Raw genomic sequence first — 113,391 nt, forward strand, 5'->3', positions numbered from 1 at the left:
ACGATTGTCGCCTCGGTTGCGGCGCGGATGTCGTCTTCGGTGACGCCGTCGGCGGTCTCGACGATCTTCAGCCCGCCCTCGACCACGTCGAGCACCCCGAGATTGGTGATGATCCGGTCCACCACGCCGGTGCCGGTCAGCGGCAGCGTGCAGGCCTTCAGCACCTTGCTCTCGCCCGCCTTGTTCTGGTGGTCCATCACCACGATGACCCGGCCGACCCCGGCCACGAGATCCATCGCGCCGCCCATGCCCTTCACCAGCTTGCCGGGGATCATCCAGTTCGCCAGATCGCCGTTCTCGGCCACTTCCATCGCGCCCAGGATCGCCGCCGCGATCTTGCCGCCCCGGATCATCCCGAAGCTGGTCGCGCTGTCGAAATACGACGTGCGGTTCAACTCGGTGATCGTCTGCTTGCCCGCGTTGATCAGGTCGGGGTCTTCCTCGCCCTCGTAGGGGAAGGGCCCCATGCCGAGCATCCCGTTCTCGGATTGCAGTGTGATGTCCTTGTCGCCGACGTAATTGGCCACCAGCGTCGGAATGCCGATCCCGAGGTTCACGTACCAGCCGTCTTCGAGTTCCTGTGCCGCGCGCGCGGCCATCTGGTTGCGGTCCCAGGGCATCAGGCTTCCTCCCGCTTGCGCGTCGTGCGCTGTTCGATCCGTTTCTCGTGGTCGCCCTGCACGATCCGGTGCACGTAGATGCCGGGCAGGTGGATGGCGTCGGGGTCGAGCGCGCCGCGCGGCACGATTTCCTCGACCTCGGCAACGCAGACCTTGCCGCACATCGCGGCGGGCGGGTTGAAGTTGCGCGCGGTCTTGCGGAAGACGAGGTTGCCGGTGTCGTCTGCCTTCCACGCCTTCACGATGCTCAGGTCCGCGAAGATGCCGCGCTCGAGGATGAAATCCTCGCCGTCGAACTGCTTCACTTCTTTGCCCTCGGCGATCATCGTGCCGACGCCGGTCTTGGTGTAGAAGCCCGGGATGCCGCAGCCGCCCGCGCGCATGCGTTCGGCGAGCGTGCCCTGCGGATTGAATTCTAGCTCCAGCTCGCCCGACAGGTACTGGCGCATGAATTCCGCGTTCTCGCCGACATAGGACGACATCATCTTCTTGATCTGGCGGGTGGCCAGCAGCTTGCCGAGCCCGAAGTCATCGACGCCCGCGTTGTTCGAGGCGACGGTCAGGTCCTTGACGCCGCTTTCGACAATGGCGTCGATCAGAAGCTCAGGAATGCCGCAAAGACCAAAGCCCCCCGCCGCGATGAGCATCCCGTCCGACAAAAGCCCGTCAAGAGCCTCCGACGCGCTGCCGTACACCTTTTTCATATACGCATCCTTCCACGCAGTTTGCGGAACTTGTGACGTTGCGGTGCGGATGTGTCAACAAAATGCCGCAGCGCGGCGACGGGCGGCGGTCACTCCGCCGCCTTGGAAGAAGATTTCGACGCGGCTGTCTTCTTTTTCGCCGCCGGTTTCTTCGCGGCTGGTTTCTTGGCCGCCGGTTTTTTCTTGGGGGCCGCCTTCTTCTTCGCGCCGGTCTTGGCGGCCCGCTCCGCCAGGATCGGCAGCGCCTGCTCCAGCGTCATGGTTTCGGGGTCGATATCCTTGGGCAGCGTGGCGTTGACCTTGTCCCACTTCACGTAAGGCCCATAGCGGCCCTTCATCACGTTCACCGCGCCGCCGTCCGGGTGCTCGCCCAGCTCCTTGAGCGGGGTGGTCGGGGCGGGTTTTCCGCGCTTGGGCTTGGACGCCAGCACCTCCACCGCGCGGTTCATCCCGATCGTGAACACCTCGTCCACGTCCTCGAGGTTGGCATTGGTGCCGCCCTTGTGGGAAATCGACTCGGCGTGTTTCAGGTACGGCCCGTAGCGCCCGATATTGGCCCAGATCGTGACCCCGTCCTCGGGATGCGGGCCTATTTCGCGCGGGAGAGACAGCAGCTTGACCGCCTGTTCGAGGTCCACCTGATCTGCGGGCCAGTCCTTCGGGATCGACTGTCGCGGCGGTTTCTTGTTCTCCTCCGTCACCTCGCCGCGTTGCACGTACGGTCCGAAGCGGCCCTTGTGGGCGTAGATGTTGTCGCCCGCATCCACACCCAGAAGCTTGCCTTCGGGCGGAATTCCGCTGGCATCGGTGTCTTCCATACCGGGCGGGCCGAACGGGCGCGTGTACCGGCATTCGGGATAGTTGGAACAGCCGATGAAGGCCCCGCCCGACCGCGCGGTGCGCATCGAGAGGCGCCCGGCGCCGCAATTCGGGCAAAGCCGCGGGTCGGAGCCATCAGGCTTGGGCGGAAACAGGTGCGGCTCGAGCACCTCGTTGATCTTTTCCAGAACCTCGGTGATGCGCAGTTCGGCGGTTTCCTCGATAGCGGCCGAGAAGTCGCGCCAGAACTGGTGCAGCACTTCCTTGTAGTCCCGCTCGCCCGCCGATACGTCGTCGAGCTGGCTTTCGAGATCGGCGGTGAAGTCGTAGCCGACATACTTGCGGAAGTAGTTGACGAGGAACGCGGTAACGAGGCGGCCCTTGTCTTCCGGGATCAGGCGGTTGCCGTCCTTCACGACATAACCGCGATCCTGGATCGTGGTCACGATCGACGCATAGGTCGAGGGTCGACCGATGCCAAGCTCCTCCATGCGCTTCACAAGGCTGGCCTCGGTATAGCGCGGCGGGGGCTGCGTGAAATGCTGCTGCGCCAGCACGGCGCCGCTGTCGGACAGGATCGCTGCCGCGCTCTTGCGTGTCTCCACCACTGCATCGGCGCTGCCCGCAGCCTTTTCATAGTCTGCCTGAAGCGCGTCGCGAGCCGGGCTGACCGTGTCGCCTTCGGCGACCTGCGGCAGCCGGGCGCCCTCATCATCGCCGTCGTCGTCGCGACCCTCCTCGTAGACCTTCAGGAAACCGTCGAACAGCACGACCTGCCCGGTGGCCCGCAGCATCACCTGCTCGTCCGGGCTTCCCACGTCGATGGTCGTGCGTTCCAGCCGCGCGGCTGCCATCTGGCTGGCGATGGTGCGCTTCCAGATCATGTCATAGAGCCTGCGCTGGTCGCCGTCCGAGATGCGCAGCGCCGCGGCATCCCGGCCCATGTCCGTGGGACGGATGCACTCGTGTGCCTCTTGCGCGTTCTTGGCCTTGTTCTTGTACATGCGGGGCGACCCCGGCAGGTAGTTGTCGCCGTAGCGGTCCTTGATCGCGTCGCGCGCGGACATCACCGCCTCGGGAGCCATGTCGATCCCGTCGGTCCGCATGTAGGTGATCAGCCCCGCCTCATAAAGCCGCTGCGCCGCACTCATGGTCTGGCGCGCACCGAAGCCGAACTTGCGGCTCGCTTCCTGCTGCAGGGTGGAGGTCATGAAGGGCGGGGCGGGGTTGCGCGTGCCGGGCTTGGCTTCGACCGACCGCACGGCAAGGGCGCGCGAACTGACGGCCTGCACCGCCAGTTCGGCCGCCTCGGCGGTAGCCAGGTCGAACTTGTCCAGCTTGCGCCCGCCCAGCACCGTCAGCCGGGCCGTGAAGGTCTGCCCGCGCGGGGTTTCCAGCACGGCGCGGACCGACCAGTATTCGCGCGGCTTGAAAGCCTCGATCTCCATCTCGCGTTCGACGATGATGCGCAGGCACACGGACTGAACGCGCCCGGCCGATTTCGCGCCCGGCAGCTTGCGCCACAACACAGGGCTGAGGTTGAAGCCCACGAGGTAGTCGAGCGCCCGGCGCGCGAGATAGGCATGCACCAGTTCAAGATCGACCTGCCGGGGGTTCTTCATCGCTTCGGTGACGGCCGACTTGGTGATCGCGTTGAACACGACGCGGCTGACTTCCGTGGACTTCTTGATCGCCTTGCGCTTCGTCAGCGCCTCCTGCAGGTGCCAGCTGATCGCCTCGCCCTCGCGGTCAGGGTCGGTTGCGAGGATCAGCGCGTCATCGCCCGCAAGCGCATCGGCGATCGCCTTGACGTGCTTGCGACTGTCCGGCGAGATTTCCCAGATCATGTCGAAATCGTGGTCCGTATCGACTGACCCGTCCTTTGGCGGCAGGTCGCGAACGTGCCCGTAGGAGGCCAGAACGGTGTAGTCGTCGCCCAGATACTTGTTGATGGTCTTGGCTTTCGCGGGGGACTCGACAACGACGACCGGCATAAGCTGGGCTCCAGAGACAGGGACATTCCGAACGGGTGACCGCTAGATGTGACTGCGGGGCATTGCTTGTCAATGTCGGGCGGGTCCGGCGGCGGCCGTGTCGCGGGCTAGCTGCGGGAAACCATGCCACCGGCGTGGCGCACGATCCGCCCTTCAAGCTCCAGTTCCATAAGGGCCGGCGCAACGATGGTCGCGGGCATGGCGAGGTCGCGGATCAACTGGTCTTCGGGCAGCGGCGTCGGGCCGAGCCGGGACAGGATCGCGGCCATACGTTGCTGCGCAGGCTCGGGCACCGTGCCCTGCGGGCGCGGTGCGGGACGCGTCGTCAAAGAGGCCCGGACCGCGCGGTCGGCTGCCGCTTCCGGCGCGGCCGAGGGCGATGGAGATTCGGGTTGCGGGGGGCGCAGGGCTTCCGGGGCATCGGGCGCATCCGCGTCCACAGGGCCGAGCGCGTCGATCACGTCGGCGGCAGAGCGGATCAGTGTTGCGCCGTCTCGGATCAGCATGTTGCAGCCCGTCGCGCGCCCATCGAACGGATGGCCCGGCACGGCCAGCACGTCGCGGCCCTGATCGAGTGCGTTGCGTGCCGTGATCAGACTGCCCGAGCGCGCGGCGGCTTCCACCACGATCAGCCCGCGCGCCAGCCCCGAGATGATCCGGTTGCGGCGTGGGAAGTGCCGCGCCTGCGGGGCAAGGCCCATCGGCTGTTCCGACAGCAGAACACCCTGGTCCGCGATCCGCCGAAAGAGCGCCTCGTTCTCGGAGGGGTACGGCACGTCGATACCGCCGCCCAGAACCGCCACGGTGCCGGTCTTCAGGCTTGCGCCGTGAACTGCGGCGTCGATGCCGCGCGCAAGGCCCGAAACTGTGGCGAATCCCTGCTGACCGAGGTCCTGCGCAAGCTGGCGAGCCATCCGTTCCCCGAGGCTGGAGGCATTGCGCGCGCCCACCAGCGCGACCAGCGGCATTGCCAGAACCTCGGCCCGGCCACACATCCACAGAACGGGCGGGGGGTCGGGGATCCCGGCCAGCAGGGGCGGATAATCCGGATCGCCCCAGCACAAGAGGCGCGCTCCGGCCCGGCGGCCCGCACGCAACTCAGCCTCTACACTATCGGGTGCAGCGGCAGTGTAGTTGGTCACGCCCGCCCGTGCGGCGAGGTCCGGCAGCAGATCGAGCACGCGCGCGGCGCTTCCGTGTTCGCCCATCAGCCTGAAAAACGTGTGAACCCCGACGCCGCGAGAGCGAATGAGGCGGAGCCACGACGATCTGTCTTCTTCCGTCCTGGGTGAGGTGAGGGGTGTGGTGTTGGAGGAAAACAGGGTTTGTGTCATCGCGGCTCCGCCCGAGGGGTAAAGCCACCCTCGCGCCGCGGTGCTTAACTTTAGGTAAAATTGGACCGGAATTTTTGATGGTTTCTCCGGAAAACCCGGCGGGCTGGAGCGCGGCCGCGGCCGACGCTCCTTGCGTGCCGGGTGGGTTATGAAGATCCGCCGACCGTCAGGCGGCCGATCCGCAGGCTGGGCTGGCCGACCCCGACCGGCACCCATTGGCCCGCCTTGCCGCAATTGCCGATGCCGGGATCGAGAGCCAGATCGTTGCCGATCGCCTGGATGTGCTGCATCGCGGTGGGCCCGTCGCCGATCAGCGTGGCGCCCTTTACCGGCGCGCCGACGCGGCCATTCTTCACCCGGTAGGCCTCTGTGCAGGAGAACACGAACTTTCCGTTGGTGATGTCCACCTGCCCGCCGCCGAATCCCACGGCGTAGAGCCCGTCATCCAGACCGGCGAGGATGTCGGCGGGGTCTTCCTTGCCGCCGAGCATGTAGGTGTTCGTCATGCGGGGCATAGGCGGATGGGCATAGCTTTGCCGCCGCCCGTTGCCGGTCGCGGCCGCACCCATCAGCCGGGCGTTCTGGCGGTCCTGCATGTAGCCCACGAGGATGCCGTCCTCGATCAGTGTGGTGCGGTGACTGGGTGTCCCCTCATCGTCGATCGTGATCGACCCGCGCCGGTCGGGAATTGTACCGTCGTCCAGCACCGTCACGCCGGGGGCGGCAACGCGCTGTCCCATCAGGCCGGAAAACGCCGACGTCTTCTTACGGTTGAAATCGCCTTCAAGCCCGTGGCCCACGGCTTCATGCAGAAGTATGCCCGGCCAGCCGGGGCCAAGCACCACGTCCATTACTCCGGCCGGAGCGGCCTCGGCCTCGAGGTTGACCGACGCGATTCGCAGCGCCTCGCGCACGGCGTCCTGCCAATGGGCCGCGTCGGTGACGAGCGACAGCGGCCGCCGTCCACCCGCCCCAACCCCGCCGGATTCGCGCCGACCATCCTGTTCCACAATCACCGATACGTTGAGCCGCGTCATCGGCCGGATGTCCGACACGATCATCCCGTCCGGGCGCAGAATCACGACCTCCTGCTGCCCGGCAGCCAGCGTTGCCGAAACCTGCACCACCCTCGGGTCGATGTCCCGCGCGAAGGTGTCGATATCGCGCAGCGTGGCGATCTTCGCGGCGAAAGGGGCCTCGATCAGCGGATCGACGTCGGAGTAGAGCCGCGTGTTGGTTCCCTGCGGCGGTTCGGCCAAGGTCCCGCCGCCCGCGCCAACCGCCAGCCGCGCCGTGTCGCTGGCGCGCGCGAGCGCGGCCTCGGTCACTTCGGTGGAATGCGCGTATCCGGTCGTGTCACCGCGCACCGCCCGCAGCCCGAACCCTTCGGAGGCATCGTAGCTGGCTGTGCGCAGGCGCCCGTCATCGTAGCTCAGAACCTCGGAACGGCGGCGCTCCAGGAACAGTTCGCCATCATCTGCGCCGTCCGTGGCCGCGCGTAGCCGTGCAAGCGCGACGTCGGGGTCGATGCGCGTGGCGAACGGGTCAAACCTGTCTACGTTCATGTAAATCCGCTTTCATGTCTTTGATTCAGGTCAAACTGACCGGAATGTCGCAGGGCCGCATCTTGTTCCATTGCCTCAGATATGATCTTTGGGCTCATCACAACAATGGGTGACCACGCCCGGGCACGTCGAACCAAACTGCGCCGTGCCTTCGGCGAGATCAACAGGAAGAAAACATGCGAATCAAACTGCCGACCCTTGGGCTTGCCACCGCTGCGCTGACGGCCCTCGCCGCGCCTGCGGCTCTGGCGCAGGACGTGCTGGGTGATCTGCCGGTGGTCGGAAAGCCGATTCCCGGCGGCACGGGCTTCCAGCCGGCCGCAACGGAACTGGCGCGCGACCTGCAATGGCTCGACGGTTTTATCAACGTGATCATCATCGCCATCGTTCTGTTCGTGACGGCGTTGCTGGTGTGGTGCATTCTGCGATTCAACGAGAAGCGCAATCCGGAGCCGGGTACCTTCACGCACAACTCGCCTTTGGAAGTGGCGTGGACGATCGTTCCGATCATCATCCTAGTGTTTATCGGCGCCTTTTCGCTGCCGATCCTGTTCAAGCAGCAGGAGATCCCGGAGGCAGACATCACCATCAAGACCACGGGTTACCAGTGGTACTGGGGCTACGAGTACGTGGATGAAGGCTTCTCCTACGAGGCGTTCATGCTGGAGAAGGACGAACTGGCCGAGGCAGGCTATGCCGAGGACGAGTATCTTCTGGCCACGAGCGAACCCATGGTCGTGCCCGTCGGCAAGACCATTGTCGTGCAGGTGACCGGCGCCGACGTGATCCATTCCTGGACCGTGCCCGCCTTCGGCGTGAAGCAGGACGCTGTGCCTGGCCGCCTTGCGCAGCTGTGGTTCAAGGCCGAGAAGGAAGGCGTCTATTTCGGCCAATGTTCGGAGTTGTGCGGTCAGGCCCACGCCTACATGCCGATTACCGTGAAGGTCGTGAGCGAAGAGAAATACGAGGCATGGCTGGCGCAGATGCGCGAAGAGTATGCCGGTATTCCCGCCGACTTCGAGGTCGCTGCGCGCTGAGATCGCGCCCCCTGAACAAGCCCCGCCCGAAAGTGCCGGGCGGGACGGAGAAGACTGAATGACCGACGCAACATCCACACTGCCCGGAACACGGACCGGCGAGGCGGGGTTCGGCGATTACGTTGCGCTGCTGAAGCCACGCGTCATGACGCTGGTCGTGTTCACTGCCTTTGCCGGGCTGATGGTCGCGCCGGTATCGCTGCACCCGATGGTGGCGTTCGCGTCCATACTGTTCATCGCCCTGGGCGGCGGCGCGTCGGGCGCGCTGAACATGTGGTGGGATGCCGACATCGATGCCGTAATGCGCCGCACGCGGTCCCGCCCGGTCCCGTCCGGCGCGGTGCGCGGCGATGAGGCGCTCGCGCTGGGGCTGGCGCTGTCGGGCATCGCGGTCGTGATGCTTGGCCTTGCGGCCAACTGGGCCGCGGCCGGTCTTCTTGCCTTCACGATTTTCTTCTACGCCGTGATCTACACGATGTGGCTGAAGCGCTGGACGCCGCAGAACATCGTAATCGGAGGCGCCGCCGGAGCCTTCCCGCCGATGATCGGCTGGGTGGCGGCGACGGGCAGCGTGTCGCTTGAAAGCGTTCTGATGTTTGCGCTGATCTTCATGTGGACGCCGCCTCATTTCTGGGCGCTGGCGCTGTTCATGAAGTCCGACTACGCCGACGCGGGCGTGCCCATGCTGACCGTCACGCATGGCCGCCCGGCGACCCGCCGCCACATCGTTGTTTACACCGCGCTTCTGGCGCCGTTGGCGATCGGCACGGCATTCTCGGCCATCGGCGGGCCGGTCTATCTTGCGGTCGCAGTGATCATGAACTTGCGCTTCCTGCAGGGTGCCGTCGCAATCGCGCGGCGCGACGATGCCGCTGCCGAGGCGGACAATTACAAAGTTGAAAAAGCGTTCTTCCGCTTCTCGCTCTACTACCTGTTCGCGCATTTCGGCGCGCTGATGGTCGATGCGGGGCTGGACCGCTTCGGATGGGGGATCTGGTAATGTCGTTCGGCAAGCAGCATGACCTTCACCAGCGCCGGTTCGGGCGCAACCTGGGGCTTGGGCTCGTTCTTCTCGGGTTCGTGGCCGTGATGTTCGGGTTGACTGTGGCCAAGGTCGGCGGGGGCGCGCCCACGCAGGGCTTCGACCACGTTCTCCGTCCGGAAATGCTTCCGGAGACGTCGCAATGAGCCGGGCCGGGGTGCGCAACACCGCCTTCGCCACCGCGGGCGTCGTCGTGGTCATGGCCGGGCTGGGCTTCGCTGCCGTGCCCCTGTATGACCTGTTCTGCCGCGTTACCGGCTTCGGCGGGACGACATCTGCCTCTAGCCAGGCGTCGGACAGCGTGCTCGACAAGACAGTGAAGGTGCGTTTCGACGCTTCCACCGACCGCGACATGCCCTGGCAGTTCAAGCCGGTGCAGCGGACGATGGACCTCAAGATCGGCGAAACCGGGCTGGCCTTTTACGAGGCCTACAACCCCACAGACCGGCCCGTCGCGGGCACCGCCACCTACAACGTGACCCCTTATGCCGCTGGCGGCTATTTCACCAAGATCGATTGCTTCTGCTTCACCATGCAGGTGTTGCAGCCTGGTGAGCGGGTGCAGATGCCGGTGACATTCTATGTGGATCCCGAGATCGTCGAGGACCGTGAAGGCAAGTTCCTACATGAGATCACGCTGTCCTACACCTTTTATGAAACGGATGTGCCGGAGGACCGGCAGGCGCGCCTTGCGCCTGACGCCGGGGGCGCGCCCGACCCCGCACAGACCCAATCTTCCGTGAACTGACGAGCGACCGAGAGAGACAGAGCAACCCATGGCCCACGAAAAGAATCACGACTACCATATCCTCCAGCCGTCGATCTGGCCGCTTCTGGCCGCGGCCGGGGCGTTCTTCATGCTGTTCGGCGCCGTCCTTCTGATGCACGGCAGCGGGCCCTGGATGTTCCTCGCCGGTCTGATCTGCGTGTTGTACGTCATGTTCGGCTGGTGGTCCGAAACCGTGGCCGAGAACCAGGTCGGCGATCATACGCCGGTGGTCCAGATCGGCCTCCGCTACGGCTTCATCCTGTTCATTATGTCCGAGGTGATGTTCTTCGCGGCGTGGTTCTGGAGCTTCTTCAAGCATGCGCTCTATCCGATGGGCCCGGACAGCCCGGCTGTCGATGGCGTCTGGCCGCCGGTCGGCATCGAAACCTTCGATCCCTGGCACCTTCCGCTGATCAACACGCTGATCCTGCTTTGCTCCGGCGCGGCGGCGACTTGGGCGCACCACGCGCTGGTTCACGAGAACAACCGCAAGGACATGAAGTGGGGACTGATCCTCGCCATCGGACTCGGCGTTCTGTTCACCGTCTTTCAGGTGTACGAATACAGCCACGCGGCCTTCGGCTTCTCGGGCAACATCTATGGTGCGAACTTCTTCATGGCGACGGGCTTCCACGGCGCGCACGTGATCATCGGCACGATCTTCCTGACGATCTGCCTGTTGCGGCTTCAGGCTGGCCATTTCACCCCGGACAACCACATCGGCTTCGAAGCCGCGTCGTGGTACTGGCACTTCGTGGACGTGGTCTGGCTGTTCCTGTTCGCGTCGATCTATATCTGGGGCGGTTGAACCTTCCCCACTGTCAGGCGTAAAGCGGGGCGCGGGCCGAAAGGCCTGCGCCCTTCCCGTTCGCGCCGCACGGAGGCCTCATGCGACTTCTTCTGCCCCTGATGTTCGGCCTGGCCGGGACGGCGATCCTGGTCTGGCTCGGCCTGTGGCAGATGCAGCGGCTTGACTGGAAAGAGGCGGTGCTGGCCGACATGGAGGCGCAGATGACCGGTGCGCCGGTCGCGGTTCCCGCCGATCCCGATCCCGGAGCTGACAGGTACCTGCCGGTGCAGGCCAGCGGGACCATCGGCGCGGAGGAGATCCTGGTGCAGGCGAGCCTGAAGGCGGTTGGCCCCGGTTACCGAGTGATCGCGCCATTCGATCTTGGCGCGCGGCGCATCCTGATCGACCGCGGATTCATCCGCCAGACCGACCGTGACCGGCCGCGCCCTGCGGTGCAGGCAACCGTGACCGGTAACCTGCATTGGCCCGACGAGGTAGACGGCTTCACCCCCGATCCCGAAGGTCGCCTGTGGTTCGCGCGCGACGTGCCAGCGATGGCGGCGGAACTGGGCACCGACCCGGTCCTGCTGGTCGTGCGCAGAACCGACGAGGCGCCTTTGGCGGTCACGCCGCTGCCGGTCGACACTGCGGGCATTCCCAACAATCACCTGCAATACGCGGTGACATGGTTCCTGCTGGCGATCGTCTGGGCCGGCATGACCGCCTTCTTCGCAGCGCAGGCGCGCCGCAACCGTGAAAGCGAAAGCACATGAAGTACGTCTCTACCCGCGGCAAGGCGCCGGTCCTGAATTTCGAAGAAGCGATGCTGACCGGGCTGGCCCGCGACGGCGGGTTGTATCTTCCCGAGACGATCCCGGTGTTCGATGCCGCGCAGATCGCCGCTCTGGCGGGGCTGCCCTATGAAGAGGTCGCTTTCCGCGTCATGAAGCCCTTCATCGGCGACACCTTCACCGATGCGGAGTTCCGCGCCATCATCGAGCGGGCCTATTCCGGTTTCGGACATGCCGCGCGCGCGCCGCTGGTTCAGACCGACGCAAATCAGTTCCTGCTGGAACTGTTCCACGGACCGACGCTCGCGTTCAAGGATTTCGCGATGCAGATGATCGGCCAGATGTTCGAGGTCGCGCTGAAGCGCCGGGGCGACCGCGTCACCATCATCGGGGCCACATCGGGCGACACCGGCTCCGCCGCGATCGAAGCGTTCCGCGGACTCGATGCGGTGGACGTGTTCATCCTGTTCCCGCATGGCCGGGTGTCCGAGGTGCAGCGCCGCCAGATGACCACCCCGTCCGAGCCAAATGTCCACGCATTGGCGCTGGACGGAGATTTCGACGACTGCCAGGCGCGTGTAAAAGACGCCTTCAATCATTTCGACTTCCGTGACCGGGTGCGGCTGGCCGGCGTCAATTCAATCAACTGGGCGCGGGTGCTGGCACAGGTCGTCTACTACTTCACCGCGGCAACCGCGCTTGGCGCACCGCACCGCAAGGTCAGCTTCACCGTGCCGACAGGCAATTTCGGCGATATCTTCGCGGGCTACGTCGCGCGCCGAATGGGTTTGCCGATCCACAAGCTGGTGATCGCCACCAACCGCAACGATATACTGCACCGCACGATGGAAACCGGTGCCTACACCAAGTCGGGCGTGGAGCCGACGATCAGCCCGTCGATGGACATCCAGGTCAGTTCCAACTTCGAACGTGTGCTGTTCGAGGTCTACGACCGCGACGGCGCTGCGGTTGCGGACCAGATGAAGATGCTCGGCGAAAGCGGCAGCTTCCCGATCAGCCAGGGCGCCCTTGGCCGTTTGCGCGATCTGTTCGCCAGCGGCCGCGCCTCGGAAGAGGAAACCGCGGCGACGATCACCCGGTCCTTTGCCACGAGCGGCGAGATCCTTTGCCCGCACACTGCGGTCGGCGTGAAGGTCGCGCACGAACTTGCCGACCCGCAGGTGCCGATGATCACACTGGCCACGGCGCATCCGGCCAAGTTTCCTGACGCAGTCGAGGCGGCGATGGGTCGGCGCCCGCCGCTTCCCAACCGCATGTCGGACCTGTATGAGCGGCCGGAACGGGTGACCCGCGTCGCCAACGAATTGGTGGCCATCGAAACCCTCATCGAGGAGAAGATTTCAGCGTGAGCGTCGAAATTCATAGATTGTCCAACGGCCTGCGCATCGTCACCGAACGGATGCCGGGGCTCAAGTCCGCGGCCATTGGCCTGTGGGTCACCGCGGGCGGGCGGCATGAACGGCTGGAACAAAACGGTATCGCCCATTTCCTGGAACACATGGCGTTCAAGGGCACCAAGCGGCGGTCGGCCCTGCAGATCGCCGAGGCGATCGAGGATGTGGGAGGCTACATCAACGCCTACACCTCTCGCGAGATGACGGCATACTACGCGCGTGTGCTGGAAGATAACGTGATGCTGGCGCTGGACGTGATCGCCGACATCATCCTGAACCCGGTGATGGACCCCGCCGAGATCGAGGTGGAGCGCGGCGTGATCCTTCAGGAGATCGGACAGGCGCTGGATACGCCCGATGACATCGTCTTCGACTGGCTTCAGGAGGTCGCCTTTCCGGACCAGCCCATCGGTCGCACCATCCTTGGCGAAGCGGCCCGCGTGAAGGGCTTCTCGCGCGAGGATCTGTTCGGTTTCGTCGGCGAACGCTATGGGCCGGACCAGATGATCCTGTCTGCAGCCGGATCGGTGGATCACGATCAGATCGTTGCCGAGGCCGAGAAGCTTTTCGGGCATCTCAAGCCCGCGCCCTTCGCGCTGGCCACGCCCGCGCGTTTCGCCTGCGGCGAACACCGGACCGACAAGGCGCTGGAACAGGCGCATATGGCGATCGCGCTGGAAGGGCCCAGCTACCGCGACGACGACATCTATACGGCGCAGGTCTTTGCCACGGCGCTGGGGGGTGGCATGTCCTCGCGGCTGTTCCAGGAGATCCGCGAGAAGCGCGGCCTCTGCTACACGATCTTCGCGCAGGCGTCGGCCTATTCCGATACCGGTATGACCATGATCTACGCTGGCACCAGCGGCGAGCAGGTAGGCGAGTTGGCCCGCATCACCATCGACGAGTTGCGCAAGGCCACGCAGGAACTCAACGATGCGGAACTGGCCCGCGCGCGGTCACAGATGAAGGCGGGCCTTCTGATGGGGCTGGAAAGCCCGTCGAACCGTGCCGAAAGGTTGGCGCGGCTGGTGGCGATCTGGAACCGGGTGCCGCCGCTGGAAGAAACTGTTGACCTGATCGAGGGCGCGACCGCCGCCCGTATTCGCGACTATGGCACTCGGATCGCCGCGGCTGCACCGGCGGCAATGGCGCTTTACGGGCCGGTGTCGGGCGCGCCGTCGCTGGAGGAACTCAGGGGGCGGCTTGCGGCATGATCCGGCTGAACCGGAGCCGCGTGCAGATCGTGTCCGAAAGGATGCGTTTGCGTCCACCGATCCACGCGGATTTCCTGGTCTGGTGCGCGCTGCGGCGTGAAAGCCTTGAATTCCTGCAGCCTTGGGAGCCGACCTGGGCCGCCGATCACCTGTCCCGGCGCGGCTTCACGAACCGCGTGCATTGGGCGCGGCGCAGCATCGACAACGGCACGGCGCTGCCGCTGTTCCTGTTCCACGCGGGCACGGGCGACCTGCTCGGCGCAATCACGCTGGACAACATCCGGCGCGGTCCGGCGCAGGCCGCTACCCTGGGCTACTGGATCGGGGAACGGCACGCGCGGCAGGGCTACATGCGCGAGGCGATCCGCGCCGTCACGCACCACGCGTTCAAGGTGATGGACCTCAGCCGCCTCGAAGCGGCCTGCCTGCCCGAGAACGCGGCCTCGCGCGGGGTGCTGGAGAGTTCCGGCTTCAAGTACGAGGGCGTTGCGCAAAGCTATCTTCAGATCAACGGGCGCTGGCGCAATCATGTGCTGTACGCCAATTTGCGCAGCGACCGGCGCGGAAGGTCGGACGCAACCTGACGCGGCCGGCACGGCGGACGTGACCTTCGCGCCCGATGCGCTATGCTTTGCGGCATAGTGTCGGAGGAAGCCGGATGCGCCTGATCGCCCTGTTACTTGCCTGCGCCGTTCTTGCCCTGCCTGCCGCGGCGCAGGATCGCAAGCCAAGCCACTGCATTTCGCTGGTCCGCAACACGCCGGGACTTGCCGTCGTGCAGAAGGCTGCCTTCCGAAATCCGCTGCCGGAGTACACGGTCCGGCTGAGTTTCCTCGGCCATGCCATGTTTCTTCTGCAGACGCCGGGCGGGCAAAGCGCGGTGACCGACTATACCGGGTTCATCGGCAGCGCCGACCATGTGCCGGACGTCGCCACGATGAATCGTGCGCATTCCAGCCATTGGACCGAAGATCCCGACCCGCGCATTCCCCATGTCCTGCCGGGCTGGGACTTCGAAACCGGGCGCGCCGATCATTACCTGGAAACCGGCGATCTCATCGTGCGCAACGTGACCACAGACATCCGGAGCTATTCGGCTGAGGACGGCAAGGACGGCAATTCGATCTTCGTGTTCGAAACCGCAGGGCTGTGCATCGGGCATCTGGGACACCTGCACCACGAACCCACGCCGGAACAATACGCCGCGCTGGGACGGCTGGACGTCGTGATGGTTCCGGTGGATGGCGGCTACACGATGGACGTGCGGGCGATGATGCGCGTCGTGCAGCGGCTTCGGTCCTCGATCGTGGTGCCGATGCACTGGTTCGGCCCGAGCACGCTGGAATATTTCATTGACGGAATGTCCGGTGAATTTGCCGTCGAACGGCTGGATCGATCCTGGCTGGAGGTGTCGCTGCGCACGCTGCCCAGCCGTCCGACGATCATGGTGCTGCAACCGTCCTACCTGCGCCGCGATGAGTGACACGCTGTCCCGCCACCCGGTGCTGTCCGCGCTGCGCGGGGCGTTGCCGGAGGGTGCAGTGCGGGCGGCGGGCCCCGGCCACCTGGAGGAACCGCGCGGGCGTTTTCACGGACATGCGCTTGCGCTGGTGCTGCCGTCCTGCACACGCGAGGTCGCCGAAACGGTGCGCATCGCGGGCGCGGCAGGTGTGCCCGTGGTGCCTTATGGCGGGGGCACCGGGCTTGTCGGTGGGCAAATTGTGCCGGACGGTCCCGCCCCGCTTCTGATCTCGCTGGAACGGATGAACCGGCTGCGCGCCGTCTACCGGGCCGAGAACGTGCTGATCTGCGAAGCGGGCACAACCCTTCAGGACGTGCAGGACGCGGCATCGGCGCATGGGCTTCTGTTTCCGCTTGCGCTTGCGTCGCAGGGGTCGTGCCGGATCGGCGGAAACCTCGCGACTAACGCGGGCGGGGTGAACGTGCTGCGCTATGGCAACGCGCGCGACCTCTGCCTCGGGCTCGAAGCGGTGCTACCCGACGGCAGCATCTGGAATGGGCTGAAACGCCTGCGCAAGGACAATACCGGCTATGACCTGCGCAACCTGCTGATCGGTTCCGAAGGCACGCTGGGCGTCATCACCGCCGCCAGCCTGCGTCTGTTCCCGCGCCCGCGTTCCGAAGCCGCTGGTTTCGTGGCGGTGGACAGTCCGGCGGCGGCGCTGGACCTGCTGGCGCTGGCGCGGGACGACCTGGGCGAAGGGATCACCGCGTTCGAACTGGTCGCGCGGCAGAGCTTCGATTTCCTGTCCGAAACGCTGCCCGACCTGCGCCAGCCTTTCGGCGATACCCCGCCTGACTGGGCGGTGCTGATCGACGTGGGGCTGCATGGCGCGCAGGACGCCGGTGCGGCGCTGACCGTGCTTCTGGAACGCGCGATGGCGGCCGGGTTGGTGCGGGATGGGGTGCTTTCCGGTTGTGAGGCGCAGCGCGCGGCGTTCTGGGCCACGCGTGAGCAGATACCCGAAGCCAACCGACGTATCGGGTCGATCTCGTCGCATGATGTGTCGTTGCCATTGGGCGCGTTGCCGGATTTCATCGAGCGGGCACGCGCCGCCGTCGAGGCGTTGGGCCAGTTTCGGGTGAACTGCTTCGGGCATCTTGGCGACGGAAACCTGCATTACAACGTATTCCCGCCCAAGGGCGAACAGCGTGACCGCTACGCGGCGGCCTCGGACCGGGTGCGGCGCACGGTTCACGATCTTGTCGATGCGATGGGCGGATCGGTCAGTGCCGAACACGGGATCGGCCGATTGAAGGTGGCCGATCTGGAACGCTACGGCGATCCGGCGAAACTGGCGGCGATGCGCGCGATCAAGGCGGCGCTTGACCCGCGTGGGATCATGAATCCCGGCGCGGTGCTGCGGCAGGGCGTGCCGTCGGCCTGACACTGGCTGTGTCCAAACGCACGGTTTGAGGGTCCGGAATCCTTACCTTACGGGAAGGCCGCCGATCGGTTAACCTTAAGTTGCGAATTCAGAAAGGATGAGCCGATGAAGATGATTCTGTGTGTTGTCCTGTTGTCCGCCGCCGCGCCCGTTCTTGCGCAATCCTCGCCCAAATGCCCGGACGCCTACAAACCCTGCGGGAATGTCTGCTGTCCCAAGTAATGAAACTGGGAGAAAGACGATGCTCAAACGTGTCGCTATGGTACTCAGCGTCCTGGCCGTGCTTCTGGTCAGTGCTTTCTTGGTTAACAAGGTGACCGCCGTCACGCTGGACGATGTCGCATATCACTTCAGCCTTGGCCGAACGAAGGCCACGGTTGGCGTCAGCGGGGGGGATATCTACGCGATCTCGCCCGATGGCCTTGCCGAAACAAAGCTTTGTTCTTTGAAATTGCAGGAAGACTTCGTCACTCGCGTCAAGGTGGAGGCCCGCTTTACCAACGCCATCGGCGATACGCTTCCGTTCCTTGTGAACTGGGTGTCGCTGGGGTCTGAAGACAGCCTTGGCACGACGGAAGGTTTCAAGGCCGGCAACCTGCACTTCTCAGGCGAGTTCACGGAGCTTCAGCCCGACGCGCCTATGGGTGCACCGGCCGACTGCGAACGCAAGATGGCCGAGTTCATGAACCGCCGCCACCGCATCTGCATGGTGCGCAGTTCACTGATCCCGACCGAGAACGGCGTTTTCAGTGCCTATCGTTTCGACCAGCTGCAGATGTGGTTGCCCGAATCGATTTTCGAGATGAACGGTCTTGTGAAAAGCGATGCCGCACATGAGGTACAGACCCAGTCCTGCCCGCTAAGCTCGGCGGTTCCGTGGGATGTGGCTTTTCGCAAGTCGCTTCGGGTCATCAACATGGAAAACCTGCCCGACGAAGACGCGGAAGAGAAAGGCACGGACAAGGAAGTCTGACAGCTGATCGGCCAGGCCGCCCAACACGGCTACCCGATAAGAAGATCCTAACATCAGCCCGCGCGCGCGTGAGAGGCGCGGGCGGGCTGCATCAGTCTCCTTCGTAGGCGCAAAGGGCGTGGACTTTCATCCCCAGCCCTTCAAGACGCGCGCGACCGCCAAGGTCCGGCAGATCGACGACGAAGGCGCAACCCACGATGTCGCCGCCCAGCCGTTCCACAAGTTTGATCCCTGCCTCCGCCGTACCGCCGGTGGCCAGCAGGTCGTCCACGATCAGCACCGACTGGCCCGGCGCGATAGCGTCGTCATGCACCTCGACGGTGGCCTGGCCGTATTCCAGCGTGTAGTCCTCGGAGATGGTGGCGGCGGGCAGCTTTCCCTTCTTGCGCACCGGCACGAAGCCCGCTGACAGCTGGTGCGCCACGGCGCCGCCCAGGATGAAGCCACGCGCTTCCAGCCCGACGACCACGTCGATGCGCCGCCCGGCGTAGGGTTGCAGCAACTGGTCCACCGCGATGCGGAAGCCCCGCGGATCGGCGAACAGCGTGGTCACGTCACGGAACATGATCCCTGCATGGGGAAAATCGGGGATGGTGCGGATATAGTCCTGAACCTGTGCCATGCCTCAGCCCCCCAGCACGCGGCCGGCGACGGCGCGCAGCCGTTCCACCACCGCGGGGTCGCGCTTGTCCGGTGCGGTCAGGATCGCGTGGTCCAGCGCGCGGTCGCACCCGTGCGGGCAGGGTGCGCGGTCTTGTCCCAGCAGGTCCGGCAGCCGCGTGACCAGCGCCCGCGCATTGCCCGCGTTGGCTGTCAGGGTGGCGATGATCGCGGTGATCTCGACGGCGCCGTGATCCGGATGCCAGCTGTCATAGTCGGTGATCATGGCGACCGAGGCATAGCAGAGCTCCGCCTCGCGGGCCAGCTTGGCCTCGGGCATGTTGGTCATGCCGATCACATCGCAGCCCCACACGTCGCGGTACAACCGCGATTCGGCCAGAGTGCTGAACTGCGGGCCTTCCATCGCAAGATACGTGCCGCCCATGTGGACGGTGATCCCCGCCGCCGTGGCTGCTTCAAGGCAGGCCGCGCTCAGCCGGGGGCAGGTCGGGTGCGCGACCGACACATGCGCCACGCAGCCCGCGCCGAAGAACGACTTGTCGCGCGCGAAGGTGCGGTCGACGAACTGGTCCACGATCACGAAGTGGCCCGGCGCCATATCCTCGCGGAACGACCCGCAGGCCGAAACCGAGATCACGTCGGTCACGCCCAGCCGCTTCAGCGCGTCGATATTGGCCCGGTAGGGCACGGTGGTCGGGCTGTGCACGTGGCCGCGCCCGTGGCGCGGCAGGAACGCCATGCGCACGCCGTTCAGGCGCCCGGTCAGGATCGCGTCGGACGGGCTGCCGAACGGGCTGTCGATGCTGACCCATTCCGCCCCTTCGAGACCGTCCATGTCATAGACACCCGATCCGCCGATCACCCCGATGAAGGTTTCCATGCCGTGCTCCGTGCTGGTGGCGTTTCGCGGCAGACTAGGGGCAAACCGGCACGGGGAAAAGTGGGCTTACAGGCCCACCAGCGCGCGCAACTGAGGCATCACGATGGCGGCCGACACGCCCAGCACCGCGCCGAACACGAGTCGTCCATACCAGCGCCTGAACCGCGGCGCGAGCAGGCCGACAAGACCGCACAGCACGGCGTAGAAGGTGACCGGGAACATGTCCATGACGCAACGCTAGCACCCGGTGCCGCGCACGCGAAGCCAAAACGCACCTAGTCGTCCGGGCGGGCCAGTTCGAATACCTCGCGCACCACCGTGTAGTCGCGATAGCCCAGCCGCGAGAGCGGGTTGAAGCGCGTCACGTCGAACCGCCCGTCCACGATGCAGTCATCGCGCAGATGAAACCCGGTCACCTCGCCGAAGGCCACGAAATTCGCGGCGCCGGGCAGTTGCACGATCTGCGTCAGGCGGCATTCGAGGCTGGCGGGGGCATTCGCCACGCGGGCGCAATCGATGGTCTCGCATCCGGCCTTGGCGGCGCCGGCCTTAGCGAATTCGTCCACCTCACGCGGATGCGCGCCCGAAGAGGCGTTCATCACGTCGCGAGCGGCGTATTCCACGATGTTGACGCAGAACACACCGGTTTCGCGGATATTGGCCATGCTGTCCTTGGTGTCGCCCCGGTCCGGCTTGGTCGAGGTGGAGGCGAACATCACTTGCGGCGGCACATAGGCCACCGCGTTGAAGAACGAATAGGGCGCAAGGTTGTCGGCCCCGTCCGCCCCGCGGCTGGAGATCCAGCCGATCGGGCGCGGTGCGACGATGGCGCCGAACGGGTTGTGCGGCAGGCCGTGGCCGTCTTGGGGGGTGTAGAACATTGCGGGCTCCGTCTGGGTCGGCCCTTCGGTGCCCTGACGGGCCGCGATTTGCAAGCCCGCCGCGCTTTGGGCTTGCGGCGCGCGGGCCCATCGGGTGACCCTGCGGGCCAGCACAATGGGGGGGAGACCGCATGGCGAACATCTATCAACAGGGGCTGGACAAGGGTCCGGCGAATTATGAACCGCTCACGCCGCTGGCTTTCCTGCGCAAGACGGCGCTGGTCTATCCCGACCATCCGGCCGTGGTCTATCACGCGGTGCGCCGGACCTGGGCGGAAACCTATGCGCGCTGCTTCATGCTGGCAGGCGGGCTGGCGCGCTGCGGCATCGGCCGGGGCGACACTGTGGCCATCGTCGCCGCCAACATACCCGAGATGTTCGAGGCGCATTTCGGCGTGCCGATGTGCGGCGCGGTGCTGAACACGATCAACACCCGCCTAGATGCCGAGATGATCGGCTTCATCCTGAACCACGGCGAGGCGAAGGCGGTGCTGGTCGATCCCGAGTTTTCCGAAGTGGTGGAACGGGCGATCCGCATCTCGGGCCGCGACATGCTGGTGATCGACATCGAGGACATCAGTTTCGAGGGCGGGAAGCGGATCGGCACGATGACCTATACCGAACTGCTGGCCGGGTCTGACCCGGACTACGAATGGGTCATGCCGCGCGACGACTGGGACCCGATCTCGCTCAACTACACGTCGGGCACCACGGGCAATCCCAAGGGCGTCGTCTATCACCACCGGGGCGCGCATCTGAACGCGGTGTCCAACATCGCCACCTGGGCGATGCCCCACCACGCCGTCTATTTGTGGACACTGCCCATGTTCCACTGCAACGGCTGGTGCTTTCCCTGGACACTGGCGGCGAATGCCGGCACGGCGGTCTGCCTGCGAGCGGTGCGGGCCGACGTGGTGTTCGACCTGATAGGGCACGAAAAGGTCACGCATTTCTGCGGCGCACCCATCGTGATGAACATGCTGGCCAACGCACCTGACCATCTCAAGCACCGCATCCGCAACCCTCTGAAGGCGATGACCGCGGGCGCCGCCCCGCCCGCCAGCGTGATCGAGAAGATGGAAGCGATGGGGGTGGAGATCACCCATGTCTACGGGTTGACCGAGACCTACGGCCCATCGGTGATCTGCATGCCGCAGCGCGGCTGGCAGGGGCTGCCGCCCGACCGGCTGGCACGGCTCAAGGCGCGGCAGGGCGTGGCGAACATGGCGCTGGACGACCTGATGGTCGCGGATCCCGAAACCATGCAGCCGGTGCCAGAGGACGGCACCACAATCGGCGAGATCTTCATGCGCGGCAACTGCGTGATGAAAGGATATCTCAAGAACCCCTCCGCCACCGAAGAGGCTTTTCGCGGCGGATGGTTCGCGTCGGGCGATCTCGCGGTGAGGCACCCGGACGGCTATGTCGAGATCAAGGATCGTTCCAAGGACATCATCATCTCGGGCGGCGAGAACATTTCTTCGATCGAAGTGGAGGACGTGCTGTACCGCCACCCCGACATCATGGAGGCGGCGGTGGTCGCGCGGCCGGACGAACGCTGGGGCGAGACGCCCTGCGCGTTCGTGACCCTCAAAGACGGCCGGACCCTCGGCGCGGACGAGGTGATTGCCTTCTGCCGCGAGAACATGGCGCACTACAAGGCGCCGCGCCACGTGGTTTTCGGCCCGCTGCCGAAGACATCGACCGGCAAGATCCAGAAGTTCCAGCTCCGCGAGCGGGCGCGCGAGGTTTAGCCAGGCCGGGAGAAGCGCCAGCGCGTGATCTGCCGCACGGCAGTTCCGCCCTCCACCCGGACCGACGGAAAGCCGGGCCGGTTCGGCGCGTCGGGCCAGCCCTGCGGTTCGATGGCAAGCCCGCAGCCCGGCCCGATCGGGCTGCCCGCGTGGTCGCGCGCGGCGCCGCCGTCGAACCCAGCGGCGTCATAGATCTGCACGCCGGGTTCGGAGGTCGAAACGTGCAGCGCAAGGCCGCCTGCGCCAGTCAGTGTCAGCACCTCCACCGGGGCGCGGCGTACCCGCGACAGGCAGAAATTGTGATCGAGCACGGGCAGCGTGCCGGGGCCGATCGGGCGCGGGTCCCGGAAATCGAACGCGCTGCCCGCCACCTTCGCCACTGCGCCGGTGACCAGTGCGGTCTCGTCCACCGGCAGGTAGTAGTCCGAGGCGATGCGCAGGGTGTGGCCCGACAGATCCGGCGTTCCGTCGAGGTTCCACAGCCCGTGCGGTGCGAAGTTGATCCAGGTCGCGGCATCGGTCGCCGCCATCACGGTCAGTTCCAGCGTGTCGGGACCGGTCAGGGCGTATTGTGCCGCGATGGTGCGATTTCCGGGAAAGCCGCCCGTGCCGTCCGGCAGGGCCAGTGTCAGTGTCGCGCGATCGGCGCGGGCGACGTCGATTTCCCAGTTCCGCGCGTGGGTGCCGTCCGCACCGCCATGAAGCGTGGTGGTGCCGCCCTCGTTCCGGTCGAATTGGTGCTCGATGCCGTCCAGCCGTGCCCGCCCGCCCGCTATCCGGTTCGCCACCGGCCCTACTATTGCGCCGAAATAACGCAGCGGGTCCTGATAGGCGCTTGCGTCGGGGCTGCCGACGGTCAGGGCGTGTGGCACGCCCGCCAACCTGAGATCCTGCAAGATCGCGCCCCGGGTCAGAAGCGCCACGCGGATGGATCCGTTGTCGAGGATCACGCGCTGCACGGGGCGGCCGTCACAGGACTGAGGCAGGGCGGTCACGCCGACGGTGGGCTGGGTCATGGCGTCACCTAAGCGGCTGCGCCGCGCGCTGGCAAGCGGTCATCGCGCCCGCCATGCGACGCCGGCGGGCGGAAGGCTGCGCCCCTCCCAGACAACGGGGTCGGGTCCGTAGTTGAACGCGAAACGGTGGGTCGCGGTGTCGCGCAGCCGCAGGCCTTCGGGCAGCGATTCGGTCTCTATTCCCTGCTGCGCGCAGGCCGCCCGGATCAGGCGGCGCAGCGCCGCGGCATCGGGCCAGCCACCCAAGTAGTCCAGACCGCCCGCACGTACGATCAGCGGCGCACCGGCTGCGTCCGTCTCCAGCACCTCCGCGTCGCCCTGCAAGTGCTCGCGCCAGTGCAGCACGTGGCCGCCCCCCGACAGTGGCTCGGTCATTCCCGGCGGCAGGCTTTCGACCTGGGTGATGCGCAGGTCCATCCCCGGCAGGTTCGGCGGCAGCGGGACCGGCGTCGCCATCGCGTCGGCCTTGGCATTGCTTCGCGGGCCGATCAGCGCGCGCCCGCCAAAGCCGTCCAGCGCCCGCAGCGCCGAAGGGCGCAGGCGGGCAAGGCCGGGCATCAGAACGACGCGGTAATCGCCCAGATCAGCCGCGTGGGGCGGCAAGATGTCGATCGACAGGCCCAGTTCGCGCGCTCCCCGATACCAGCAAAGCACCATGCGGAAATAGTCGAAATCCGCGCCCTGCGGCTGCACCGCCCAGGCCCAGGCGGCTTCGTAGTCGAAAACCAGCGCGACGGGTGCGCGGGCGGGGGCGACATCGGGCATCGCGGCCAGTTCGCCCGCGACCTGCGCGGCCTCGGCCAGACCCGGCGCCGCGCTGCTGTCGGGCAGGAGCAGCCCCGCATGCATCTGTTCCTGCGCGAAGGGCGCCTGCCGCCAGCGGAAGAAGGCGACGGTTTCGGCGCCGTGGGCGAAGGCCTCCCAGGTCCAGAGCCGCACCATGCCGGGCAGGGGCGCGGGGTTCCACGGTGCCCAGTTCACCGGTCCGGGCTGCTGCTCCATCACCCACCAGCGTCCGCGCCCCACCGCCCTGTAAAGGTCGTGGTGCAGCGCCTGCATGTCCGGATCGCCCTGCCGCAGGTATCGGCGCTTGTGATCGGCATCCGCCTCGAGCCGGTCGGACAGGAAGCCGATCGGGTAGCTGTCCCAGCTTGCGATGTCGAGATCGGCGCCCACCGCGAAATGGTCGTACGCCAGTTCGCGCCCCATGTAGTTGTGCAGGATCGGCGCGTCCGTGTGGCGGCGCAGAATATCGACCTGCATCCGGTTGAAGGCCACCACCTGCGCGCTTGAAAAGCGCCGGAAGTCGAAGGCATGGGCCGGGTTCGGTTCGGTCACCGTCAGGTTGGGCAGACCGATCTGATCGAAACTGTCATAGGCCATGGACCAGAAAACGTTGCCCCACGCACGGTTGAGCGCGTCGGGCGACTGATATTCCTGCGCCAGCCAGTCGCGGAAGGCCGCGGTGGCGGCGGGCGAGTAGCTGAGCACCGTGTCGTGGCAGCCGTACTCATTGTCGGTCTGCCAGGCGATGACGCGCGCATCGCGGCCATAGCGGCGGGCCATGGCTTCGGTGATGCGCGCGGCCTCGGCCCGGTATCCCGCGTGGCTGAAGCAGTAATGCCGCCGCGATCCGAAGCCGCGCGGGCGCCCCTGCGAATCCAGCGCCAGCATGTCGGGATGACGGTCGAGCATCCAGCGCGGCGGCGTCGCGGTCGGCGTGCCGAGGATGATCTCAAGCCCCGCGTCCCCCAGAACCCCGATCGCGCGGTCGAGCCAGCCCCAGTCGAAGCGGCCTGGTTCCGGCTCCATCAATCCCCATGCGAATTCGCCGATGCGCACGCGGGAAATGCCTGCGGCCACCATGCGCGCGGCATCCTCGGGCCACTGCGCTTCGGGCCAGTGTTCGGGGTAGTAGCACACGCCAAGGCTGCGTTTCATGCCAGGGTCGCCCCGTTGCCCTCCAGCCGCTCCCAGGCTGCGACAAGGTCCGCCGCGCGGGCGGCAACCTCGGCCGCGCTGCGCCCCGGCGCGTAGAGTGCGGTGCCGATGCCGAAGCCGCTGGCCCCGGCCTGCCGCCAAGCGGCGAAATTGTCCGGCCCGACGCCTCCCACCGCAAACACCTGCGCGTCGGGCGGCAGTACCGCGCGAAGGGCGGCCAGCCCGTTCGGCCCCAACAGCGAGGCCGGGAAGATCTTCAGCCCGTCGGCCCCGGCCTTCAGCGCTGCAAAGCACTCGGTCGGCGTGAAGACGCCGGGAAAGCTGGCCATGCCGCAGATCCGCGTCGCGCGGATCACGTCCGGGTCGCAATTGGGCGATACCACCAGCCGTCCGCCAGCCGCCGACACCAGTTCGACCTCGGCCGCGGTCAGCACGGTACCGGCGCCGATCAGCGCATCCTGGCCGAAGGCAGCGGCCATGGCGGCGATGCTGTCCAGTGCATCGGGCGAATTCAGCGGCACCTCGATCCGGTCGATTCCCGCGCCGATCAGCGCCTCGGTCACGGGCAGGGCGTCGGGCGGGGTGATCCCGCGCAGGATGGCGATCAGCGGGCGGCTCATGGCGGCTCCTTGTGGTGGCTCGGCCTAGGGGGCGATCTGGCGGTACGCGGCGATCAGTCCGGCGCGGGTCATCGCCCCGGCATCGGCCTGCACCGGCGCAGTGCCCTGCCGTGACAGGGCGGTGACATAGGGCGCGGCGATGGCGCCCTCGCCGATCACGGCGACCGGTTGACCCAGCCAATAGGGCCTCGCCGCGGCAAGTTCGGCCCCGATCAGCAGGCCCGACAGGCGCGCCCGCGCCGCGCGCCCGTCCGCCGCGTTCAAAAGGGCATCCGCGCGCAGTGTGAACAGCCGCGCCGCAAGCCGTTCGGGGCGCGAAAGCGCGTCGTCCAGCGCATCGGCGAAGGCGTCGTCGTCCCAGCCATCCGGGCTGACCGAATGGCGCAGGACGCTGTGCGCGGCCAGCGTCGCGAACAGTTCTCCAGTCATGAAGGACTGGAAGCTGACGACCTCTCCGGCCGATACCTGCGCCCACTTGGTGTGGGTGCCGGGCAGGCACAACACCCCGTCGAAGCCCGTGTTGAGCGCGAGAAATCCGGCGATCTGGGTTTCCTCGCCGCGCATCACGTCGGCCGGGGCGGCCTGCTTCAGTCCGGGCACGACCCAGACCGCGAGGCGCGGGTCCGTGGCGTCGGCGCGCACTGGCGGCTTGGGGAGAGGCGCGCAGGGCACGGCGCTGTAGGGCGCTTCGACCCAGCCCTGCCGCGCGCCGACCATGCCGCAGGCGACGACCCGGGTCGTGCCGACGCCCAGCCAAGGTGCGACCAGCGCCAGCAGAGCCGCCTCGAACCCGCCCGGGGCGAGCCGCGCCATGCCCTGGTCGGACTGGGCCTGCGCGACATGGCTGCGGCCGGACATGGCCCAGACCCGCAGATGCGAGGTGCCCCAGTCGGTGGCGATCCAGTCGGCGGTCACGGGCGGCGGGGTCATCCGCTCACCACGACGCCGCCATCCACGGCCAACGTCTGGCCGGTCATCGCGCGGCTGGCCTGCGAGGCGAGGAACAGAAGCGGTTCTACCATCTCCTCTGGCTTGAGCATTCGGGGCAGGCACTGGCGCGCAAGATGTGCCGCGACCCCTTCCTCGGTGGCCCACAGATCGATCTGCTTCTGTGTGAATACCCAGCCGGGCGCGAGCGCGTTGACGCGGATACCGTCGGGCCCAAACTCGCGCGCGAGCGACCGGGTCAGCGCGGTGATCGCACCGTTGGCGGCAGTGTAGGCGGGGTAACCCGCGTTGCCCATCATGTAGCTGATCGAGGACAGATTCACGATGCTGCCGCGCCCCATCTCCCTCATGCCCGGAAGCACGGCCTGCGCGGCGAAGAAATACGCCTTCAGATTGATCGCCTGCGACCAGTCCCAGAATGCCTCGTCCACCTCCAGCGTACTGTGGCGCTTGTCGTTGGCGGCGTTGTTGACCAGCACGTCGATCGTCCCGTGTGCCTTGGCGGCGTGGGCAATGGCGGCCTGAAGGGCGGAAATGTCGGTGATGTCGCAAGGCAGGAAAAGCGGGCGCGTGCCGTGGCGGCGCTCCATCTCGTCGCAGAAGTCCCCCGCGTCGGACCGTTGCACGAAGGCGACCTTTGCGCCCTGCGCCATCAGCCCGTCGCTGAAGGCGGCGCCAATGCCGGACCCGCCGCCGGTGACGAAGACGGACGCACCGTCAAGATCTGGAAAGCGGGCGGGGTCGGTCATGCGGCGGTCCTTTTTCCGTGGCACCACGCGGGCAGCCAGTCGCCATGCGCTTCGATCAGATCGTCGACGAGGGCGCGGATCTGGCGCAGGTCCAGTTCGGCGGCGGTGTGAGGGTCCATCATGGCGGCGTGGTAGATGTGCGAGCGGTCTTCTTCAAGCAGCGCCCGCACCACGAGTTCCTGTACGTTGATCTGGCTGCGCATCAGCGCGACCAGTTGCGGCGGAATGTCCGTCACGGTCGTGGGCTGCACGCCGTTGGCATCGACAAGACAGGGCGTTTCGACCGCGGCGCCCTGCGGCAGTTGCGGGATCTGGCCGCGATTGGGCAGGTTGCCGTAGATCGTCATCGGGGTGTCCGTCAGAACCGCGTTCATCAGGTCCGCCGCGAATTCGTGGCTGCGGGCGGGCGCCTCCGCTGCGTCGTCATCCGCGCCGGCCCGCGCGGCCCAGTCGGCCATCTGCTCTTCGCAGCGCTTCGGGTATTCGTCGAGCGGGATGCCAAAACGCTCGATCAGATCGGGTCGGCCGCGTTTGATGAACCAGGGCACGTATTCGGCGAGGTGTTCGGAGCTTTCGGTGCAGAAATACCCAAGGTGCTCCATCACCTCGTAGCGGACATGGTTCGGACAGCGCGGCATCAGTAGCGGCGGTTTCGGCAGGCGGCCCGCCGCATGGCCCGCGCGCAGCAGGGGATAGAGGTCGCGGTGCCCGCCATCTTCCAGTGCCTGTTCCAGGCGCAGGAAGAACGCGACATGGTTCACCCCGGCCACCCTGTAGCGCAGCGTGCCGGGGTCGAGATCAAGATCATGGGCCAGTTCGGCGACGGTGTTCTGTACCGAATGACACAGTCCGACCTGGCGCAGCGCCGGGAAACGGTCGGCGAGCGCCCATGTGTTGATTGCCATCGGGTTGACGTATTGCAGCAGCAGCGCACCGGGGCAGAGCCGCGCCATGTCGGCGGCCAGCGCCCACAGATGCGGCACGGTGCGCAGCCCGCGCATGATGCCCCCGACGCCGAGCGTGTCGGCGATGGTCTGGCGCAGGCCGTGGGCCTTCGGGATCTCGAAGTCGGTGATCGTGCAGGGCCGATATCCACCGATCTGGAACGCGGTGATGACGAAGTCGGCTCCGTCGAGCGCGGCGCGCCGGTCGGTATGGGTGCTGATCCGGGCGCCCGCCTTCATGGCACGGACCATGCCGCGCGCCGCGCGGGCGGACTCGGCCAGCCGCGTCTCGTCAATGTCCACCAGCGCGATATCCGCCCCGGACAGGGCGGGCACGTGCAGAGCGTCGCCGACGATGTGCTTCATGAAAATGGTGGACCCGGCCCCGATGAAGGCAATCTTGGGCATGGAATTCCCTTCCGGTTCTACTTGACCGCGCCCAGCGTGAGCCCGGCGATGAAATGGCGTTGCATCGCGAAGAACATCGCCACGGGCGGCAGGGCGGCGACGATGCTGCCCGCACTCATCAGGTGATAGGCGGCGCGGTACTGCGCGTTGAAGCTGGTGATGCCCGCTGTGACGGGCTGGCTGCCCGATCCTTGGGTCAGCACGATGGCCCAGAAATAGTCGTTCCAGATGAAGGTGAAGATCAGTACCGACAGTGCCGCGATGGCCGGTTTCATCAGCGGAAGCACGACATGCAGGAAGATGCGGATCTCGCTGACGCCCTCCACGCGTGCAGCCTCGATCAGGGGGCGGGGCAGCGCGCGGATGAAGTTGCGCATGAAGAGCGTGCAGAACCCGGTCTGGAAGGCGATGTGGAACAGGACCAGCCCGGTCTTGGTGTCGTAAAGGCCCATCGACAGTGTAAGGTCACGCACCGGTACCATGAGGATCTGGAACGGCACGAAGTTGCCGGCTACGAACATGAAGAAGATCAGAAGGTTGCCCCGGAAGCGATAAACGCCAAGCGCGAAGCCGGTCATGCAGGAAAGCGCCACCGCGCCGAGCACCGTGGGTACCGTGATCAGCACCGAGTTCAGCAGGTAGCGCGGCATGTCCGAGCCGGTGAAGACCAGCGCATAGTTCGCCGCCCCCTCGAAGGCCGACGGCCAGCCCCAGTAGTTGCCCTGCGCGAAATCCGCCGCGGGCTTGATGGAAAAGACCGCGACACCGATCAGCGGCAGCAGCCAGGCGATCAGCGCCAGCGGTAGAAGCGCCTGGTAGGTGATCCGCCAGGGGCGCGAGGTGCGGGCGACCGGTGTGGGATACATCTCAGGCCCCCCGCTCGTCGCGGTACATCTTCCACAGGAAGCCCGCGATGTAGATCATCATGATGCCGAACAGGACCACTGCGATGGCGGCACCGTACCCCATGCGGAAGCCGTATTCTGACAGCGCGACCTCGAACATGTAGAAGGCCAGCACGCGGGAGCTTCCGAACGGGCCGCCCTGCGTCATGATGGAGATCAGATCGAAGCTGCGGAGCGCGCCGATGATCGTGACCACGAAGCAGATGAAGGTCGCTGGACGCAATTGCGGCAGGATCACGTGCCACAGCATCCGCAGTCCCTTCGCGCCGTCGAGTCGACCGGCTTCCACCTGCTCCGGGTCCACGGAATTCAGTCCAGTGAGGTAGAGGATCATGCAGTAGGCAGTCTGCGGCCACAGCCCGGCGGCGATGATGCCGTAGGTCACCTTCGACGGATCGCCGAGGATGTTCACCGGGTCCATGCCGACCGCGCCCAGCAGCGTGTTCAGCAGCCCGAAGGTGGGATCGTAGAACCAGGTGAAGACGAGGCCGACCACGACTTGGCTGACCACGAATGGGAAGAAGAAAAGCGATTTGTAGATCCGGATCCCGGTCACGGTCTGGTTCAGGAACAGCGCGATGGCCAGCCCGGCGGGGATCGCCAGAAGATAGAGCACGAGCCACAGCAGGTTGTTCCAGAGCGAGGTGTAGAAGGCTGGGTCATCGAACAGCTGCCGATAGTTCTGCAGGCCTACTGGCTGCGCCGGGCTCAACCCGTCCCATTCGTAAAGCGAGATCTGGAACGATTGCAGGATCGGGAAGAGCACATAAAAGGCGAAGAAAAGCAGGCCAGGCGCAAGGAACAGCGCGGGCGCAAGGGTCTGCTGGTTGCGCTTCCAGAACCCGCTGGTCATGGCGCGCTCCGCGGATGTCCGGGCCGGTTCGGCATCGCGCCGGAAGCCCGGCGGGCAGAGCAAAGGCTGGATGGCAGGGCGCTTGGCATGGTCAGGCTCCTCTGGTCGGGCTGGGCGGCGATCCGGTCCGCGGCAACGCCGCGGACCGGATCAGCATCGTGTCGGGCGTGGCACACGCCCGTCCGCCGGATCAGTAGATCCGCTGGCGTCCGGCTTCGAGCCGGTCGAGGATCCGGTCGAGATTGTCTGGAAGCACCATGAACTCCTGGAAGCCTTCCATCGCCAGTTTGGCCATTTCGGCGGGTGCATCGCGGTCGAAGAACTGCGCGATTCCGCCCGGCGCGCGGTTGCTCAGCACGTCGAAACCTTCCTTCAGGAACTTGTCGTCATCGACCGAGCTGTTCGCGTTGACCGGAAGCTGCCCGAGCGCGTCGCCCGCGTTGATCAGCGTCTGGTTCTCGGCCGACACCACGAAACGCAGAAAAGCGCGCGCGGCTTCCTTGTTTGCGGCCTGCGCGGGGATGTGGAACGTGTCGGTCGGGGCGTCCTCACCCAGCGCCACCTCCGCGTTGATCGACGGGAACTGGTAGTAGTCGAGCTTGCTGTCATCGAGGCCCGCATCACGCAGCGGGGCAACCGCGAAATTGCCCATAAGGTAGGCCGCCGCATCACCCTGCGCCATGAAGGGCAGTGCCTCCTGCCAGCTGTAGGCGGTGTGGTTGTCGATGAACGCGCCCATGTCGATCAGCTCGCGCCAGTTGGCGAAGGTGGTCTTCACCCGCTCGTCGGTCCACTCGACTTCGCCCGCGGTCAGCGCCATGTGGAAGTCGTAGCCGTTGGTGCGCATGTTGAGGTAGTCGAACCAGCCCGCCGCGGTCCACAGGAACTTGGTGCCGATGGTATAGCACTTCACCCCGTCATCCAGCAGCGCTTGGCAGTTTGCCTTCATCTGCTCGAAGGTTTGCGGTTCGGAGAGGCCAAGCCGGTCGTAGATGTCCTTCCGGTAATAGACACCCCACTGGTAGTAGGTGTAGGGCACGCCCCACTGCTTGCCATCCAGAGTCATCGCGCCTTTGGTCGAGGCAAGCTCCTCGCCGATCTGGCCATCCCAAAGGTCGCTCACGTCCTCGAAGAGGCCCGCGTTCACATAGGGCGCCATTCGGTTGCCCGCGTACCAGTTCGCCACATCCGGCGCATTCGCGGTCAGGAAGTTGCGGATCTGCGTCTTGTAGGCTTCGCGGTCTATGACCGTCAGCTCGATCTCGAGATCTGGATGCATCGCGCCGAAACGGTCGACCATGCCTTCCATCACCGCGCGCGGTGCCGGATTCGACATGTCCGAAAAGATCTTGAGCGTGCCGGACAGGCTGTCCTGTGCGGCGGCGACACCGGCACCGGTCAGCGCGGTGCCCAAAGCCGCCGCGAGAAGCGGCAGTCGGGTGATGGATGGCATGGAGTCCTCCCTGGAGTCAGGCCTGATATTGCGGTTTCTAGTAGTTCCACTATATGAAACTTTGTTTCTTATATTGAAATGATAAGCGCGACTCGCCTAGTGTTGTCAACACCGGAGCCGGAACGCGGCCCGGCCACCGCGACGGGAGGCGGCGATGGGCGAACAGGCACGACAGCGGCACGGGACCCGGCAAGGTGCCCCTGCGGGGTCTGCAGGGTCGCAAGACGTCGGCGCGCCCGACCCCGATGCGGAGGTGCGGGGCGTCCCGGGCGCGGCCGAGCCATCCGCCGGTCCGGGCACGGTCGGCAAGGCGCTGGAGGTTCTCGACGCGGTGGCGGCCAGTCCCGGCGGGGTGCGCTTCGCCGAACTCGAGACGCGTGGGCGCTATCCCAAGGCTACGCTATACCGCCTGCTTCAGACGCTCGCGCGCGAAGGCATGGTGCAGCATGATCCCGATAGCGGGCTCTACACGCTGGGCATGCGGCTTGTGCGGCTGGCGCATGTGGCCTGGCGCCACTCGAGTCTCGCCCCGATCGCGCGCCCGCATCTCGATGCGCTCAGCGCGGATCTTGGCCAGACCGTCCATCTGGCGCAACTCGACCACGGACAGGTGCTCTATGTGGACAAGCGCAACGCGGCGCAGCCGGTGGAGATGTATTCCGAAGCTGGCAAGGTCGGGCCGGCCTATTGCACGGGCGTCGGCAAGGTGCTGCTGGCACATGTCCCGGCCCCCGAGCTTGATCGCCTTCTGTCGCAACAGTCGTTTCATCGCTTCACACCATCCACGCTGACCGATGCCGCCGCCTTGCGGGCCGAACTCGCCCGGATCCGGGCCGAGGGCGTCGGCTATGACCGGGAAGAGCACGAGGCCGGTATCATCTGCATCGCCGTTCCGGTGCTGAGCGCACAGGGCAGGTGCCTTGGAGCGCTGTCGGTCACGGGGCACGCGGACCGGATGACCGCGGCGGACCTGGCCGCCTTCCTGCCCGAGCTGCGGGCGGCGGCGGCGCGGATTTCACAAGATACGCAGGCCTGGCGCTTTCCGGACGCGCCCGAGCCGCACTAGGCCGCATATGCCCGCACCGGGCCGCAACACCGCAGAGGGAGGAAGCCGAATGTCAGGGGTGCAACTGGACGGGGTCGTCAAGCGCTACGGCGATCTGCAGGTCATTCACGGGATCGACCTTTCCGTCGCCGAAGGGGAATTCTGCGTGTTCGTCGGCCCGTCGGGATGCGGCAAGTCCACGCTGCTGCGGATGATCGCCGGCCTGGAAGAGACCACCGGCGGCGCGATCCGGATCGGCGCGCGGGAGGTCACGCGACTCGACCCGTCCGAGCGCGGCGTTGCGATGGTGTTTCAAACCTATGCGCTCTACCCGCACATGACTGTGGCGCAGAACATGGGCTTCGGGTTGAAGATGACCGGCCATCCGAAGGCCGAGATCGCAGCCAAGGTGACCGAGGCGAGCCGCATCCTGAAGCTGGACCCGTATCTCGCGCGCAAGCCGAAGGCGCTGTCGGGCGGGCAGAGGCAGCGGGTGGCGATCGGTCGGGCGATCGTGCGCGGGCCTGAAGTGTTCCTGTTCGACGAACCGCTGAGCAACCTTGATGCGGAACTGCGGGTGGAGATGCGGGTGGAACTGGCGAGGCTGCACCAGCAGATCGGCGCGACGATGATCTACGTGACCCATGACCAGACCGAAGCGATGACGCTGGCCGACAAGATCGTCGTTCTGCGCGACGGGCGCGTGGAACAGGTCGGGGCGCCGATGGATCTGTACCGCGACCCGGACAACCGCTTCGTGGCCGGCTTCATCGGCAGCCCGTCGATGAACTTCCTCTCGGGCGAGGTCGCGGAGGGCGGCGTGATGGCGCAAGGCACCGGTGCGGGGCCGGTGCGGGTCAGCGCCCGGTTGCCGGAAGCCGGGCGCCGGGTGCTGCTGGGGCTGCGCCCCGAACACCTGGCGCTGGATGCGGACGGCGGCACGCACGAAGTGACGCTGGCGGAAGCGCTTGGAGGAGTGTCCTACGCGCATCTGCGCTGTCCGGGCGGCGAGACTCTGGTGGTGGAGGAACGCGGCGCCCATCGGTCGCGGGCCGGGGATCGCGTGGGTCTCGCGGTACAGCCCGAACTGGCGCAGGTTTTCGACGCGCAAAGCGAGTTGCGCTTGCGCTAGGGATCGCGAACCGGCGGTCGAAGTCGAAGTCGAAGTCGAAGTCGAAGTCGAAGTCGAAGTCGAAGTCGAAGCTGGGCCAAGGCCATTGCTTGAACGCGGTCGGTGCTCCGGCTCTGAATTCAGTCGCTGCATTCCGGCGCAGCGAGGCCGGATGCGGCGGTCGGGCGCGTGCCGCGCCCGGCGACATACTGGCCCGGCCCGCGGCGCCGCCGCAGACCGGCCCGCCGCGCGCGACCGTTGCTGCGCTTCAGACGTCCCCTGTCGCCAGCAGGATCTGGGTCCAGACCGCGCAGTCGTCGATCACCGTCCATTCCCGCCTGACCCCGCCGGGCCCGAATTCCGCCTGGGTAATGCCCAGCACGTGAACGTAGACACCTGTAGCCGCGCCGAAGCGGCCATGACCGTCGTGGCGCCCGTATAGCGACCAGCGCACCGCCGCGCGTGGCGCCTCGCCGGGCGCTTGCGCCGCGTTCCGGTGTTCCACGCGGAACGCCGCAGATGGCAGCGCGCTGCGCAGACCCGCCCAGAAAGGCAGCGCCTCGCGGTCCCCCAGCGCACGCAGATCGCCCGGCAGCACTGCAGTGCAGGCTTCCGCGCTGCCGCGGCGCAACACTCCGAAGTCGCCGTCCATCACGCAGCGAAGCCGATCCGCCAGGGAGTCGGCGGGCTCGCTCGTTGCGCCGCGGCCAGTATAGGGTCCATCGGGATCGGTATCGGGCGACAGCGGCGCTTCGCACAGATCCGCACCGCCGACCGCCCGGATGCGTGCCCTGGCCCAGCCCTCGGGGCTTGGTCCGCCGGTCTGGGCCAGCGCGCCAGCGGTGTCACGCAGCAGCCAGCCATCATGCACTTGCCCGCCCGAGCACCAGAAGTCGGCCATGGCCCGAAGGCGCAGGCGGCGGCCCGACGGTGGCCCCGGCCAGCCCGCACCGTCATGCAACCCGGCAAGACTGCCCCGCGCCGACACGATCACGCCCTCCGCGTCCGGCGAAAGCTCCTGCGCCTCGGCGGTCTCGGGGCAGATGTCTCTAGGGCCTGTGAGCGTGCCCATCGCGTCTTCACCGAAAAAGCGCGCTTCCCGCAGCGCGGAGAGATCTCCCAGCGCGTCGGCCATGAGAGGCCCCGGCCCCCGGCACACACGCAGCGGCAGGCGAAGGCAAGCGCGCGGGTGCACCGCGTCCTCCAGCGAGCCCACGTCGCCGTCTGCCCAGCCCGCGCCGAGGCAACGCAACACCAGCGGGGTGGGGTCCGCCGCCGCGCGCTGCGATCCGCGCCCGCTGCGGCGGAAGAGCGGTGTAGGGCTCGCCGGATCGGCGTCCGCGTCGGGTGACAGCGGACCATGGCGGGTCCAGTCCGGAAAGGCGGAAAGGGGCACGGCGGAGGCTCCTGAAGTTCAAGGCGAGCAGTATTTCCCTATCCCTAGCGCCTTCAAGGTTAAGGCTGTCTGAAGCCCGGAGCGCTTCCCCCATCGCAACGGGCGCTTTCGGAGTTCGTTTCCGGAAATGGCTACGCCCAGGATCCAGGCGGGCGTGCCCGCCTGCCGGGCCCAACGGGATGAGACACCGGAAGGTGTCGAAGACGGGCGGGAGTGCCCCGCCCCGCCTGCCCGGAGCAGTCCCTGTTACGGCGCGACCCAGTGGCCCCGCCAACCTGTGCTGCGCCGATACACCGCCCGGTGATGCACGTCGCGCCCAAGATGAAGTGTGTCGATCTCGCGCAGCGTGCAGGTCATCACGGCAAAGCGGTTCTGGTCCGGCGTCACGGTCAGTGCTTCGGGGCAGTCCATGCCGCCACCCGGCTCGGGCTCGTTGCCATAGACCCGGCGCGCGGCCTCGGGGATACGGGCCCAGTCGTGGCCGACCACCGCGCCGGTGTCGATCCCGACCTCGGCTTTCAGCCGGATCTGAAGCTGCGCTGCCGGATCCCAGGCGAGCAGCGTCGCCCGCGGATCAGCGCGCAGTTCCGCCACCTTTGCGGACAGCGTATCGGTATGCACGAACAGCTTGCCCGCCGCCCTGTCCGCCCCGCGCAGCACCACCATCCGTGCCTCCGCCCCGCCGGTCTGCCCAGCCGTCGCGAAGGCTACGAACCGCGCCGGAGCGCGCCGGTCTCGCACACCGTCGAGCACCGTCTCCCAGACCCGCGCATATAGCGTGTCGAGATCGGTCCACCACTCACTCATACCCTGTCATCTCCAGATATCCGCGCCCCTGGTGGCTGCCGTGCACCCGCACGGGGCCTTCCCAGTAGGGCACGTTCAGGTCCATCCATGCCTGAGCGTTCAGCGGCTCGGTCACGATGTCCACCCCTCCTTCGTCCCACTGCACGCGCCAGCGCACAGGGATCTCCCGTCCGGCCACACGCGCGGTGTCCAGCGGGGTCAATTCTACGGCCCCGTCGGGCAGATAGCGCGCAGCGCCGCTGGGACCAACATGGCCCGCCGGGATGAAGTCCGGCCCGTCCGCGTCGCGCAGGCGATAAACCATGAGCTTGGAGCCGTCTGACAGGTGCAAAGAGAACCAATCCCACCCGGTCTGGCTGTCCGCCAGCGGCTGCGAAGACCATTCCCGGTCGAGCCACGCCTGCCCGGTCACGGCGACAGGCCCGTCCGGCAGATCGAGCGTTCCGGAAACCGAGTAGTGCGGCTGCGAGTAGTAGTAGCTGGCCTGCCCGCGAGGTGATTTCACGGAATAGCCGCCCCGGCCCTGCAGCATCAGCGGTCCCCCGGCGGTCAGCGCGAGTTCGTAGCCGAACCCGTCGCCGCGCGCTGTCAGATCGATCCGGTCCAGCGCATCGTCCCCCGGCGCCGCGCGCCCGGTCATCGCCCAGTTGTTGATCCAGGCGGCGAACGGGTCGGCGGTGGCACCGGCTTGCCCGATACCGCCGCGCGCGAAGGTCTGCGCCGCGAAGTGCCGGTCCGCAGCGGTCAGCCCGGCATGGCCGAACCAGATCTGCGGCGCGCGCCAGCCGCCGCGTTCGCTACCGGGCGCCTCGGGCCGCAGGGCGCTGCGGAACAGCGTCCATTGGATGCCGTACTCGGCCCCGTCCGCGCCGGTCAGGTTGGCGGTAACGTACCACCACTCGATGCGGAAATCGGGATGCGGACCGTGGTCGTGGGGAAATTCGAACGCGGGGTCCGGTTGCGGCAGCGTGAACCCGTCGGCGTCCGACCCCATCCCGGCGAATCCCTGCGCTGCGGCGTACGGTGCGGGCACGCCGACCGCCAGCGCCGCGCAGCAGGTCAGTCCTGCAAGGGCAAGGCCAAAGCGCCGGTACAAGCGGTGCCGGGCAGAGACAGGATCGGGTCGGAACGGGCGGTCAGCGGTCACTGGCAAACACCTTCAGCAGATCGGCGGGGGGGCGGCGCGAGAGGCGCCGGGCGGGGAGGGCGCTGGCGGCCAGCGCAGCGGCCAGCGCCAGCGCGGTCAAACGCAGCCAGTCGGCGGGAAACACCTGCATCGGCAACCGCCAGCCGAAGGCAGCGACGTTGACCACCGCCAGCAGTACCCAGGCCAGCGCCAGCCCGACCGGGATCGCCGCCGCCGCCGTTCCGAGCGCCAGCAACGCGGCGCGGGCCAGTTCCATGTGCCCAAGCCGGGCGCGCGGCAGCCCCGCCGCCCAGATCGGCGCGACTTGCGGCAGGCGCTGCGCCGCCAGGGTCAGAAGGCTTGTCAGCATCGCCAGCGCCGCCACCCCCAGCGTCAGCACGTTCAGCGCGCCAGTGACGGCGAAGGTCCGCTCGAAAATCGCCAGCGACAGCGCTTTGAGTGCGGCCTGGTCGCGCAGCGCGTCGCTGCCCAGCCCGAACAGGTCGCGCAGCGCCTCCATAAGTGCGGGTACCTCGGCAGGGGGCAAGCGCAGCGCGAAGCGGGTGACCGGCAGATCGGGATGCGCGGCGGTGAAAGCGTCCAACGACACCGCCGCCTCGGCCAGCGGGTTGCCGTAGTCGGAATAGACCGCCAGCACCCGCGCCGCGCGCCCGTCCAGCGTGACGGTGTCGCCGGGTCCTGTGCCGCTGCGTAGCGCGAACTGTTCGTTGACGAGGATGCCCTCGCCACGCGCCAGCGCGTCCCAGACACCGGCGCGGCTGCCCAGAAGCGGCCAGGTTTCGCGGTAAGTCGCATGGTCCGCGAGGCCGCGCAGCTGGGCGGGCCGTCCGTCCAGTCGCGCCTCGGTCCAGACCTGCGGCAGGATCGCGTTCACGCGCGGGTCCAGCCATGCGGCGATCTGTTGCGCCCGCGCTTCGGTGCCCGCGTCGAGGTAGATCTCGGCCGCGAGTCGCTGGTCTAGCCAACCGGTGAAAGTGGCGCGGAAACTGCCCACCATTGTCGACACGCCGATATTCGCCGCCAGTGCCAGCATCAGCGCCATGAGCGCGAGCGACAGGCCGGGCAGTTGCTGCCGCGTGTCGGCCCAGAACCATTCCGCCAGCGGCCCTTGCGCGCGGGACTGCGCGGCGGCAAGACCCTGCGCCAGAAGCCACGGCAGCACGAGCGCCGCGCCCAGCAGCAACCCACCCAGCGCCGCGAATCCGGCGATCAGCCCATCCCCGGCGGCCGCTGCGATGCCGGCGAGTGTCAGCGCGCCCAGTCCGGCCAGCGCCTGCCGGGCCTGCGCCGTCCCTGAGGCAAGCGCCCATGCGCGCGGTTGCGCGCCGGACAGCACGGGCAGCCGCGCAAGCCGCCAGAGCGCCTGTGTTGAGGCAAGCGCGGTGCCGAGCCAAGCCATCGCGAAGCCCGCCGCGATCCAGCCCGGCCGTAACGCCAACGCGCCGGACGCGGGCGCGCCGTAAAGCCCGCGCAGCGTTGCCGCCACGTCGGGGAGCAGCGCTGCCGCGATCACATAACCAAGCGCGACCCCCGCCGCGCCGGCCAGCGTGGCCGCCAGCGCGAGTTCTGCCGCCAGCAGCAGAGCCAGTGCACGGCGTGTCAGTCCCAGCGCCCGCAGCGTCCGGAACATCCCTCGCCGCTGTTCGAACGCCAGCCCGACGGCGCCGTGCACGATGAAAAGCCCGACCGTGAAGGACAGTAGCCCGAATGCCGTCAAGTTCAGATGAAAGCTGCCGGTCAGCCCGCCGATCCCGGCGCCCGCCTCGGGTTCGCCGCGCACAAGGCCGGGTGCCAGCGCCGAAAGGGGCGTGGCGCCCGGCGGCGGGTCTTCGATCAGCACGAGCCGGGATGGATCGCCACGGCCGCCCGCATCCGAATCTCGTGTGTCATCCACGCCCGCCAGTAAGTCCGCCACGGTGCCGATATCGCCGATGGCGGTGCCGGGGGCCACGTCTTCGCTGATCAACACCTGCTGCGGCACCGCGTCGGAGAGCCATCCCGCGGTGCCCGGCGCGGCGAAAAGCCGTCCCGGCGGGCCGATGAAGGCGGCCAGCGCGGTCGCGCCGTCCTCTTCGGGAAGCGGATCGGCACCGTCCGCGGGTTCCGTGGCGGCGGGCAGCACCGGGGCGGAGAGCGGATCGAGCCCGATCAGCGACACACCGCGACCACCGATAGTGGCGCGCCCTTCCAGGACCGGGGCCACGGCCCAGCCCGCCCGCCGCAGCGCAACGTAATCAGCCAGCGGAACCGGCCCGCCGTCGCGAGCGCGCAACACGGGCCGGTTTTCCTGGCTGACCACCTGCGCCGCGCGATCATAGCTGGCCCGGGCCTCGGAGTTGATCGCCTGCACGCCGGTCCAAAGCGCAGTCGCCAAGGCCAGCCCCAGCAGCAGCGTAGCCGCCTGCCCGGGATGCCGCCGCCAGTGGCTGGCCAGCGCGCCTGCCGCCGCCCGCCACATCAGCGCGGACCCGCCGCGCAGGTGCCGTCAGCCCGCGTCGTCACGCGATCCGGCCCCGGCTGAGATGCGCACGGCGGTCGAGCCGCCCGGCCAGCCGTTGCGAATGGGTGACCATCAGCAAGGCGACACCGCTGTCGCGTGACAACTCCAGCATCAGCGCCAGCACGCGGTCCGCAGCTGCCTCGTCCAGATTGCCGGTCGGCTCGTCGGCAAGGATCAGCGCGGGACGGGCTGCCAGCGTTCGACCGATGGCGACGCGCTGTTGCTGTCCGCCCGACAGCTGTTCCGGATAGCGCGTCGCAAGCTCGGCCAGCCCCAGTCGGGCCGTCACCTCGTCCAGCCAAGCGCGGTCGAGCCGCCCGGACAGCCGCGCCTGGAACGCGAGGTTCGCGGCAACGTTCAGCGACGGGATCAGGTTGAACTGCTGGAACACCAGCCCGACCGTGTCGCGCCGCAGCGCCGCGCGCCCGGCATCGTCCAATGCCGTAACGTCCTTGCCCGCGACATGGATGCGGCCCGCGTCGGGCGCGTCCAGCCCTGCGATCAGCGTCAGCAGCGTGCTTTTTCCGGACCCGCTTTCGCCGGTCAGCGCCAGGGTCGCCCCTTCCGCAAGCGTTAGGTCCAGCCCGTCGAGCACGCTCAGCGTCCCTTCGGGCCCGGCAAACGACTTGCGGACGGCTTCGATCGTCAAAATCATGTGATCTCCGTAGCCATGCCGGGCAGGTAGCTCGCGCGCGCCGGGCGAACAGGGGCAGGGATAGTGCGCCGCCGGGTGGCAGGCTCAGCCGGGCGTTTGGTCGGCCCGTGCCACAAGCTCGGCAACCTTCGGGCCCACCGCGTCCACCACCAGTGCGACGCCCCGCGCGTTGGGGTGGATGCCGTCGGGCTGCATGAGCGCGCGCAGGGCGCCATCTTTGCCGCCCGCATCGCGCGCAGCTTCGATCGGGGCAAGGAAGCTGGGAACCAGCAGCGCGCCATGCTTGGCAGCAAGTTCAGGGTAGATCGCGTCGAACGCGTCCTTGTAGTCCGGTCCGAAATTGCCCGGCGCGGTCACGCCGATCAGAAGCACCGGCAGCCCGCTTGCCCGCGCCTGCGTCAGGATCGCATCCAGATTGGCGCGCGCCGTTTCCGGGGGGATGCCGCGCAGCAGATCGTTTCCGCCAAGCGCCACGATCAGCGCGTCGACATCGTCCGTCAGAGTCCAGCCGAGCCGCGAAAGCCCGCCCGCCGTGGTGTCGCCCGACACGCCTGCGTTCAGAACCTCGGCGCCGATCTCTTGCGCATCGAGCCAGCGCTGCAATTGCGGCACGAACCCATCGCCCTGCGCCAGCCCGTAGCCCTGCGTGAGGCTGTCACCCAGCGCAGCGACCGTCACCGTGTCCTGGTTTTGCGCGGGCGCGCCGCCGGGTTGCAGCGCCAGCGTGGCCGTCAGCAGCCCCGCCGCCAGCCGCCCGGCTGCCGCGCGTCGGATCGCGCCCGCGTCGGCGCGCAGCTTGAGTCCCGCGCGTGCAGAGCCATATGTCCCACATGACCAATGTCCGAGGAGCCGTTTGATGACCGACCCCATCCTGTCGCTGAAGGATGCCAGCCTGCGCCTTGCGGGCAATGCCGGCCCCGTGGACATCCTGCATGGCATCACGCTCGACGTGGCGGCGGGGGAAACGCTGGGCCTGGTCGGGCCGTCCGGGTCTGGCAAGTCGTCGCTCCTCATGTTGATGGGCGGGCTGGAAACCGCCACGGGCGGGCGGGTGCACGCGCTTGGCCAGGACCTGACCGCGATGAACGAAGACCAGCTGGCGCGCTTCCGCCGCGATCATATGGGGGTGGTGTTCCAGTCTTTCCACCTGATCCCCACCATGACCGCGCTGGAAAATGTTGCAACCCCGCTCGAGCTGGCGAGACGGGCCGACGCGTTCGACCGTGCGGCCGAGGAACTGGCGGCGGTCGGGCTGGCGCACCGGGCCGATCACTACCCCTCGCAACTTTCGGGGGGAGAGCAGCAGCGCGTAGCGCTGGCCCGCGCCTCCGCGCCGCGCCCGGCGATCCTGCTGGCGGACGAACCTACCGGCAATCTCGACGGTATCAACGGCAAGGCGATCATCGACATGCTGTTCGGCCTGCGCGACCGGCATGGTGCGACGCTTGTCATGGTCACCCACGCGCCTGAGCTTGCACAACTTTGCGACCGGGTGGTGCCGCTGCGCGACGGTCGGATCGACGCCGAGGCGGCAGCGCTTGAGGCTGCAGAATGAACGGTGCGCCGGCCGTTAGCACCGCCGCGACCGACACCACAGGGGCCGGTCGCTGGCGCATCGCTGCCCGCATCGCCCGGCGCGAGTTGCGCGGCGGCGTGGCGGGCTTCCGCATCTTTCTGCTATGCCTCACGCTGGGTGTTATGGCGATCGCCGCCGTCGGCACCGTGCGCGCCGCGATCGAGGCCGGGCTGCGGGCCGAGGGCGCTGTGATCCTTGGCGGCGACGCCGAGATCGAGTTCGACTACCGGCCCGCGGAAGCAGACGAGCGCGCCTGGATGGACGACATCGCGCAGCGCGTCTCCGAGGTCTACGATTTCCGGTCGATGGCCGTGTTCGACGCGCCCGGCGGGGCCGAACGCGGCCTTACGCAAGTGAAGGGCGTGGACGACGCCTATCCGCTGATGGGCGAAGTCGGATTGACGCCCGATATGCCCCTGGACGCCGCGCTCGACGGCCGGGACGGTCTGCCGGGCGGCGTGATGCAGCGCGTTCTGATCGACCGGCTGGGGATCGAGATCGGAGACACTTTCCGCCTCGGAACCGCCGAATTCGTGCTGATGGCCGAACTCGAGCGGGAACCGGATGCATCGTCGGCCGGCTTCTCGCTCGGTCCGCGCACCATCGTGCGCGCCGCGGCGCTGGACGGGGCCGGACTTCTTGGGGCGGGCACGATTTACGAAGTCAAATACCGGCTGGACCTGCCGCAGGGCGCCGACCTCGCTGCGCTGGAAGCCGCCGCCGATGCGCGCTTCGAAGGAACCGCCGCGCGCTGGCGAGACAGCCGGAACGGCGCGCCCGGCGTGCAGGAATTCGTGCAGCGGATCGGTGCGTTCCTGGTGCTCGTCGGCCTGGCCGGGCTGGCGGTGGGCGGGGTCGGGATCTCGGCCTCGGTGAGGGCCTACCTTCAAGGCAAGCGCGGGGTGATCGCCACGTTGAAGACGCTGGGCGCGGACCGCGCGACCATCTTCGCGGTCTACCTGCTGCAGATCGGCGTTCTGACCGTGGCGGGGGTGGTGGCCGGCGTGCTGCTGGGTATGGCGCTGCCGCTGGCCTTCGCACCGCTCATAGAGGCGCGCCTGCCCGTGCCCGTCGCGTTCGGCCTGCATGCCGCACCGCTTGCCGAGGCGGCACTTTACGGCGCGCTGACCGCAGCGATCTTTACGCTCTGGCCTCTGGCCCGCACCGAAGAGGTGCGCGCCGCCGCGCTGTTCCGTGATGGCGGGGCGGGTCGTCTAAGCCTGCCGCGGCCGCGCTACCTTGCGCTGACCGGCGGGCTTCTGGTGCTGCTGGTGGGGTCGGCGGCGGTCCTGTCGGGCATTCCTGCGCTTGCGATGTGGACGGCGGGGGGCATCGTCGGAGCGCTTGGCGTGCTGGCGCTGGCGGCACTGGGGCTGCGGCACCTTTCGCGGTCTCTTGCGCGGCGACGCGCGGTGCGCGGTCGGCCGGCGCTTCGCATGGCGCTGGGCGCGATCGGCGGCCCGCGCGAGGAAGCAGGGTCGGTTGTGCTTTCGCTGGGACTGGGGCTGACGGTGCTGGCCGCGGTGGGCCAGATCGACACCAACCTGCGCAGTGCGATCGACAACGACTTGCCCGAGGTCGCGCCGTCCTATTTCTTCGTGGACATCCAGCCCGATCAGATCGACGGTTTCCGCGCGCGGCTGGACGGCGACTCGGCCGTCAGCCGGGTTGATGCGGCCCCGATGCTGCGCGGCGTGATCACCGCGATCAATGGCACGCCCGCGCGCGAGGTCGCAGATCACTGGGTGCTGACGGGCGATCGCGGGGTGACCTATTCGGACGCTCCGCCGGACACGGTGGAGGTGACGGACGGGCAGTGGTGGCCGGAGGGCTACGATGGCCCACCGCAGGTCAGCTTCGCCGCCGAGGAGGCCGCCGAGATCGGCCTGGACCTGGGCGACAGCATTACCGTGAACATCCTCGGACGCGACATCACCGCCGAGATCACCAGCTTCCGCGCGGTCGATTTCTCGAACGCGGGGATCGGATTCATTCTGTCGATGAACCCGTCCGCGCTGCAGGGTGCGCCGCATACCTGGATCTCGACGGTCTATGCCGAACCGCAGGCCGAGGCGGCGATCCTGCGCGACCTTGCCGGGGCCTATCCCAACATCACCGCGATCCGGGTACGCGACGCGATCGACAACGTGGCGCGCGTTCTCGACAGTATCGCCGCGGCGACGTCCTATGGCGCGGGCGCGACGCTGCTGACAGGCTTCATCGTGCTGATCGGCGCGGCGGCGGCGGGCGAACGCGCGCGGGTCTACGAGGCCGCGGTGCTCAAGACGCTGGGCGCGACGCGGGCACGCATCCTCGGCAGTTTCGCGCTGCGCTCTGCTCTGATGGGCGCGGCGGCGGGGGCGGTCGCGCTGCTGGCCGGCGCGCTGGCGGGCTGGGGCGTGATGACCTTCGTGATGGACGCGCCGTTCCACGTCGCCTGGGGCTCGGCCGCGGCGATCATCGCGGGCGGCGTGTCGGCGACGCTGCTGGCAGGGCTGGCCTTTGCGCTGCGCCCGCTGGCAGCGCGCCCCGCGCAGGTACTGCGCGCGCAGGACTGACGCTCCTTCCGGCGCAGCCCCGCGGCGGCGCTGAGGCGAACCGAATGAAAGGCGGGCATGACATGATGATAGAAGCGCAGACTCTGATCCTCGGCGCCGGGCTGACAGGGCTGACCGTGGCGGCGGGGCTGCGCCGTGCGGGTGGCCGTCCCGTCGTGCTGGACAAGAGCCGTGGCCTTGGCGGGCGGCTGGCCACCCGCCGCGCAGAGACGTGGCAGTTCGATCACGGCGCGCAGTACCTTCGCCCGCGCGGGCCCGAATTCGCCGCCCTGCTGGATGCGCTGAAGCCCTCGGGCGCGGTGCAGGCATGGGATGCTGCCGGCGAGGGCGCGCCGGCCTATGTGGGACTCCCGGGCATGAGCGCGCTGGTCCGTCCGATGGCGGACGGGGTCGAGGTGCATCGCGGGGTGCGGGTCGCGGCGGCCCGTCGCGCGCAGAACCTGTGGCACCTGTCCGGCCCTGAAGGAGAGCCGCTCGCTCGCGCACCCGTGCTGATCTGCACCATTCCGGCGCCGCAGGCCGCTGCGGTGCTGGAGGGGCATCCGCTGGCACCGCGTATCGGCGCCGTCGCGATGGACCCGTGCTGGACTCTGATGGCGGCCTTCGCGGCGCCGCCGGACCTGCCCGACATCTCGCGCGCGCCGGACAGCGCGTTGCCGTGGATCGCGCGGGACGGTGGCAAGCCCGGCCGACAGGGCGAGACATGGGTCGCGCAGGCCGCTGCCGACTGGACGCGCGCGCATCTCGACCTTCCGCGCGCCGAGGCGGTTCAGGCATTGCTGGCGCTGCTGCGCGACCGCGCGGGCGGGCACTTGCCCGATGTGCTGCACGGCGACGCGCATCGCTGGCTTTACGCGGAGGCCCCTTCGCCGCTGGGCGTGCCCTGCCTGTCCGATCCCGACAGCGGGCTGATCGTGGCCGGGGACTGGTGCCTCGGGAGCCGGGCCGAACACGCGGTCCTGAGCGGCGAGGCCGCGCTGGCCGCGTTGCCGCCGCTGGCCGCCGCAGCCTCGGCGATGTCGGCGGGCTGAGGCTTTTCCTTTCCGAGCGGTGCCGCTATCGGGGGGGCATGGTCTACACCCTTACCTCGCTGAACGATCTGCACCGCGCGGGCTTCGACACCCTGATCGACGCGCGGTCCCCGGCCGAATACGCCGAAGACCGGCTGCCCGGCGCGATCAGCCTGCCGGTTCTGGACAATGACGAACGCGCAGCGGTCGGCACGATGTACGTGCAGGAAAGCCGCTTCGGGGCACGCAAGATGGGGGCCGCGCTGGTGCTGCGCAACATCGCGGCGCATATCGACGGCCCACTGGCGGATCGCCCGGGTGGGTGGCGCCCGCTGGTATATTGCTGGCGCGGCGGGCAGCGCTCCGGCACGTTCGGCTGGCTCCTTCGCGAGATTGGCTGGCGTGCCGAGACACTGGAGGGCGGCTACCAGAGCTTCCGTCGTCAGGTTGTCGCCGATCTTTATGACCGGCCGATCGCGGGGCCTCTGGTGGTGCTGGCGGGGATGACCTGCACCGCGAAAACCATGCTGCTGCACCGGCTGGCGGGGGCGGGGCTGCAGGTGCTCGACCTCGAGGGGCTGGCACGGCATCGCGGGTCGATCTTCGGCGGGCAGGCGGGTGGGCAGCCCAGCCAGAAGGCGTTCGAATCGGGCATCGCGATGGCGTTGGCCAGGGCCGATCCGACGCGCCCCGTGGTGGTGGAGGCCGAAAGCTCCAAGGTGGGTGACCTGATCGTCCCGCCGAGCCTGTGGAAGGCCATGTGCGCCGCCCCGCGTGTGGAGGTCACGGCACCGCTTGCGACGCGCGCGGCGTTCTTTCCGACGGCCTATCCCGATCTCGTGGCCGACCCGGCTGCGTTCTGCGCCCTGATCGGGCGGCTACGACGGCTGCACGGCGCGGCCCAGGTCGCGGCGTGGCAGGCGCAGGTCGCCGAGGGCGACATGGAGGGCGTCGCGGCCGGGTTGATCGCGGCGCATTACGACCCGCGCTATGCCAAGTCGCAGGCCCGCTTCGCGCAGAACCTGCGCGCGACGGTGCGTCTCGAGCGACTCGATCCCGCATCGCTGGACGCCGCCGTACCCACCCTCGCGGCGCACCTGCTGGAAGCCGCCCACACGGGGTGAAGCAGCGGCACGCGAAGGGGCCGGCCGGTCGGAGCGTGGACTAGGCGCCGCGCAGCGCGATCCGCTCGGGACCGTCCCTCAGTGTGCCGATGCGCGCGGCGGCGTGACCCATCCTGGATAGCGCGTGCAGCAGGTCATTGACCGATGCCTCGGGCACAGCGGCCAGCAGTCCGCCGCAGGTCTGCGGATCGAAAAGCAGCGCCGCGCGGGGCGTGTCCGGCAGGCTGTCGAGGTGCAGCGCGGTGTCGGCCCGGTTGGACGGCGCGAGAGTGGAGGCGATGCCGCGCGCGGCCAGCGCTTCGGCGCCCCGGTGCAGCGGCACCGCGTCAAGGTCCAGCGCAGCGCCGCAGCCCGAGGCCCGCAGCATCGCCAGCAGGTGACCCGCCAGACCGAAGCCGGTCACGTCGGTCATCGCGTGCGCCTGTGGGGCCAGCAGCGCCGCCGCGTCGCCCTGCGGGCGGACCATCGCGGCATAGAGCGCGGCCATGTCGCCGCCGTCCGCCCGCCCGCGCATCTCGCCGGCCAGAAGCGTGCCGGACCCGATCGGCCGTGTCAGCAGCAGCGCGTCGCCGGGCTGCCCGCCGGCCAGTGTGATCGGCCGCTCCGCAAGGCCGGTGACCGTGAACCCAAGTGTCAGGTCCGCCCCCTGCGTGGTATGACCGCCCGCCAGCACCGCCCCGGCCTGCGCCAGCACGTCCTGCGCGGCCTGCGTGATCTCGCGCAGGGTCGCGGCCTGCATCGGGGCGGTCATGCGCGGCAGGATGATCGTCGCCAGCGCGGCCTGCGGCTGCGCCCCCATGGCCCAGATGTCTCCCAGCGCGTGTACCGCCGCGATACGGGCCATCAGCGCCGGATCCTCGACCACGGCGCGCAGGTGGTCGGTGGTCAGCACTTGCCGCGTCGCACCGAAGGCCAGCACCGCCGCGTCGTCGCCGGGCCGCGACAGCACGTCGTCGCGCAGGGTGTCCGGCGCGGGCAGTTGCGCCAGCGCTCCCGACAGCCCCGAAGCCGCCACCTTGGCCCCGCATCCGCCGCAGAGCGGAGCAGCGGCCGCGCCGCGCGCGCCACGTGCCGCATCGCCGGTGGGCAGCGCGGGCCGCATCGGGGACAGGTGGCGGAACCTGTCCATGAAATCGCGGTCGATGCGGTTCTTCAGCCGCCACAGCCACGGCCCCTGAAGCGTCAGCGCGCCCTTCTGGACCAGCGCCGACCTGCGCCCGAGCGAAATCAGCTTGAGGTAGTCGCGCTGCGGACGGTATCGGCGTGCTTGCATTCCGACCAGCGCGGCGCGCAGATTATGGGCCAGCACAGGCGCCTGACGCACGGCATAGACCCCCGCCTTGGGGCGCGGCGCAAAGGTCATGTGCGCGCAGTCGCCTGCCGCGAAGAGCTCGCGGTGCGAGGTGCTGCGCAGGCGGTCGTCGACATCGATGAACCCCTCCGTCAGTGCGAGCCCGCTGTCCGCCAGCCAGCCATGTGGGCGCGTCCCGGCGGTTCCGGCGCAGAATGCGCAGGGCAGGGTGCGGCCATCGGCGAGTTCCACCGCCGCGGCGGTGACGCGCGATACCGCGGCACGTTCCAAGAGGCGGATGCCTGTGGCATCGATTTCGGCGCGCAACGCGCGGCGCGCGGCGGCGGGCAGGGCACCCAGCATCCGGTCCGCCTCCAGCAGCGTGACGCGCGCGTCGTCGCAGCCTGCCGCGCGCAGCCGGTGCGCCATCGCCAGCGCAAGTTCGACCCCGGCGACGCCCGCGCCGATCACTGCGGCGGCTGGCGGCACGCGCCCCGCCGTCGCATCGGAGACGAACCGGGCCCAGCGGTCCGCGAAAGGGCCCAGCGGCTTGGCGGGCACGCCGTGGTCGGGAAAGCCCGGCAGATCCGGCATGGCCGAAGTGATGCCGACATCCACCGACGCGATGTCGTAGACGATCGGCGCGCGGCCGGGCACGTGGATCTCGCGGGCTTCGGCATCCAGCCCGCAGGCTGCGCCCAGCACCAGCCTTGCTCCCGCGAAGCGCGCAAGCCGTACGAGGTCGATCTCCAGTTCGCTGCGGTCGTAGTGCCCCGCCACATGGCCCGGCAGCATCCCCGAATAGGCGGCCGTGGGGTTCGGGTCGATCAGCGTCAGCCGTGCGCCCGCCACCGGGGCCATGCCCCATGCGCGCAGCACCAGCGCATGGGTGTGGCCGCCCCCGATCAGGACGACATCGCGGGTCAGGGGGGCGGGCATGTGCATGGCGGGCCTTCGGGCTGCGGCGGGGAAACGGGCGCCTTGGCGGGCGCGCGGCGGAGTGATTGTGTCGCATGGCGGTGCGATACCGGGGCAGGGTCAGGTGTGTTAGTAAAATCCCGGACGAGGCTTCACAAGCCTTTGACGACATTCGCACGCCGCCCGCGCAGACGGGCCCGGCGGGCCGGAAATCCAGGAGGACGCGACCATGAAGAATCCGTACGACATGAGCCAGATGTTCAAGATGTTCGACCCCGAGGACGTGCAGAAGTATTTCGACCCGAACCGCATGTTCTCCATGTTCGAACCGGCCAAGTCGAACGCCTTCGACATGTCCGGCGTGTTCGACATGAACCGCAAGAACTTCGAGGCGATGGTGGAGGCGAACAAGGCCGCTGCGGCCGCTTACAAGGACCTGCTTGAAAAGCAGATGGAGGTGTTCGGCCAGATGACGCAGGCCGCGCGCGAACACGTGGCCTGGGTGGACGAGACAACCGGCCCCGACGCGATGTCGACCCGCACCGAAGCCTACGGCATGGCCGTGGAGAAGGCTCTCGTTCTGATGCGGAAACTGGCAGATACCGCCCGGGATGCCAACGAAGAGGCCTATACGCAACTAAAGGGCCAGGTCAACGAAGCGCTGGATGACATCAAGCAGAAGACCAAGTAACCCGAAGCTGCGTCCCACGCGCCGCCCGGCCGGCGGCGGCGCGGCGGTGCAGGTGTTCCCGACGGGGTTTTCATGATCGACCACGATCTTCGCTATTCGCTGGCCAACGAACTTCACGCGCGGCCCTTTCCGTCACTGGCGGCGCCCTGCCGGGCAATTCACCTGGCGATCAAACAGCCGACCGATGCGGCCTCGCGGGACCGGGCGACCGACCGCGCGCACCTGATCGATCTGCTGGACCGGCACGGCGCCCAGCACCCGCGCCCCGGTGCGACGCACTATTTCGGGCAGATCGGCAAGCATCACCTGAAATGGGAAAGCCATACCGAGTTCGTCACCTATACACTGTTCTCGGACGGGGTGGCGGCGCAGCCCTTCGACGGGCGTTCGTTCGAGTTGTTCCCGAAGGACTGGCTGGAGAATGCGCCGGGGGTGCGTGTGACCTCCGCTCTGATCCGGATCGAGCGGCTGCCGGATTTCAGCACAGTCGCGCAGAAGATCGAGGACTGGTTCGTGCCCGAAAGCGTGGCCGTCAGCCAAGTGATCGACGGCTCGGCAGTGATCGCGGGCGATTTTCGCATCGACAGCAACGGCCACATGCGCATGGCGGTCTTCGCGGCGCCACAGACCGGCAATAACCGCATCGGCAGGATCGTGCAGCGCCTGACCGAGATCGAGACCTACAAGACCGTGTCGATGCTTGGCCTTGCCATGGCGCGCGAGTTGAACAGCGCCATGAACGGGATCGAGACCGACATGTCCGAGATGGTCGGGAACATGAGCGGCGAGACGGCGAAGCCCGAGGCGACGCTGAAATCGCTGCTGTCCATGGCGGCCGAGCTTGAGAACCTGTCGACCAAATCGACTTTCCGTTTCGGCGCGACCGGGGCTTACGAGGCGCTGGTGAATCAGCGGATCGAGGCGCTGCGCGAGACCCGCTTCGAGGGGCGCCAGACCTTCGCGGAATTCATGATGCGGCGCTACGATCCCGCAATGCGGACGGTCAAGGCGGCGGAACGGCGACTGGCCTCGATGACCGACCGGGCGATCCGCGCGGGAGGGCTGCTGCGGACACGGGTGGACGTTGAGCGTTCGGCCCAGAACCAGCTGCTTTTGGAGAGCATGGACAAGCGCGCCGACATGCAGCTTCGGCTGCAAAAGACGGTCGAGGGGCTGAGCGTGGTGGCGATCAGCTATTACGCGGTTTCGCTGGTGCTGTATGTCGCAGCGCCCCTGAGCGGGCTGCTGGACCTGTCCAAGACCATGCTGGGCGCGCTTGTGGCACCGCCCGTGGTGATCGCCGTCTGGTACATGGTAGGCCGCATCCGCAAGGCGATGGAATAGCCGCGCGATACCGGTTGCGGCATGGGACCGGGCCGCGCGGCCACTCGCCATCCGGGTCGGGGCACGCTACCTTCGCTGCATGTTTCAGGAGTGACCCGATGCCGATCAAGAACCGTTTTGCAGAATTGCTCCCCGAGATCACCGGCTGGCGGCACGACTTTCATGCCCATCCGGAACTGATGTTCGACACGCACCGCACCGCGGGCATCGTGGCCGAAAAGCTGCGCGCCTTCGGTTGTGACGAGGTGGTAGAGGGCATCGGGCGCACCGGCGTCGTGGGTGTGATCCGCGGACGACAACCCGGACCCGGCGTGGTGGGCCTTCGCGCCGACATGGACGCCCTGCCGATCGAGGAGGCGACGGGGCTGCCCCATGCCTCGACCATCCCTGGCAAGATGCACGCCTGCGGCCACGACGGGCACACCGCGATGCTGCTGGGCGCTGCGAAATACCTTGCAGAGACGCGCAATTTCGCTGGCACCGCCGTAGTGATATTCCAGCCCGCCGAAGAGGGCGGCGGCGGGGCAGGCGTCATGGTCCGCGAGGGTCTGATGGAACGGTTTGGCATCCAAGAGGTCTATGGGATGCACAACTGGCCGGGCCAGCCGCTGGGCCGCTTCGCGATCCGGCCCGGGCCGTTCTTCGCCGCCACGGACGAGTTCAACATCACGGTCGCAGGGCGCGGCGGTCATGCGGCCAAGCCGCAGGAAGTGGTCGACCCTGTGGTGATGGCCAGCCATCTTGTTCTGGCGCTGCAGACCATCGTCAGCCGCAGCGCTGACCCGGTGGGGCAGATCGTGGTGTCTGTGACGCTGCTGCAGGCGGGCGGCGGGGCGCACAACGTCATCCCGCAGACGGCGAAGCTTCGCGGCACCGTCCGTACGCTCGATCCCGCGTTGCGCGACATGGCCGAGGGACGGATGAAGGAAATCGCGGCGGGCGTTGCCGCGACCTTCGGCGGCAGCATCGAGGTGGACTATATCCGCAGCTATCCGGTGATGGTGAATACCGGACCCGAAACGGAGTTCGCAGCCGGGGTCGCCCGTGACGTGGCGGGCGCGTGCGGCGAGGCTCCGCTCGTGATGGGTGGCGAGGATTTCGCCTACATGCTGGAGGCGCGGCCGGGGGCCTATATTCTCGTCGGCAACGGCGACACCGCGCCGGTGCATCATCCCGAATACGACTTCAACGACGAGGTGATCCCGGTGGGCTGTTCGTGGTACGCGGGCCTCGTGGAAACGCGCCTGAAGGCGGTCTGACGCCCGGCGCAGCGGCCGGGCGCCCCAGGATCAGGTGGCGGCCTTGAAGCTTTCAAGGTCGATCACGAAGCGGTATTTCACGTCCGACGCCTGCACCCGTTTCCATGCTTCGTTCACCTCGTCCATGCCGATCATCTCCACGTCGCAGACGATGCCGTGTTCGGCGCAGAAATCCAGCATCTCCTGCGTCTCGGCGATGCCGCCGATCAACGATCCCGCGACCGACTTGCGCCCGAAGATGAGGTTCACGCCCATCACCGGTTCGATCGCGTCGATTGCACCAACGATGGCCATGGCGGCATCGGTGCCCAGAAGCTGGATATAGGGGTTGATGTCGTGGCCGACAGGGATCGTGTTCAGCAGGAAATCGAAGCTTCCCGCCGCTTCCGCCATCGCTTCCGCGTCGCTGGACAACAGCACCTTGTGCGCGCCCAACTTCTTCGCGTCCTCGCCCTTCGCGGGCGACCGGGTGATCATCGTGACCTCAGCGCCCATCGCCGCGGCCAGCTTCACGCCCATGTGCCCCAGCCCGCCAAGGCCGATCACGCCGACCTTGTCGCCCGGCTTCACGTTCCAGTGCCGCAGGGGCGAATATGTGGTGATCCCGGCACAGAGCAGGGGCGCCACCGCTTTCGTGTCAAGCGTTTCGGGCACGCGCAGCACGAAGTTGCGGTCCACGACGATCATGGTCGAATAGCCGCCATGCGTCGTGCCGCCGAGATGCCGGTCAGGCGAGCCGTAGGTCTGCGTCGCGGTTTGCTCGCAATACTGCTCGTTCCCCTTCTTGCAGGACGGGCAGGTGCGGCAACTGTCCACAAGGCAGCCCACGCCGACGAGATCGCCCAACGCAAAGCCTGTCACGGCAGCGCCGGTGGCTGCGACGCGGCCGACGATCTCGTGACCCGGTACCAGCGGGTAGCTGGTCATGCCCCAGTCGTTGTGGCCGAAATGGATGTCCGTGTGGCACACCCCGCAATAAAGGATGTCGATCTGCACGTCGTCGGGGCCGATTTCTCGGCGGTCGATGCTCAGATGGTCCAGCGGCGCGCCTTCGGCGGCGACGCCGTACGCGGCGGTCGTTGTGGTCATGAAGTCAGTTCCTGTGTCGAGTGTCCGCGTCGTGCGCGGTTACTTCACACGTGATCTGGACTTGCGGGTTTTCAACCGTAGGCCGTGCGAGGCTGCGCCACGTAAGCTGCCTCGCAGCGCGACGTCAGCCGCCCGTATGACTCATGTGGCGCGACATCTGCCCGTCCGCCCGCTGGCGCGAATAATCGAAATCGTGACCCTTGGGCTTGCGCGCGATGGCGGCACGGATCGCTTGCTCCAGAGGGGTGTCGTCGGCAGGGCTGGTGCGCAGCGGCGCGCGCAGGTCAGCCATGTCCTCCTGACCGAGGCACATGTAAAGCTCGCCCGTGCAGGTCAGCCGCACTCGGTTGCAGCTTTCGCAGAAGTTGTGCGTCAGCGGTGTGATGAAACCGATCTTCTGATCGGTTTCCGTCAGCCGGACGTAGCGCGCGGGCCCGCCCGTGCGTTCGGTGAGATCGACCGCCGTGAAGCGTTCGGCGATGCGCGCGCGGACGTCCTTGAGCGACCAGTACTGGCCGACCCGGTCTTCGTTCCCGAGATCGCCCATCGGCATTACCTCGATGAAGGTCAGGTCCGTGTCGCGCGCGGCGCACCAGTCCAGAAGCCCGAACAACTCGTCCTCGTTGAAGCCTTTCAACGCCACGGTATTGATCTTCACGCGCAGCCCGGCGGCCTGCGCCGCGTCGATCCCGCGCAGCACCTGCGGCAGGCGGCCCCAGCGGGTCACGCGGGCGAACTTGTCCTCGTCCAGTGTGTCGAGCGACACGTTCACACGGCGCACGCCCGCTGCGTACAGGTCGGCGGCGAAACGCTCCAACTGCGAGCCGTTTGTCGTAAGCGTCAACTCGCACAGCGCGCCGCTGTCGAGGTGCCGTGCCATGGAACGGAAGAAGGTCATTATGTCCCTGCGCACCAAAGGCTCGCCGCCGGTGATGCGCAGTTTCTCGACGCCCATGCGCACGAAGGCAGAACACAGCCGGTCCAGTTCTTCGAGTGTCAGCAGTTCCTTCTTGGGCAGGAAGGTCATGTTCTCGGCCATGCAATAGACGCAGCGAAAATCGCAGCGGTCCGTGACCGAGACGCGCAGATAGCTGATGTCGCGTTGGAACGGATCGACCAGTTTCGGTGTCATGGCAGGGGCTCCCTCAAGCGTGCGCAAAGATGGGCCAGCGATACGGTTTTGTCCAGATGCGCGGTTCCCATCCCCAGCCCGGCGGGGTAATCGGCCACAGATTTGCAGGCAAGGCATGGAGCGGCGGGCATGGCGACGGTGGTTTTCGATCTCGATGGAACGCTGGCGGACACATCGGGCGACCTGATCGCTGCAGCGAACCATGTTTTCCGTGCGCGCGGACTGGGCGACCTTCTGCACCCGGAACGCGATGCGCTGACCGCCTTCGCGGGTGGCCGGGCCATGCTGAAGCTGGGCTTCGGCCGTGCCGGTCCGGGCTTTGCCGCCGAGGATATCGAGGCGGGTTATCCCATGCTACTGGGCGCCTATGGCGATGCAATCGACGTGCACACGCGGCTTTACCCCGGCGCGATGGACGCGGTGGCGGCGCTGCGCGCCGACGGCTACCGCGTATCGATCTGCACCAACAAGCCCGAGGCGCTGGCCCGCAGCCTGCTGACGCGGCTGGGTGTTCTGGACGCGTTCGGCGCGCTGGTCGGGGCCGACACGCTGCCGGTGCGCAAGCCGGACCCTGCGCCGTTCCGCGCGGCGGTCGAACGCGCGGGCGGAGACCCGGCGCGGGCGGTGCTGATCGGCGACACCGTGACGGACAGGGACACGGCCCGCGCGGCCGGCGCGCCCTGCGTGCTGGTCGGTTTTGGTCCCCTAGGTGACGGTGTGTCCGCCCTGGAGCCGGACGCGCTGCTGCCTGATTACGCCGACCTGGGCGGGATCGTGGCGCGGCTGATGCCCGTGGGCTGACCCGGAGGCTTAGGGCGCTTGACGCCCCGCACGGGATGGGAGAGCGTCGCGCCATGACCGACACGACCGAGCGTTTCAACGGAAACTTCACCCAGCAGACCCCGATTCCCCAAGCGGCTGAGGATGCGGCGCTGCGTGTGATGCGGTCGGGGCGGCTGCACCGCTACAATCTGCTGCCGGGCGAGGATGGAGAGACCGGGGCGCTGGAGCGCGAGTTCGCGGCCTATACCGGCGCGCGCTACTGCCTGGCGGTCGCATCGGGCGGTCAGGCAATGCAGATCGCCCTGCGCGCCGCCGGTGTGGCCCCCGACGAAACGGTGCTGGTCAATGCTTTCACGCTGGCCCCGGTGCCGGGCGCGATCGCCGCCGTGGGAGCGCGGGCGCGGCTGGTGGATACCGCGCCGGACCTGACCATCGATCTTGACGACCTTGACCGGAAGACCGACGGCGCACGGGTGCTGCTGCTGTCGCACATGCGTGGCCATGTCGGCGACATGGACCGACTGATGGCGCTTTGTGATGCGGCCGGTATCACCGTGATTGAGGATTGCGCGCACACGATGGGAGCGCGCTGGCGAGGGGTTCCATCGGGTCGGCACGGTCGGATAGGCTGCTACAGCACGCAGACCTACAAGCACATGAATTCGGGAGAGGGCGGGCTGATCGTCACCGACGACGCCGACGTGATGGCGCGTGCGACGCTGCTGTCGGGCTCCTACATGCTGCATCAGCGCCATCCGGCGGGGCCGGGCTCCGAGGCCTACGAGGGGCCGATGTGGGACATGCCGAACATGTCGGCGCGGATGGACCACCTGCGCGCTGCGCTGCTGCGGCCGCAGCTGGCGGCGCTGGACGCCAATTGTGCCGCATGGACCGCGCGCTACCGCGTGGTGGAGGACGGCCTGCGCGGCACGCCCGGCCTGCGGCTGATCGAACGCCCGGCGCACGAGGCTTTCGTAGGATCGTCCTTTCAGGTGGTGATGGACGAGGCTGCCCCGGGCGCGATCGCCGATCTGGTGGCGCGCTGCGCCGCCCGAGGGGTGGAGCTTAAATGGTTCGGGGCGGACCGGCCCGCGGCCTTTACGTCACGCTACGATCACTGGCACTTCGCGGCGCCGGATCGGCTTCCGGGGACCGACGCGCTGCTCGCCGCTCTGCTCGACATGCGGTTGCCGCTCAGTTTCTCGTTGGAGGATTGCGCGACCATCGCACGTATCCTGCGCGACGAAGCGACTCGCGGCGCGAACGGCGAAGGAAACGCGCAAAGAATGACCCCCGCCGCGGAGTGACCGGGCGGGGGCAGAGCAAGGGCGGGCTGCCGGACAGCGGACCCGGCGCGGCCGACCAGTCAGGTGCGGAGCATTTTCAGCGCCGCTTCGCGGGTTTCGTTGGTGCGCCGTGTCCAGCCGTTCTTGAAGGTGTCCCAGATGCTCAGGCTGCGGTAGTGGTCCATCCGCCCGTCGCTGAAGGCCGTAACGATGTGGTCGGCGGCGATGGCCTTGGTAGCGCCCACGGTGATCGGGCCGACCTGCCCATCCTGTTCCACATGCACGATCTTCTGCAGCAACTTCGCAGCGCGTGAGACGCCCGCGTTGACGCCGAAATCGAACACCACGAGATCGACCCCGCGCGGCAGCGCATCGCAGCTCAGCGCGTTCCAGTAATTGGCGCGATAGATCTCGCCGGCTTCCTCGCGGGTCAGGTTGCGCACATCTTCGCGGGTCACCGGCGCGCCGCGCCACTGGGCCAGCGTCTTGTGGGTGATGCCCATGTTCGTTGCACCACCCGGATCCTTGGGGTGATCGACATAGCCGCCTTCGTGGCGGAAGATCGTCTCCAGGCAGCGGGTGAACTGCAGCGCGTCCTTCGCGGCCGGGTCCGCCGCCGCCGGGGTGGATGCCGCGGCAGCCGCGCCTTGCGCCGGGGCGGTAGGCGGCGGCTGACGCGTGACCTTGTCCAGCAGTTCCGCCGTCTGGCGGGACTGTTCGCTGACGATCCGGCGCGTCGCCTCGGCGTTCTCGCGCTGCATGGCGGCGGCGGCGGTCTGTGCCTGCGCCGCCGACAAGTCCTTGCGCCGCGAGCCGTCGGACGATCCCAGCCAGAAGCTGACCACCGTGGCGAAGCCGGCCGTCAGCGCACCGACCGCGATGTTCACCACTTGGAAAACCACCGGGTCGGTTTGCGCCGCACCGAAGCCGCCCCGGATAAGAAACACCAGCGTGATGAAGAACCCGGCCGTGACGATCACCGACACCACGACGGGCCCCCAGGCGAAGGGGCTGGCCTCCTTGGCCAGTCCTTCGAAGGTTTCCCGGGCGTTCTGCTGGTCTCCCATCCGCGCCGACAATTCGCGAAAGGCGGCATCGCGGCGCGCGGCTTCCGCGTCAAGCTCGGCGCGCAGCCGGTCCAGTTCGTTCTGACGGCGGGCCTGTTCGGCGGCGTCCTCCTGTGCCTTCGCGGCGGCGTCGATCTCTGCGAGCTTGACGCGCAACTCGGCGCTCAGATCGCCGTCCGCGATCCGTTTCCGGGCCTCTGCAGGGTCGTCGGTGCCGAGCACCTCGCGCACCACCGAAACTACCAGATCGGTGGTTTCCGGTTTCGCGCCGCCCGTCAGCCGCTTGGCCAGATCGGGCAGCAGATTGACGGCAATGGCAATAAGCGGGTTCATGAGGGCGTCCTCCGATCATGGTTAACGACAGCGTTGACGCAACGTAGTAATCGGTCAAGTCGGGATGTTGCGCATTGCGCGGGGGCGCCGTCCGCCGCGCCGCTATGAGGCACATGCTGCGTCATTACGGCGCTTACGCCCCAGCCTGTTTCTAAGATATTGAAAGAATTATCATATTCAACAATCGCAAGGTATGGGTCCGGTTGACCGTGCCTAGGCATGGCGTTACATCCCGGACATTGAACGATCCGACCAATGAACCGACCACCGGCTCGTGGAGGCTGACGCGCATGGAAGACCTGCTTCGTGAATACTTGCCGATCCTTGTTTTTCTGGGGATTGCCATCGGGTTGGGGCTTGTCCTGATCCTTGCCGCCGCCGTGGTTGCGGTGCGCAGCCCGGACCCGGAAAAGGTTTCGGCCTATGAATGCGGGTTCAACGCCTTCGACGACGCCCGGATGAAATTCGATGTCCGCTTCTACCTTGTGTCGATCCTGTTCATCATCTTCGACTTGGAGGTCGCGTTTCTGTTCCCCTGGGCGGTCGCGTTCAAGGACCTGTCGATGGTGGGCTTCTGGTCCATGATGGTATTCCTAGGGGTGCTGACCGTCGGCTTCGCGTATGAATGGAAAAAGGGAGCGCTGGAATGGGAGTGAATGACACCACCCCACTCGTCACAGAGGTCCAGAGCGACGGGCCGCAAGGCAATCGCGTGAAATCGGGCCCATCTGCGCTGGCGCCCTATGGCCAGACAACGGCCGGGCCGGACCGCGAAGTCGCCACGCAGGCGCTGAACCGCGAATTGCAGGACAAGGGCTTCCTGTTGACCTCGGCCGAGGACATCATCAACTGGGCGCGCACCGGGTCGCTGCACTGGATGACCTTCGGCCTCGCGTGCTGCGCTGTAGAGATGATGCACACGTCCATGCCGCGATACGACGCCGAACGCTTCGGGATCGCGCCGCGCGCCTCTCCGCGCCAGTCGGATGTGATGATCGTGGCAGGCACGCTGACGAACAAGATGGCCCCGGCGCTGCGGAAAGTCTACGACCAGATGCCCGAACCGCGCTACGTCATTTCGATGGGGTCCTGCGCCAATGGGGGCGGATACTACCACTACAGCTATTCGGTGGTGCGCGGCTGCGACCGTATCGTGCCAGTGGACATCTACGTGCCGGGCTGCCCGCCCACGGCGGAGGCGCTGCTCTACGGCCTGCTGCAATTGCAGCGCAAGATCCGCCGGACCGGCACGCTGGTGCGCTGAGCGACAGGAGCGATCATGACCCAAGCCCTCAAGGACCTTGCTGCGCATCTCGAAGCCGCGCGGCCGGATTGCATTCTCGGCACCGAAGTCGCCTTTGGCGAACTCACCGTCACGGTTACGCTTGCCGCGCTTGTGCCGTTCTGCGATTTCCTGAAATCGGACCAGACCTGCCGCTTCTCGTCGCTGGTGGACATCACGGCGGTCGACCATCCCGACCGCGAACGGCGGTTCGACGTGGTCTATCACTTCCTGTCGATGTACCAAAACCAACGCATCCGCGTGCGCACGGAGGTCCGCGAGGACGAGATGGTGCCGTCTCTGATAGGCGTGCACAAGTCCGCCAACTGGTTTGAGCGCGAGGTGTTCGACATGTTCGGCATCCTGTTCTCGGGGCATCCCGACCTGCGCCGTCTGCTGACCGACTACGGCTTCCGCGGCTACCCGCTGCGAAAGGATTTCCCCACCACCGGGTATACCGAGGTGCGCTATGATGAAGAGCAAAAGCGCGTCGTGTACGAACCCGTGAAACTGGTGCAGGAATACCGGCAGTTCGACTTCATGTCGCCATGGGAGGGCGCGGAATATGTGCTTCCCGGTGATGAGAAGAAGGGCGCCTGAGTGAAGCCCGGCCTGAATATCGGCGACACGGCGAGCTTCGCGCGGGTGGTGACGGAGCGGGACGTGGTGCCCGACCTGTTTCCCGATGCCGATGTTCTGCACGGGATGCCGCGGGTGTTCGCCACGGCCTACATGGTCGGGTTGATGGAATGGGCTTGTGTGGAACAGATCGCACCGTTTTTCGAGCAGGGCGAAGGCTCTCTCGGAGTGCATGTGGACATGTCCCACGTCGCGCCGACCCCGCCAGGCCTGACCGTCACGATCGAAAGCACGGTTGACGCGATGGATGACCGGACGATCTGGTTCAATGTCGTGTTGCGCGATGATCACGAGGTGATCAGCACCGGTCGCCACCAGCGCGCCATCGTGCAGTGGGACAGGTTCCAGCGTCGGGTGGACACAAAGCACCTGGCGGAGGTGCCCGCATGAGCATGCTGTGGTTCCTTGTGCTGAGCGCGCTGACGATTGTGCCGCTTTTCAAGCTGCTGCCGCAATACGGTATCAACCCCTGGTTTGCGCTGTGCGCTGTATTCCTGCCGGGGCTCATCGTTCTGCTGTGGATCATGGCGGCGCGGGTCGAGGACTGAGAGAGGGCGAGATGATGGACGGAACGCAATTCGACGACGCCCTGACGGGCGAACAGAAAATTCGGAACTTCAATATCAACTTCGGCCCGCAGCACCCGGCGGCCCATGGTGTGCTGCGCCTCGTGCTGGAGCTGGACGGCGAGATCGTGGAACGCTGCGATCCGCATATCGGCCTGCTGCACCGCGGGACCGAGAAGCTGATGGAAAGCCGGACCTACTTGCAGAACCTGCCGTATTTTGACCGGCTCGACTACGTCGCGCCGATGAATCAGGAACACGCTTGGTGCCTCGCCATCGAGAAGCTGACCGGGACGGAGGTTCCTCGACGCGCCTCTCTGATCCGCGTTCTATACTCCGAGATCGGACGTGTGCTGAACCACCTGCTGAACGTGACGACGCAGGCGATGGACGTGGGCGCGCTGACCCCGCCGCTCTGGGGCTTCGAAGAACGCGAAAAGCTGATGGTGTTCTACGAACGGGCCTGCGGCGCGCGCCTTCACGCGGCTTATTTCCGTCCGGGCGGGGTGCATCAGGACCTGCCGGGCCAGCTGATCGACGACATCGACGCCTGGGCCGACCATTTTCCGAACGTGCTCGACGATATCGACGGGTTGCTGACCGAGAACCGGATCTTCAAGCAGCGCAACGCCGATATCGGCGTGGTGACGGAACAGGACATTCTCGACTGGGGCTTCTCGGGTGTGATGGTGCGCGGGTCGGGGCTTGCCTGGGACCTGCGGCGCGCGCAGCCCTATGAATGCTATGACGAGTTCGACTTCCAGATCCCTGTCGGCAAGAACGGCGACTGCTATGATCGTTACCTGTGCCGAATGGCCGAGATGCGCGAAAGCACGAAGATCATCAAGCAAGCCTGCGAGAAGCTGCGCAACGAACCGGGTGACATACTGGCTCGCGGCAAGCTGACCCCGCCCAAGCGCGGCGACATGAAGACGTCGATGGAAGCGCTGATCCACCACTTCAAGCTTTACACCGAAGGCTTCCACGTCCCCGAAGGACAGGTTTATGCCGCCGTCGAGGCGCCGAAGGGCGAATTTGGCGTGTATCTCGTGGCTGACGGAACCAATCGACCGTATCGTGCCAAGTTGCGCGCGCCGGGCTTCCTACATCTGCAGGCGATGGATTTCGTCAGCAAGGGGCATCAGTTGGCTGACGTCGCCGCGATCATCGGAACGATGGACGTGGTGTTCGGGGAAATCGACCGCTGACCATGCTGGAGACGGTCGTCATCACCTTTGCGGGTATCGGTGCGCTGATCCCGACCTACCTGGCGGCTGTTTTTGCGCTTGCGCCGGACCGCGCGCTTGCGCAGGCGACGCATCGCGCCGACGCGCTGCCACGGGTGATGGTGAACCGCTATGCCAGCTTCGCGCTGTTTGCCTTGGCCGCAGCATTGAGCGGCGACATGGCGATCGTGGCCGTGGTGTTCGCCATTCTCGCGGTGCCTGGCCTTGGCGACACGCTGATCTATGCCCGCGCGGGGCATCCTTACGCGAAACATCTGGCCGCCGGGATCGGGGCGCTGCTTGTCAGCGCGCTGGCCTTCGCCGCGGCCCAAACACCTACCGGAGTGCTGTGACATGCTGCGCCGACTTCATCCCGACCAGCCCGAGAGCTTCGCCTTCACGCCCGAGAACCAGGCTTGGGCCGAGGCGCAGATGACCAAATATCCCAAGGGGCGGCAGGCATCGGCTATCATCGCGCTGCTGTGGCGCGCGCAGGAACAGGAAGGCTGGCTGACCCGGCCCGCGATCGAACACGTGGCCGAGATGCTGGACATGGCCTACATGCGTGCGCTCGAGGTCGCCACTTTCTACTTCATGTTCCAGTTGGCCCCTGTCGGAAGCGTGGCCCATGTGCAGATCTGCGGTACCACAAGTTGCATGATTTGCGGTGCGGAAGACCTTGTCGCCGTGTGCAAGGACAAGATCGCTCCCAACGCCCACGAACTCAGCGCGGATGGCAAATTCAGCTGGGAGGAGGTCGAATGCCTGGGGGCCTGCGCGAACGCGCCGATGGCCCAGATCGGCAAAGACTACTACGAGGATCTGACGGCCGACGGTTTCGCCGCGCTGCTCGACCGCATGGCGGCGGGCGAGGTGCCCGCGCCTGGCCCACAGAACGGGCGCTTCGCGTCCGAGCCCAAGGCCGGTCTGACCAGCCTTGAAGGCGGCGGCGCGCGCGCGTCGGCTAACGCGTCGGTCGCGCTGGCAACGGACCTTGGCGATACTCTTAAGCGGATCGACGGGACGGAACTGCCGCTACGGGCCCCTTGGAACCAGCCCGCCGATGTGTGATGGCGCCGGACAGACCGGGCAAGACACAGAAGGCCACGGGCGCTAGAGTGTTGGCGGGGGAAGGCCCCTAAAGACACCGTGCTCAGGGAGAACTGGAATGCGTTTGGAAAGAAACTCGGGGGCTGTTCTGATCGAAACCGGCATGTTTGCCGGGATGGTCGGCGTGGTTGCGGGCGTGATGCTGATGGTGGTGTTCGCCAAAGGCTTCATCGCAGCGATCTTCGCAGGGGTGATCGTCGCCGCCATCGTCTTTGTCGCCATGTGGCTGATGATGCGCGGCACGCTCGAAGCGCCGCGCGGGCCGGGCAACATCGCGCCGAACAAGACAGCGATCGGCCAGCCGGTCGCCGCGTCCAAGGCCAATTCAGCCGCGAAAGCCGCCGCCCCGACGGCCAAAGCCGAAGCGCCCGCCGACGGCGGGGGCGAGGACATCGGCACGAAGCCGCAGATGCTGGAGGCACCGCGCGGCGACGGGCCGGATGATCTGAAGCGGATCAAGGGCGTCGGACCCAAGTTGGAAGAACTGATGCATTCCATGGGGTTTTACCATTTCGACCAGATCGCCGCTTGGACCGAGGACGAGATCGCGTGGGTGGACGAGAACCTGATCGGCTTCAAGGGCCGCGTGACCCGTGACGATTGGGTGACACAGGCCCGCGAACTTGCGGCGGAGACGTCCTGATCATGGCCGCGCCCCGCTCCGATGCCACGGACCGGCACACCGCCCGGCAGGCCCGCCTCGCGGCGCTTGTTATGGCGGGGACGGCCGTCGTGTGGATGGGGGCGCAGGCCCTTGGCGGCGCGCTCGGCTGGCCCGCGCGCTACGTCTTTCTGTTCGATTTCGCGGCGCTCGCCGGGCTGTTCTGGGCGCTGGTCGTGACCTATCAAGTTTGGCGCAAGCGCCGCACCGCCCGAACCGGCGGAGAGTGAGGAGATGGCAATGCTGAAAGATGAAGACCGCATCTTTACCAATATCTACGGCATGCAGGACCGCACGCTGCAGGGCGCGCAGTCCCGTGGCCACTGGGACGGCACGGCCAAGCTGATAGAGAACGGCCGCGATTGGATCGTCGACCAGATGAAGGCGTCCGGCTTGCGCGGACGGGGCGGGGCGGGCTTCCCGACCGGACTGAAATGGTCCTTCATGCCGAAGGGAAGCGACGGACGCCCACACTACCTTGTGGTCAACGCAGACGAATCCGAGCCGGGCACCTGCAAGGACCGCGAGATCATGCGCCACGACCCGCACACGCTGGTCGAAGGCTGTTTGATCGCATCCTTCGCCATGGGCGCCCATGCCGCCTATATCTACATCCGCGGTGAGTACATCCGCGAGCGCGAGGCGCTTCAGATCGCCATCGACGAAGCTTATGACGCGGGTCTTCTGGGCAAGAACGCAGCCGGGTCGGGCTGGGATTTCGACCTCTACCTCGCGCACGGCGCCGGCGCGTATATCTGCGGCGAGGAAACCGCACTCATCGAGAGCCTTGAGGGCAAGAAGGGCATGCCGCGCATGAAGCCGCCCTTCCCGGCGGGAGCGGGGCTTTACGGCTGCCCGACTACCGTGAACAACGTGGAATCGATTGCCGTGGTGCCGACGATCCTACGCCGCGGACCGGAATGGTTCGCAGGTTTCGGCCGCCCGAACAACGCCGGCACCAAGCTGTTTGCGATCTCGGGTCACGTGAACAACCCCTGCGTTGTCGAAGAGGCCATGTCGATCACGTTCGAGGAACTGATCGAGAAGCATTGCGGCGGCATCCGCGGCGGCTGGGACAACCTCAAGGCGGTGATCCCCGGCGGATCCTCGGTGCCCTGCATCCGCGGCGAGCACATGCGCGAGGCGATCATGGATTTCGACTATCTGCGAGAGCAGCGGTCGGGCCTCGGCACTGCGGCGGTGATCGTGATGGACAAGCAGACCGATATCATCAAGGCGATCTGGCGTCTTGCCAAGTTCTACAAGCACGAAAGCTGCGGCCAGTGCACGCCCTGTCGGGAAGGAACCGGCTGGATGATGCGCGTGATGGACCGGCTCGTGACTGGCGATGCGGACCCCGAAGAGATCGACATGCTGTTTGACGTGACCAAGCAAGTCGAAGGGCATACGATCTGCGCGCTCGGCGATGCAGCGGCCTGGCCGATACAGGGCCTGATCCGCAATTTCCGCGACGAGATCGAGGACCGGATCAAGGCCAAGCGGACCGGTAAGCTGTCGGCCGTCGCTGCGGAGTGAACGATGTCCGTTAAGACCCTCTCCGCCGCGCCCCTACGCCGCGTTGCCTGCGGCGGTGCCGTTATGCTGTCGCTTGTCGTGCTGACGGCCTGCGCCAAGGCGCCGCCACCCGCAGTCTTCACCGACTACGCCACCAACGTGCAGATCGCGCAGGTGCTTGCGGCAGGCTGCCCGGACGTGACGCTCAATCAGGCCGGCATGGGCGCGGGGGCGCGCGATCTCGGTGTGGCGCTCAGGGCGCAGGGGTACACTGCCGAGGACATCGCCGCGTTTCCCGACACGATCGACGTTGGCGAGATCCGCGGTCGGGCGCAGGCATACCTGACCGCGAACGGCATCGATCCCACCGACAGGGCGACCGTTTGTCCCGTGGCGAAGCGCGAGATCGACGCGGGATCGCCGATCGCGGCATTCCTGACCGCGGCCTGACAGAAGTTTGAAACGCGCCGCGGCCCCGATGGCGGCGGCAGACAAAAAGGACAGCAGCATGTCTGACCTGCGCAAGATCATCATCGACGACCGCGAGATCGAGGTCGACCCGGCGCTCACGCTGATCCAGGCCTGCGAAGAAGCCGGCATCGAGATTCCGCGTTTCTGCTATCACGAACGGCTGTCCATCGCCGGCAATTGCCGCATGTGCCTTGTAGAGGTCGTGGGCGGTCCGCCGAAGCCCGCGGCAAGCTGCGCGATGCAGGTGCGCGACCTGCGGCCCGGACCCGAGGGCGCGCCGCCGGTCATCAAGACCAACAGCCCGATGGTGAAGAAGGCCCGCGAGGGCGTTATGGAGTTCCTCCTGATCAACCATCCGCTCGATTGTCCGATCTGTGACCAGGGCGGGGAATGCGACCTGCAGGACCAGGCGATGGCCTATGGCGTGGATTTCTCGCGCTACCGCGAACCCAAGCGCGCGAACGAGGATCTCGACCTTGGCCCGCTGGTGGAAACGCATATGACGCGCTGCATCTCCTGCACCCGCTGCGTGCGCTTCACGACCGAAGTGGCGGGCATCAGCCAGATGGGCCAGACCGGGCGCGGCGAGGATTCCGAGATCACCAGCTATCTCGGCGAGACGCTGGACAGCAATCTGCAGGGCAACATCATCGACCTGTGCCCGGTGGGTGCGTTGGTCAGCAAGCCCTACGCCTTCACCGCCCGTCCCTGGGAATTGACCAAGACCGAAAGCATCGACGTGATGGATGCGCTTGGCTCGTCGATCCGCGTGGACACCAAGGGGCGCGAGGTGATGCGCTTCCTGCCACGCAACCATGACGGCACAAACGAGGAATGGCTGTCCGACAAGTCCCGCTTCGTATGGGACGGGCTGCGCCGCCAGCGGCTTGATCGGCCTTATATCCGCGAGAACGGCCGCCTGCGCCCGGCCAGCTGGGAAGAAGCGCTGACGGCAGCCGCCGCCGCGATCAAGGGCAAGAAGCTTGCAGGCCTCGTGGGTGATCTTGTGCCGGTGGAAGCGGCCTATGCGCTCAAGCTGCTGGTCGAGGGCCAGGGCGGCAAAGTCGAATGCCGCACCGACGGTGCGCGCCTGCCCGCCGGGAACAGATCTGCCTATGTCGGTACCGCTACGGTGGCCGATATCGACAGGGCTCGCTTCATCCAGCTGATCGGGACCAACCCGCGCGACGAGGCGCCGGTGCTGAACGCGCGTATCCGCAAGGCCTGGCTGTCAGGGGCGAAGATCGGCCTTGTCGGGGAACCGGCCGACCTGACATATGACTATGCCCATGTCGGCACCGACCGCGCGGCGTTGACCGGGCTGCTGGACCACGATTTCGCCGATGTGAAGGACGCGCCGTCTCTGGTCATCGTCGGGCAGGGCGCGCTGCGCGAGGCCGATGGTGAGGCCGTGCTGGCCCAAGCGATGGAACTGTGCGCGCGTACGGACTCCAAGCTGCTGGTTCTGCACACCGCCGCGGGCCGTGTCGGGGCGATGGATGTGAACGCGGTGACCGAGGGCGGACTCGGCGCCGCCATCGACGGTGCAGAGGTGATCTACAATCTCGGGGCCGATGAAGTCGAGATCGCGGCGGGGCCCACAGTGATCTACCAAGGCAGCCACGGCGACCGTGGCGCGCACCGCGCCGACATCATCCTGCCCTCTGCCGCCTGGACCGAGGAACAAGGCCTGTTCGTGAACACCGAAGGGCGCCCTCAACTGGCGATTCGGGCCGGATTCCCGCCGGGTGAGGCGAAGGAAAACTGGGCGATCCTGCGTGCTCTTAGCCCGCGTCTTGGCGAAACGCTGCCGTTCGACAGCATTGCCGCCCTGCGCCGTGCGCTTGTAGCCGAGGTTCCGCACCTCGCACGCATCGACACGGTGCCCGAGAACGACTGGCAGCCGCTCGAGTTGCGCGCGCCGGGCGATGCAGGCTTCCGAAACGCCGTCGCGGATCACTATCTGACCAACCCGATCGCACGGGCGTCGGCCCTGATGGCCGAACTCAGCGCGGCGGCGAAGGCTCGTGCGGCCTCCCCCCTGGCGGCGGAATGATGGCTCTTGCTGCGCCGCGACATCTTCGCACAAGCCCGCGTGCGGTGGCTGGAAAAGGTGGCGGATATGCTGTTTATCACCGCGCAGAGGCGAGCCGCCGTGCCGCGCCCGGCCGGGCCGGTCCACTGACCCCGGAGGACACCGTTCATGGATGATTTCTTTGCATCGAACCTTGGCATCGGGGTGATCATCGTCGCGCAATGCCTTGCGGTGCTGGGCTTCGTGATGATCTCGCTGCTGTTTCTGGTCTATGGCGACCGCAAGATCTGGGCCGCCGTCCAGATGCGGCGTGGCCCGAACGTGGTCGGTCCGTGGGGCCTGCTGCAGACCGTTGCCGACGCGCTGAAGTATGTGGTCAAGGAAATCGTCGTACCGGCCGGGTCGGACCGCACGGTGTTCATGCTGGCACCTCTGACCAGCTTCGTGCTGGCGGTTCTTGCGTGGTCGGTGATCCCGTTCAACGACACGTGGGTGCTGTCCGACATCAACGTCGCCATCCTGTTCGTCTTCGCGGTTTCCTCGCTCGAGGTTTATGGCGTGATCATGGGCGGCTGGGCTTCGAACTCCAAGTATCCGTTTCTTGGCTCGCTGCGCTCGGCGGCGCAAATGATCTCCTACGAGGTGTCGCTGGGTCTGATCATCATCGGCGTTGTCATCACGTCCGGGTCGCTGAACTTCGGTGACATCGTGCGCGCTCAGGACGGGAACCTCGGGTTCTTCAACTGGTACTGGCTGCCGCATCTGCCTATGGTTGTCCTGTTTTTCGTCTCGGCGCTGGCCGAAACGAACCGTCCGCCCTTCGACCTGCCGGAAGCGGAAAGCGAACTGGTGGCGGGCTACCAGGTGGAATACTCATCCACCCCGTTCCTTCTGTTCATGGCGGGTGAGTACATTGCCATCTTCCTTATGTGCGCGCTGATGAGCCTGCTGTTCTTCGGCGGCTGGCTGTCGCCCATTCCCGGCCTGCCCGACGGCGCGGCCTGGATGGTCGGCAAGATGGCGATCTTCTTCTTTCTGTTCGCCATGGTGAAGGCGGTCGTGCCGCGCTACCGCTACGACCAGCTCATGCGGATCGGCTGGAAGGTATTCCTGCCGATGTCGCTGGCTTGGGTCGTGATCGTTGCGTTCCTTGCGAAATTCGAACTGCTCGGCGGCGCCTATGCCCGCTGGGCCGTGGGAGGCTGACATGACGGCAATCGACTGGACCCGCGCGGGCAAGTATTTCCTGATGCAGGACTTCATTCACGGGCTGAAGCTCGGCATGAAATACTTCCTCGCCCCCAAGGCCACTTTGAACTACCCGCACGAAAAGGGGCCGCTCAGCCCGCGCTTTCGTGGCGAACACGCGCTGCGCCGCTATCCAAACGGCGAAGAGCGCTGCATCGCCTGCAAGCTGTGCGAGGCGATCTGCCCTGCGCAGGCGATTACCATCGACGCCGAACCGCGCGAGGACGGCTCGCGCCGGACAACGCGCTACGACATCGACATGACGAAGTGCATCTATTGCGGATTCTGTCAGGAAGCCTGCCCCGTGGATGCCATCGTCGAGGGCCCGAACTTCGAGTTTTCCGCCGAAACGCGGGAGGAGCTTTACTACAACAAGGAAAAGCTTCTGGAGAACGGCGAGCGTTGGGAGGCGGAGATCGCCCGCAACCTCGAAATCGACGCGCCCTACCGCTGACCGGCCAGGAAGGATCACGCCCATGACCGTCGCTGCAATCGCCTTTTACGGCTTCGCCATCGCCGTCATCGCGGGGGGGCTGTTCACCGTGATTTCCCGCAACCCTGTCCATTCGGTGCTGTGGCTGATCCTTGCGTTCCTGTCCTCGGCCGGGCTGTTCGTGCTTCTCGGCGCGGAGTTCGTGGCGATGCTGCTGGTGATCGTCTACGTTGGCGCAGTCGCTGTGCTATTCCTGTTCGTGGTGATGATGCTTGACGTCGATTTCGCCGAACTGAAGGCCGAGATGGCGAAGTACATTCCAATTGCGCTGCTGATCGGGGTGGTGATCCTGATGCAGCTGACGCTGGCGCTGGGTGCCTGGACCTTCTCGACCGAGGCGATGGGCCTGCGCGCCAACGTGACGCCCGCGCCAGATGCGGTCAGCAACACGGCAGCCTTGGGGATGTTGGTCTATGACCGCTATTTCCTGCTGTTCCAGCTTGCCGGTCTGGTGCTGCTGGTGGCGATGGTCGGTGCCATCGTGCTGACGCTGCGCCACCGCGCCGACATCAAGCGGCAGGACGTGCTGGCGCAGATGTACCGCGATCCGGCCAAGGCGATGGAACTGAAGGACGTGAAGCCTGGGCAGGGGCTCTGATCCCCGCGGCAGGCTGACTGACGACGACGACTTGAATTGCACGGGCGAAAGACCCGGAGGGACATGGATGATTGGACTTGAACACTATCTCGCGGTGGCGGCCACGCTGTTCGTCATCGGCATTTTCGGGCTGTTCCTGAACCGCAAGAACGTCATCATCATCCTGATGTCGATCGAGTTGATCCTGCTTGCGGTCAACATCAACCTCGTCGCGTTCTCCAGTTTCCTGAACGATCTGACCGGGCAGGTCTTCACGCTGTTCGTGCTGACCGTTGCCGCCGCCGAGGCCGCCATCGGCCTTGCCATCCTCGTCTGCTTCTTCCGCAACCGCGGAACGATCGCGGTCGAGGACGTGAATAACATGAAAGGCTGACCCGGGATGGAAACCGTCATTCTCTTCGCCCCGCTGGTCGGCGCACTGATCTGCGGCTTCGGCTGGAAATTCATCGGCGAAACCGCTGCGATGTGGACCGCGACAGGCCTTCTGTTTCTGGCATGTCTGTTGTCCTGGATCGTGTTCCTGACTTTCGACGGCGACACGCGCATCATCGACATCCTGCGCTGGATCGAAAGCGGCTCGCTCAGCACGTCATGGGGCATCCGGCTCGACCGGCTGACCGCGATCATGCTGATCGTCGTCACCACCGTTTCGGCGCTCGTGCATCTTTACAGCTTCGGCTACATGGACCACGATCCGCAGTGGCGCGAGGGCGAAGTCTACAAGCCGCGCTTTTTCGCCTACCTGTCGTTCTTCACGTTCGCCATGTTGATGCTGGTGACGTCGGACAACCTCGTGCAGATGTTTTTCGGATGGGAAGGCGTCGGCGTCGCCTCTTACCTGCTGATCGGTTTCTACTACCGGAAGCCCACAGCCAACGCCGCCGCGATCAAGGCCTTCGTCGTCAACCGGGTTGGTGATTTCGGCTTCGCGTTGGGGATCTTCGCTCTCTTTTTCCTGACCGATAGCATCAATTTCGACGTGGTCTTCGCCGCAGGGCCCGAGCTTGCGGAAACGCAGTTGTCCTTCCTGTGGCGCGACTGGAACGCGGCGGAACTGGTGGCCTTCCTGCTGTTCATCGGCGCGATGGGCAAGTCGGCGCAGCTTCTGCTGCACACCTGGCTGCCCGATGCGATGGAAGGCCCGACACCTGTTTCGGCCCTGATCCACGCCGCCACCATGGTGACCGCGGGCGTTTTCCTTGTTTGCCGCATGTCGCCCGTCATGGAAAACGCGCCGGTCGCGTTGACCTTTATCACCTTTCTTGGCGCCACGACCGCCTTTTTCGCCGCTACGGTGGGTCTGGTGCAGAACGACATCAAGCGCGTCATCGCCTATTCGACCTGTTCGCAGCTCGGATACATGTTCGTGGCTGCGGGTGTCGGGGTTTACTCGGTGGCGATGTTCCACCTGCTGACACACGCCTTCTTCAAGGCGATGCTGTTCCTTGGTGCTGGGTCCGTGATCCACGCGATGCACCATGAGCAGGACATGCGGAACTACGGCGCGCTGCGCAAGAAGATCCCCATGACCTTCGCGGCCATGATGATCGGCACGCTGGCCATCACAGGCGTGGGCATCCCGCTGACCCATATCGGTTTCGCCGGCTTCCTGTCCAAGGACGCCGTGATCGAAAGCGCGTGGGCCGGAGCGAACAGCATGTCGGGCTACGCTTTCTGGATGCTGGTGATCGCGGCGGCCATGACCAGCTTCTACAGCTGGCGCCTGATCTTCATGACCTTCTACGGCGAGGAGCGGGGCGACCATCACACTCATGAGCACGCCCATGAAAGCCCGCGCGTGATGCTCATCCCGCTCGGTGTTCTGGCGATCGGGTCGGTGCTGGCCGGGATGGTCTGGTACAAGTCATTCTTCGGCGACCATGACAGCGTGAACGCCTTCTTCGGCATCCCGCATCACGTGGAGGTCGTGGCCGATGGAAACGGGGCAACGGGCGATGCAGGCCACGGCGACGCGGCGCATGGCGAGGCGGAGGGCCACGGCGCTTCCGCCGACGGTCACGGTGCTGCCGCCGAGTCCGGACAAACGTCGGCCGCCGCTGCGCATGGCCCGGTGGAATTCGGTGCGATCTTCATGGGGCCGGACAATCACGTGATGGACGATGCCCACCACGCGCCGAAATGGGTCAAGGTTTCGCCCTTCGTCGCGATGGTGCTTGGCTTCTCGCTGGCGTGGCTGATGTATATCCGCCGTCCGGAACTTCCCGGCAAGATCGCCGCTGCGAACTGGCCGCTCTACCAGTTCCTGCTGAACAAGTGGTATTTCGACGAGATTTACGACTTCCTGTTCGTGCGTCCTGCAAAAGGGCTCGGCCGACTGCTGTGGAGATATGGTGACGGAGCCACCATCGACGGTGGGATCAACGGGCTTGCCATGGGGATCATTCCATTCTTCACGCGGCTCGCCGGCCGGGCGCAGTCTGGCTACCTGTTCCACTACGCCTTCGCGATGGTACTCGGCATCGCAGTTCTGATTACCCTGATGACGCTCACCGGAGGGGCGGAGTAATGGCAAACCTTCTGTCGATCGTCACCTTTCTGCCTGCGGTCGCGGCGCTGATCCTTGCGCTGTTCCTGCGCGGCGACGACGCGGATGCGCAGCGCAATGCCAAGTGGGTCGCGCTGGCCGCCACGACGCTGACCTTTCTGCTGTCGATTTTCATCTATACCGGGTTCGACCCCGCCAACACGGGCTTCCAGTTCGTGGAGGAACGCGAGTGGATCCTCGGGTTCACCTACAAGATGGGCGTTGACGGGATTTCGGTTCTGTTCGTGCTGCTGACAACCTTCCTGATGCCGATCACCATCGCCGCCTGCTGGACGGTGGAGCATCGGGTAAAGGAATACATGATCGCGTTCCTGCTTCTCGAAACACTGATGCTGGGCGTATTCTGCGCGCTTGATCTGGTGCTGTTCTACCTGTTCTTCGAAGCCGGCCTGATCCCGATGTTCCTGATCATCGGCATCTGGGGCGGTGCGAACCGGATCTACGCGAGCTTCAAGTTCTTCCTCTACACCTTCCTCGGGTCGGTGCTGATGCTGGTCGCAATGATCGCCATGGCGACAGACGCGGGCACCACGGACATTCCCACGCTGCTGACCCACAGCTTCGGATCGGACAGCTTCAACATTCTGGGCGTGCATGTCGTGGGCGGGCTTCAAACCATGCTGTGGATCGCGTTCTTCGCGTCCTTCGCGGTCAAGATGCCAATGTGGCCGGTTCATACCTGGCTGCCCGATGCGCACGTGCAGGCTCCGACCGCCGGATCGGTCGTTCTGGCGGCGATCCTGCTGAAGATGGGGGGCTACGGCTTCCTTCGCTTCTCGCTTCCGATGTTCCCGGTTGCCTCCGATCTGCTGGCGCCGCTGGTCTTGTGGCTGTCGGCGATCGCCATCGTCTACACCAGCCTCGTGGCGCTGGTGCAGTCCGACATGAAGAAGCTGATCGCCTATTCGTCGGTCGCGCATATGGGCTACGTGACGGCGGGCATCTTCTCGGCCAACCAGCAGGGGCTGGACGGTGCGATCTTCCAGATGGTCAGCCATGGCTTCATCTCGGGTGCATTGTTCCTCTGCGTCGGCGTCATCTACGACCGGATGCATACCCGCGAGATCGACGCCTATGGCGGGCTGGTGAACCGCATGCCGGCCTATGCGCTGATCTTCATGTTGTTCACGATGGCGAATGTGGGCCTGCCGGGCACCTCGGGCTTCGTCGGTGAATTCCTGACGCTGATGGGCATGTTCCAGGCAAACACCTGGGTCGCCGCGGTCGCCGCGAGCGGCGTGATCCTGTCCGCCGCCTATGCGCTGTGGCTGTATCGCCGGGTCGTCTTCGGCGACTTGATCAAGGAAAGCCTGAAATCGATCAGCGACATGGACCTGCGTGAGCGGGCGATCTTCGCACCGTTGGTCGTGATGACAATTCTTCTCGGCGTCTACCCCAGCCTCGTGATCGACATCACAGGGCCGGCGGTGGCCGCACTCCTGACCGACTACCAGACCGCAGTTCTGGACGCCGCACCGGCGATCCAGGTCGCGGCAGAGCACTGAGGGCACGCCATGACGTCTGCCGACCTATCCGTGATCCTTCCCGAGATCGTCCTGTCGGTCTACGCGATGGCTGCGCTGATCATCGCGGTCTACACAAGCAAGGACGAGATTGCGCCGCTGGTGCTGCGTCTGACCGTCGGTGTGCTTTTCCTGACCGCGCTCTGGGTCGGGCTGCACCACAGCGACACGCGCATCGGTTTCGGCGGGATGTTCGTCGATGATGGGTTCTCGCGGTTTGCCAAGGTGATGGTGCTGCTGTCCGCCGCCGCTGTCCTCTTGATGAGCGAAAGCTACATGCAACGGCGCGACCTGCTGCGCTTCGAATATCCGCTTCTGATCGTGCTGGCCGTGGTCGGTATGATGGTGATGGTGTCCGCGGGCGACCTCATGGCGCTTTACATGGGTCTGGAATTGCAGTCCCTTGCGCTGTATGTCGTCGCCTCCTTGCGCCGCGACAGCGTGAAATCCACGGAAGCCGGCCTGAAATACTACGTGCTCGGTGCGCTGTCCTCGGGGCTTCTGCTCTACGGCGCATCGCTGACCTACGGCTTCTCGGGCACCACCGAATTTGCGGGCATCCTTGAAACCGCCGTGTCGGGCGAAGTGTCTCTGGGGCTTTTGTTCGGGCTGGTGTTCCTGCTTGCCGGTCTGGCCTTCAAGGTGTCGGCTGCGCCGTTCCACATGTGGACGCCGGATGTCTACGAAGGCTCGCCAACGCCCGTGACCGCGTTCTTCGGCACTGCGCCCAAGGTGGCGGCCATGGCGCTGTTCGCCCGTGTCGCACATGATGCCTTCGGGCAGGCAACTGTCGAATGGGGCCAGGTCGTCGCGCTGCTGAGTGTGGCATCGGTGTTCCTCGGGTCCATAGCGGCGATCGGCCAGACCAACATCAAGCGTCTGATGGCGTATTCTTCCATCGCGCACATGGGGTACGCCCTGATGGGTCTGGCGGCGGGCACGGCTTTCGGCGTGCAGGCGATGCTGGTCTACATGGCGATCTACGTGACGATGAATGTGGGCACCTTTGCTTTCATCCTGACCATGAGCCGCGACGGCCAGCCGGTCACCGACATCCGGGCGCTGAACAACCTGTCCGCGCGCGAACCGCTCAAGGCGCTGGCGATGCTGATCCTTCTGTTCAGCCTGGCGGGCGTGCCGCCGCTTGTCGGGTTCTTCGGCAAGTACTACGTGCTGAACGCGGCCGTGCAGGCAGACATGGCGTGGCTCGCCGTTGCGGGGGTGATCGCGTCCGTGATCGGAGCGTTCTACTATCTGCGCATCGTCTACTACATGTATTTTGGGGCGGAGATCGAACCGCTCGACCAGATCCAGACACCTATTCTGACCGGTATGCTGGTCGCCTCCGCCGCGGCGATGGTGGTGGGCGTGGTCAACCTGTTCGGGGTCGAAGCGATCGCAGCGGTGGCGGCGGCGTCGCTTGTCCAGTAGCACGCCGGTCTGGCCCGCGGGCCATGACCGCCGGGTGCTGGCGGAAGTGGACAGCACGAACGCCGAAGCGGCGCGCATCGCCGCCACGCTGGCCGGGCCGACCTGGATCCTCGCCCTGCGCCAGACCGCGGGTCGCGGGCGCCGGGGGCGGGCCTGGAACGACCCGCCGGGAAATTTCGCAGCAACGCTGGCGATACCCTCCGGCGCCGCACCCGCCCAAGCGGCGCTGCGATCCTTCGTTGCGGCGCTGGCGCTGGCAGATGCGCTGACTCAGGCGACGGCACGTCCCGAGGCGATCAGCCTGAAATGGCCCAACGACGTGCTGCTGAACGGCGCGAAAGTTGCGGGTATTCTGCTTGAAACGACCGGGCAGGGAGGCACTCCGGGGCCTCTGGCCATCGGCATCGGTGTCAATCTTTCCCACGCGCCTGATCCCGGCACGCTTGAGCCGGAGGCGAAGGCGCCGACATCGGTTCTGTCGGCCACCGGCGCCGCCATAGACCCCGAGAGCTTCCTCGACCTGCTTGCACCCGCCTTTGCCCGATGGGAGGCCACGCTGCGCCAGCACGGTTTCGCACCGCTGCGCCGCGCCTTCCTCGATCGGGCGGCGCGTTTCGGGGAGCCGATCACCGCGCGCACCTTGCGCGAGACGCTGACGGGAACCTTCACCGATATCGACGAGACCGGTGCGCTGGTGTTGACCACGGCGAAGGGTCCCGTGGCGGTTCAGGCCGCCGATATCTTTTTCTGACGACCGAAAGGCAGGGCGGATGCTGCTTGCGATCGATTGTGGCAATACCAACACCGTGTTCTCGATCTGGGACGGCACGCGCTTCTTGGCGACATGGCGGACGTCGACCTATCATGGGCGCACGGCGGACCAGTATTTCGTCTGGCTGACCACGCTGATGCAGACCGCGAAGCTGGATGTGACGATTTCGGGGGCGATCATCTCGTCCACCGTGCCGCGGGTCGTCTTCAACCTGCGCGTTCTCTGCAACCGGTATTTCGACTGCAGGCCCTTCGTTGTCGGGCGCCCCGAAACCGCGCTGCCGGTCGATGTGCGCGTCGATCCCGGCACCCAGGTCGGCCCGGACCGACTTGTGAACACCGTAGGCGCGCACGACAGGTTCGGGGGCGATCTTATCGTGGTGGATTTTGGCACCGCCACCACCTTCGACGTTGTGGACAGTGACGGGGCCTATATCGGCGGGGTCATCGCGCCCGGCGTGAACCTGAGCCTCGAGGCTCTGCACCAGGCCGCGGCGGCCCTGCCGCATATCGACATCACGACGCCGACGCGGGTTATTGGCAAGAATACGGTTGATTGCATGCAATCCGGCGTGTTCTGGGGATATGTCGGCTTGATCCGGGAGATCACGACGCGTATCCGCGCGGAACACGGTCGACCAATGCAGGTTATCGCCACGGGCGGACTTGCCCCGCTGTTCCAGCAGGGCGATGCCGTGTTCGACCATTTCGAGGAAAGTCTTACCATGCATGGGCTGACCGTCATCTATAATCACAACAAGGACAAAGCGCCATGAGCACCGACCGTCTGATCTACATGCCGCTGGGCGGGGCCGGCGAGATCGGGATGAACGCCTATGTCTACGGCTATGGGCCTGCCGGCAAGGAACGCCTGATCGTCGTCGATCTGGGTGTGGCCTTTCCCGACATGGACACCTCGCCCGGCGTGGACCTGATCTTTCCGGATATCGCGTGGCTGGCGGAACGCGCTGACCGGCTGGACGGCATCTTCGTCACCCATGCCCATGAAGACCATGTGGGCGCTGTGGGCCATTTGTGGCACCGCCTGCGCGCGCCGGTGCATTGCCGACCCTTCACCGCGAACATTGCCACCCGCAAAATGGAAGAACAGGGCGCCCCGTCCGACAAGGTCAGGATCGCGCAGGTCTGGCCCGAGCAGGTGAAGGCGGGCCCGTTCTCGGTCGGCTTCCTGCCGATGTCGCATTCGATCCCGGAGACCTCCGCGCTGGTGATCGACACGCCCGCGGGCCGCATCGTCCATACCGGCGATTTCAAGCTGGACCGAACGCCGCTGGTGGGCGACCCGTTCGAACCCGCCGCATGGGAAGAGGTGTCCAAGGACGGTGTGCTCGCGCTGGTCTGCGACAGCACGAACGTATTCAGCCCTCATGCGGGCCGGTCGGAATCGGTGCTTGGCCCCGACATCACGGCGCTGGTGCAGGGCGCGCCGGGCATGGTCGTGGCCACCACCTTCGCGTCCAACGTGGCACGGGTCAAAACGCTGGCCGAAGCCGGTGTCGCGGCGGGACGGTCGGTCGTGCTTTTGGGCCGTGCCATGCAGCGCATGGTCCGCGCCGCCGAGGAGACCGGGGTGATGGACGATTTCCCGTCCACGGTGCCTGTCGAGGAGGCGGGGTCGATCCCGCGCGAGAACCTGATGCTGATCGTGACCGGCAGCCAGGGCGAACGGCGCGCGGCCTCGGCGCAACTGGCGCGCGGCAAGTACCTCGGGCTGGAGATGAAGGAGGGCGATCTGTTCCTCTTTTCATCCAAGACGATCCCGGGCAATGAACGCGGCGTGTTGCGCATCATCAATGCGTTTTCCGAAAAGGGCGTGGACGTGGTTGATGACAGTTCAGGCCTCTATCATGTGTCGGGTCATGCCAATCGCCCCGACCTTGAAGCGATGCACGACCTTGTGAAGCCTCAATTCGTGGTGCCGATGCATGGCGAACACCGGCATTTGCGCGAACACGCCAAGCTGGCAGAAGCGCGCGGCCGCACCGGGGTGCTGGCACCCAACGGCACGATGGTGGAACTGTCCGGCAATGCGCCGCGCGTGGTGGAATACGTCGAAACCGGACGCACGTATCTTGACGGGTCGGTGCAGATCGGCGCGCTGGACGGCGTGGTCCGAGACCGGCTGCGCATGGCTCTGAACGGGCATGTGATGATCAACGTGCTGATGGACGAACAGGACGAACCGCTGGGCGAGCCGTGGTGCGAAGCGATGGGCCTGCCGACCAAGGGCAGGTCCGGCACGCCGCTGACCGAGGTGATCGAGGCCGATCTCGATCAGTTGATGGGCCGGGCGGATGACGATGTGCTGGTCGATGACGATAAACTGACCGAAGCGATCCGCCGCGTGGTGCGCAACACCGCCAACGGCGAGATCGGGCGCAAGCCCGAGGTGACCGTGGTGATCTCGCGCCTGACGGACTGACACTCGCAGCCACGTCAACACCGGGGGGCGCCCCCCTCGGTTGCAAGAGACTGGCGTGGCGCAAGGTCGGAAAGGGCCAGAGCCGAAGCAAGGTCAGCTGCGTTCCGGCGCAGCCCTTGCGGGCACGATTGCGCCGCTGTCGGCACGGCGCTATACGCCGCGCATGTCAGACCGAAGCGCCAACGCCCCGACCCTTCCGCCGGAAATCGCCCGGCGGCGCACCTTCGCCATTATCTCGCATCCCGATGCGGGGAAGACGACCCTGACGGAAAAGTTCCTGCTCTATGGCGGGGCGATTCAGATGGCCGGGCAGGTGCGGGCCAAGGGTGAAGCGCGCCGTACGCGGTCGGATTTCATGAAGATGGAACAGGATCGCGGCATCTCCGTCAGTGCTTCGGCCATGTCGTTCGATTTCGACGGCTACCGCTTCAACCTCGTCGACACGCCCGGCCACTCGGACTTTTCCGAGGACACGTATCGCACGCTGACGGCGGTCGACGCGGCGGTCATGGTCATCGATGGTGCGAAGGGGGTAGAAAGCCAGACCCGCAAGCTCTTCGAGGTGTGCCGCCTGCGCGATCTGCCGATCCTGACCTTCTGCAACAAGATGGACCGCGAAAGCCGCGACACGTTCGAGATCATCGACGAGATCCAGGAAAACCTGGCCATTGACGTCACACCGGCAAGCTGGCCGATCGGGCAGGGCCGCGAGTTCGTCGGGTCATACGATCTGATCAACGACAGGCTGGACCTGATGGAACGCGCCGACCGCAACAAGGTCGCGCAGAGCATCGCGATTGCAGGTCTGGATGACCCGAAGCTGGCCGACCATGTTCCCGCTCATCTGCTGGAACAGTTGTGCGAAGAGGTAGAGATGGCCCGCGGCCTCTTGCCCGCGCTTGACCCGCAGGCTGTGCTTGACGGGACGATGACGCCGATCTGGTTCGGTTCCGCGATCAACTCGTTCGGGGTGCGCGACCTGATGGCCGGGATCGCGCGGCTGGGCCCACAGCCGCAGCCGCAGCGGGCCACCCCGCGCCAGATCGGACCGGAAGAAGGCAAGGTCGCGGGCTTCGTGTTCAAGGTTCAGGCGAACATGGACCCCAAGCACCGCGACCGGGTCGCTTTCCTGCGCCTCGCGTCGGGGCACTTCACGCGCGGCATGAAGCTGACCCACGTTCGTTCGAAGAAGGCGATGACCGTCTCGGCGCCAGTTCTGTTCCTCGCTGCCGACCGCGAGCTTGCCGAAGAGGCCTGGGCCGGTGATATCATCGGTATTCCGAACCACGGGCAGCTGCGTATCGGCGACACGCTGACGGAGGGCGAGGCGCTGCGCGTGACCGGCATCCCGTCCTTCGCGCCAGAACTTCTGAACAGCGTGCGTGCGCTTGACCCGATGAAGGCCAAGCATCTCGACAAGGCGCTCATGCAGTTCGCCGAGGAAGGCGCGGCCAAGGTGTTCAAGCCGATGATCGGGTCGGGGTTCATCGTCGGTGTTGTCGGCGCGCTCCAGTTCGAAGTGCTGGCCAGCCGGATCGAGCTTGAGTACGGCCTGCCCGTGCGTTTCGAGGGCTCGCAATTCACGTCCGCGCGTTGGGTGACCGGGCCGAAGGACAAGCTGGCGCGTTTCGTCGAGGGCAACAAGGGTCACATCGCCCATGACAACGACGGCGACGTCGTCTACCTCACGCGGCTGCAATGGGATATCGACCGTATCGAGCGCGACCATCCCGACCTGACCCTGTCGGCGACCAAGGAAATGATGGTGTGAAGCGCGTCGTCCTTTACGATTGTGGCCGTCTCATGGCGCGTGCCAAGTCGGCGACGCCCACCGGCATCGACCGGGTGGACCTTCGCTACCTCGATCATTTCCTGAATGATCCGGATACGCAGGTCATCGGGGTGGGGCAGAAGTCGGACAGTCTGGGCCTATACTCCGAGGCGGATGTCGCCACGATCCATCGCCTGCTGTGCCGCCGCTGGCTGGACCGCGCGGCGCTGAGCGACGCGGATCGGCGGACCGTCACGCGCGTCTACCTGCGCGGCAAGGCCATGAGCCTCGGCGCCAAGCTGGGCCGCAGGCTGACCGGCGCGCGCTTTCCGGGCGCGTTGCGCCGCCGTCTTTCAGGGTGCGGCGACATGCCGGTGATGTACGTCAACGCCTCGCACAAGGGTCTGACGAAAGAGCCACTCTTTTCAGCGATGAAAGCCGAACTGGGCGCGCGGCTGGTGTTCTTCGTGCATGACATGATTCCGGTGGACTTTCCGCAATTCGTGCGCCCCGGACATGACGAAAAGCACGCGGTGCGCATGCGTATCGCCGCACGGCAGGGTGACATGATCGTCTGGAATTCGATCTATTCGCGCGACCGGTTCAATGCCTTTGCCGCCCGCGAGGGCATCGAGCCCCCGCCCGGCGTGATCCTGCATATCGGAGTGGAGCCTCATTTCCGCCCCCTTGCCACCGCGGCGCCCCCGGCTGAGCGCCCCTATTTCCTGATCGTCGGCACAGTGGAGCCGCGCAAGAACCTGCGTGTTCTGCTCGACGCTTGGGAACATCTCCGCACGCGCGGTGGGCCGGTGCCGCAACTGCGTGTGATCGGCAAGCGCGGCTGGGTGACCGAGGCGAACATCGGTGATGCCGAGCGCGCGGCTGCACTGGCGCCGGACGTGGTCGAACTTGATCGCGTGGATGACGACGCGTTGATGGCGCAGCTTTCGGGTGCCTGCGCGCTGCTGTTTCCCAGCTTCACGGAGGGTTGGGGCATGCCGCTGGTCGAGGCCGCGATCATGGGCATCCCGGCCATAGCTGCCGACATCCCGGCCTTCCACGAGGCGGGGCAGGGCTGCGTTCTGCTGATCGATCCCGCCGACCCGACCGCTTGGGCCGACGCGGTGACCGCATACGCCGCGCCCGCCAGCAAGGCCCGCGCCGCCGCGCTGGACGGACTGGCGCGCTTCGTGCCGCCGCAATGGACAGCCCATTTCGAGGGGCTGGAAGCCGCGCTTGCGGCGCAAAACGGGAAAAACGCCGGGAAATGACGTGTTTCCGCCCCGAAAGGCGCGCCGCGCGTTGACCAAAACGGCCAAAGCGGCTACCAAACGCGCGGCGTGCCCATGCGGGGCCGCTCACGACGCCGGGACGCCCGGAAAACTTGCGTCCCCTTCACCATGAACAGGCTGCTCTTGCGGCCGGAACGGGACGACATGACGACATTCGCAGACCTCAATCTGGGACCGAAGGTTCAGAAGGCCATCGACGAGGCGGGCTACACCACGCCGACGCCGATCCAGGCCGGGGCCATTCCGCCCGCGCTCGAGGGGCGTGACGTGCTGGGGATCGCGCAGACGGGCACGGGCAAGACCGCTTCCTTCACACTGCCGATGATCACAAAGCTGGCGCGCGGCCGCGCGCGGGCGCGGATGCCGCGCAGCCTTGTGCTGGCGCCGACGCGCGAGCTTGCCGCGCAGGTGGCCGAGAATTTCGATACCTATTCCAAGCACGTGAAGCTGACCAAGGCGCTGCTGATCGGCGGCGTAAGCTTCAAGGAACAGGATCAGCTGATCGACAAGGGCGTTGATGTGCTGATTGCCACGCCGGGCCGCCTCCTGGACCATTTCGAACGCGGCAAGCTGCTGCTTACCGGGATCGAGATCATGGTGGTGGATGAAGCCGACCGGATGCTCGACATGGGGTTCATCCCCGACATCGAACGGATCTTCAGCCTGACGCCCTTCACGCGCCAGACGCTTTTCTTCTCGGCCACCATGGCGCCCGAGATCGAGCGGATCACCAACACGTTCCTGTCCTCGCCGGCCCGGATCGAAGTGGCGCGCCAGGCCACGGCCTCCGAGACGATCGCGCAGAACGTGGTGCTGTTCAAGGGCAGCCGAAAAGACCGTCAGGCCAAGGAAAAGCGCGACCTGCTTCGCGCGCTGATCGATGCCGAAGGCGCGGCCTGCTCCAACGCCATAGTGTTCTGCAACCGCAAGTCGGATGTCGATATCGTGGCCAAGTCGCTTCAGAAATACGGCTACGACGCTGCCGCGATCCACGGCGACCTGGACCAGTCCCAGCGCACGGCGACCCTGCAGGGCTTCCGCGATGGCAAGCTGCGTTTCCTCGTCGCCTCGGATGTGGCCGCGCGGGGGCTCGATGTGCCATCGGTCAGTCACGTGTTCAATTTCGACGTGCCCAGCCATGCCGAGGATTACGTGCACCGCATCGGCCGTACAGGCCGCGCCGGCCGCGACGGCAAGGCGCTGATGATCTCTGTACCTGCGGACGAAAAGAACCTCGCCGCGATCGAAAAGCTGATCGACAGGGAAATCCCCCGCCTCGACAGCCCGCTGGGCGTGACGGCCGCCGCGCCTGACGCAGCGGCTCCGGCCGAAGACGACACGGACCGCAAACCGGCCCGCCGCCGCGTGGTGCGGCGCAAGGACAAGTCCGCAGACGGTGCGGACAGCGATGCGCCTGCAGCCGCAGCCACGCCCGTGGCCCCTGCCGACCCGGAACCCGAGGCGCGTCAGGTCCGGTCAGAGCGCGCGACAAAGGACAAGCCGTCCGAGGATACCCGCGGCGGCAAGTCGCGCGGGCGCGGAGGCCGTGGCCGCCGTGAGGAAACCGTGGTTGGAATGGGTGATCACCTGCCCAGCTTCATCGCCCTCAGCTTCGAGGAACGCCGCGCGGGCTGACCGCCGCGCGCCATCGCGTCAGGCGCCATCCTGCCGTGCGCGGGTGTCTTCCGTGCATCTCGCGGCGGCTTGCATGTGCCCCGGGGCGCGGGCACAACACGGGATGACCCGCGACCGGAGCATCCCGATGGCCTGTTTCACACCCGATCCTTTCACGGACGCAGACCTCGGGATCGGCCGATGACCACGCGCGCGGCCTTCCGCATTGGTGGCCAGCTCGTGGCCCCCGGCAAGCGGCGCACCGTCAACCTGCCCGTCAGCGTGCTGAGCGATCACACGCCAGTCACAATGTCGGCCCATGTCATCCACGGGCGAAAACCCGGCCCGGTCGTCTGCGTGACCGCCGGGGTGCATGGCGACGAAGTGATCGGGGTTGAGATCGTGCGCCGTCTGCTTGGCCTGTCGCGGCTCGATTCGCTGGCAGGCACGCTGATCGCGGTTCCCATCGTGAACGCCTACGGCTTCATGAATCATTCACGCTACCTGCCCGACCGGCGAGACCTCAACCGTTGCTTTCCCGGTTCGCCCGGCGGCTCGCTTGCGGCGCGGCTGGCCCATTTGCTGCTGACCGAGGTCGTCAGCCGGTGCGACATGGGGATCGACCTGCATTCGGCGGCAGTGCACCGCACCAACCTGCCGCAGGTGCGCGTGGCCCCCGACAGCCCCGAATTGCTCCGCCTCGCGCGGCTGTTCGGTGCGCCTGTCGTGCTGCGATCAAAGCTGCGGGAGGGTTCGCTGCGCATGGCGGCGGGCGAAATGGGCATCAACATCCTGCTTTACGAGGCGGGCGAAGGGCTGCGTTTCGACGAGATGGCCGTGCGCGCCGGCGTGACGGGCATCCTGCGCGTGATGGCCGACCAAGGCATGATTCCCGCAAAAAGCGTGCCCAAGGCGCGCAGTCGGCCGATGCTGTGCAAGTCGAGTCAGTGGCTGCGCGCGCCGCAGGGCGGGTTGTTGCGTACCTTCCGCTCCGAAGGCGACGTGGTGGCGAAGGGCGATCTGCTGGCGATCGTGTCCGACCCTTTCGGTGAGGTCGAGACCGAGATCACCGCGCCCGAGGAGGGGGTGATCGTCGGCCGGGCGATTCTGCCGATCGTGAACGAGGGCGACGCGCTGTTCCACCTGGCCGAGATCAGTTCCGTCGGCGAGGCCGAGGAAACGGTGGAGGCGCTGGCGACACAGCTTGGCGAAAGCTCCCTGTTCGACGAGGACGAGATCATCTGACACAAAATGGCCGTGGCGCCGGAAGGGCGACGGGGCCTTGAGATGCACGGCCTGGTCGGGCGCTGCCTGAACTGGCCTCAGTAGGCGGCGTCAGTGCGGATCAGGGCGAGCGGCGTGGCGATGAGGATGCGCAGATCCAGAAGGAGCGACCAGTTCTGCACGTACTGCAGATCCAGGGCGGCGCGGCGGGCCATCTTCTCTACCGTCTCGGTCTCGCCGCGGGCGTTGTTGATCTGGGCCCAGCCGGTCATGCCCGGCTTCACGGCGTAGCGCATCATGTAGTTGCCGATCTGCGGTGCGTAGAATTCGTCGTGCGCGACGGCGTGGGGGCGCGGGCCGACCAGCGCCATGTCACCCATCAGAACGTTGACCAGCTGGGGCAGTTCGTCCAGCGAGGTCTTGCGCAGCACCGCGCCGACGCGGGTGACACGCTGGTCGTTGCGCCGTGCCTGCGATATCGATGCATTCACCTGCATGGAGCGGAACTTGAGGATGTAGAAAACCTTGCCGTTCTGGCCGGTGCGCGCCTGGCGAAAGATTACGGGACCGCGGCTGTCCAGCTTAACCGCAGCAGCGATGCCCAGCATCAGCGGCGTCAGTGTCAGCAGGGCGATCAGGGCAAAAGACCGGCCGAAAAGGCACTTCGCGCACTGCTGCAGGCGCTTGTCGAAGCTGCGGAGGCCGGTCGTTTCGCTTGTCATCGGATCCACCAAGTATTCGGGTTCAGTCGTTTGCTCTGGTGGATATGCCCCTTTCTGCAGCTGGGGGCACGCGTCCAACGGATCAGTTCAGGGCGCGAAGGATCACGTTGGCACTCCCTTGGGATAGTACCTGGCCGAAAGTATGGGTTTGTGGGGCGTTTTCAGGCGCACGGGGGGCCTGGAATGGCGAGGCGCGCCTTTACGGGGGGTGGCGGGCCCGGTTTCGGGCCCGCCGGGCGAATCTCAGCCCAGCATCATCTGGTAGCTGGACGGCACGTAGCGGAAGCCGTCGCCACGCGTCTCGACATAGCCAAGCGCCGGGAAAGGCATGTGATAGCCGATGAAAGGCACCTTGTCGGCTGCAAGCATGCCCAGCACCCGGCGGCGCGTGGCGGCCGCAGCGGCCTTGTCCATGTCGAACAGGACCTCCCAATCCGGGTAGGCCAGCGACCAAACGTAGTGGTTGGCGAGGTCCGCGAAGAGCATCAGCTGCTGTCCGCCGCTTTCCAGCATGTATCCCATATGGCCGGGCGTATGCCCGAAAGCGGCCATCGCGGTCACCCCGGAAGCGACGCTTCCGCCGTCCTCAAGAAAGGTCATGTTGTCGTTCAGCGGCGCGACCTTGGTGTTGAACCCTTCGTTGTCGGCCTGTGACCAGTGGTTGTGTTCGACCGCGCCGGTCACGTAGCGGGCGTTGGCGAAGGTTGCCCCGGCGTCGCCCATGAGCCCGCCGATATGGTCGCCGTGCATGTGGGTGATCACGACCGTGTCCACCTGGCCCGGTTCGTAGCCCGCGGCGGACATCACGTCGGTGGTGGCGTCGGGATTCAGGCCGGTGTCGAACAGGATCAGTTCTTCCCCGGTGTTGACCAAGGTGGGCGTGAAGAAGAACTGCGTGCGGTCGGTCGGGATGAAGTTCTCTTCCGACACCTCGGCAAATTCCTCGGGTGTGACGTTCATTCCGAAGATACCCTGCGGTTCCTCACGGGTCACGCTGCCACCAAGCAGCGCCGTCACCTCGAATTCGCCAAGGGCGAAGCGGTTGAAGCGCGGCATCGCCGCGCCCTTCATCTCTGCCGCAGCGTGCGCCGACCGGGCACCAGCGGTCAGTCCGGCGCCCAAGGGCAGGGCTGCGCTTGCGGCCAGTGCCTGTCTGCGTGTCATACGTGTCATTTGAGTCTCCCTGTTTGCTCGCAATTAACTAATTCGACCGCGGCGCTTGGCGAGACAGCCCCGCCGAAATCTTCCGGGATGAGCCTTGCTTGGAGTGTCGATCCGGGCATGCCGCACCCAACGGATTGTTGCGAGGGTCGGCAATCGGGAGTATTATCTTTACTTAACGGTAACTAGGATGAGATTCCCGATATGCGTACCCTTATTGCGGCCCTATCACTCGCTGTCGCGTCCTTCGGCGCGGCGGATGCCAGCACGTCGCTGAGCGTTCAGGCGACCACCAACATCTTCAAGGCCAGCGCCACCGGCGGCGGCGACGGCATTGTACCGACGGCTGTCGGCTTCTCTCCCGCCGCGGGCCTCGTGCTGACCTTTTCGTCCATCACCGGCCTGACCGATTGCTGTTCGGGTACGCCGGACATGAACGCGGACGGAACGACCGGGCTTGTGTTCAGCGGAAACAGCAGTGTCACATCCTCGGGCGGCATTTCAGGCTTGACGGCGCTCGGACGCCAGCTGTTTCTGGCCGGCCTGTTCGTGGACAGCAGCACGCCGCCCTCCGGCACGGCACCGACCACGCTGGCCTACGGCGGCGCGGGCCTGTCCTATGAACTCGCAAGCTACAGCCCGTCCTTGAACCAGACCTTCTTCATCGGCGACGGCCTGACCGGCACCGGTTCGGGCACGGTTCAGAGCTTTGTGGCACCGGCAGGGGCAGACACGCTGTATCTTGGCTTCGTGGATGCAGGCGGCTTCAACGGCGGGCCGAATTTCTACAACGACAACCGCGGCCAGCTTGACGTCACCTTCACGCTGGCGGCGCCGTCGGCGGCCATTCCGCTTCCGGCTGCTCTGCCGCTCAGCCTTGCGGCGCTTGGCGGTCTTGGCCTGCTCGGTGCGCGGTCCCGGCGCAAGGGCTGAAAGCATAAGCGCCGCGCCTTTTCGCGCGGCGTCATTCCCACCAGCGGTCGATGCGGGCGATGTCGGCGTCGGACCATCCCATGTGGTGTGCCAGTTCGTGCACGACCACATGGGTGACAAGATCGGCAAGCGTCACGTCCCCCCGCGACACCCATTCGTCCAGGATGGCCCGCCGGAACAGCCAGATCACGTCGGGCCCGGTCGGCTGGTCCATCACCGATTTCTCGGTCAGCGGAATGCCGTCGTACAGCCCGGTGAGCGAAAACGGATCGTCCATCCCCAGATCGTCCAGCATCGCGTCGTCGGCAAGGTCCTCAACCCGCAGCACGACCCCTTGGGCGGCTGCGGCAAACGGGATGGGCAGCGCCGTCAGCGCCGCGCGTGCAAGCGTCTCGATCGTGTCCAGATCGGGCGGCATCGTGTTGGACCATTCGTCAGCCATGCCTCCGATATGACCAAACGCGGCGCGACTTGCCAGCGTGAAGGGCCTGTGCCACGTTTTTGCGATGCCCTTGCCGCCACCCGATACGCCGCAGGATGTTGCCGACTTTCTGAACCGGGTCGCGCCGCCCGCTCGGCGAGACGATGCGCTGCAGCTGGACGCGATCTTCCGGATCGCCAGCAGCTTTCCCCCGCGCCTTTGGCCCGGGGGGATCGTTGGTTATGGCCGTTACGACTATATCTACGAGAGCGGGCGATCGGGCCGCAGTCTCGCCACCGGTTTCGCGCCGCGTGCGCGCCAGACGGTGGTGTACATCATGCCGGGCTATGCTGACTTCCGCGACCTGCTTGCGCGGCTCGGTCCGGTGAAAAGCGGCAAGGCGTGCCTGTACATGCCTCGGCTGGACCGGGTGGACACCGATGTCCTTGCCGAGTTGATTCGCGCGGGACTGGAAGACCTTGCGCGCCGCTGGACAATCCACCCGGTGTGAGCGGCGGTGGACTTGGCCGAACGATTGTGATTATCCAGCGCGCGACAGGAGACCGCGTTCCATGACAATCACCCGCTTCGCCCCCTCGCCGACAGGCCACATCCATGTGGGCAACCTGCGCACCGCGCTGTTCAACTACCTGATCGCGCGCAAGGCCGGGGGGACCTTCATACTGCGTATTGACGACACCGACCCTGAGCGGTCGAAGGAAGCCTATGTCGACGCGATCAAGGAAGATCTCGACTGGCTCGGTCTGCACTGGGATCGGGTGGAACGGCAGTCGCTGCGGCTCGATCGCTATGCCGAGGCCGCGGACCGACTGCGCGCCATGGGCCGGTTTTACGAATGTTTCGAGACGCCGACCGAGCTTGACCTGAAGCGCAAGAAACAGCTGAACATGGGTCGCCCGCCGGTCTATGACCGCGCTGCGCTGGCGCTAAGCGATGAAGAGCGCGCGGCGCTGCGGGCCGAACGCGGGCAGGGGCACTGGCGCTTCAAGCTGGACCAGTCCCGCATCGAATGGGCGGACGGCATTCTCGGCGATCTGTCTATCGACGCGGCCAGCGTGTCCGACCCGGTTCTGATCCGGGGCGACGGGCAAGTGCTGTATACGCTCGCCTCCGTGGTGGACGATACCGAGATGGGGGTAACCCACGTGGTGCGCGGTTCCGATCACGTGACCAACACGGCAACGCAGATCCAGATCATCGAGGCGCTTGGCGGCACCGTGCCCAGCTTTGCGCACCATTCACTGCTGACCGGCCCTCAGGGCGAGGCCTTGTCGAAGCGGCTGGGCACGCTCAGTCTGCGCGACCTGCGCGCGCGTGGGGTGGAGCCGATGGCGCTGCTCTCGCTGATGGCGCGGCTCGGCTCCGCGGATCCGGTGGAACTTCGCGGATCGGTCGACGAACTCGTCGAAGGCTTCGATATCGCCCGGTTCGGCAGTGCGCCTACAAAGTTCGACGAGAACGACCTGTTTCCGCTGACTGCGCGCCATCTGGGCACGCTGCCGGTCTCGGCCGTCGCAGCCGATCTTGAAGCCGCCGGGGTGCCCGATGCGCAGCGCGCCGCGTTCTGGTCCGTCATGCGCGAAAACGTGACCACGCGCCACGACATCCTAGGCTGGTGGGAGGTTCTGTCCGAAGGGGCCACGCCGCAGATCGACCCGGAGGACGCCGAATTCGTCGCCACCGCGCTGGAGTTGCTGCCCGATCCGCCCTACGGCCCGTCCAGCTGGGCGGACTGGACTGCGGCGGTGAAAGAACGCACCGGGCGCAAGGGCAAGGGGCTGTTCATGCCGCTACGCAAGGCGCTGACCGGCCAGGGGCGCGGCCCCGAGATGGCCGATTTCCTGCCCCTGATGCAGGCCCGGCCCAAGCCGCGCTGACCCGCGCCACCGCTGGGTCGCGGCCTCAGTCCGGCGGTGTAAGCGTCACCGGCAGAGCGGCAAGGTGCCGGTCCACCAGCGCGCGCTCAGCCGCGCTGAGGGTCTGATGACGCGGATAGCGCGGCGCGGCGCGGTCGTCGATCACCGGGCGCGCCCATCCGTCCGTGCTGTCGAAAAAGGCGGCTGCGCCATCCTCGCCATACTGTGTCAGGAAGCCCTGTACGACCACGTCGATATAGCTGAGCAGGATCGGGCTTGCGTCCTGCGCGTGCTGGTCCGCGGGCGGCACGGCATAGACCTGCACCTGCGCCTCCGCGTGCAGGTCGTGATAGATGTCGTCGCGCAGCGCGTGGCGGCGATAGCCGGTCTCGCGGCGGTCCAGCGCCTCCCAGTCTTGCCCCGGCACGGCTGCGACCAGCCCGTCGATCGCCCCGGTGCCGGTACGGTGCACCGACAGAAACGCTTGCGGCGCAAGGGGCGTGCCTCGCCACACACGCCGCCAGCCCTGCAACCGTGCCTTGCGCCCGTCGGGGTAACTGTGGGTGCGCTGATTCACGAGCGATCCGTAGCCAAAGAAGTAATGCGCGTGCATGGCCTTGCCTGTCCGGGGTTTCCCTGTCGATGCCAAGCCGCGCGGCGCGATGCAAGCGGCTTTAAGCCGCCCTTCATCCCTTCGTTCTAGGGATCGGGGGAAACAGCTTCCGCGCGAGGACGGGAATGGCCGACAACACGCCGATGGCGCCGATCATCATCAAGCGCAAGAAAGTGGTCGCGGGCGACGGCCATCACGGGGGCGCGTGGAAGGTGGCGTATGCCGACTTCGTGACCGCGATGATGGCCTTCTTCCTGCTCATGTGGCTGCTGAACGCGACGACGGAAAAGCAGCGCAAGGGGCTGGCGGACTACTTCTCTCCGGTGGTGCCTGTGAACCGCGTGTCGGGCGGCGGGGAAGGGGCCTTCTGGGGCGACAGTGTTTTCGCCGAGGACGTGCTGGCGCAGAACGGAACCGGCGCGACGATGCTGCATCCGGGCGAACTGGACAAGGCGAATGGCGAGGCCGGCGAGACGGGGGCGCAGGCCGTGGACCAGAGCCCGGAGCAGGCCGTGCGCGACCTGATGCGCGTGCTGGCCGCGCGCAGCGGCGAGAGCATGTCGCAATTGCGCGACATGCCGCATGTCGTCACCCGTGTCTCCGACATGGGTATGGCGATCGACATCTTCGAGATGCCGGGCGCACCGCTGTTCGATCCGGCCACCGGCGCGCCGACGCAACGGCTGCACGACACGCTGGCCGTGATCGTAAAGGTGATGGACATCGTGTCGAACCAGGTTTCGGTCGAGGCGCATGTCCCCGCGCGTCCGCTGGTGGTCGCGCGCAACCCGGTCTGGGACCAGTCCACGGATCGCGCGCAGGTCGTGCAGGTCCGGTTGGAACGGATCGGCCTCGCGCCGGACCGCATCCTAAGGATCACCGGCTATGCCGACCGGCGCCCCGCCGATCCGGGCAACCCGATGAGCCTGCGCAACAGCCGCATCGTCGTGACGATCCTGCGCGACGACGTCTGACACGGGCACGGGCCACGGCATTGGTGGGGGGCTTGACACCCGGTGGGGAGGGGTCTAGGGGCACGGTTCCGGCGATGCCGGGCAGACCATTGGTGTTGGTGGCCCCCGCAAGGGGATGCCTGTCGGCCAAACCGGGACATCCGGGGCGGCGAAGGACAACGCCCTTCGCAATCGGGGATTATCCCCAAGCAAGGAGATCAGCCGTGACCAAACGCACAGCTGCCAAGTACAAGATCGACCGCCGTATGGGCGAAAACATCTGGGGCCGTCCGAAAAGCCCGGTCAACCGCCGCGAATACGGCCCCGGCCAGCACGGCCAGCGCCGCAAGGGCAAGATTTCCGATTTCGGCCTTCAGCTGCGTGCGAAGCAGAAGCTGAAGGGCCACTACGGCGATCTGACCGAGAAGCAATTCCGCAAGATCTTTGCCGAGGCCGAGCGAGTGCGCGGCGACACCGGCGAGCTGCTGATCGGCCTGCTGGAAAGCCGCCTCGATGCCGTTGTCTACCGCGCCAAGTTCGTGCCGACCGTGTTCGCCGCACGCCAGTTCGTGAACCACGGCCATGTGCTCGTGAACGGCAAGCGCGTCAACATCCCCTCCTACCGCGTGAAGGAAGGCGATGTCGTCGAGGTGCGCCAGAAATCCAAGCAACTGGCCATCGTGCTGGAAGCGACTCAACTGGCAGAGCGCGACGTGCCCGACTACATCGAAGCCGACCATTCCAAACTGACCGCGACCTTCGTGCGCCGCCCCGGCCTTGCCGACGTGCCCTACGCAGTGCAGATGGAACCGAACCTCGTGATCGAATACTACGCCCAGAACTGATCCCGTTCGGAGCAGTCTTCGCAGGCCGCGCCGGGCAACCGGGCGCGGCCTTTTTCATGTCCGCTTGCCGCTGGAAATGACCCGCCGTGCCCGCTACACCGCACCAGAGCAGGAGAGCCAAATGACCAGCGCAATCGTACCCCAACCCGGCATTCTCGACATCGCGCTCTACCAGGGCGGCAAGGCGAAGATCGACGGCGTCGCCGACGTTGTCAAACTGTCGTCGAACGAGAACCCGTTCGGCCCGTCCCCCAAGGCCATCGCCGCGGCAGAGGCATCGCTGGGCGCACTGCACCGCTACCCGTCCACCGATCACGCGGCCCTGCGATGCGCCATCGGCGAGATGCACGGGTTGGATCCGGATCGGATCATCTGCGGTGTCGGCAGCGACGAGATCATCACCTTCCTGTGCCAGGCCTATGCCGGGCCGGGCGACGAGGTGCTTCACACCGAACACGGCTTTCTGATGTATGCCATTTCGGCCCGCGCTGCGGGGGCAACGCCGGTGGCCGCCCCCGAACGCGAGCGCACGGCCGATGTCGATGCCCTGCTCGCGGCCTGTACCGATCGCACGAAGCTGGTATTCCTCGCCAACCCTAACAACCCCACCGGGACCATGATCGGCGGGAACGATCTGGCGCGGCTTGCGGGCGGACTTCCGCCGCAGGCTATCCTCGTGATCGACGGCGCCTACGCGGAATACGTGGAGGGCTACGATGGTGGCGCCGCGCTGGCCGGTGCGCGTGACAACGTCGTAATGACCCGTACCTTTTCCAAGCTTTACGGGCTCGGCGGTCTGCGGATCGGCTGGGGGTATGGCCCCGCGGCGATCATCGACGTGCTCAACCGGGTCCGCGGGCCGTTCAACCTGTCCGCCACGCAACTGGAGGCCGCTGAAGCCGCCGTGCGGGATGCGGACTATGCCGAACGCTGCCGCGCCGAGAACGCGCGCTTGCGCGAGAAGCTGGCCCATGATCTGGCCGCCCTCGGCGTGCCTTCCGACACCTCGCAGGGGAATTTCGTTCTGGCCCGCTTCGCATCGGAGACCGAGGCCGCTGCCTGCGACGCGCATCTGCAATCGCGCGGGCTGATCGTGCGCCGTGTTGCCGGGTACGGGCTGCCGCACTGTTTGCGCATCACCATCGGCGACGAAGCCGCCTGCACCCGCGTCGCGGCCGCCGTGGCCGAGTTCCGCGCGGCCCGGACATGAGCATGATCTACCGCCGCGTCGCATTGATCGGGCTGGGCCTTATCGCGTCCTCCATGGCCCATGCGATGCGCCGCGCGGGTCTTGCCGGCGAAATCGTCGGCACGGCCCGTACACCGGCCACCCGCGCCATCGCACGCGAAGACGGGCTGTGCGACCGCGTGACGGACACAGCGGCAGAGGCAGTGATCGGCGCCGATCTCGTTGTGCTTTGTGTTCCCGTCGGTGCGATGGGGGCGCTTGCCGCCGAGATCGCGCCCCACCTTGCGCCGGGCGCGACCGTCACCGATGTGGGGTCCGTAAAGCGGTCTGTGATAGATGCCGTAGCCCCCCACTTGCCGGACAGCGTGCATTTCGTGCCCGCCCACCCTCTTGCAGGGACCGAACATTCCGGCCCGCGATCGGGGTTCGCGGAACTCTTCGACAACCGCTGGTGCCTGCTCGTTCCGGTGCCCGGAACCGATGCTTCGGCCACTGCACGGCTGCGCGCGCTGTGGGAAGGGATGGGGTCGAACGTCGATGAAATGGATGCGGATCACCACGATCTCGTGCTGGCCGTCACCAGCCACGCGCCACACCTGATCGCCTACACGATGGTCGGCGTGGCGGACGATCTGCGCCGCGTGACCGACAGCGAGGTCATCAAGTATTCCGCTGCGGGATTCCGCGACTTCACCCGCATCGCGGCCTCGGACCCGACGATGTGGCGCGACGTGTTCCTGAACAATCGCGAGGCAACGTTGGAGATCCTCGGCCGTTTCACCGAGGAACTGTTCGCATTGCAAAGGGCCATCCGCACCGGAGATGGCGACCACCTGCACGCCTATTTCACCCGGACCCGCGCAATCCGGCGCGGAATCATCGAGGCCGGGCAGGACACCGACGCACCCGATTTCGGCCGCGGTACCCGCAAGATCAGCGCAGCACCAGGCGCGGCGCCTGACCCAGCGGCAGCACACCGCCAAGGCTGACCCGCCCGCCGTCGAAGCGCAGCGGCACGTCCAGCGTGTCGGGGTTGCCGGTCATGCGGGCCATCTGCGCCAGTCCGCCCTCCAGCAGCGGGGCCAGCCGTTCGGGCACCAGCCCTGCGGCCTGTGCCAGCGCCATCATTTCGCGCCAGTTGGTGGCCTTGACCGTCAGGCTGCCGGTCGGCACTCCGTCCTCCGCCACGTCCAGCGTTCCGGCGATGCGCAGGTCCAGTTCGCCCCAGCTGGCCCGCGCGAGTCGCAGGTCGATCCGGCGGGGCTGGGGGCGCCGCTCCTCGATCGCCCGCCTGTCCCATGGCGCGTCGAACACCACGCTGGCGTCCAGCGCCAGCCGCTGCACCGTGTCACCGATCAGCGTGCTGCGCGCCAGAAGCCGGGTGACGAGGCTTTCGGGCGGCGCGAAATCCGCCGCCTGCAGCGACAGATCATAGCTGTTCACCGCCGCCGGCGTGCGCCGCAGCGCCAGTTGTCCGCTTCCCAGTCCCGCGCGCCAGTCCGCGCTGGACTGCGCGACCACTGCCGCGAACTCCACCGTCGCCCGGTCCAGCGTAAAGGCGCGCATGTCGGCGAAAACCACCGACCCGCGCATTCGTTCGCTGGTCAGGTCAATCTTCTGCAGCGGCGTTGCGACTGTCTGGGTGTCCGGCCAGACGGCGATCACATGGCTGGGCCGATAACTGAGCGCCAGAACCTGGAAAATCGGCGCCGACCACGCCCAGCCAGTAGACGGATCGGCCAGTTCGACCTCGCGCAACGTGGTATCGAAGCGGTTGGGAAACCCGGCCGTGTTCAGGCTGGCGGTGCTGACGACCCACCCATCGGCCTCGCGCGCGGCCAGCCAGTTGCGTAGCCCGCGTTCCACCGCCTGCGCGCCGATGAACCAGTATCCGGCCCAGGCGGCCGCCGCCAAAAGGATCACGGCCAGTAGAATTCGCATCGCGGGGCCTTTTCTGTCTGTTCGCGCTTGTGTTTACAGGGGCCGCGGAAAAAGGACCAGTCAGATGCCTCAGAACACGGCCGCCCTTTGGGTTTTCGGATACGGATCGTTGATCTGGAATCCCGGTTTCACCCATGTGGAACGGGTGATCGCGGAACTGCCCGGGTATGCCCGGTCATTCTGCATGCGCTCGGTCCATCATCGCGGCACTGCAGACAGCCCTGGGCTGGTGCTGGCGCTCGATCCGCATCCGGGTGCACGCTGTTCCGGCATTGCCTTCGGCGTGGCCGAGGACGATGCCGACGAGACACTCGCCACGCTGCGCGAACGGGAGCTGATCTCTTCGGCATATCTGGAGAAGACGCTGCCGCTGGACCTGTCCGACGGGCGCCGCGTGCACGCGGTGACCTACGTCGTCGATCCGCAGCACGTGCAGTATTGCGGCGGACTGCCGCTGGAAGAACAGGCAAGGATCATCGCATCGGCCGTGGGGGGGCGCGGCCCGAACCGCGATTACCTGTTCAACACCGCCGCGCATCTGCGCGAACTCGGCCTTGGCGATGCAGATCTCGACTGGTTGGCCATGCGCGTCGCAGAACTGGACTGAGCCGGACAAACGCTGTTGGAACACGCGCCGCCGCACCCTATGCTGCGCGAAAGTCACTGGAAAGGCAGACGGATGGCAGCGCAAGGCGATGGGCGGCAGGGGCTCCGGCAGGGCCGCGAAGTGCGTGCGCAGTTCTCGCAGCCCGTGCGCCAGATCGTGCTGATGCTGATCGTGATCGGTGCGTTCTCGGCGGGCGCCTACGTGGCGTTCCCGCAGGTCGCCCCGGTCTTCGCACAAAGCCCCTGGTTGAACGGCACCATCGGCGTCGTGTTCGTCGTTGGTGTGCTGGCCTGCTTCCTGCAGGTGCTTCAACTGGTGTCGGCGGTGAACTGGATCGAGGATTTTGCCCGCGACCGGCCCGGTTTCGACATCAAGCGCCCGCCACGGCTGCTGGCGCCGCTTGCGGCGCTGCTGCGCTCGCGCGGGGCGCGTATGCAGATCGGGGCGTCCTCGTCGCGGTCGATCCTGGACAGTGTCGCAACGCGGTTGGACGAAGCGCGCGACATCACCCGCTACATCACTAGCCTTCTGATCTTTCTGGGCCTTCTGGGCACGTTCTATGGCCTTGCGACGACGATCCCGGCTGTGGTGGACACGATCCGCTCGCTTGCGCCGGCACCTGGCGAAAGCTCCACCGCGATCTTCGGTCGGCTGATCGGCGGTCTGGAAACGCAGCTTGGCGGGATGGGGACGGCCTTCGCCTCTTCGCTTCTGGGGCTTGCCGGGTCGCTCGTTGTGGGGCTTCTGGAACTGTTCGCCGGGCACGGCCAGAACCGCTTCTACCGCGAACTCGAGGAATGGCTGTCCTCGATCACGCGGGTCGGGTTCAGCGCGGGCGACACCGACATGAGCGCGGAAAGCTCCATGTTCGCGACGCTGATGGACCAGATGACCGAACAGTTCGACGCCCTGAACACCACCTTCATCGAAAGCGACCAGAGCCGCGCTGCGGTGGACGAGAAACTCGGGATGCTCGCCGCATCGGTCGAACGCCTGTCGCAGAAAGTGTCCGAAGACGCCAACATCAATGCCACGCTTGCGCGGATCGCCGAGGGTCAGGAGAACCTGATCGCCGCGATCAACGCCGTCACCGCCCGGCCGATTACCGAAGCCGACGCGCTGGAGGCCGAAACGCGCTCGCGCCTGCGCAGCATCGACGTTCAGCTGCTGCGGATCCTCGAGGAACTGACGGCAGGCCGCCAGGAAAGCACGACTGAACTGCGCCGAGATCTCGCCCGTCTGACTCGCGTGATCGAGATTGCGGCGGACCCGTCGGGCGGCCAGGGGCAGGGGCGCTAAGGCGTGGCGCTGAACCGCCGCAGCGGACAACGGTTCCAGGCCTCGATATGGCCGGGTTTCGTCGATGCGATGACGGCGCTGCTGCTTGTGCTGATTTTCGTATTGACCATTTTCATGGTGGTCCAGTCGATCCAGACCGAAACGATCACCGGGCAGGAAACCGAACTGGACCGGCTCAGCCGCGAGATCGACACGCTGGCCACGGCGCTCGGGGCGGAACAGCAGCGCAATTTCGAACTGGAATCGAACGTGGCCGCGCTGGACGAGGATCTTGCGCGGGCGGAGGACAACAGCGAATTCCTGAACAGGATCATCGACACGCTGACCGCCGAGGTCGAGAGCCGCAACGCGCAACTGGGTGAGGCCCGCGAGCGGATCACCGCCTTCGAGGCGCAGGTTACCGCTCTGCTTGCCGACCGTGATGCGGCCCGCGGGCAAGTGGCCGATCTGGAGCAGGACGTGGATGCGCTGACGCAGGACCGCGACGCGCTGGAGACGGCGTTGGCCCGGGCCCGGGATGAGATAGACGCCGAGGCCGAGGCAGCCCGACTTGCGGCGGCACGGCGCGATGCGCTGGAGGCGCTGGTGGCCGATCTGCGCGCGACAGGGGATGCGCAATCGGACGAGATCGCGGCGTTGCGCGGCAATCTGCAGGATGCCGAACAGGCCCTGTCCGAACAGGAAGCCGCGCGTCTTGCCGAGGCCGAGGCCGCCCGGCGGCTCCGAGCGCGGCTTCAATCCGCGGACGCGGAATTATCGGCGATGACGCTGGCGCTGGAAGAACAACGCGCGCAGGCGGAAGAAACCCTGACCCTTTTGGCTGCCGCCCGTGCCCGCCGGGACGAACTGGATGAAAGGCTCATGGCCGCGTTGGTGGATGGCGACCTGTCCGAAGAGGCATTGCAGGCAGCCCGCGCCGAACTGGAGCAGGCCCGCGAACGGCTTCAGCAGGAGGGTGCGACGGCCGAGGATCTGCGCAACCGGCTGGCCGATGCGCTGGCCGCGCGTCAAAGCGCCGAGGCCGAGCTTGAGACGGCCCTGACCGAAGCGGAGCGACAGGAGCGGCTTCTGGCCAGTGCGCGCGCGGAACTGTCGGAATTGTCAGACACCAGTGCCGAGGATCGGCGCCGACTTGCCGCGCTGAACGCGCAGCTGTCCACCCTGCGTGGCCAGTTGGGCGAGTTGCAGGCGCTTCTGGACGAGGCCGATGCGCGCGATGCTGCAGCGACGGTCCAGATCGAGGCCTTGGGCGCGCGGCTGAACACGGCGCTGGCGCGGGTTGCGGCCGAAGAGCGCAAGCGCGCCGAACTGGAAGCGGCGGAACGGCGGCGGCTCGAGGCGGAGGCGCAGCGGTTGGAGAACTACCGATCCGAGTTCTTCGGGCGCCTGCGCGAGATCCTTGGGGATCAGGACGGGGTGCAGGTGGTCGGTGACCGGTTCGTCTTCTCCTCCGAAGTGCTGTTCGCATCGGGCTCGGCGGAACTGTCGTCCGATGGACGGGCCGAGGTCGCCAAGGTTGCACAGACGTTGCAGCAGGTCGCCGCCAGTATTCCGCCGGGCATCGACTGGGTGATCCGCGTCGATGGCCACACCGATGACGTTCCGATCTCGGGAAACGGGCCGTTCGCGGACAACTGGGAACTCAGCCAAGCGCGGGCGCTGTCGGTGGTCCGCTTCATGATCGACAATTACGGCTTTCCGCCCGACCGGCTTGCGGCGACGGGCTTCGCGGAATTCCAGCCGGTCGATCCGCGCGCTACTCCCGAGGCGCGGGCGCGCAATCGGCGGATCGAGCTGAAACTGACCGAGCGCTGATCGATGCCGCCGAGGGGGAACGCCTATCCCGTGTGAGGAACCCCGGAACAAAAGCCCCGCCGAACCGGCGGGGCTTATCTTGTTCTTTTGTTTGCGGGTCAGTCGGCTGTCAGCAAGGGTGGACGCTTGCTCGACAGCCGGGCGTTTTCCGGCGGAAGCGTTTCAAGGTGGATTTCACCGTCGCGGACTTCGACCCGAACGATGCCACCCTTGGCAAGCTTGCCGAACAGCAACTCTTCGGCCAGCGGCTTCTTGATATGCTCCTGGATCACGCGGCCTAGCGGACGTGCCCCCATCTTGTCGTCGTAACCTTTGGTGCCCAGCCACTCGGCAGCTTCCGGCGTCAGTTCGATCGACACGTTGCGATCCATCAACTGGGCTTCGAGTTGCAGCACGAACTTCTCCACCACCTGCATGATCACCTCCTGCGGCAGCGGACGGAAGCTGATCACCGCGTCAAGGCGATTGCGGAACTCGGGCGTGAAGATACGCTCGATCGCGGCGGTGTCCTCGCCCTCGCGGCGGTCGCGACCGAAACCGATGGCCGCTTTTGCCTGTTCGGCCGCACCGGCGTTCGAGGTCATGATAAGGATCACGTTCGAGAAATCGACCTGACGGCCGTTGTGGTCGGTCAGCTTGCCGTGGTCCATAACCTGCAACAGAATGTTGTAGACATCCGGGTGCGCCTTCTCGATCTCGTCCAGCAACAAGACGCAATGCGGATGCTGGTCCACACCATCGGTCAGCATGCCACCCTGGTCAAAGCCGACATAGCCCGGCGGTGCACCGATCAGGCGCGAGACGGCGTGCTTTTCCATGTACTCCGACATGTCGAAGCGCAACAATTCCACTCCGAGCGAGTCCGAAAGCTGCTTGGCCACTTCGGTCTTTCCGACGCCGGTAGGTCCGGCGAACAGGTAGTTCCCGATCGGCTTTCCCGGTTCGCGGAGCCCGGCTCGTGATAGCTTGATCGCCGAGGACAGTGCCACGATGGCATCATCCTGCCCGAACACGACCCGCTTCAACGTACTTTCGAGGTCGCGAAGCACTTCAGCATCGTCCTTGGACACGTTCTTGGGAGGGATTCGTGCGATCTTGGCCACCACGGCCTCGATCTCCTTGGCGCCAATGGTCTTGCGGCGTCGGCTTTCAGCCACGAGGTGCTGTGCGGCTCCCGCTTCGTCGATCACATCGATCGCTTTGTCGGGGAGCTTGCGATCATTGATATAGCGCGCCGAAAGTTCCACCGCCGTGCGGATCGCGTCCGAGGTGTAGCGGATATCGTGATGCGTCTCGAAATAGGGCTTCAGCCCTTTCAGGATCTTCACAGTGTCATCGACAGACGGTTCAGCAACATCGATCTTCTGGAACCGGCGGCTCAGCGCTCGGTCCTTTTCGAAATGCTGGCGGAACTCCTTGTAGGTGGTGGACCCCATGCATCGCAGCTTGCCGCCCTGCAGCGCGGGCTTTAGCAGATTGGACGCATCCATCGCACCACCCGACGTGGCACCTGCTCCAATCACGGTGTGAATCTCGTCGATGAACAGAATCGCGTCAGGATGCTCTTCCAACTCGCTGACCACGGCCTTCAGGCGCTCTTCGAAATCGCCCCGATACCGCGTGCCGGCGAGCAGCGCGCCCATGTCCAGCGAAAAGATCGTCGCGCCGGACAGTACATCGGGCGTTTCGCCCTGCACGATCTTGCGCGCGAGTCCTTCGGCGATGGCGGTCTTGCCGACGCCCGGATCACCCACCAGAAGCGGGTTGTTCTTGCGGCGGCGGCACAGCACCTGAATACAGCGCTCAACCTCGGATTCGCGTCCGATCAGTGGATCGACCTCACCCTTCATCGACTTCGCATTCAGGTCCACGCAGTATTTGCCGAGCGCCGATTCCTTACCATCAGCCTCGGTAGCCTGGGCCGTTTCCTCTTCGTAATCGGTCGCACCCTTCACCGGACGGCTTTCGCCAAAATTCGGATCCTTGGCGACGCCATGCGCGATGAAATTCACCGCATCGTAGCGGGTCATTTCCTGTTCCTGAAGGAAGAAGGCCGCGTTGCTTTCGCGTTCGGCGAAGATCGCGACCAGCACGTTCGCGCCTGTCACCTCCGTCCGGCCCGAGGACTGAACATGGATCGCCGCGCGCTGAATCACGCGCTGGAATGCCGCCGTCGGAACAGCTTCGGAACCGTCCACGTCGGTTTCAAGGGTCGACAGCTCCTCGTCGATGAATTCGACCAGCGTGGTCTTGAGCGTCTGCAGGTCGACACCGCAGGCCTGCATGACCTTGGCCGCGTTCGGCTCGTCGATCAGGGCAAGCAGCAGGTGTTCAAGCGTGGCCAGTTCGTGGCGACGGGAATTCGCCAAGGCCAGAGCCGCATGAATGGCTTGTTCAAGCGTATTCGAAAATGACGGCACGAGACGTGCTCCTTTCAGTCGGGGCGGCGACGCAGGACGGCACCACCGTGGGCTCATGATCTTAAAGTTTGGTTTTCCGGCGCAACCTTCAAGTCTTTTTTCCTCACCGTCCCGGCATTGACCTTTCGGAACCGGCGCCCATGCATTGTGCATCGCTGCCCCTGCGGTCCGCCCAAATTTTAGTCAAAAGGCGTCTTTCAGGGCGCGTGTGCGCGCGAACACATCCACATCCGATGCATTTTCCATGCCGAGAGCGGCCTTCAATGCCGGATCCGACGCGCGGAGGAACGGATTTGTGGCCTTTTCGAGCCCAAGCCGGGTCGGAACCGTCGCAAGTCCCTTGGCGCGGGCCGCCGTCACTTCCTCCGCGCGGCGGCGCAGTGCGTCGGGCACATCGCCGAGACTTAGCGCGAAGGCTGCGTTGGCCTTGGTATACTCGTGTCCGGAACAAACGATCGTGTCCTCGGGCAGGTCCGCCATTGCGCCAAGGCTGCCCCACATCTGTTCGGGCGTGCCTTCGAACAGCCGCCCACACCCAAGCGCCATAAGGCTGTCGCCGGAAAACAGCAGGTTCGACGGTGCCATGAAATACGCGATATGGCCAACGGTATGTCCCGGCACGTCGATCACGCGGACCGTGTCGTCGCCGAAGCGTTCGTCGCGGCCCGGCTCCACCGGACGGTCCAGCGGCGGCAGGCGATGTGCGTCCTGCGCGGCACCCCACACGGCGGCGCCGGTGGCGGCGCGCAGTGTCTCCACCCCGCCGACATGGTCGTGGTGGTGATGGGTCAGCAGGATGTCGGTCAACGCCCAGCCGCGCTCCTCCAGCGCGGCCTGCACCGGTCCCGCGTCTGGCACATCCACCACTGCCGTGGCCCCGCTGCCCGCGTCATGAACGAGATATGCGTAGTTGTCGGACAGGCAGGCAATCGTGACCAGGGTAAGGGGCATGGCGTTTCGCTCCGCATTGGGTATGGTCACCCCACGCTACGTCGGCAAGCAGGGGCGCCGCAATGCATCTCGACGTTCAGGACCTGAAAACCTTCTATTACCGCACGCGGCTCGGACGGGCGGCGCAACGCGTGATCCGCGACCGCGTGGTCGCGCATTGGGGCGACACGAAGGGTCACACGGTCGTGGGCTTCGGCTTCGCGGTGCCGGTGCTGCGTCCGTTCCTTAAGTCCGCGCGGCGAGTGATTGGCCTGATGCCCGCACCGCAGGGCGTGATGGCCTGGCCTGCGGGCCTGCAGAACGTGTCGGTGCTTTGCGAGGACGCGCTCTGGCCGCTGCCGACCGGCATGGTGGACAGGTTGGTGATGTTGCACGGACTGGAAACGTCCGAAAATCCCTCGGCGCTGCTGGACGAGGTGACCCGCGTCCTGGGGCCGGGCGGGCGGGCCTTGGTCGTGGTGCCGAACCGCGCGGGGCTTTGGGCGCGCAGTGATCAGACGCCGTTCGGCTATGGGCGGCCCTACAGCCTCGGGCAGCTCGAAGCGCAGCTGAAGCGGCACGGGTTTCGCGCCGAAAGTCACGAGGTCGCGCTGTTCCAGCCGCCATCGCACCGGCCTTTCTGGCTGAAGACCGGCGCGTTTTGCGAACGTGTCGGGCACCGGCTTTCAAATCGCTATGCAGGCGGCGTGCTGATCGTGGATGCCGTCAAGGAGGGTGCACCGGTCAGCGGCACTCCGGTGCGTGACGCTATGCCGGACCCGCTTCGTGTTCTGGAAGGGATCGGCCAGCCGGCCCGCGCCGGTGTTTCCGCTAGCATCCTTCCGGCGCGCACGACCAACCCCGCGAAAGGAATCATGGTGCGGCGCGCGGCCTTTTGAAATAAATGTTGTGCGGCGTGTTGCGCATAGGGTCGCACCCTTGGCAAAACCTTGCAGCTAAGGGTCGGGAAGCCGTTTTCAGGGCGCGTTGAGCGGTTGCCTGCGCACAAGCGCTTTGCTACACCCACGCTGATTTTGACGGCATCGTGAGCATGCGGGCCGCAGACCTCGCCCGGCCTGTATGTTCAGGTTCGGGCCAAGACATCGAAAGGGTGGACGTGTCCGAACCAGCTTCGATTTCCACGGGCATAGCCGAACGCTATGCCAAGGCCATGTTTGAACTGGCCCAGTCCGACAACCAGATCGACGCGCTCGAGTCCGATATCGACGCGCTCGATGCTGCGCTTGCCGAAAGCCCCGAATTCGCCGACCTGGTGAAATCGCCGCTTTATTCGCGCAAGACCCAGCAGGATGCCGTGACTGCCCTTGCATCGGCCATGGGACTGTCGGCGCTGGCGTCGAACACTCTGGCGCTGATGGCGTCGAAACGGCGGCTGTTCGTGCTGCCGCAACTCGTGCGCGCGCTGCGCGAGATGATCGCCGACGAAAAGGGCGTCGTTACAGCCGAGGTCGCCGCGGCGACCGCGCTAAGCGAAGAACAGACACGCAAGCTGGCCGAAACGCTGAAGGCGAAGGTCGGCAAGGACGTGACTATCAAAACGACCGTGGATGAAAGCCTCATCGGCGGTCTTGTCGTCAAGGTGGGCTCGCGGATGATCGACATGTCGGTCGCCGCCAAGCTTGCGAACCTCCAGCATGCAATGAAAGAGGTCGGATAACATGGGAATCCAGGCAGCCGAAATCTCTGCGATCCTCAAGGAGCAGATCAAGAACTTCGGACAGGAAGCAGAAGTTGCCGAGGTCGGCCGCGTGCTGAGCGTCGGCGACGGGATCGCGCGGGTTTATGGCCTCGACAACGTCCAGGCCGGTGAAATGGTCGAATTCCCCGGTGGCATCCGCGGGATGGCGCTGAACCTTGAAACCGACAACGTCGGTGTCGTGATCTTCGGGTCCGACCAGGACATCAAGGAAGGCGACACCGTCAAGCGCACCAACTCCATCGTGGACGTGCCCGCCGGTGACGAACTGCTGGGCCGCGTTGTGGACGGTCTGGGCAACCCGCTGGACGGCAAGGGCGCGCTGAACGCTTCCGAACGCCGCATCGCGGACGTGAAGGCGCCCGGCATCATCCCGCGCAAATCGGTCCACGAGCCGATGGCGACCGGCCTGAAGTCGGTGGACGCAATGATCCCGATCGGTCGCGGCCAGCGCGAGCTGATCATCGGCGACCGCCAGACCGGCAAGACCGCCGTGGCGCTCGATACGATCCTGAACCAGAAGTCCTACAACGACGCCGCGGGCGACGACGAGGGCAAGAAGCTCTACTGCATCTACGTTGCCATCGGCCAGAAGCGGTCCACCGTGGCGCAGCTGGTGAAGAAACTCGAAGAGACCGGCGCGATCGACTACACCATCGTCGTCGCAGCCACCGCGTCGGACCCCGCGCCGATGCAGTTCCTCGCGCCCTACGCCGCGACCGCGATGGCGGAATACTTCCGCGACAACGGCCGCCACGCGCTGATCGTCTATGATGACCTGTCCAAGCAGGCCGTCGCCTACCGCCAGATGTCGCTGCTGCTGCGCCGCCCGCCGGGCCGCGAAGCCTATCCGGGCGACGTCTTCTACCTGCACTCCCGCCTGCTGGAGCGGTCGGCGAAGCTGGGCGACGACCATGGCAACGGCTCGCTCACTGCGCTGCCGATCATCGAAACCCAGGGCGGCGACGTCTCGGCCTTCATCCCGACCAACGTGATCTCGATCACCGACGGCCAGATCTTCCTTGAAACGGAACTGTTCTACCAGGGTATCCGTCCGGCGGTGAACACCGGTCTTTCGGTGTCGCGGGTGGGGTCTTCCGCGCAGACCAACGCGATGAAGTCGGTCGCCGGCCCGGTGAAACTGGAACTGGCGCAGTACCGCGAAATGGCGGCCTTCGCGCAGTTCGGGTCCGACCTCGACGCATCGACCCAGCGGCTGCTGAACCGCGGCGCGCGTCTGACCGAACTGATGAAGCAGAACCAGTACTCGCCGATGACCAACGCGGAAATCGTCTGCGTGATCTTCGCGGGCACAAACGGCTTCCTCGACAAGATTCCGGTGGGCGATGTGGGCCGCTTCGAATCCGGTCTGCTCTCGCACCTGCGCAACCAGAACAAGGAATTGCTGGACTGGCTGACGAAGGAAGACCCGAAGATCAAGGGTGATGCCGCGGATCGTCTGAAGAAAGCCATCTCCGAGTTCGCCGAGAGCTTCGCGTAAGCGGGGCCCGGAGGAACGCTGAATGGCAAATCTCAAGGATCTCAAGAATCGGATCGCGAGCGTCAAGAGTACGCGCAAGATCACGAAGGCAATGCAGATGGTCGCGGCGGCGAAGCTCCGCCGCGCCGAGGAGGCCGCCGAGATGGCGCGCCCCTACACCGAGAAGTTCAATGACGTGATGTCGGGACTGGCTGCATCAGTGGGCGACAGCCCGACCGCGCCCGCGCTTCTGCGCGGGACCGGGTCGGACGCAACCCATCTGCTGGTGGTTATCACGGCCGAGCGCGGGCTTTGCGGCGGGTTCAACTCGTCCATCGTGAAGCTTGCCAAGCAGCGCGCCACGAAGCTTCTGGGAGAGGGCAAGACGGTCAAGATCCTGACCGTCGGCAAGAAGGGCCGCGAACAGCTGCGCCGCGACTTCGGCGAGTATTCAGTCGGCCATGTCGATCTGTCCGACGTGAAGCGGGTGGGCTACGTAAATGCGCAGGACATCGCGCGCGACGTGCTGGCCAGGTTCGACGGCGGAGAATTCGACGTCTGCACGATCTTCTTCTCGCGCTTCGAATCCGTGATCAGCCAGGTGCCGACGGCCCAGCAGATCATTCCCGCAAGCTTCGATGCGGACGCGTCCTCGGGCGGCACGCTCTACGACTACGAACCGAGCGAGGAAGGCATCCTTGCCGACCTGCTGCCGCGGGGCGTGGCCGTGCAGATCTTTGCAGCGCTGCTGGAAAATGCCGCCTCCGAACAGGGCGCGCGGATGTCCGCAATGGACAACGCGACCCGCAACGCAGGCGAAATGATCGAGGACCTGACGATCGAGTACAACCGCTCGCGCCAGGCCGTCATCACCAACGAGCTTATCGAAATCATCTCGGGCGCCGAGGCGCTCTAAAGGAACCGGAGAACCCACAATGGCTAACGCACAAGGCAAAGTGGCCCAGGTCATCGGCGCCGTTGTCGACGTGCAGTTCGACGACGAGCTGCCGGCGATCCTCAACGCGCTGATAACCGAAAACAACGGCAAGAAGCTGGTTCTGGAAGTCGCCCAGCACCTGGGTGAGAACACCGTCCGCACCATCGCGATGGACGCGACCGAAGGACTCGTGCGCGGCGCCAAGGTGGAAGACACCGGCGCGCCGATCTCGATCCCGGTCGGTGACGGCACGCTGGGCCGCATCCTGAACGTGATCGGCGAACCGATCGACGAAAAGGGCCCTGTAGAGGCGAAGGAAACCCGCGCGATCCACCAGCCCGCCCCGTCCTTCGAGGCGCAGGCTACGACGTCCGAGATCCTCGTCACCGGCATCAAGGTGATCGACCTGCTGGCTCCCTATTCCAAGGGCGGCAAGATCGGCCTGTTCGGCGGCGCCGGCGTGGGCAAGACGGTTCTGATCATGGAACTGATCAACAACATCGCCAAGGTGCACTCGGGCTATTCCGTGTTCGCGGGCGTGGGCGAACGGACCCGTGAGGGCAACGACCTCTATCACGAGATGATCGAATCCAACGTCATCAAGCCCGACAACCTGTCGGAATCGCAGGTGGCGCTGGTCTATGGCCAGATGAACGAACCGCCGGGCGCCCGTGCCCGTGTCGCGCTGACCGGCCTGACCCTGGCTGAACAGTTCCGCGACCAGTCCGGAACCGACGTTCTGTTCTTCGTGGACAACATCTTCCGCTTCACGCAGGCGGGTTCCGAGGTGTCGGCGCTTCTCGGCCGTATCCCTTCGGCCGTGGGCTATCAGCCGACGCTGGCCACCGACATGGGCCAGATGCAGGAGCGCATCACCTCCACCAAGGCGGGTTCGATCACCTCGATCCAGGCCGTCTACGTTCCTGCGGACGACCTGACCGACCCCGCACCGGCAACGACCTTCGCGCACCTCGACGCAACCACGGTTTTGTCGCGGGCGATTTCGGAGCTTGGGATCTACCCCGCGGTGGACCCGCTCGACAGTTCGTCGCGCCTGCTCGACCCGTCCATCATCGGCGAAGAACACTATGCCGTGGCGCGGGACGTTCAGGGGATTCTGCAACGTTACAAGTCGCTTCAGGACATCATCGCCATTCTCGGCATGGATGAACTGAGCGAAGAGGACAAGCTGACCGTGTCGCGCGCCCGCAAGATCCAGCGCTTCCTGTCCCAGCCCTTCGACGTTGCGAAGGTCTTCACCGGGTCCGATGGCGTCCAGGTGCCGCTGGAAAAGACGATCGCGTCCTTCAAGGCAGTTGTCGCCGGCCAGTATGACCACCTGCCGGAAGGTGCCTTCTACATGGTTGGCGACATCGACGACGTGATCGCCAAGGCCGAAAAACTGGCCGCTGAAGCCGCGTAAAGGAGCCTTTGATGGCCGATACAATGCAATTCGACCTCGTGTCGCCGGAGCGGAGCCTTGCTTCGCACCCGGCGACGGCGGTGCAGATCCCGGCCGCCGAAGGCGACATGACAGCGATGCCGAACCATGCGCCGGTGCTGACCACGCTCCGGCCCGGCATCCTGTCGGTGACAGGGCCGGATGGCACGTCGGACTACGCCGTGACCGGTGGCTTCGCCGAGATCACACCGGAAGGCACGACGGTGCTGGCCGAACGCGCCTATGAACGTCACGCGGACAACCGAGCCGCGATCGAGGCGCATCTCGAAGAAGCCCGCAAGGCCGCGACCGAGGTGGCGGGCGAGCACAAGGACGCCGCCGAGAAGTTCGTCGCTGATCTTGTTCACCTGCTTGACCACATGCAGTGATCCGCGGATCTTCCACAAAGTGACGCTGAATTACCCTTGCTCTCCCGGGAGCGAGGGTTTTTTCATTGGTTAACATGCGTGCGGATTCGGGCCGTGCCACTGGCAACAGATACAGGACATTCCCATGCAGAAATTTCTAGCGATCCTGCTGCTGGCTCTCGGACTGGGGTTTGGAGTTATGGGCGCCGGTCCAGTGTCTGCGCAGGATACCACCGCAGCGGCTGACGCGGCGCCCGCCGCCGAGGATGCCCCTGCGGAGGACGCCGCCCCGGCTTATCCCGAAGGTCTGTCGAACCAGGGCATCGCGCTGGACGAACTGAAATTGCGGGTGATCCCGCTGCGCGTCGACCAGCTGGAGGCATTGGCGCAGGATTGGCTGGCCATCGTGCAACGGCAAACCCAGGCGGTGACCGACCTGCAGGTCCGCATGCTGAACACCGAGGGCGCTGCGCAGGACGACCTGCGGGGTCGGCTGACCGAGGTCACGCAGCAGCGCGGCGAAGCGTTCCAGCGCTTCACGCTGGTGGTGGACAGCTTCGAGAAGAAGGGCGGCGACGCGGCCGTCGTGGCGCAGCTGCGCGCCTATCGCAGCGCGATCATCGTGGACGAGAAGCAGAACGCCGATTGGGAAACGCTGCTGGCGCAGGCGGTGAACTGGGCGCTTCAGCGCGACGGCGGTATCAAGCTCGCGATCCAGGTTGCAACCATCGCGGCCTCGTTCCTCGGGCTGCTGATCGTCGCACGCATGGCGCGCGGCTTCGCAAGGCGCGGCTTCTCGCGGGTGCGCAACCTGTCGAAGCTGTTGCAGGCCTTCCTTGCCATGATTGTCTACTGGATCACGATGGCCTTCGGCCTGATGGTCGTGCTGTCCATGCTGGGGATCGACATCACGCCTGTCTTCGCTCTGGTCGGCGGTCTGTCCTTCATCGCCGCCTTTGCCTTTCAGGACACGCTCGGCAACCTCGCGGCGGGTCTTATGATCATGTTCAACCGCCCCTTCGACGAAGGCGACTACGTCACCGTCGCCGGTACGGGGGGCACGGTGAAGTCCGTGTCCGTCGTATCGACCACCGTGACGACCCCCGACAACCAGGTGATCGTGATCCCAAATTCCAAAGTCTGGGGCGACATCATTACGAACGTCACCGCCTCGGCCACTCGGCGCGTCGATCTGGTGTTCGGCATCAGCTACGAAGATAGCATCGCCGACGCGCAGCGCATCCTGGAACAGGTGGTGGCCGCGCACCCGATGGTTCTGGCCGACCCCGAACCGGTGATCCGTGTCAACGCGCTGGGGGCCAGTTCGGTCGATTTCATTTGCCGTCCCTGGGCCCGCAGCGGCGATTACTGGGCGGTCTATTGGGATCTGACCCGCCAGGTGAAGGAAGCCTTCGATGCGGCCGGTATTTCCATCCCGTATCCACAGACCGACATGCACATCCATGTGCGCGATGCCGCCGCCGCCGGGGCGCTTGACGTGCCGCTGGTGGGTGCGGCGACACCCGGTATGGGCCGTCCAGCCGGGGCGCCGGACTTCCGCAGTGGCGATGACGGCGCAGATGGCGCAGGCGATGCTGGAGAAGAGCGCGGCTAGGCGCCAGGCCGTCAGCTAAGACGGGCGGTCAGCCGGTCACACCCCGCGCCGACCGCCCGGTGCAAAAGTAACGTCAGCAGCGCAAGCACGGCGAGCGCGGCGAACATCAGGTCGATCTTCGCCCGTCCGTTTGCAAGCAGCATCAGGTAGCCCAGCCCCTGGCTGGCACCGACCCATTCCCCGATGATCGCGCCGATGGGCGCATAGACCGCCGCAAGCCGCAGCCCCGATGCAAGCGAGGGCAGAGCAGCGGGAACGCGGATGCGCCACAGCACTTGTCGGCGAGTGCCCTGCATGGAATGCGCAAGATCGAGCCAGCCGCGCGGCGTGCCCCGCAACCCGTCGAAGAAGGCCGAGGCGACTGGGAAATAGATGATCAGCACCGCCATGAGGATCTTGGACCCGATCCCGTAGCCCAGCCACAGGGTCAAGATCGGCGCAAGCGCGAAGACCGGAAGTGCCTGCGTCAGAACCAGCACCGGCCGCAAGAAGCGCCGGGCCAGCGGCGAGACGGCCATGTGCAGCGCCGTCGCCGCCCCAAGCACGGAGCCGAGCGCGAGGCCTGCCAGCACTTCGGTGAAGGTCACCGAGGCATGCCACGCGATCAGTGCGGCATTGTCGGCAAGCGCCGTGGCCACCCTAAGCGGGCCGGGCAGAATGAAAGGCGGCAGTCCCGCCACCGTCACCAGTGCCTGCCAGAACCCCAGCAAAACAAGGGCAACAAGCAGCCCGCTGCTGAACCGCGCGATCATGACGCCGACCTCAGCCGGGCCAGCAGGCGTGCGCCGTAGGCCAGCGTTTCAGGATCATCGACCGGGCGGGGCGGCGGCGGGCCACCGGGCGTTGGCAGGTCCTGCAGCCTGCCGCTGGTGATCAGGCACAGCCGGTGCCCCAGTCGCGCGGCTTCCATCGGATCATGTGTCACCAGCAGAACCGTCCGCCCCGCGAGATGCCGCGCCGCAAGGTCTTGCATGTCGGCGCGGGTGCGCGCGTCGAGCGCGGAGAACGGTTCGTCCAGAAGTACGAAGTCTTTGTTTTCCATCAGGGTTCTGGCAAGCGCCGCGCGCTGGCGCTGCCCGCCGGACAGCCGAGAGGGCCGTTTTTCCGCATGCGCGGCAAGCCCCAGCGAACCGATCAGCGCGTCGATGCGCCCGGTGTCGGGCCGTTGCCCGCGCAGCCGCGCGCCAAGCGCCACGTTTCCGCGCAGATCTAGCCAGGGCAGCAACAGATCGTCCTGCGCCATGTAGGCTACGCGCCCTTCCAAGGCATTGCCATCGCTGGAATTTATCGATCCGTCGAAGCGCGAGCCGGTGTCCAGTCCGGCGATCAGTCGCAACAGCGTGGACTTGCCCGTGCCGGACGGCCCAAGAAGGCAGGTCCAGCCGCCGGGCACCAGATCGAGCGTCACGTTCTCCAGCAGGAGCGCGTCGCCGAAGCGCACCGATCCTGTCATCCGCAGGCCCGGCGCGTGGCCAGACGGGGCGCCGAACCCGGTGTCGGGATTCTGCAGGAGCCTTTTGGGAACCCCGTAGGAGTCCGCGCCCTCCGCGCCCTTTGTCATCGCGCGTCCCAGCCCATCTGCCAGAAGTCCGCCTCCAGCCGGGTTGCGGCCGCGAAGCGTGCGCAGAGCGCGGGCCAGCGGGGCGATACCGCCGGGTCCGGGCCAAGCCGCGCGGCGATCACTCGGTCGATCAGCGCGCCGACCTCGGCGCAGGTCCGCTGGTAGTCCGTCCCGCCATAGGTCGCCACCCAGTCGGCATATGCCGGCGCGGCACCGGACGCCGCAAGCCGCGCGCCGATCTCGCCGTAACCCAGCACGCAGGGCGCGAGCGCGGCCAGAAGGTCGGCCATGTCGCCCGCGTGCCCGGCATCGAGCACGTAGCGCGTATAGGCAAGCGTCGCCGGCGCCTCGCGCGTGGCGGCAAGGTCGGCCTCGGTCAGACCGAGAGCGGCGCAGGTGGCGATGTGCAGGCGCATTTCGTCGTCGATCAGCGCGTGCACCGTGGCGGCGCAGGCGCGCATGTCGTCGATGCTGTCGGCCTTGGTCACCGCAAGGGCCCAGGCGCGGGCGAAATGCACCAGGAACAGGTAGTCCTGCCGCATGTAGCGCAGGAAGGCCGCGCGCGGCAGGCTGCCGTCGCCCAACCCCGTTACGAACGGATGGCCGGTATAGGCGGCCCAGTCCTTCGGGCAGGACGCGCGCCAGAGCGGGAAGGTCGCACCGTAGCTGTCAGTCATCGCGGGCTGGTCTTTCGGTTGGTCCGTTCTGTTCAAAGCGGACGGGTCTGGCCGTTTTGGGGGCGTCGGCGTCACTGCGCGCCGAGATCCACGGCCAGCGCGCTGACCGGGCGCGTGCCATCGATCAGCCCGGCATCGCGCAGGAAGGCTTCGAAAGCGGCATAGCGGCCCGAGTCCAGCCCGGCCGGGGTGAGCGCGAGGCGCGGCCATGTGTCGGCCCATGCGCGCGTGTTCAATTCGTCCTGCAATTCGCGGGCGGTGCCCGAGAAGATCTGCCACGCCTCGTCCGGGTTGTTGACGATGAATTGTGTCGCCAGTTCGGTCGCGGCGAGGAAACGCCGGATCGCGTCCGCATTCATCCTGTCGGGATTGGCGACGTAGATCAGTTCGTCATAGGCGGGGATGCCATGTTCCTCCAGGTAGAAGCAGCGTCCCGGCACCCCTTCGATGTCCATCTGGTTCAGCTCGAAATTGCGAAAGGCGCCCAGCACCGCATCGACCTGCCCGGCCATCAGCGCGGGCGAGAGCGACCAGTTGACGTTCACGAGCGTGATGTCGTCCAGCGTCAGCCCGGCCTGCGCCAGAAGCGCGCTCAGAAGCGCCTCTTCCACGCCCGCAACGGAAAAGCCGACGCGGCGGCCCTTGAGGTCGGCCAGCGTGGCGACCGGACCGTCCTCCAGCACCAGAAGGCAGTTCAGCGGCGTGGCGACCAAAGTGCCGACGCGCACCAGCGGCAGCCCCTCGGCGACCTGAAGGTGCAGTTGCGGCTGGTAGGACACGGCCATATCGGCGCGCCCGGCGGCAACCATCTTCGGCGGGTCGGCCGGGTCGGCGGGCGGGATCACCTCGACCTCGAGACCCTGGTCGGCGAAGTAGCCGCGTTCTTGCGCGACGATGATCGGTGCGTGGTCGGGGTTCACGAACCAGTCGAGGATCAGGGTCATCCGGTCCTGCGCTGAGGCGGGGGCGGCAGCCAGCAGGCACAGCAGGAGGGCAAGGGGTCTCATCGGGGGCATCCTTCTTCAGTCGCGCCAGAGCGCGTGGAAATGGTGGGTCGGCCCGTGGCCGTGGCCGACGTCGAGCCGGTGCGCGGCGGCGACGGCGCCTGACACATAATTCTTGGCGGCGGCCACCGCGTCGGTGTCCGGCAGGCCCTTGGCCAGTTCGGCGGCGAGCGCGGCCGACAGGGTGCAGCCGGTTCCATGGGTGTTGGCGGTGTCGTGGCGCGGACCGGTAAACCAGTGGGCCGCGTCCTCGACAACCAGCACATCGGGGCTGTCGTCACCCGCGAGGTGCCCGCCCTTCAGCAACACCGCCGG

General features: G+C 66.3%; 107 protein-coding genes and 1 pseudogene (1 of these 108 only partly in view). 68 read left to right on the top strand and 40 right to left on the bottom strand.

Annotated elements, in window-relative coordinates; translation table 11 throughout:
• The 5 genes from DKT77_RS19735 to tldD form a co-directional block, all read right to left on the bottom strand.
• Positions 1 to 620, bottom strand: a 620-nt coding sequence (locus DKT77_RS19735) for a CoA transferase subunit B (protein ID WP_109810526.1), incomplete at its 3' end; no start/stop codon positions are given.
• Positions 620 to 1,324: a CoA transferase subunit A gene (locus DKT77_RS19740; RefSeq protein WP_109810527.1), complete on the bottom strand. Its 705-nt coding sequence runs from the start codon at positions 1,322 to 1,324 to the stop codon at positions 620 to 622. The genes DKT77_RS19740 and DKT77_RS19735, both read right to left, overlap by 1 nt.
• An 89-nt stretch (positions 1,325 to 1,413) precedes the next feature.
• Positions 1,414 to 4,137, bottom strand: coding sequence for a type I DNA topoisomerase (gene topA / locus DKT77_RS19745; RefSeq protein WP_109813358.1), 2,724 nt, complete (start codon positions 4,135 to 4,137; stop codon positions 1,414 to 1,416).
• A gap of 107 nt (positions 4,138 to 4,244) precedes the next feature.
• Positions 4,245 to 5,471: a DNA-processing protein DprA gene (dprA, locus tag DKT77_RS19750; RefSeq protein ID WP_109813359.1), complete on the bottom strand. Its 1,227-nt coding sequence runs from the start codon at positions 5,469 to 5,471 to the stop codon at positions 4,245 to 4,247.
• A gap of 146 nt (positions 5,472 to 5,617) precedes the next feature.
• On the bottom strand, positions 5,618 to 7,036 hold the full coding sequence (gene tldD / locus DKT77_RS19755) for a metalloprotease TldD (protein WP_109813360.1): 1,419 nt from the start codon (positions 7,034 to 7,036) through the stop codon (positions 5,618 to 5,620).
• Positions 7,037 to 7,212: 176 nt separating this feature from the next.
• Here tldD and coxB point away from each other — a divergent pair, with 176 nt between their 5' ends.
• The 12 genes from coxB (at position 7,213) to DKT77_RS19815 (ending at position 17,976) form a co-directional block, all read left to right on the top strand.
• Positions 7,213 to 8,073 (top strand): cytochrome c oxidase subunit II, encoded by an 861-nt coding sequence (gene coxB / locus DKT77_RS19760; protein WP_109813361.1) that lies wholly within the window; start codon positions 7,213 to 7,215, stop codon positions 8,071 to 8,073.
• Between the two features lie 58 nt (positions 8,074 to 8,131).
• Complete coding sequence (gene cyoE, locus DKT77_RS19765) at positions 8,132 to 9,073, top strand: heme o synthase (RefSeq protein ID WP_109813362.1); 942 nt, start codon at positions 8,132 to 8,134, stop codon at positions 9,071 to 9,073.
• A complete protein-coding gene (locus DKT77_RS19770) occupies positions 9,058 to 9,261 on the top strand; it encodes a hypothetical protein (RefSeq protein WP_238548056.1) in 204 nt (67 codons plus the stop codon). The genes cyoE and DKT77_RS19770 overlap by 16 nt, the downstream gene beginning before the upstream one ends.
• A complete protein-coding gene (locus DKT77_RS19775) occupies positions 9,258 to 9,863 on the top strand; it encodes a cytochrome c oxidase assembly protein (protein WP_109813364.1) in 606 nt (201 codons plus the stop codon). Before DKT77_RS19770 ends, DKT77_RS19775 begins: the two co-directional genes overlap by 4 nt.
• A gap of 28 nt (positions 9,864 to 9,891) precedes the next feature.
• Positions 9,892 to 10,692 carry a cytochrome c oxidase subunit 3 gene (locus tag DKT77_RS19780; protein ID WP_109813365.1) on the top strand — a complete coding sequence of 267 codons (801 nt, stop codon included), beginning with the start codon at positions 9,892 to 9,894 and terminating at the stop codon, positions 10,690 to 10,692.
• 80 nt (positions 10,693 to 10,772) lie between these two features.
• On the top strand, positions 10,773 to 11,447 hold the full coding sequence (locus DKT77_RS19785; protein ID WP_109813366.1) for an SURF1 family protein: 675 nt from the start codon (positions 10,773 to 10,775) through the stop codon (positions 11,445 to 11,447).
• Positions 11,444 to 12,835 (top strand): threonine synthase, encoded by a 1,392-nt coding sequence (gene thrC / locus DKT77_RS19790; protein ID WP_109813367.1) that lies wholly within the window; start codon positions 11,444 to 11,446, stop codon positions 12,833 to 12,835. The genes DKT77_RS19785 and thrC overlap by 4 nt, the downstream gene beginning before the upstream one ends.
• The gene (locus tag DKT77_RS19795) at positions 12,832 to 14,094 is read left to right on the top strand and encodes a M16 family metallopeptidase (RefSeq protein WP_109813368.1); all 1,263 of its coding nucleotides are present in this window, start codon (positions 12,832 to 12,834) and stop codon (positions 14,092 to 14,094) included. The genes thrC and DKT77_RS19795 overlap by 4 nt, the downstream gene beginning before the upstream one ends.
• A complete protein-coding gene (locus tag DKT77_RS19800) occupies positions 14,091 to 14,678 on the top strand; it encodes a GNAT family N-acetyltransferase (protein ID WP_109813369.1) in 588 nt (195 codons plus the stop codon). Before DKT77_RS19795 ends, DKT77_RS19800 begins: the two co-directional genes overlap by 4 nt.
• 74 nt (positions 14,679 to 14,752) lie before the next feature.
• Positions 14,753 to 15,577, top strand: a complete 825-nt coding sequence (locus tag DKT77_RS19805) for an MBL fold metallo-hydrolase (protein WP_238548057.1) — start codon at positions 14,753 to 14,755, stop codon at positions 15,575 to 15,577.
• A complete protein-coding gene (locus DKT77_RS19810; RefSeq protein WP_109813370.1) occupies positions 15,570 to 17,003 on the top strand; it encodes an FAD-binding oxidoreductase in 1,434 nt (477 codons plus the stop codon). Before DKT77_RS19805 ends, DKT77_RS19810 begins: the two co-directional genes overlap by 8 nt.
• A 202-nt stretch (positions 17,004 to 17,205) precedes the next feature.
• Complete coding sequence (locus DKT77_RS19815) at positions 17,206 to 17,976, top strand: hypothetical protein (RefSeq protein WP_146205055.1); 771 nt, start codon at positions 17,206 to 17,208, stop codon at positions 17,974 to 17,976.
• A gap of 91 nt (positions 17,977 to 18,067) precedes the next feature.
• Here DKT77_RS19815 and DKT77_RS19820 read toward each other — a convergent pair whose 3' ends face one another.
• The 4 genes from DKT77_RS19820 to DKT77_RS19830 form a co-directional block, all read right to left on the bottom strand.
• A complete protein-coding gene (locus DKT77_RS19820) occupies positions 18,068 to 18,598 on the bottom strand; it encodes an adenine phosphoribosyltransferase (RefSeq protein ID WP_109813372.1) in 531 nt (176 codons plus the stop codon).
• A 3-nt stretch (positions 18,599 to 18,601) separates the two neighbouring features.
• On the bottom strand, positions 18,602 to 19,477 hold the full coding sequence (locus DKT77_RS19825; RefSeq protein WP_109813373.1) for an S-methyl-5'-thioadenosine phosphorylase: 876 nt from the start codon (positions 19,475 to 19,477) through the stop codon (positions 18,602 to 18,604).
• Positions 19,478 to 19,543: 66 nt separating this feature from the next.
• A complete protein-coding gene (locus DKT77_RS21285) occupies positions 19,544 to 19,705 on the bottom strand; it encodes a hypothetical protein (RefSeq protein WP_238548058.1) in 162 nt (53 codons plus the stop codon).
• 47 nt (positions 19,706 to 19,752) lie between these two features.
• Positions 19,753 to 20,358, bottom strand: a complete 606-nt coding sequence (locus DKT77_RS19830) for a flavin reductase family protein (protein WP_109813374.1) — start codon at positions 20,356 to 20,358, stop codon at positions 19,753 to 19,755.
• A 131-nt stretch (positions 20,359 to 20,489) separates the two neighbouring features.
• Between DKT77_RS19830 and DKT77_RS19835 the strand changes: the two genes are divergently transcribed.
• The gene (locus tag DKT77_RS19835) at positions 20,490 to 22,112 is read left to right on the top strand and encodes an acyl-CoA synthetase (protein ID WP_109813375.1); all 1,623 of its coding nucleotides are present in this window, start codon (positions 20,490 to 20,492) and stop codon (positions 22,110 to 22,112) included.
• Here DKT77_RS19835 and DKT77_RS19840 read toward each other — a convergent pair.
• The 9 genes from DKT77_RS19840 to DKT77_RS19880 all read right to left on the bottom strand — a co-directional run bounded on the left by DKT77_RS19840 (position 22,109) and on the right by DKT77_RS19880 (position 31,949).
• Positions 22,109 to 23,128: an aldose epimerase family protein gene (locus tag DKT77_RS19840; RefSeq protein WP_109813376.1), complete on the bottom strand. Its 1,020-nt coding sequence runs from the start codon at positions 23,126 to 23,128 to the stop codon at positions 22,109 to 22,111. The two genes, DKT77_RS19835 and DKT77_RS19840, sit on opposite strands and share 4 nt — an antisense overlap.
• A 39-nt stretch (positions 23,129 to 23,167) precedes the next feature.
• On the bottom strand, positions 23,168 to 25,069 hold the full coding sequence (locus tag DKT77_RS19845) for a beta-galactosidase (protein ID WP_109813377.1): 1,902 nt from the start codon (positions 25,067 to 25,069) through the stop codon (positions 23,168 to 23,170).
• Positions 25,066 to 25,689 carry a 2-dehydro-3-deoxy-6-phosphogalactonate aldolase gene (locus DKT77_RS19850; protein ID WP_109813378.1) on the bottom strand — a complete coding sequence of 208 codons (624 nt, stop codon included), beginning with the start codon at positions 25,687 to 25,689 and terminating at the stop codon, positions 25,066 to 25,068. Before DKT77_RS19850 ends, DKT77_RS19845 begins: the two co-directional genes overlap by 4 nt.
• 24 nt (positions 25,690 to 25,713) lie before the next feature.
• The gene (locus DKT77_RS19855; protein ID WP_109813379.1) at positions 25,714 to 26,619 is read right to left on the bottom strand and encodes a 2-dehydro-3-deoxygalactonokinase; all 906 of its coding nucleotides are present in this window, start codon (positions 26,617 to 26,619) and stop codon (positions 25,714 to 25,716) included.
• Positions 26,616 to 27,386 carry an SDR family NAD(P)-dependent oxidoreductase gene (locus DKT77_RS19860; RefSeq protein WP_109813380.1) on the bottom strand — a complete coding sequence of 257 codons (771 nt, stop codon included), beginning with the start codon at positions 27,384 to 27,386 and terminating at the stop codon, positions 26,616 to 26,618. The genes DKT77_RS19855 and DKT77_RS19860 overlap by 4 nt, the downstream gene beginning before the upstream one ends.
• Positions 27,383 to 28,738: an alpha-glucosidase/alpha-galactosidase gene (gene melA, locus DKT77_RS19865; RefSeq protein WP_109813381.1), complete on the bottom strand. Its 1,356-nt coding sequence runs from the start codon at positions 28,736 to 28,738 to the stop codon at positions 27,383 to 27,385. Before melA ends, DKT77_RS19860 begins: the two co-directional genes overlap by 4 nt.
• Before the next feature lie 17 nt (positions 28,739 to 28,755).
• Positions 28,756 to 29,604: a carbohydrate ABC transporter permease gene (locus tag DKT77_RS19870; RefSeq protein ID WP_109813382.1), complete on the bottom strand. Its 849-nt coding sequence runs from the start codon at positions 29,602 to 29,604 to the stop codon at positions 28,756 to 28,758.
• Between the two features lies 1 nt (position 29,605).
• Positions 29,606 to 30,496, bottom strand: a complete 891-nt coding sequence (locus DKT77_RS19875; protein WP_109813485.1) for a carbohydrate ABC transporter permease — start codon at positions 30,494 to 30,496, stop codon at positions 29,606 to 29,608.
• Between the two features lie 190 nt (positions 30,497 to 30,686).
• On the bottom strand, positions 30,687 to 31,949 hold the full coding sequence (locus tag DKT77_RS19880) for an ABC transporter substrate-binding protein (protein WP_109813383.1): 1,263 nt from the start codon (positions 31,947 to 31,949) through the stop codon (positions 30,687 to 30,689).
• A 154-nt stretch (positions 31,950 to 32,103) separates the two neighbouring features.
• Here DKT77_RS19880 and DKT77_RS19885 point away from each other — a divergent pair, with 154 nt between their 5' ends.
• Positions 32,104 to 33,015 (top strand): IclR family transcriptional regulator, encoded by a 912-nt coding sequence (locus DKT77_RS19885; protein ID WP_109813384.1) that lies wholly within the window; start codon positions 32,104 to 32,106, stop codon positions 33,013 to 33,015.
• Between the two features lie 49 nt (positions 33,016 to 33,064).
• Entirely contained in the window at positions 33,065 to 34,126 is a 1,062-nt protein-coding gene (locus DKT77_RS19890) for an ABC transporter ATP-binding protein (protein ID WP_109813385.1), read from the top strand.
• 247 nt (positions 34,127 to 34,373) lie between these two features.
• Here DKT77_RS19890 and DKT77_RS19895 read toward each other — a convergent pair whose 3' ends face one another.
• The 6 genes from DKT77_RS19895 to DKT77_RS19920 all read right to left on the bottom strand — a co-directional run bounded on the left by DKT77_RS19895 (position 34,374) and on the right by DKT77_RS19920 (position 41,480).
• Positions 34,374 to 35,501 carry an ester cyclase gene (locus DKT77_RS19895; protein ID WP_109813386.1) on the bottom strand — a complete coding sequence of 376 codons (1,128 nt, stop codon included), beginning with the start codon at positions 35,499 to 35,501 and terminating at the stop codon, positions 34,374 to 34,376.
• Between the two features lie 246 nt (positions 35,502 to 35,747).
• Complete coding sequence (locus tag DKT77_RS19900; RefSeq protein WP_109813387.1) at positions 35,748 to 36,308, bottom strand: PNPOx family protein; 561 nt, start codon at positions 36,306 to 36,308, stop codon at positions 35,748 to 35,750.
• Entirely contained in the window at positions 36,301 to 37,371 is a 1,071-nt protein-coding gene (locus DKT77_RS19905) for a lipocalin-like domain-containing protein (protein WP_420798336.1), read from the bottom strand. The genes DKT77_RS19900 and DKT77_RS19905 overlap by 8 nt, the downstream gene beginning before the upstream one ends.
• 73 nt (positions 37,372 to 37,444) lie before the next feature.
• The gene (locus DKT77_RS19910) at positions 37,445 to 39,913 is read right to left on the bottom strand and encodes an FtsX-like permease family protein (protein ID WP_109813388.1); all 2,469 of its coding nucleotides are present in this window, start codon (positions 39,911 to 39,913) and stop codon (positions 37,445 to 37,447) included.
• A gap of 40 nt (positions 39,914 to 39,953) precedes the next feature.
• On the bottom strand, positions 39,954 to 40,610 hold the full coding sequence (locus DKT77_RS19915) for an ABC transporter ATP-binding protein (protein WP_109813389.1): 657 nt from the start codon (positions 40,608 to 40,610) through the stop codon (positions 39,954 to 39,956).
• Positions 40,611 to 40,694: 84 nt separating this feature from the next.
• The gene (locus DKT77_RS19920) at positions 40,695 to 41,480 is read right to left on the bottom strand and encodes an arylesterase (protein ID WP_109813487.1); all 786 of its coding nucleotides are present in this window, start codon (positions 41,478 to 41,480) and stop codon (positions 40,695 to 40,697) included.
• Here DKT77_RS19920 and DKT77_RS19925 point away from each other — a divergent pair.
• From DKT77_RS19925 to mnmH, 4 genes are all read left to right on the top strand, one after another.
• The gene (locus DKT77_RS19925) at positions 41,467 to 42,165 is read left to right on the top strand and encodes an ABC transporter ATP-binding protein (RefSeq protein WP_109813390.1); all 699 of its coding nucleotides are present in this window, start codon (positions 41,467 to 41,469) and stop codon (positions 42,163 to 42,165) included. The two genes, DKT77_RS19920 and DKT77_RS19925, sit on opposite strands and share 14 nt — an antisense overlap.
• Positions 42,162 to 44,744: an ABC transporter permease gene (locus tag DKT77_RS19930; protein ID WP_109813391.1), complete on the top strand. Its 2,583-nt coding sequence runs from the start codon at positions 42,162 to 42,164 to the stop codon at positions 44,742 to 44,744. The genes DKT77_RS19925 and DKT77_RS19930 overlap by 4 nt, the downstream gene beginning before the upstream one ends.
• Positions 44,745 to 44,806: 62 nt before the next feature.
• Positions 44,807 to 45,775, top strand: a complete 969-nt coding sequence (locus DKT77_RS19935) for an NAD(P)/FAD-dependent oxidoreductase (protein ID WP_238548059.1) — start codon at positions 44,807 to 44,809, stop codon at positions 45,773 to 45,775.
• A gap of 38 nt (positions 45,776 to 45,813) precedes the next feature.
• On the top strand, positions 45,814 to 46,878 hold the full coding sequence (gene mnmH, locus DKT77_RS19940; protein ID WP_109813393.1) for a tRNA 2-selenouridine(34) synthase MnmH: 1,065 nt from the start codon (positions 45,814 to 45,816) through the stop codon (positions 46,876 to 46,878).
• Between the two features lie 40 nt (positions 46,879 to 46,918).
• Here mnmH and selD read toward each other — a convergent pair whose 3' ends face one another.
• On the bottom strand, positions 46,919 to 49,108 hold the full coding sequence (gene selD, locus DKT77_RS19945; RefSeq protein ID WP_338016098.1) for a selenide, water dikinase SelD: 2,190 nt from the start codon (positions 49,106 to 49,108) through the stop codon (positions 46,919 to 46,921).
• A 208-nt stretch (positions 49,109 to 49,316) separates the two neighbouring features.
• Between selD and DKT77_RS19950 the strand changes: the two genes are divergently transcribed.
• From DKT77_RS19950 to DKT77_RS19960, 3 genes are all read left to right on the top strand, one after another.
• Positions 49,317 to 49,778, top strand: a complete 462-nt coding sequence (locus DKT77_RS19950; protein ID WP_109813395.1) for a phasin family protein — start codon at positions 49,317 to 49,319, stop codon at positions 49,776 to 49,778.
• A gap of 72 nt (positions 49,779 to 49,850) precedes the next feature.
• A complete protein-coding gene (locus tag DKT77_RS19955; RefSeq protein ID WP_109813396.1) occupies positions 49,851 to 51,122 on the top strand; it encodes a DUF3422 family protein in 1,272 nt (423 codons plus the stop codon).
• Between the two features lie 98 nt (positions 51,123 to 51,220).
• The gene (locus DKT77_RS19960; protein ID WP_109813397.1) at positions 51,221 to 52,381 is read left to right on the top strand and encodes a M20 aminoacylase family protein; all 1,161 of its coding nucleotides are present in this window, start codon (positions 51,221 to 51,223) and stop codon (positions 52,379 to 52,381) included.
• A gap of 30 nt (positions 52,382 to 52,411) precedes the next feature.
• Here DKT77_RS19960 and DKT77_RS19965 read toward each other — a convergent pair whose 3' ends face one another.
• Positions 52,412 to 53,470, bottom strand: coding sequence for an NAD(P)-dependent alcohol dehydrogenase (locus DKT77_RS19965; RefSeq protein WP_109813398.1), 1,059 nt, complete (start codon positions 53,468 to 53,470; stop codon positions 52,412 to 52,414).
• A 124-nt stretch (positions 53,471 to 53,594) separates the two neighbouring features.
• On the bottom strand, positions 53,595 to 54,602 hold the full coding sequence (gene moaA, locus DKT77_RS19970) for a GTP 3',8-cyclase MoaA (RefSeq protein WP_109813399.1): 1,008 nt from the start codon (positions 54,600 to 54,602) through the stop codon (positions 53,595 to 53,597).
• A 129-nt stretch (positions 54,603 to 54,731) separates the two neighbouring features.
• Here moaA and DKT77_RS19975 point away from each other — a divergent pair, with 129 nt between their 5' ends.
• Complete coding sequence (locus DKT77_RS19975) at positions 54,732 to 55,403, top strand: HAD-IA family hydrolase (protein WP_109813400.1); 672 nt, start codon at positions 54,732 to 54,734, stop codon at positions 55,401 to 55,403.
• A gap of 53 nt (positions 55,404 to 55,456) precedes the next feature.
• Positions 55,457 to 56,692, top strand: a complete 1,236-nt coding sequence (locus DKT77_RS19980) for a DegT/DnrJ/EryC1/StrS family aminotransferase (protein WP_109813401.1) — start codon at positions 55,457 to 55,459, stop codon at positions 56,690 to 56,692.
• A 59-nt stretch (positions 56,693 to 56,751) separates the two neighbouring features.
• Here DKT77_RS19980 and DKT77_RS19985 read toward each other — a convergent pair whose 3' ends face one another.
• Complete coding sequence (locus tag DKT77_RS19985) at positions 56,752 to 58,071, bottom strand: glycoside hydrolase family 108 protein (RefSeq protein ID WP_109813402.1); 1,320 nt, start codon at positions 58,069 to 58,071, stop codon at positions 56,752 to 56,754.
• A 290-nt stretch (positions 58,072 to 58,361) separates the two neighbouring features.
• On the opposite strand from DKT77_RS19985, the gene DKT77_RS19990 reads away from it, so the two are divergent.
• The 27 genes and pseudogenes from DKT77_RS19990 (at position 58,362) to DKT77_RS20115 (ending at position 84,571) form a co-directional block, all read left to right on the top strand.
• Positions 58,362 to 58,727, top strand: a complete 366-nt coding sequence (locus DKT77_RS19990) for an NADH-quinone oxidoreductase subunit A (protein WP_109813403.1) — start codon at positions 58,362 to 58,364, stop codon at positions 58,725 to 58,727.
• The gene (locus DKT77_RS19995) at positions 58,718 to 59,335 is read left to right on the top strand and encodes a NuoB/complex I 20 kDa subunit family protein (RefSeq protein WP_238548060.1); all 618 of its coding nucleotides are present in this window, start codon (positions 58,718 to 58,720) and stop codon (positions 59,333 to 59,335) included. Before DKT77_RS19990 ends, DKT77_RS19995 begins: the two co-directional genes overlap by 10 nt.
• Before the next feature lie 15 nt (positions 59,336 to 59,350).
• Entirely contained in the window at positions 59,351 to 59,953 is a 603-nt protein-coding gene (locus tag DKT77_RS20000) for an NADH-quinone oxidoreductase subunit C (protein WP_109813404.1), read from the top strand.
• Positions 59,954 to 60,382, top strand: a complete 429-nt coding sequence (locus DKT77_RS20005; RefSeq protein WP_238548061.1) for a thioesterase family protein — start codon at positions 59,954 to 59,956, stop codon at positions 60,380 to 60,382.
• On the top strand, positions 60,379 to 60,540 hold the full coding sequence (locus tag DKT77_RS21290; RefSeq protein ID WP_238548062.1) for a hypothetical protein: 162 nt from the start codon (positions 60,379 to 60,381) through the stop codon (positions 60,538 to 60,540). The genes DKT77_RS20005 and DKT77_RS21290 overlap by 4 nt, the downstream gene beginning before the upstream one ends.
• 14 nt (positions 60,541 to 60,554) lie before the next feature.
• Positions 60,555 to 61,766, top strand: a complete 1,212-nt coding sequence (locus tag DKT77_RS20010) for an NADH-quinone oxidoreductase subunit D (RefSeq protein WP_109813490.1) — start codon at positions 60,555 to 60,557, stop codon at positions 61,764 to 61,766.
• Between the two features lie 2 nt (positions 61,767 to 61,768).
• Positions 61,769 to 62,137, top strand: a complete 369-nt coding sequence (locus DKT77_RS20015; RefSeq protein ID WP_109813405.1) for a hypothetical protein — start codon at positions 61,769 to 61,771, stop codon at positions 62,135 to 62,137.
• A 1-nt stretch (position 62,138) separates the two neighbouring features.
• Positions 62,139 to 62,834: pseudogene (gene nuoE, locus DKT77_RS20020) on the top strand (NADH-quinone oxidoreductase subunit NuoE); the annotation flags it as partial.
• A 118-nt stretch (positions 62,835 to 62,952) separates the two neighbouring features.
• Positions 62,953 to 63,537 (top strand): NADH:ubiquinone oxidoreductase, encoded by a 585-nt coding sequence (locus tag DKT77_RS21610; protein ID WP_420798335.1) that lies wholly within the window; start codon positions 62,953 to 62,955, stop codon positions 63,535 to 63,537.
• A 2-nt stretch (positions 63,538 to 63,539) separates the two neighbouring features.
• Positions 63,540 to 63,785 carry a DUF5337 domain-containing protein gene (locus tag DKT77_RS20030; RefSeq protein ID WP_109813406.1) on the top strand — a complete coding sequence of 82 codons (246 nt, stop codon included), beginning with the start codon at positions 63,540 to 63,542 and terminating at the stop codon, positions 63,783 to 63,785.
• Positions 63,786 to 63,795: 10 nt separating this feature from the next.
• Positions 63,796 to 65,091: an NADH-quinone oxidoreductase subunit NuoF gene (gene nuoF, locus DKT77_RS20035; protein WP_109813407.1), complete on the top strand. Its 1,296-nt coding sequence runs from the start codon at positions 63,796 to 63,798 to the stop codon at positions 65,089 to 65,091.
• Between the two features lie 3 nt (positions 65,092 to 65,094).
• Complete coding sequence (locus DKT77_RS20040; RefSeq protein ID WP_146205056.1) at positions 65,095 to 65,520, top strand: DUF5333 family protein; 426 nt, start codon at positions 65,095 to 65,097, stop codon at positions 65,518 to 65,520.
• A gap of 58 nt (positions 65,521 to 65,578) precedes the next feature.
• Positions 65,579 to 67,597, top strand: coding sequence for an NADH-quinone oxidoreductase subunit NuoG (nuoG, locus tag DKT77_RS20045; RefSeq protein WP_109813491.1), 2,019 nt, complete (start codon positions 65,579 to 65,581; stop codon positions 67,595 to 67,597).
• A 147-nt stretch (positions 67,598 to 67,744) separates the two neighbouring features.
• Positions 67,745 to 68,782 (top strand): NADH-quinone oxidoreductase subunit NuoH, encoded by a 1,038-nt coding sequence (gene nuoH / locus DKT77_RS20050; protein WP_109813409.1) that lies wholly within the window; start codon positions 67,745 to 67,747, stop codon positions 68,780 to 68,782.
• Position 68,783: 1 nt separating this feature from the next.
• Positions 68,784 to 69,278: an NADH-quinone oxidoreductase subunit NuoI gene (gene nuoI / locus DKT77_RS20055; protein WP_109813410.1), complete on the top strand. Its 495-nt coding sequence runs from the start codon at positions 68,784 to 68,786 to the stop codon at positions 69,276 to 69,278.
• 22 nt (positions 69,279 to 69,300) lie between these two features.
• On the top strand, positions 69,301 to 69,915 hold the full coding sequence (locus DKT77_RS20060) for an NADH-quinone oxidoreductase subunit J (protein ID WP_109813411.1): 615 nt from the start codon (positions 69,301 to 69,303) through the stop codon (positions 69,913 to 69,915).
• A 67-nt stretch (positions 69,916 to 69,982) separates the two neighbouring features.
• A complete protein-coding gene (gene nuoK / locus DKT77_RS20065; RefSeq protein WP_109813412.1) occupies positions 69,983 to 70,288 on the top strand; it encodes an NADH-quinone oxidoreductase subunit NuoK in 306 nt (101 codons plus the stop codon).
• 6 nt (positions 70,289 to 70,294) lie between these two features.
• Entirely contained in the window at positions 70,295 to 72,442 is a 2,148-nt protein-coding gene (gene nuoL, locus DKT77_RS20070) for an NADH-quinone oxidoreductase subunit L (RefSeq protein ID WP_109813413.1), read from the top strand.
• Entirely contained in the window at positions 72,442 to 73,986 is a 1,545-nt protein-coding gene (locus DKT77_RS20075; protein WP_109813414.1) for an NADH-quinone oxidoreductase subunit M, read from the top strand. Before nuoL ends, DKT77_RS20075 begins: the two co-directional genes overlap by 1 nt.
• Positions 73,987 to 73,995: 9 nt before the next feature.
• Positions 73,996 to 75,435 (top strand): NADH-quinone oxidoreductase subunit NuoN, encoded by a 1,440-nt coding sequence (nuoN, locus tag DKT77_RS20080; protein ID WP_109813415.1) that lies wholly within the window; start codon positions 73,996 to 73,998, stop codon positions 75,433 to 75,435.
• Positions 75,425 to 76,186 carry a biotin--[acetyl-CoA-carboxylase] ligase gene (locus DKT77_RS20085; protein WP_109813416.1) on the top strand — a complete coding sequence of 254 codons (762 nt, stop codon included), beginning with the start codon at positions 75,425 to 75,427 and terminating at the stop codon, positions 76,184 to 76,186. The genes nuoN and DKT77_RS20085 overlap by 11 nt, the downstream gene beginning before the upstream one ends.
• Before the next feature lie 19 nt (positions 76,187 to 76,205).
• Entirely contained in the window at positions 76,206 to 76,982 is a 777-nt protein-coding gene (locus DKT77_RS20090) for a type III pantothenate kinase (RefSeq protein WP_109813417.1), read from the top strand.
• Positions 76,979 to 78,649 (top strand): ribonuclease J, encoded by a 1,671-nt coding sequence (locus tag DKT77_RS20095; protein WP_109813418.1) that lies wholly within the window; start codon positions 76,979 to 76,981, stop codon positions 78,647 to 78,649. The genes DKT77_RS20090 and DKT77_RS20095 overlap by 4 nt, the downstream gene beginning before the upstream one ends.
• Positions 78,650 to 78,812: 163 nt before the next feature.
• On the top strand, positions 78,813 to 80,420 hold the full coding sequence (locus DKT77_RS20100; protein WP_109813492.1) for a peptide chain release factor 3: 1,608 nt from the start codon (positions 78,813 to 78,815) through the stop codon (positions 80,418 to 80,420).
• Positions 80,417 to 81,691, top strand: a complete 1,275-nt coding sequence (locus DKT77_RS20105) for a glycosyltransferase family 4 protein (RefSeq protein ID WP_238548063.1) — start codon at positions 80,417 to 80,419, stop codon at positions 81,689 to 81,691. The genes DKT77_RS20100 and DKT77_RS20105 overlap by 4 nt, the downstream gene beginning before the upstream one ends.
• 165 nt (positions 81,692 to 81,856) lie before the next feature.
• Positions 81,857 to 83,347, top strand: a complete 1,491-nt coding sequence (locus DKT77_RS20110; protein ID WP_109813494.1) for a DEAD/DEAH box helicase — start codon at positions 81,857 to 81,859, stop codon at positions 83,345 to 83,347.
• Positions 83,348 to 83,527: 180 nt separating this feature from the next.
• A complete protein-coding gene (locus tag DKT77_RS20115; RefSeq protein ID WP_109813419.1) occupies positions 83,528 to 84,571 on the top strand; it encodes a succinylglutamate desuccinylase/aspartoacylase family protein in 1,044 nt (347 codons plus the stop codon).
• 77 nt (positions 84,572 to 84,648) lie between these two features.
• On the opposite strand, the gene DKT77_RS20120 is transcribed toward DKT77_RS20115, so the two are convergent.
• Both DKT77_RS20120 and DKT77_RS20125 read right to left on the bottom strand, forming a co-directional pair.
• Entirely contained in the window at positions 84,649 to 85,272 is a 624-nt protein-coding gene (locus tag DKT77_RS20120) for a sugar transferase (protein ID WP_109813420.1), read from the bottom strand.
• 243 nt (positions 85,273 to 85,515) lie between these two features.
• Positions 85,516 to 86,445, bottom strand: coding sequence for an MBL fold metallo-hydrolase (locus DKT77_RS20125; RefSeq protein ID WP_109813421.1), 930 nt, complete (start codon positions 86,443 to 86,445; stop codon positions 85,516 to 85,518).
• 192 nt (positions 86,446 to 86,637) lie between these two features.
• Between DKT77_RS20125 and DKT77_RS20130 the strand changes: the two genes are divergently transcribed.
• The gene (locus tag DKT77_RS20130) at positions 86,638 to 87,366 is read left to right on the top strand and encodes a hypothetical protein (protein ID WP_109813422.1); all 729 of its coding nucleotides are present in this window, start codon (positions 86,638 to 86,640) and stop codon (positions 87,364 to 87,366) included.
• A 31-nt stretch (positions 87,367 to 87,397) separates the two neighbouring features.
• On the opposite strand, the gene DKT77_RS20135 is transcribed toward DKT77_RS20130, so the two are convergent.
• On the bottom strand, positions 87,398 to 87,808 hold the full coding sequence (locus tag DKT77_RS20135; RefSeq protein ID WP_109813423.1) for a metallopeptidase family protein: 411 nt from the start codon (positions 87,806 to 87,808) through the stop codon (positions 87,398 to 87,400).
• Positions 87,809 to 87,872: 64 nt separating this feature from the next.
• Here DKT77_RS20135 and DKT77_RS20140 point away from each other — a divergent pair, with 64 nt between their 5' ends.
• Positions 87,873 to 88,298 (top strand): DUF1801 domain-containing protein, encoded by a 426-nt coding sequence (locus DKT77_RS20140; RefSeq protein WP_109813424.1) that lies wholly within the window; start codon positions 87,873 to 87,875, stop codon positions 88,296 to 88,298.
• A 61-nt stretch (positions 88,299 to 88,359) separates the two neighbouring features.
• Positions 88,360 to 89,685, top strand: coding sequence for a glutamate--tRNA ligase (gltX, locus tag DKT77_RS20145; protein ID WP_109813425.1), 1,326 nt, complete (start codon positions 88,360 to 88,362; stop codon positions 89,683 to 89,685).
• Between the two features lie 25 nt (positions 89,686 to 89,710).
• Here gltX and DKT77_RS20150 read toward each other — a convergent pair whose 3' ends face one another.
• The gene (locus tag DKT77_RS20150; RefSeq protein WP_109813426.1) at positions 89,711 to 90,277 is read right to left on the bottom strand and encodes a gamma-glutamylcyclotransferase family protein; all 567 of its coding nucleotides are present in this window, start codon (positions 90,275 to 90,277) and stop codon (positions 89,711 to 89,713) included.
• A 125-nt stretch (positions 90,278 to 90,402) separates the two neighbouring features.
• Between DKT77_RS20150 and DKT77_RS20155 the strand changes: the two genes are divergently transcribed.
• The 4 genes from DKT77_RS20155 to DKT77_RS20170 all read left to right on the top strand — a co-directional run bounded on the left by DKT77_RS20155 (position 90,403) and on the right by DKT77_RS20170 (position 94,253).
• Positions 90,403 to 91,251, top strand: coding sequence for a flagellar motor protein MotB (locus DKT77_RS20155; protein ID WP_109813427.1), 849 nt, complete (start codon positions 90,403 to 90,405; stop codon positions 91,249 to 91,251).
• 203 nt (positions 91,252 to 91,454) lie between these two features.
• On the top strand, positions 91,455 to 92,075 hold the full coding sequence (gene rpsD, locus DKT77_RS20160; protein WP_109813428.1) for a 30S ribosomal protein S4: 621 nt from the start codon (positions 91,455 to 91,457) through the stop codon (positions 92,073 to 92,075).
• A gap of 121 nt (positions 92,076 to 92,196) precedes the next feature.
• Positions 92,197 to 93,285 carry a histidinol-phosphate transaminase gene (gene hisC, locus DKT77_RS20165; protein ID WP_109813429.1) on the top strand — a complete coding sequence of 363 codons (1,089 nt, stop codon included), beginning with the start codon at positions 92,197 to 92,199 and terminating at the stop codon, positions 93,283 to 93,285.
• The gene (locus tag DKT77_RS20170; RefSeq protein ID WP_109813430.1) at positions 93,282 to 94,253 is read left to right on the top strand and encodes a prephenate/arogenate dehydrogenase family protein; all 972 of its coding nucleotides are present in this window, start codon (positions 93,282 to 93,284) and stop codon (positions 94,251 to 94,253) included. Before hisC ends, DKT77_RS20170 begins: the two co-directional genes overlap by 4 nt.
• Here DKT77_RS20170 and DKT77_RS20175 read toward each other — a convergent pair.
• Positions 94,198 to 95,205 (bottom strand): DUF2125 domain-containing protein, encoded by a 1,008-nt coding sequence (locus tag DKT77_RS20175; RefSeq protein ID WP_109813431.1) that lies wholly within the window; start codon positions 95,203 to 95,205, stop codon positions 94,198 to 94,200. The genes DKT77_RS20170 and DKT77_RS20175 overlap by 56 nt on opposite strands.
• 64 nt (positions 95,206 to 95,269) lie before the next feature.
• Between DKT77_RS20175 and DKT77_RS20180 the strand changes: the two genes are divergently transcribed.
• From DKT77_RS20180 to DKT77_RS20190, 3 genes are all read left to right on the top strand, one after another.
• A complete protein-coding gene (locus tag DKT77_RS20180) occupies positions 95,270 to 95,812 on the top strand; it encodes a gamma-glutamylcyclotransferase (protein WP_109813432.1) in 543 nt (180 codons plus the stop codon).
• Between the two features lie 72 nt (positions 95,813 to 95,884).
• Positions 95,885 to 97,111 carry a biopolymer transporter ExbB gene (locus DKT77_RS20185; RefSeq protein ID WP_109813433.1) on the top strand — a complete coding sequence of 409 codons (1,227 nt, stop codon included), beginning with the start codon at positions 95,885 to 95,887 and terminating at the stop codon, positions 97,109 to 97,111.
• Between the two features lie 3 nt (positions 97,112 to 97,114).
• On the top strand, positions 97,115 to 98,926 hold the full coding sequence (locus DKT77_RS20190; protein WP_109813434.1) for a peptidoglycan -binding protein: 1,812 nt from the start codon (positions 97,115 to 97,117) through the stop codon (positions 98,924 to 98,926).
• A gap of 98 nt (positions 98,927 to 99,024) precedes the next feature.
• Here DKT77_RS20190 and clpA read toward each other — a convergent pair whose 3' ends face one another.
• Entirely contained in the window at positions 99,025 to 101,346 is a 2,322-nt protein-coding gene (clpA, locus tag DKT77_RS20195; protein WP_109813435.1) for an ATP-dependent Clp protease ATP-binding subunit ClpA, read from the bottom strand.
• 183 nt (positions 101,347 to 101,529) lie between these two features.
• On the bottom strand, positions 101,530 to 102,297 hold the full coding sequence (gloB, locus tag DKT77_RS20200; RefSeq protein WP_109813436.1) for a hydroxyacylglutathione hydrolase: 768 nt from the start codon (positions 102,295 to 102,297) through the stop codon (positions 101,530 to 101,532).
• 62 nt (positions 102,298 to 102,359) lie between these two features.
• Here gloB and DKT77_RS20205 point away from each other — a divergent pair, with 62 nt between their 5' ends.
• From DKT77_RS20205 to DKT77_RS20235, 7 genes are all read left to right on the top strand, one after another.
• Entirely contained in the window at positions 102,360 to 103,175 is an 816-nt protein-coding gene (locus tag DKT77_RS20205) for a class I SAM-dependent methyltransferase (protein ID WP_109813437.1), read from the top strand.
• Between the two features lie 218 nt (positions 103,176 to 103,393).
• Positions 103,394 to 103,954 (top strand): F0F1 ATP synthase subunit delta, encoded by a 561-nt coding sequence (locus DKT77_RS20210; RefSeq protein WP_109813495.1) that lies wholly within the window; start codon positions 103,394 to 103,396, stop codon positions 103,952 to 103,954.
• A gap of 1 nt (position 103,955) precedes the next feature.
• A complete protein-coding gene (gene atpA / locus DKT77_RS20215) occupies positions 103,956 to 105,494 on the top strand; it encodes a F0F1 ATP synthase subunit alpha (RefSeq protein WP_109813438.1) in 1,539 nt (512 codons plus the stop codon).
• Positions 105,495 to 105,516: 22 nt separating this feature from the next.
• Positions 105,517 to 106,389, top strand: coding sequence for a F0F1 ATP synthase subunit gamma (locus tag DKT77_RS20220; RefSeq protein WP_109813439.1), 873 nt, complete (start codon positions 105,517 to 105,519; stop codon positions 106,387 to 106,389).
• Positions 106,390 to 106,408: 19 nt separating this feature from the next.
• Positions 106,409 to 107,833 (top strand): F0F1 ATP synthase subunit beta, encoded by a 1,425-nt coding sequence (gene atpD, locus DKT77_RS20225; protein ID WP_109813440.1) that lies wholly within the window; start codon positions 106,409 to 106,411, stop codon positions 107,831 to 107,833.
• An 11-nt stretch (positions 107,834 to 107,844) separates the two neighbouring features.
• On the top strand, positions 107,845 to 108,240 hold the full coding sequence (locus DKT77_RS20230; RefSeq protein ID WP_109813441.1) for a F0F1 ATP synthase subunit epsilon: 396 nt from the start codon (positions 107,845 to 107,847) through the stop codon (positions 108,238 to 108,240).
• 124 nt (positions 108,241 to 108,364) lie between these two features.
• Positions 108,365 to 109,834 (top strand): mechanosensitive ion channel family protein, encoded by a 1,470-nt coding sequence (locus tag DKT77_RS20235; RefSeq protein WP_109813442.1) that lies wholly within the window; start codon positions 108,365 to 108,367, stop codon positions 109,832 to 109,834.
• A gap of 11 nt (positions 109,835 to 109,845) precedes the next feature.
• Here DKT77_RS20235 and DKT77_RS20240 read toward each other — a convergent pair whose 3' ends face one another.
• The 5 genes from DKT77_RS20240 to thiD all read right to left on the bottom strand — a co-directional run.
• The gene (locus tag DKT77_RS20240) at positions 109,846 to 110,586 is read right to left on the bottom strand and encodes an ABC transporter permease (protein WP_109813443.1); all 741 of its coding nucleotides are present in this window, start codon (positions 110,584 to 110,586) and stop codon (positions 109,846 to 109,848) included.
• Complete coding sequence (locus DKT77_RS20245) at positions 110,583 to 111,287, bottom strand: ATP-binding cassette domain-containing protein (RefSeq protein ID WP_109813496.1); 705 nt, start codon at positions 111,285 to 111,287, stop codon at positions 110,583 to 110,585. Before DKT77_RS20245 ends, DKT77_RS20240 begins: the two co-directional genes overlap by 4 nt.
• Positions 111,288 to 111,391: 104 nt before the next feature.
• The gene (locus tag DKT77_RS20250) at positions 111,392 to 112,072 is read right to left on the bottom strand and encodes a TenA family protein (protein ID WP_109813444.1); all 681 of its coding nucleotides are present in this window, start codon (positions 112,070 to 112,072) and stop codon (positions 111,392 to 111,394) included.
• Positions 112,073 to 112,143: 71 nt separating this feature from the next.
• Positions 112,144 to 113,079, bottom strand: a complete 936-nt coding sequence (locus DKT77_RS20255) for an ABC transporter substrate-binding protein (protein WP_109813445.1) — start codon at positions 113,077 to 113,079, stop codon at positions 112,144 to 112,146.
• Between the two features lie 15 nt (positions 113,080 to 113,094).
• Positions 113,095 to 113,391 carry the end of a bifunctional hydroxymethylpyrimidine kinase/phosphomethylpyrimidine kinase gene (gene thiD, locus DKT77_RS20260; RefSeq protein WP_109813446.1) on the bottom strand. It continues 507 nt past the right edge of the window, so only the last 297 of its 804 coding nucleotides appear in the window; the start codon falls outside the window, past its right edge; its stop codon occupies positions 113,095 to 113,097.

Origin of the sequence: Meridianimarinicoccus roseus, from assembly GCF_003172915.1 — a bacterium.
Lineage (GTDB): Bacteria > Pseudomonadota > Alphaproteobacteria > Rhodobacterales > Rhodobacteraceae > Meridianimarinicoccus > Meridianimarinicoccus roseus.

Bases quoted from the DNA above. Each gene is read 5' to 3' on its own strand.
- DKT77_RS20140 (WP_109813424.1), top strand. From the start codon at position 87,873: ATGCCCTTGCCGCCACCCGATACGCCGCAGGATGTTGCCGACTTTCTG.
- DKT77_RS20115 (WP_109813419.1), top strand. From the start codon at position 83,528: ATGACCACGCGCGCGGCCTTCCGCATTGGTGGCCAGCTCGTGGCCCCC.
- DKT77_RS20125 (WP_109813421.1), bottom strand. From the start codon at position 86,445: ATGACACGTATGACACGCAGACAGGCACTGGCCGCAAGCGCAGCCCTG.
- DKT77_RS20090 (WP_109813417.1), top strand. From the start codon at position 76,206: ATGCTGCTTGCGATCGATTGTGGCAATACCAACACCGTGTTCTCGATC.
- DKT77_RS19820 (WP_109813372.1), bottom strand. From the start codon at position 18,598: ATGGCACAGGTTCAGGACTATATCCGCACCATCCCCGATTTTCCCCAT.
- DKT77_RS19930 (WP_109813391.1), top strand. From the start codon at position 42,162: ATGAACGGTGCGCCGGCCGTTAGCACCGCCGCGACCGACACCACAGGG.
- DKT77_RS20120 (WP_109813420.1), bottom strand. From the start codon at position 85,272: ATGACAAGCGAAACGACCGGCCTCCGCAGCTTCGACAAGCGCCTGCAG.
- topA (WP_109813358.1), bottom strand. From the start codon at position 4,137: ATGCCGGTCGTCGTTGTCGAGTCCCCCGCGAAAGCCAAGACCATCAAC.
- DKT77_RS20135 (WP_109813423.1), bottom strand. From the start codon at position 87,808: ATGGCTGACGAATGGTCCAACACGATGCCGCCCGATCTGGACACGATC.
- DKT77_RS20185 (WP_109813433.1), top strand. From the start codon at position 95,885: ATGGCAGCGCAAGGCGATGGGCGGCAGGGGCTCCGGCAGGGCCGCGAA.
- thrC (WP_109813367.1), top strand. From the start codon at position 11,444: ATGAAGTACGTCTCTACCCGCGGCAAGGCGCCGGTCCTGAATTTCGAA.
- DKT77_RS19965 (WP_109813398.1), bottom strand. From the start codon at position 53,470: ATGACCACAACGACCGCCGCGTACGGCGTCGCCGCCGAAGGCGCGCCG.
- DKT77_RS20095 (WP_109813418.1), top strand. From the start codon at position 76,979: ATGAGCACCGACCGTCTGATCTACATGCCGCTGGGCGGGGCCGGCGAG.
- DKT77_RS19980 (WP_109813401.1), top strand. From the start codon at position 55,457: ATGACCGACACGACCGAGCGTTTCAACGGAAACTTCACCCAGCAGACC.
- DKT77_RS19985 (WP_109813402.1), bottom strand. From the start codon at position 58,071: ATGAACCCGCTTATTGCCATTGCCGTCAATCTGCTGCCCGATCTGGCC.
- DKT77_RS20245 (WP_109813496.1), bottom strand. From the start codon at position 111,287: ATGACAGGATCGGTGCGCTTCGGCGACGCGCTCCTGCTGGAGAACGTG.
- nuoL (WP_109813413.1), top strand. From the start codon at position 70,295: ATGGAAACCGTCATTCTCTTCGCCCCGCTGGTCGGCGCACTGATCTGC.
- DKT77_RS19975 (WP_109813400.1), top strand. From the start codon at position 54,732: ATGGCGACGGTGGTTTTCGATCTCGATGGAACGCTGGCGGACACATCG.
- DKT77_RS19775 (WP_109813364.1), top strand. From the start codon at position 9,258: ATGAGCCGGGCCGGGGTGCGCAACACCGCCTTCGCCACCGCGGGCGTC.
- DKT77_RS19915 (WP_109813389.1), bottom strand. From the start codon at position 40,610: ATGATTTTGACGATCGAAGCCGTCCGCAAGTCGTTTGCCGGGCCCGAA.
- nuoN (WP_109813415.1), top strand. From the start codon at position 73,996: ATGACGTCTGCCGACCTATCCGTGATCCTTCCCGAGATCGTCCTGTCG.
- DKT77_RS20235 (WP_109813442.1), top strand. From the start codon at position 108,365: ATGCAGAAATTTCTAGCGATCCTGCTGCTGGCTCTCGGACTGGGGTTT.
- hisC (WP_109813429.1), top strand. From the start codon at position 92,197: ATGACCAGCGCAATCGTACCCCAACCCGGCATTCTCGACATCGCGCTC.
- DKT77_RS19840 (WP_109813376.1), bottom strand. From the start codon at position 23,128: ATGACCCAGCCCACCGTCGGCGTGACCGCCCTGCCTCAGTCCTGTGAC.
- DKT77_RS20175 (WP_109813431.1), bottom strand. From the start codon at position 95,205: ATGCGAATTCTACTGGCCGTGATCCTTTTGGCGGCGGCCGCCTGGGCC.
- nuoF (WP_109813407.1), top strand. From the start codon at position 63,796: ATGCTGAAAGATGAAGACCGCATCTTTACCAATATCTACGGCATGCAG.
- DKT77_RS19810 (WP_109813370.1), top strand. From the start codon at position 15,570: ATGAGTGACACGCTGTCCCGCCACCCGGTGCTGTCCGCGCTGCGCGGG.
- DKT77_RS21285 (WP_238548058.1), bottom strand. From the start codon at position 19,705: ATGGACATGTTCCCGGTCACCTTCTACGCCGTGCTGTGCGGTCTTGTC.
- nuoI (WP_109813410.1), top strand. From the start codon at position 68,784: ATGACGGCAATCGACTGGACCCGCGCGGGCAAGTATTTCCTGATGCAG.
- DKT77_RS19825 (WP_109813373.1), bottom strand. From the start codon at position 19,477: ATGGAAACCTTCATCGGGGTGATCGGCGGATCGGGTGTCTATGACATG.
- DKT77_RS19800 (WP_109813369.1), top strand. From the start codon at position 14,091: ATGATCCGGCTGAACCGGAGCCGCGTGCAGATCGTGTCCGAAAGGATG.
- DKT77_RS19885 (WP_109813384.1), top strand. From the start codon at position 32,104: ATGGGCGAACAGGCACGACAGCGGCACGGGACCCGGCAAGGTGCCCCT.
- DKT77_RS19990 (WP_109813403.1), top strand. From the start codon at position 58,362: ATGGAAGACCTGCTTCGTGAATACTTGCCGATCCTTGTTTTTCTGGGG.
- DKT77_RS19950 (WP_109813395.1), top strand. From the start codon at position 49,317: ATGAAGAATCCGTACGACATGAGCCAGATGTTCAAGATGTTCGACCCC.
- dprA (WP_109813359.1), bottom strand. From the start codon at position 5,471: ATGACACAAACCCTGTTTTCCTCCAACACCACACCCCTCACCTCACCC.
- DKT77_RS19925 (WP_109813390.1), top strand. From the start codon at position 41,467: ATGACCGACCCCATCCTGTCGCTGAAGGATGCCAGCCTGCGCCTTGCG.
- nuoH (WP_109813409.1), top strand. From the start codon at position 67,745: ATGGATGATTTCTTTGCATCGAACCTTGGCATCGGGGTGATCATCGTC.
- selD (WP_338016098.1), bottom strand. From the start codon at position 49,108: ATGCCCGCCCCCCTGACCCGCGATGTCGTCCTGATCGGGGGCGGCCAC.
- DKT77_RS20230 (WP_109813441.1), top strand. From the start codon at position 107,845: ATGGCCGATACAATGCAATTCGACCTCGTGTCGCCGGAGCGGAGCCTT.
- coxB (WP_109813361.1), top strand. From the start codon at position 7,213: ATGCGAATCAAACTGCCGACCCTTGGGCTTGCCACCGCTGCGCTGACG.
- melA (WP_109813381.1), bottom strand. From the start codon at position 28,738: ATGCCCAAGATTGCCTTCATCGGGGCCGGGTCCACCATTTTCATGAAG.
- DKT77_RS20010 (WP_109813490.1), top strand. From the start codon at position 60,555: ATGGACGGAACGCAATTCGACGACGCCCTGACGGGCGAACAGAAAATT.
- nuoG (WP_109813491.1), top strand. From the start codon at position 65,579: ATGTCTGACCTGCGCAAGATCATCATCGACGACCGCGAGATCGAGGTC.
- DKT77_RS20000 (WP_109813404.1), top strand. From the start codon at position 59,351: ATGACCCAAGCCCTCAAGGACCTTGCTGCGCATCTCGAAGCCGCGCGG.
- DKT77_RS19955 (WP_109813396.1), top strand. From the start codon at position 49,851: ATGATCGACCACGATCTTCGCTATTCGCTGGCCAACGAACTTCACGCG.
- DKT77_RS19780 (WP_109813365.1), top strand. From the start codon at position 9,892: ATGGCCCACGAAAAGAATCACGACTACCATATCCTCCAGCCGTCGATC.
- DKT77_RS19920 (WP_109813487.1), bottom strand. From the start codon at position 41,480: ATGGGGTCGGTCATCAAACGGCTCCTCGGACATTGGTCATGTGGGACA.
- DKT77_RS20040 (WP_146205056.1), top strand. From the start codon at position 65,095: ATGTCCGTTAAGACCCTCTCCGCCGCGCCCCTACGCCGCGTTGCCTGC.
- moaA (WP_109813399.1), bottom strand. From the start codon at position 54,602: ATGACACCGAAACTGGTCGATCCGTTCCAACGCGACATCAGCTATCTG.
- DKT77_RS20255 (WP_109813445.1), bottom strand. From the start codon at position 113,079: ATGAGACCCCTTGCCCTCCTGCTGTGCCTGCTGGCTGCCGCCCCCGCC.
- DKT77_RS20110 (WP_109813494.1), top strand. From the start codon at position 81,857: ATGACGACATTCGCAGACCTCAATCTGGGACCGAAGGTTCAGAAGGCC.
- DKT77_RS19860 (WP_109813380.1), bottom strand. From the start codon at position 27,386: ATGACCGACCCCGCCCGCTTTCCAGATCTTGACGGTGCGTCCGTCTTC.
- DKT77_RS20150 (WP_109813426.1), bottom strand. From the start codon at position 90,277: ATGCACGCGCATTACTTCTTTGGCTACGGATCGCTCGTGAATCAGCGC.
- DKT77_RS21290 (WP_238548062.1), top strand. From the start codon at position 60,379: ATGAGCATGCTGTGGTTCCTTGTGCTGAGCGCGCTGACGATTGTGCCG.
- cyoE (WP_109813362.1), top strand. From the start codon at position 8,132: ATGACCGACGCAACATCCACACTGCCCGGAACACGGACCGGCGAGGCG.
- DKT77_RS19850 (WP_109813378.1), bottom strand. From the start codon at position 25,689: ATGAGCCGCCCGCTGATCGCCATCCTGCGCGGGATCACCCCGCCCGAC.
- DKT77_RS19815 (WP_146205055.1), top strand. From the start codon at position 17,206: ATGTCTGCTGTCCCAAGTAATGAAACTGGGAGAAAGACGATGCTCAAA.
- atpA (WP_109813438.1), top strand. From the start codon at position 103,956: ATGGGAATCCAGGCAGCCGAAATCTCTGCGATCCTCAAGGAGCAGATC.
- mnmH (WP_109813393.1), top strand. From the start codon at position 45,814: ATGGTCTACACCCTTACCTCGCTGAACGATCTGCACCGCGCGGGCTTC.
- DKT77_RS20060 (WP_109813411.1), top strand. From the start codon at position 69,301: ATGACCGTCGCTGCAATCGCCTTTTACGGCTTCGCCATCGCCGTCATC.
- DKT77_RS20170 (WP_109813430.1), top strand. From the start codon at position 93,282: ATGAGCATGATCTACCGCCGCGTCGCATTGATCGGGCTGGGCCTTATC.
- DKT77_RS19835 (WP_109813375.1), top strand. From the start codon at position 20,490: ATGGCGAACATCTATCAACAGGGGCTGGACAAGGGTCCGGCGAATTAT.
- DKT77_RS19770 (WP_238548056.1), top strand. From the start codon at position 9,058: ATGGGGGATCTGGTAATGTCGTTCGGCAAGCAGCATGACCTTCACCAG.
- DKT77_RS21610 (WP_420798335.1), top strand. From the start codon at position 62,953: ATGCGTTTGGAAAGAAACTCGGGGGCTGTTCTGATCGAAACCGGCATG.
- DKT77_RS19870 (WP_109813382.1), bottom strand. From the start codon at position 29,604: ATGTATCCCACACCGGTCGCCCGCACCTCGCGCCCCTGGCGGATCACC.
- DKT77_RS20100 (WP_109813492.1), top strand. From the start codon at position 78,813: ATGTCAGACCGAAGCGCCAACGCCCCGACCCTTCCGCCGGAAATCGCC.
- DKT77_RS19875 (WP_109813485.1), bottom strand. From the start codon at position 30,496: ATGACCAGCGGGTTCTGGAAGCGCAACCAGCAGACCCTTGCGCCCGCG.
- DKT77_RS20205 (WP_109813437.1), top strand. From the start codon at position 102,360: ATGCATCTCGACGTTCAGGACCTGAAAACCTTCTATTACCGCACGCGG.
- DKT77_RS20075 (WP_109813414.1), top strand. From the start codon at position 72,442: ATGGCAAACCTTCTGTCGATCGTCACCTTTCTGCCTGCGGTCGCGGCG.
- DKT77_RS20180 (WP_109813432.1), top strand. From the start codon at position 95,270: ATGCCTCAGAACACGGCCGCCCTTTGGGTTTTCGGATACGGATCGTTG.
- DKT77_RS19785 (WP_109813366.1), top strand. From the start codon at position 10,773: ATGCGACTTCTTCTGCCCCTGATGTTCGGCCTGGCCGGGACGGCGATC.
- atpD (WP_109813440.1), top strand. From the start codon at position 106,409: ATGGCTAACGCACAAGGCAAAGTGGCCCAGGTCATCGGCGCCGTTGTC.
- DKT77_RS19995 (WP_238548060.1), top strand. From the start codon at position 58,718: ATGGGAGTGAATGACACCACCCCACTCGTCACAGAGGTCCAGAGCGAC.
- tldD (WP_109813360.1), bottom strand. From the start codon at position 7,036: ATGAACGTAGACAGGTTTGACCCGTTCGCCACGCGCATCGACCCCGAC.
- DKT77_RS19900 (WP_109813387.1), bottom strand. From the start codon at position 36,308: ATGAGTGAGTGGTGGACCGATCTCGACACGCTATATGCGCGGGTCTGG.
- DKT77_RS20220 (WP_109813439.1), top strand. From the start codon at position 105,517: ATGGCAAATCTCAAGGATCTCAAGAATCGGATCGCGAGCGTCAAGAGT.
- DKT77_RS19845 (WP_109813377.1), bottom strand. From the start codon at position 25,069: ATGAAACGCAGCCTTGGCGTGTGCTACTACCCCGAACACTGGCCCGAA.
- DKT77_RS19960 (WP_109813397.1), top strand. From the start codon at position 51,221: ATGCCGATCAAGAACCGTTTTGCAGAATTGCTCCCCGAGATCACCGGC.
- gltX (WP_109813425.1), top strand. From the start codon at position 88,360: ATGACAATCACCCGCTTCGCCCCCTCGCCGACAGGCCACATCCATGTG.
- DKT77_RS19830 (WP_109813374.1), bottom strand. From the start codon at position 20,358: ATGTTCTACACCCCCCAAGACGGCCACGGCCTGCCGCACAACCCGTTC.
- DKT77_RS20250 (WP_109813444.1), bottom strand. From the start codon at position 112,072: ATGACTGACAGCTACGGTGCGACCTTCCCGCTCTGGCGCGCGTCCTGC.
- DKT77_RS19880 (WP_109813383.1), bottom strand. From the start codon at position 31,949: ATGCCATCCATCACCCGACTGCCGCTTCTCGCGGCGGCTTTGGGCACC.
- DKT77_RS19910 (WP_109813388.1), bottom strand. From the start codon at position 39,913: ATGTGGCGGGCGGCGGCAGGCGCGCTGGCCAGCCACTGGCGGCGGCAT.
- DKT77_RS19855 (WP_109813379.1), bottom strand. From the start codon at position 26,619: ATGACCCCGCCGCCCGTGACCGCCGACTGGATCGCCACCGACTGGGGC.
- DKT77_RS19740 (WP_109810527.1), bottom strand. From the start codon at position 1,324: ATGAAAAAGGTGTACGGCAGCGCGTCGGAGGCTCTTGACGGGCTTTTG.
- DKT77_RS20155 (WP_109813427.1), top strand. From the start codon at position 90,403: ATGGCCGACAACACGCCGATGGCGCCGATCATCATCAAGCGCAAGAAA.
- gloB (WP_109813436.1), bottom strand. From the start codon at position 102,297: ATGCCCCTTACCCTGGTCACGATTGCCTGCCTGTCCGACAACTACGCA.
- DKT77_RS19805 (WP_238548057.1), top strand. From the start codon at position 14,753: ATGCGCCTGATCGCCCTGTTACTTGCCTGCGCCGTTCTTGCCCTGCCT.
- DKT77_RS19890 (WP_109813385.1), top strand. From the start codon at position 33,065: ATGTCAGGGGTGCAACTGGACGGGGTCGTCAAGCGCTACGGCGATCTG.
- DKT77_RS19935 (WP_238548059.1), top strand. From the start codon at position 44,807: ATGATGATAGAAGCGCAGACTCTGATCCTCGGCGCCGGGCTGACAGGG.
- DKT77_RS20015 (WP_109813405.1), top strand. From the start codon at position 61,769: ATGCTGGAGACGGTCGTCATCACCTTTGCGGGTATCGGTGCGCTGATC.
- nuoK (WP_109813412.1), top strand. From the start codon at position 69,983: ATGATTGGACTTGAACACTATCTCGCGGTGGCGGCCACGCTGTTCGTC.
- DKT77_RS20030 (WP_109813406.1), top strand. From the start codon at position 63,540: ATGGCCGCGCCCCGCTCCGATGCCACGGACCGGCACACCGCCCGGCAG.
- DKT77_RS20130 (WP_109813422.1), top strand. From the start codon at position 86,638: ATGCGTACCCTTATTGCGGCCCTATCACTCGCTGTCGCGTCCTTCGGC.
- DKT77_RS20240 (WP_109813443.1), bottom strand. From the start codon at position 110,586: ATGATCGCGCGGTTCAGCAGCGGGCTGCTTGTTGCCCTTGTTTTGCTG.